Origin of the sequence: Catellatospora tritici (assembly GCF_019083965.1) — a bacterium.
Taxonomy (GTDB): Bacteria; Actinomycetota; Actinomycetes; order Mycobacteriales; family Micromonosporaceae; genus Catellatospora; species Catellatospora tritici.
Map to the genome: position 1 here is coordinate 56,220 of NZ_JAHRCY010000010.1, position 112,016 is coordinate 168,235.

111 protein-coding genes and 1 riboswitch (2 of these 112 cut by a window edge) are annotated in these 112,016 nt (G+C 72.2%); of the genes, 59 read left to right on the forward strand and 52 right to left on the reverse strand.

What is annotated here, in order from left to right; genetic code table 11:
* From KUA19_RS22810 to KUA19_RS22830, 5 genes are all read right to left on the reverse strand, one after another.
* Positions 1-1,653, reverse strand: the 5' portion of a protein-coding gene (locus tag KUA19_RS22810) for an APC family permease (protein ID WP_254549950.1). It extends 315 nt beyond the left edge of the window; the window shows 1,653 of its 1,968 coding nt (coding positions 1-1,653); the start codon lies at positions 1,651-1,653; its stop codon lies beyond the left edge, outside the window.
* A gap of 57 nt (positions 1,654-1,710) precedes the next feature.
* Complete coding sequence (locus KUA19_RS22815) at positions 1,711-2,865, reverse strand: low temperature requirement protein A (protein ID WP_217398751.1); 1,155 nt, start codon at positions 2,863-2,865, stop codon at positions 1,711-1,713.
* A 249-nt stretch (positions 2,866-3,114) separates the two neighbouring features.
* Complete coding sequence (locus KUA19_RS22820; protein ID WP_217398753.1) at positions 3,115-4,353, reverse strand: MFS transporter; 1,239 nt, start codon at positions 4,351-4,353, stop codon at positions 3,115-3,117.
* 52 nt (positions 4,354-4,405) lie between these two features.
* Positions 4,406-5,620 carry a Bcr/CflA family multidrug efflux MFS transporter gene (locus tag KUA19_RS22825; RefSeq protein ID WP_217398755.1) on the reverse strand — a complete coding sequence of 405 codons (1,215 nt, stop codon included), beginning with the start codon at positions 5,618-5,620 and terminating at the stop codon, positions 4,406-4,408.
* On the reverse strand, positions 5,617-6,885 hold the full coding sequence (locus KUA19_RS22830) for a CynX/NimT family MFS transporter (RefSeq protein WP_254549951.1): 1,269 nt from the start codon (positions 6,883-6,885) through the stop codon (positions 5,617-5,619). Before KUA19_RS22830 ends, KUA19_RS22825 begins: the two co-directional genes overlap by 4 nt.
* Before the next feature lie 95 nt (positions 6,886-6,980).
* Here KUA19_RS22830 and KUA19_RS22835 point away from each other — a divergent pair, with 95 nt between their 5' ends.
* From KUA19_RS22835 to KUA19_RS22845, 3 genes are read left to right on the forward strand one after another with little or no spacing between them, the layout of a single operon-like run.
* Positions 6,981-7,640, forward strand: a complete 660-nt coding sequence (locus tag KUA19_RS22835; RefSeq protein ID WP_217398761.1) for a FadR/GntR family transcriptional regulator — start codon at positions 6,981-6,983, stop codon at positions 7,638-7,640.
* 1 nt (position 7,641) lies between these two features.
* The gene (locus tag KUA19_RS22840) at positions 7,642-8,187 is read left to right on the forward strand and encodes a nucleotidyltransferase domain-containing protein (protein ID WP_217398763.1); all 546 of its coding nucleotides are present in this window, start codon (positions 7,642-7,644) and stop codon (positions 8,185-8,187) included.
* 42 nt (positions 8,188-8,229) lie between these two features.
* Positions 8,230-9,024: a class I SAM-dependent methyltransferase gene (locus KUA19_RS22845; RefSeq protein WP_217398765.1), complete on the forward strand. Its 795-nt coding sequence runs from the start codon at positions 8,230-8,232 to the stop codon at positions 9,022-9,024.
* Between the two features lie 60 nt (positions 9,025-9,084).
* On the opposite strand, the gene KUA19_RS22850 is transcribed toward KUA19_RS22845, so the two are convergent.
* Positions 9,085-9,516 carry an OsmC family protein gene (locus KUA19_RS22850; RefSeq protein ID WP_217398767.1) on the reverse strand — a complete coding sequence of 144 codons (432 nt, stop codon included), beginning with the start codon at positions 9,514-9,516 and terminating at the stop codon, positions 9,085-9,087.
* A 187-nt stretch (positions 9,517-9,703) separates the two neighbouring features.
* On the opposite strand from KUA19_RS22850, the gene KUA19_RS22855 reads away from it, so the two are divergent.
* Positions 9,704-10,618 (forward strand): SDR family oxidoreductase, encoded by a 915-nt coding sequence (locus KUA19_RS22855; protein WP_217398769.1) that lies wholly within the window; start codon positions 9,704-9,706, stop codon positions 10,616-10,618.
* On the opposite strand, the gene KUA19_RS22860 is transcribed toward KUA19_RS22855, so the two are convergent.
* Positions 10,609-11,625, reverse strand: coding sequence for a helix-turn-helix transcriptional regulator (locus KUA19_RS22860; RefSeq protein ID WP_217398771.1), 1,017 nt, complete (start codon positions 11,623-11,625; stop codon positions 10,609-10,611). The genes KUA19_RS22855 and KUA19_RS22860 overlap by 10 nt on opposite strands.
* Positions 11,622-12,188 carry an alpha/beta hydrolase gene (locus KUA19_RS22865; protein ID WP_217398773.1) on the reverse strand — a complete coding sequence of 189 codons (567 nt, stop codon included), beginning with the start codon at positions 12,186-12,188 and terminating at the stop codon, positions 11,622-11,624. The genes KUA19_RS22860 and KUA19_RS22865 overlap by 4 nt, the downstream gene beginning before the upstream one ends.
* Positions 12,189-12,355: 167 nt before the next feature.
* On the opposite strand from KUA19_RS22865, the gene KUA19_RS22870 reads away from it, so the two are divergent.
* The 12 genes from KUA19_RS22870 to KUA19_RS22925 all read left to right on the forward strand — a co-directional run bounded on the left by KUA19_RS22870 (position 12,356) and on the right by KUA19_RS22925 (position 22,074).
* Positions 12,356-13,558 carry a tetratricopeptide repeat protein gene (locus KUA19_RS22870; protein WP_217398775.1) on the forward strand — a complete coding sequence of 401 codons (1,203 nt, stop codon included), beginning with the start codon at positions 12,356-12,358 and terminating at the stop codon, positions 13,556-13,558.
* Positions 13,559-13,891: 333 nt separating this feature from the next.
* Complete coding sequence (locus KUA19_RS22875) at positions 13,892-15,034, forward strand: cellulose binding domain-containing protein (RefSeq protein ID WP_217398777.1); 1,143 nt, start codon at positions 13,892-13,894, stop codon at positions 15,032-15,034.
* A gap of 199 nt (positions 15,035-15,233) precedes the next feature.
* Positions 15,234-15,854 carry a cardiolipin synthase ClsA gene (clsA, locus tag KUA19_RS22880; RefSeq protein ID WP_217398779.1) on the forward strand — a complete coding sequence of 207 codons (621 nt, stop codon included), beginning with the start codon at positions 15,234-15,236 and terminating at the stop codon, positions 15,852-15,854.
* A gap of 13 nt (positions 15,855-15,867) precedes the next feature.
* Positions 15,868-16,764 carry a DUF881 domain-containing protein gene (locus KUA19_RS22885; RefSeq protein WP_217398781.1) on the forward strand — a complete coding sequence of 299 codons (897 nt, stop codon included), beginning with the start codon at positions 15,868-15,870 and terminating at the stop codon, positions 16,762-16,764.
* A complete protein-coding gene (locus tag KUA19_RS22890; RefSeq protein ID WP_217398783.1) occupies positions 16,761-17,093 on the forward strand; it encodes a small basic family protein in 333 nt (110 codons plus the stop codon). The genes KUA19_RS22885 and KUA19_RS22890 overlap by 4 nt, the downstream gene beginning before the upstream one ends.
* 8 nt (positions 17,094-17,101) lie before the next feature.
* Positions 17,102-17,971, forward strand: coding sequence for a DUF881 domain-containing protein (locus KUA19_RS22895; RefSeq protein ID WP_217398785.1), 870 nt, complete (start codon positions 17,102-17,104; stop codon positions 17,969-17,971).
* A gap of 43 nt (positions 17,972-18,014) precedes the next feature.
* The gene (gene gcvH, locus KUA19_RS22900) at positions 18,015-18,392 is read left to right on the forward strand and encodes a glycine cleavage system protein GcvH (protein ID WP_217398787.1); all 378 of its coding nucleotides are present in this window, start codon (positions 18,015-18,017) and stop codon (positions 18,390-18,392) included.
* 165 nt (positions 18,393-18,557) lie between these two features.
* The gene (locus KUA19_RS22905; protein ID WP_217398789.1) at positions 18,558-18,998 is read left to right on the forward strand and encodes an FHA domain-containing protein; all 441 of its coding nucleotides are present in this window, start codon (positions 18,558-18,560) and stop codon (positions 18,996-18,998) included.
* A gap of 59 nt (positions 18,999-19,057) precedes the next feature.
* Positions 19,058-19,741, forward strand: a complete 684-nt coding sequence (gene ftsR, locus KUA19_RS22910) for a transcriptional regulator FtsR (RefSeq protein ID WP_217399235.1) — start codon at positions 19,058-19,060, stop codon at positions 19,739-19,741.
* A 134-nt stretch (positions 19,742-19,875) separates the two neighbouring features.
* Positions 19,876-20,340, forward strand: coding sequence for a bifunctional nuclease family protein (locus KUA19_RS22915; protein ID WP_217398791.1), 465 nt, complete (start codon positions 19,876-19,878; stop codon positions 20,338-20,340).
* Positions 20,341-20,501: 161 nt separating this feature from the next.
* Positions 20,502-21,092, forward strand: coding sequence for a MerR family transcriptional regulator (locus KUA19_RS22920; protein ID WP_372451827.1), 591 nt, complete (start codon positions 20,502-20,504; stop codon positions 21,090-21,092).
* Between the two features lie 142 nt (positions 21,093-21,234).
* Positions 21,235-22,074 carry an SDR family oxidoreductase gene (locus tag KUA19_RS22925; protein ID WP_217398793.1) on the forward strand — a complete coding sequence of 280 codons (840 nt, stop codon included), beginning with the start codon at positions 21,235-21,237 and terminating at the stop codon, positions 22,072-22,074.
* A 90-nt stretch (positions 22,075-22,164) separates the two neighbouring features.
* Here KUA19_RS22925 and KUA19_RS22930 read toward each other — a convergent pair whose 3' ends face one another.
* Complete coding sequence (locus KUA19_RS22930) at positions 22,165-22,926, reverse strand: SanA/YdcF family protein (RefSeq protein WP_372451828.1); 762 nt, start codon at positions 22,924-22,926, stop codon at positions 22,165-22,167.
* 149 nt (positions 22,927-23,075) lie between these two features.
* Between KUA19_RS22930 and KUA19_RS22935 the strand changes: the two genes are divergently transcribed.
* The 15 genes from KUA19_RS22935 to hypE all read left to right on the forward strand — a co-directional run bounded on the left by KUA19_RS22935 (position 23,076) and on the right by hypE (position 34,318).
* On the forward strand, positions 23,076-23,627 hold the full coding sequence (locus KUA19_RS22935; protein ID WP_217398795.1) for a hypothetical protein: 552 nt from the start codon (positions 23,076-23,078) through the stop codon (positions 23,625-23,627).
* A gap of 49 nt (positions 23,628-23,676) precedes the next feature.
* Positions 23,677-23,925 (forward strand): HypC/HybG/HupF family hydrogenase formation chaperone, encoded by a 249-nt coding sequence (locus KUA19_RS22940; RefSeq protein WP_217398797.1) that lies wholly within the window; start codon positions 23,677-23,679, stop codon positions 23,923-23,925.
* Positions 23,922-24,605 (forward strand): D-sedoheptulose-7-phosphate isomerase, encoded by a 684-nt coding sequence (locus KUA19_RS22945; RefSeq protein WP_217398799.1) that lies wholly within the window; start codon positions 23,922-23,924, stop codon positions 24,603-24,605. The genes KUA19_RS22940 and KUA19_RS22945 overlap by 4 nt, the downstream gene beginning before the upstream one ends.
* Before the next feature lie 5 nt (positions 24,606-24,610).
* Positions 24,611-25,666 (forward strand): NADH-quinone oxidoreductase subunit B family protein, encoded by a 1,056-nt coding sequence (locus KUA19_RS22950; protein WP_308167585.1) that lies wholly within the window; start codon positions 24,611-24,613, stop codon positions 25,664-25,666.
* 37 nt (positions 25,667-25,703) lie between these two features.
* Positions 25,704-27,476, forward strand: coding sequence for a nickel-dependent hydrogenase large subunit (locus KUA19_RS22955; protein ID WP_254549953.1), 1,773 nt, complete (start codon positions 25,704-25,706; stop codon positions 27,474-27,476).
* Positions 27,473-28,018, forward strand: a complete 546-nt coding sequence (locus KUA19_RS22960) for a NifU-related iron-sulfur-binding protein (protein WP_217398801.1) — start codon at positions 27,473-27,475, stop codon at positions 28,016-28,018. The genes KUA19_RS22955 and KUA19_RS22960 overlap by 4 nt, the downstream gene beginning before the upstream one ends.
* Entirely contained in the window at positions 28,015-28,680 is a 666-nt protein-coding gene (locus KUA19_RS22965) for a DUF5947 family protein (RefSeq protein ID WP_217398803.1), read from the forward strand. Before KUA19_RS22960 ends, KUA19_RS22965 begins: the two co-directional genes overlap by 4 nt.
* Positions 28,673-29,329: a DUF6084 family protein gene (locus KUA19_RS22970; protein ID WP_217398805.1), complete on the forward strand. Its 657-nt coding sequence runs from the start codon at positions 28,673-28,675 to the stop codon at positions 29,327-29,329. The genes KUA19_RS22965 and KUA19_RS22970 overlap by 8 nt, the downstream gene beginning before the upstream one ends.
* On the forward strand, positions 29,311-30,717 hold the full coding sequence (locus KUA19_RS22975) for a hypothetical protein (protein ID WP_217398807.1): 1,407 nt from the start codon (positions 29,311-29,313) through the stop codon (positions 30,715-30,717). Before KUA19_RS22970 ends, KUA19_RS22975 begins: the two co-directional genes overlap by 19 nt.
* Entirely contained in the window at positions 30,714-31,244 is a 531-nt protein-coding gene (locus KUA19_RS22980) for a hydrogenase maturation protease (RefSeq protein WP_217398813.1), read from the forward strand. Before KUA19_RS22975 ends, KUA19_RS22980 begins: the two co-directional genes overlap by 4 nt.
* The gene (locus KUA19_RS45015) at positions 31,244-31,351 is read left to right on the forward strand and encodes a DUF6893 family small protein (RefSeq protein WP_372451830.1); all 108 of its coding nucleotides are present in this window, start codon (positions 31,244-31,246) and stop codon (positions 31,349-31,351) included. Before KUA19_RS22980 ends, KUA19_RS45015 begins: the two co-directional genes overlap by 1 nt.
* A gap of 133 nt (positions 31,352-31,484) precedes the next feature.
* Positions 31,485-31,832: a hydrogenase maturation nickel metallochaperone HypA/HybF gene (locus KUA19_RS22985; protein WP_217398814.1), complete on the forward strand. Its 348-nt coding sequence runs from the start codon at positions 31,485-31,487 to the stop codon at positions 31,830-31,832.
* 2 nt (positions 31,833-31,834) lie between these two features.
* Positions 31,835-32,107 carry a HypC/HybG/HupF family hydrogenase formation chaperone gene (locus KUA19_RS22990; protein ID WP_217398816.1) on the forward strand — a complete coding sequence of 91 codons (273 nt, stop codon included), beginning with the start codon at positions 31,835-31,837 and terminating at the stop codon, positions 32,105-32,107.
* 10 nt (positions 32,108-32,117) lie between these two features.
* Positions 32,118-33,245, forward strand: a complete 1,128-nt coding sequence (hypD, locus tag KUA19_RS22995; RefSeq protein WP_217398818.1) for a hydrogenase formation protein HypD — start codon at positions 32,118-32,120, stop codon at positions 33,243-33,245.
* Complete coding sequence (gene hypE, locus KUA19_RS23000; protein WP_308167586.1) at positions 33,242-34,318, forward strand: hydrogenase expression/formation protein HypE; 1,077 nt, start codon at positions 33,242-33,244, stop codon at positions 34,316-34,318. Before hypD ends, hypE begins: the two co-directional genes overlap by 4 nt.
* Positions 34,319-34,325: 7 nt before the next feature.
* Here the strand turns inward: hypE and KUA19_RS23005 are convergent, their stop codons facing one another.
* Positions 34,326-34,706, reverse strand: a complete 381-nt coding sequence (locus tag KUA19_RS23005; protein WP_217398820.1) for a hypothetical protein — start codon at positions 34,704-34,706, stop codon at positions 34,326-34,328.
* 29 nt (positions 34,707-34,735) lie between these two features.
* Positions 34,736-35,461 carry a methyltransferase domain-containing protein gene (locus KUA19_RS23010; RefSeq protein ID WP_217398822.1) on the reverse strand — a complete coding sequence of 242 codons (726 nt, stop codon included), beginning with the start codon at positions 35,459-35,461 and terminating at the stop codon, positions 34,736-34,738.
* A 174-nt stretch (positions 35,462-35,635) separates the two neighbouring features.
* Here KUA19_RS23010 and KUA19_RS23015 point away from each other — a divergent pair, with 174 nt between their 5' ends.
* Positions 35,636-37,624, forward strand: coding sequence for a glycoside hydrolase family 76 protein (locus tag KUA19_RS23015; RefSeq protein WP_217398824.1), 1,989 nt, complete (start codon positions 35,636-35,638; stop codon positions 37,622-37,624).
* 23 nt (positions 37,625-37,647) lie between these two features.
* Here KUA19_RS23015 and hypF read toward each other — a convergent pair whose 3' ends face one another.
* From hypF to KUA19_RS23030, 3 genes are all read right to left on the reverse strand, one after another.
* Entirely contained in the window at positions 37,648-39,939 is a 2,292-nt protein-coding gene (gene hypF, locus KUA19_RS23020) for a carbamoyltransferase HypF (RefSeq protein ID WP_254549998.1), read from the reverse strand.
* Positions 39,940-40,008: 69 nt separating this feature from the next.
* Positions 40,009-41,046 (reverse strand): hypothetical protein, encoded by a 1,038-nt coding sequence (locus tag KUA19_RS23025; RefSeq protein ID WP_217398828.1) that lies wholly within the window; start codon positions 41,044-41,046, stop codon positions 40,009-40,011.
* A gap of 31 nt (positions 41,047-41,077) precedes the next feature.
* Positions 41,078-41,848 carry a VOC family protein gene (locus KUA19_RS23030; protein ID WP_217398830.1) on the reverse strand — a complete coding sequence of 257 codons (771 nt, stop codon included), beginning with the start codon at positions 41,846-41,848 and terminating at the stop codon, positions 41,078-41,080.
* Between the two features lie 52 nt (positions 41,849-41,900).
* Between KUA19_RS23030 and KUA19_RS23035 the strand changes: the two genes are divergently transcribed.
* Positions 41,901-42,395: a hypothetical protein gene (locus KUA19_RS23035; RefSeq protein ID WP_217398832.1), complete on the forward strand. Its 495-nt coding sequence runs from the start codon at positions 41,901-41,903 to the stop codon at positions 42,393-42,395.
* 1 nt (position 42,396) lies between these two features.
* Here KUA19_RS23035 and KUA19_RS23040 read toward each other — a convergent pair whose 3' ends face one another.
* From KUA19_RS23040 to KUA19_RS23050, 3 genes are read right to left on the reverse strand one after another with little or no spacing between them, the layout of a single operon-like run.
* Positions 42,397-43,032 (reverse strand): alpha/beta hydrolase, encoded by a 636-nt coding sequence (locus KUA19_RS23040; RefSeq protein ID WP_217398834.1) that lies wholly within the window; start codon positions 43,030-43,032, stop codon positions 42,397-42,399.
* Between the two features lie 51 nt (positions 43,033-43,083).
* The gene (locus KUA19_RS23045) at positions 43,084-43,482 is read right to left on the reverse strand and encodes a hypothetical protein (RefSeq protein WP_217398836.1); all 399 of its coding nucleotides are present in this window, start codon (positions 43,480-43,482) and stop codon (positions 43,084-43,086) included.
* Positions 43,483-43,539: 57 nt separating this feature from the next.
* Positions 43,540-44,751 (reverse strand): cryptochrome/photolyase family protein, encoded by a 1,212-nt coding sequence (locus KUA19_RS23050; protein ID WP_217399247.1) that lies wholly within the window; start codon positions 44,749-44,751, stop codon positions 43,540-43,542.
* Between the two features lie 211 nt (positions 44,752-44,962).
* Here KUA19_RS23050 and KUA19_RS23055 point away from each other — a divergent pair, with 211 nt between their 5' ends.
* The 5 genes from KUA19_RS23055 to KUA19_RS23075 all read left to right on the forward strand — a co-directional run bounded on the left by KUA19_RS23055 (position 44,963) and on the right by KUA19_RS23075 (position 53,154).
* The gene (locus KUA19_RS23055) at positions 44,963-45,865 is read left to right on the forward strand and encodes a MerR family transcriptional regulator (RefSeq protein WP_217399249.1); all 903 of its coding nucleotides are present in this window, start codon (positions 44,963-44,965) and stop codon (positions 45,863-45,865) included.
* Between the two features lie 139 nt (positions 45,866-46,004).
* Positions 46,005-46,880, forward strand: a complete 876-nt coding sequence (locus tag KUA19_RS23060; RefSeq protein ID WP_217398838.1) for a GNAT family N-acetyltransferase — start codon at positions 46,005-46,007, stop codon at positions 46,878-46,880.
* A complete protein-coding gene (menC, locus tag KUA19_RS23065) occupies positions 46,877-47,980 on the forward strand; it encodes an o-succinylbenzoate synthase (RefSeq protein ID WP_217398840.1) in 1,104 nt (367 codons plus the stop codon). The genes KUA19_RS23060 and menC overlap by 4 nt, the downstream gene beginning before the upstream one ends.
* Before the next feature lie 12 nt (positions 47,981-47,992).
* A complete protein-coding gene (locus KUA19_RS23070; RefSeq protein ID WP_217398842.1) occupies positions 47,993-49,549 on the forward strand; it encodes an N-acyl-D-amino-acid deacylase family protein in 1,557 nt (518 codons plus the stop codon).
* 284 nt (positions 49,550-49,833) lie between these two features.
* Positions 49,834-53,154: a glycoside hydrolase family 48 protein gene (locus KUA19_RS23075; protein WP_217398844.1), complete on the forward strand. Its 3,321-nt coding sequence runs from the start codon at positions 49,834-49,836 to the stop codon at positions 53,152-53,154.
* 80 nt (positions 53,155-53,234) lie between these two features.
* On the opposite strand, the gene KUA19_RS23080 is transcribed toward KUA19_RS23075, so the two are convergent.
* The 3 genes from KUA19_RS23080 to KUA19_RS23090 all read right to left on the reverse strand — a co-directional run bounded on the left by KUA19_RS23080 (position 53,235) and on the right by KUA19_RS23090 (position 57,280).
* Positions 53,235-54,212 carry a serine hydrolase domain-containing protein gene (locus KUA19_RS23080; RefSeq protein WP_217398846.1) on the reverse strand — a complete coding sequence of 326 codons (978 nt, stop codon included), beginning with the start codon at positions 54,210-54,212 and terminating at the stop codon, positions 53,235-53,237.
* Positions 54,213-54,324: 112 nt separating this feature from the next.
* A complete protein-coding gene (locus KUA19_RS23085; protein WP_308167589.1) occupies positions 54,325-56,445 on the reverse strand; it encodes an alpha-galactosidase in 2,121 nt (706 codons plus the stop codon).
* A gap of 67 nt (positions 56,446-56,512) precedes the next feature.
* Positions 56,513-57,280 (reverse strand): GNAT family N-acetyltransferase, encoded by a 768-nt coding sequence (locus KUA19_RS23090; RefSeq protein ID WP_217398848.1) that lies wholly within the window; start codon positions 57,278-57,280, stop codon positions 56,513-56,515.
* 17 nt (positions 57,281-57,297) lie between these two features.
* Between KUA19_RS23090 and KUA19_RS23095 the strand changes: the two genes are divergently transcribed.
* The gene (locus KUA19_RS23095; RefSeq protein WP_308167590.1) at positions 57,298-58,035 is read left to right on the forward strand and encodes a DUF72 domain-containing protein; all 738 of its coding nucleotides are present in this window, start codon (positions 57,298-57,300) and stop codon (positions 58,033-58,035) included.
* 169 nt (positions 58,036-58,204) lie between these two features.
* Entirely contained in the window at positions 58,205-58,384 is a 180-nt protein-coding gene (locus tag KUA19_RS23100; protein ID WP_212825018.1) for a hypothetical protein, read from the forward strand.
* Between the two features lie 146 nt (positions 58,385-58,530).
* On the opposite strand, the gene KUA19_RS23105 is transcribed toward KUA19_RS23100, so the two are convergent.
* The 5 genes from KUA19_RS23105 to KUA19_RS23125 form a co-directional block, all read right to left on the reverse strand.
* A complete protein-coding gene (locus KUA19_RS23105) occupies positions 58,531-59,292 on the reverse strand; it encodes a nucleotidyltransferase domain-containing protein (RefSeq protein WP_217398850.1) in 762 nt (253 codons plus the stop codon).
* Positions 59,289-60,782, reverse strand: a complete 1,494-nt coding sequence (locus KUA19_RS23110; protein ID WP_254550003.1) for an outer membrane protein assembly factor BamB family protein — start codon at positions 60,780-60,782, stop codon at positions 59,289-59,291. Before KUA19_RS23110 ends, KUA19_RS23105 begins: the two co-directional genes overlap by 4 nt.
* Positions 60,783-60,827: 45 nt before the next feature.
* Entirely contained in the window at positions 60,828-61,538 is a 711-nt protein-coding gene (locus KUA19_RS23115; protein ID WP_217398854.1) for a nucleotidyltransferase domain-containing protein, read from the reverse strand.
* 119 nt (positions 61,539-61,657) lie between these two features.
* The gene (mgrA, locus tag KUA19_RS23120) at positions 61,658-62,662 is read right to left on the reverse strand and encodes an L-glyceraldehyde 3-phosphate reductase (RefSeq protein WP_217398856.1); all 1,005 of its coding nucleotides are present in this window, start codon (positions 62,660-62,662) and stop codon (positions 61,658-61,660) included.
* A gap of 222 nt (positions 62,663-62,884) precedes the next feature.
* On the reverse strand, positions 62,885-63,469 hold the full coding sequence (locus KUA19_RS23125) for a hypothetical protein (RefSeq protein WP_217398858.1): 585 nt from the start codon (positions 63,467-63,469) through the stop codon (positions 62,885-62,887).
* A 214-nt stretch (positions 63,470-63,683) separates the two neighbouring features.
* Between KUA19_RS23125 and KUA19_RS23130 the strand changes: the two genes are divergently transcribed.
* From KUA19_RS23130 to gcvP, 8 genes are all read left to right on the forward strand, one after another.
* Positions 63,684-63,926, forward strand: a complete 243-nt coding sequence (locus tag KUA19_RS23130) for a hypothetical protein (RefSeq protein ID WP_217398860.1) — start codon at positions 63,684-63,686, stop codon at positions 63,924-63,926.
* A 259-nt stretch (positions 63,927-64,185) separates the two neighbouring features.
* Entirely contained in the window at positions 64,186-64,842 is a 657-nt protein-coding gene (locus tag KUA19_RS23135; protein WP_217398862.1) for a hypothetical protein, read from the forward strand.
* A gap of 71 nt (positions 64,843-64,913) precedes the next feature.
* A complete protein-coding gene (locus tag KUA19_RS23140; RefSeq protein ID WP_308167591.1) occupies positions 64,914-65,381 on the forward strand; it encodes an NUDIX domain-containing protein in 468 nt (155 codons plus the stop codon).
* Between the two features lie 126 nt (positions 65,382-65,507).
* Complete coding sequence (locus KUA19_RS23145; RefSeq protein WP_217398864.1) at positions 65,508-66,476, forward strand: zinc-binding dehydrogenase; 969 nt, start codon at positions 65,508-65,510, stop codon at positions 66,474-66,476.
* A gap of 312 nt (positions 66,477-66,788) precedes the next feature.
* On the forward strand, positions 66,789-67,016 hold the full coding sequence (locus KUA19_RS23150) for a hypothetical protein (RefSeq protein ID WP_217398866.1): 228 nt from the start codon (positions 66,789-66,791) through the stop codon (positions 67,014-67,016).
* A 53-nt stretch (positions 67,017-67,069) separates the two neighbouring features.
* Positions 67,070-67,597: a SigE family RNA polymerase sigma factor gene (locus tag KUA19_RS23155; RefSeq protein WP_217398868.1), complete on the forward strand. Its 528-nt coding sequence runs from the start codon at positions 67,070-67,072 to the stop codon at positions 67,595-67,597.
* Positions 67,594-68,868, forward strand: a complete 1,275-nt coding sequence (locus KUA19_RS23160; RefSeq protein ID WP_217398870.1) for a WD40 repeat domain-containing protein — start codon at positions 67,594-67,596, stop codon at positions 68,866-68,868. Before KUA19_RS23155 ends, KUA19_RS23160 begins: the two co-directional genes overlap by 4 nt.
* A gap of 132 nt (positions 68,869-69,000) precedes the next feature.
* Positions 69,001-69,092: riboswitch (glycine riboswitch) on the forward strand.
* A gap of 97 nt (positions 69,093-69,189) precedes the next feature.
* Entirely contained in the window at positions 69,190-71,994 is a 2,805-nt protein-coding gene (gene gcvP / locus KUA19_RS23165; protein ID WP_217398872.1) for an aminomethyl-transferring glycine dehydrogenase, read from the forward strand.
* A 115-nt stretch (positions 71,995-72,109) separates the two neighbouring features.
* Here the strand turns inward: gcvP and KUA19_RS23170 are convergent, their stop codons facing one another.
* The gene (locus KUA19_RS23170; protein ID WP_212829021.1) at positions 72,110-72,307 is read right to left on the reverse strand and encodes a DUF5999 family protein; all 198 of its coding nucleotides are present in this window, start codon (positions 72,305-72,307) and stop codon (positions 72,110-72,112) included.
* Positions 72,308-72,486: 179 nt separating this feature from the next.
* On the opposite strand from KUA19_RS23170, the gene KUA19_RS23175 reads away from it, so the two are divergent.
* The gene (locus tag KUA19_RS23175) at positions 72,487-73,698 is read left to right on the forward strand and encodes a chorismate-binding protein (RefSeq protein WP_217398875.1); all 1,212 of its coding nucleotides are present in this window, start codon (positions 72,487-72,489) and stop codon (positions 73,696-73,698) included.
* Between the two features lie 111 nt (positions 73,699-73,809).
* On the opposite strand, the gene KUA19_RS23180 is transcribed toward KUA19_RS23175, so the two are convergent.
* The 9 genes from KUA19_RS23180 to KUA19_RS23220 form a co-directional block, all read right to left on the reverse strand.
* Complete coding sequence (locus tag KUA19_RS23180; RefSeq protein WP_217398877.1) at positions 73,810-75,471, reverse strand: substrate-binding and VWA domain-containing protein; 1,662 nt, start codon at positions 75,469-75,471, stop codon at positions 73,810-73,812.
* 270 nt (positions 75,472-75,741) lie between these two features.
* Positions 75,742-76,893, reverse strand: coding sequence for an alanine racemase (locus KUA19_RS23185; protein WP_217398879.1), 1,152 nt, complete (start codon positions 76,891-76,893; stop codon positions 75,742-75,744).
* Entirely contained in the window at positions 76,883-78,505 is a 1,623-nt protein-coding gene (locus KUA19_RS23190; protein WP_217398881.1) for an IucA/IucC family protein, read from the reverse strand. Before KUA19_RS23190 ends, KUA19_RS23185 begins: the two co-directional genes overlap by 11 nt.
* A complete protein-coding gene (locus tag KUA19_RS23195) occupies positions 78,505-80,064 on the reverse strand; it encodes an IucA/IucC family protein (protein WP_217398883.1) in 1,560 nt (519 codons plus the stop codon). The genes KUA19_RS23190 and KUA19_RS23195 overlap by 1 nt, the downstream gene beginning before the upstream one ends.
* Before the next feature lie 158 nt (positions 80,065-80,222).
* Complete coding sequence (locus KUA19_RS23200; protein WP_217398885.1) at positions 80,223-81,089, reverse strand: EamA family transporter; 867 nt, start codon at positions 81,087-81,089, stop codon at positions 80,223-80,225.
* 361 nt (positions 81,090-81,450) lie between these two features.
* Positions 81,451-82,221 (reverse strand): sulfite exporter TauE/SafE family protein, encoded by a 771-nt coding sequence (locus KUA19_RS23205; RefSeq protein WP_217398887.1) that lies wholly within the window; start codon positions 82,219-82,221, stop codon positions 81,451-81,453.
* 309 nt (positions 82,222-82,530) lie between these two features.
* Entirely contained in the window at positions 82,531-83,532 is a 1,002-nt protein-coding gene (locus KUA19_RS23210; protein WP_217398889.1) for a sporulation protein, read from the reverse strand.
* Between the two features lie 123 nt (positions 83,533-83,655).
* Complete coding sequence (locus KUA19_RS23215) at positions 83,656-83,958, reverse strand: GNAT family N-acetyltransferase (protein ID WP_217398891.1); 303 nt, start codon at positions 83,956-83,958, stop codon at positions 83,656-83,658.
* Between the two features lie 16 nt (positions 83,959-83,974).
* Positions 83,975-84,934, reverse strand: a complete 960-nt coding sequence (locus KUA19_RS23220; RefSeq protein ID WP_217398893.1) for an aldo/keto reductase — start codon at positions 84,932-84,934, stop codon at positions 83,975-83,977.
* An 81-nt stretch (positions 84,935-85,015) separates the two neighbouring features.
* Here KUA19_RS23220 and KUA19_RS23225 point away from each other — a divergent pair, with 81 nt between their 5' ends.
* Both KUA19_RS23225 and KUA19_RS23230 read left to right on the forward strand, forming a co-directional pair.
* A complete protein-coding gene (locus KUA19_RS23225; protein ID WP_217398895.1) occupies positions 85,016-85,771 on the forward strand; it encodes a class I SAM-dependent methyltransferase in 756 nt (251 codons plus the stop codon).
* 181 nt (positions 85,772-85,952) lie between these two features.
* Entirely contained in the window at positions 85,953-87,146 is a 1,194-nt protein-coding gene (locus tag KUA19_RS23230; protein WP_217398897.1) for a glutamate-cysteine ligase family protein, read from the forward strand.
* Positions 87,147-87,159: 13 nt separating this feature from the next.
* Here the strand turns inward: KUA19_RS23230 and KUA19_RS23235 are convergent, their stop codons facing one another.
* The 3 genes from KUA19_RS23235 to KUA19_RS23245 are packed head-to-tail and all read right to left on the reverse strand — an operon-like array spanning position 87,160 to position 88,488.
* Positions 87,160-87,591, reverse strand: coding sequence for an FxLYD domain-containing protein (locus tag KUA19_RS23235; protein WP_217398900.1), 432 nt, complete (start codon positions 87,589-87,591; stop codon positions 87,160-87,162).
* Complete coding sequence (locus KUA19_RS23240) at positions 87,575-87,976, reverse strand: hypothetical protein (protein WP_217398902.1); 402 nt, start codon at positions 87,974-87,976, stop codon at positions 87,575-87,577. Before KUA19_RS23240 ends, KUA19_RS23235 begins: the two co-directional genes overlap by 17 nt.
* Positions 87,977-88,014: 38 nt before the next feature.
* Positions 88,015-88,488, reverse strand: a complete 474-nt coding sequence (locus tag KUA19_RS23245; RefSeq protein ID WP_217398904.1) for a GNAT family N-acetyltransferase — start codon at positions 88,486-88,488, stop codon at positions 88,015-88,017.
* Between the two features lie 56 nt (positions 88,489-88,544).
* Between KUA19_RS23245 and KUA19_RS23250 the strand changes: the two genes are divergently transcribed.
* Complete coding sequence (locus tag KUA19_RS23250) at positions 88,545-89,195, forward strand: MOSC domain-containing protein (RefSeq protein ID WP_217398906.1); 651 nt, start codon at positions 88,545-88,547, stop codon at positions 89,193-89,195.
* Positions 89,196-89,210: 15 nt separating this feature from the next.
* Here KUA19_RS23250 and KUA19_RS23255 read toward each other — a convergent pair whose 3' ends face one another.
* The 9 genes from KUA19_RS23255 to alr form a co-directional block, all read right to left on the reverse strand.
* Positions 89,211-90,014, reverse strand: a complete 804-nt coding sequence (locus KUA19_RS23255) for a PhzF family phenazine biosynthesis protein (RefSeq protein WP_217398908.1) — start codon at positions 90,012-90,014, stop codon at positions 89,211-89,213.
* A gap of 152 nt (positions 90,015-90,166) precedes the next feature.
* On the reverse strand, positions 90,167-93,544 hold the full coding sequence (locus KUA19_RS23260) for a 3-keto-alpha-glucoside-1,2-lyase-like domain-containing protein (RefSeq protein ID WP_217398910.1): 3,378 nt from the start codon (positions 93,542-93,544) through the stop codon (positions 90,167-90,169).
* 248 nt (positions 93,545-93,792) lie between these two features.
* Complete coding sequence (locus KUA19_RS23265) at positions 93,793-94,965, reverse strand: class I SAM-dependent methyltransferase (RefSeq protein ID WP_217398912.1); 1,173 nt, start codon at positions 94,963-94,965, stop codon at positions 93,793-93,795.
* Between the two features lie 173 nt (positions 94,966-95,138).
* Positions 95,139-95,972 carry a protein kinase domain-containing protein gene (locus KUA19_RS23270; protein WP_217398914.1) on the reverse strand — a complete coding sequence of 278 codons (834 nt, stop codon included), beginning with the start codon at positions 95,970-95,972 and terminating at the stop codon, positions 95,139-95,141.
* Positions 95,973-96,061: 89 nt separating this feature from the next.
* Positions 96,062-97,372, reverse strand: coding sequence for a hemolysin family protein (locus KUA19_RS23275; RefSeq protein ID WP_217398916.1), 1,311 nt, complete (start codon positions 97,370-97,372; stop codon positions 96,062-96,064).
* 126 nt (positions 97,373-97,498) lie between these two features.
* Complete coding sequence (locus KUA19_RS23280; protein ID WP_217398918.1) at positions 97,499-97,762, reverse strand: hypothetical protein; 264 nt, start codon at positions 97,760-97,762, stop codon at positions 97,499-97,501.
* A gap of 84 nt (positions 97,763-97,846) precedes the next feature.
* Positions 97,847-98,500 carry an HAD family hydrolase gene (locus KUA19_RS23285; RefSeq protein WP_217398920.1) on the reverse strand — a complete coding sequence of 218 codons (654 nt, stop codon included), beginning with the start codon at positions 98,498-98,500 and terminating at the stop codon, positions 97,847-97,849.
* Positions 98,497-99,519, reverse strand: a complete 1,023-nt coding sequence (locus KUA19_RS23290; protein WP_217398922.1) for a D-alanine--D-alanine ligase family protein — start codon at positions 99,517-99,519, stop codon at positions 98,497-98,499. The genes KUA19_RS23285 and KUA19_RS23290 overlap by 4 nt, the downstream gene beginning before the upstream one ends.
* 2 nt (positions 99,520-99,521) lie before the next feature.
* Entirely contained in the window at positions 99,522-100,667 is a 1,146-nt protein-coding gene (alr, locus tag KUA19_RS23295; RefSeq protein ID WP_308167592.1) for an alanine racemase, read from the reverse strand.
* Between the two features lie 87 nt (positions 100,668-100,754).
* On the opposite strand from alr, the gene KUA19_RS23300 reads away from it, so the two are divergent.
* Positions 100,755-101,411 (forward strand): response regulator transcription factor, encoded by a 657-nt coding sequence (locus KUA19_RS23300; RefSeq protein ID WP_217398924.1) that lies wholly within the window; start codon positions 100,755-100,757, stop codon positions 101,409-101,411.
* Complete coding sequence (locus KUA19_RS23305) at positions 101,408-102,523, forward strand: sensor histidine kinase (RefSeq protein WP_308167593.1); 1,116 nt, start codon at positions 101,408-101,410, stop codon at positions 102,521-102,523. The genes KUA19_RS23300 and KUA19_RS23305 overlap by 4 nt, the downstream gene beginning before the upstream one ends.
* A 146-nt stretch (positions 102,524-102,669) precedes the next feature.
* On the opposite strand, the gene KUA19_RS23310 is transcribed toward KUA19_RS23305, so the two are convergent.
* Positions 102,670-103,398, reverse strand: a complete 729-nt coding sequence (locus KUA19_RS23310; protein ID WP_217398926.1) for an SDR family oxidoreductase — start codon at positions 103,396-103,398, stop codon at positions 102,670-102,672.
* Between the two features lie 129 nt (positions 103,399-103,527).
* Between KUA19_RS23310 and KUA19_RS23315 the strand changes: the two genes are divergently transcribed.
* Positions 103,528-104,214 (forward strand): hypothetical protein, encoded by a 687-nt coding sequence (locus KUA19_RS23315; protein ID WP_217398928.1) that lies wholly within the window; start codon positions 103,528-103,530, stop codon positions 104,212-104,214.
* A gap of 78 nt (positions 104,215-104,292) precedes the next feature.
* Here the strand turns inward: KUA19_RS23315 and KUA19_RS23320 are convergent, their stop codons facing one another.
* The 3 genes from KUA19_RS23320 to KUA19_RS23330 form a co-directional block, all read right to left on the reverse strand.
* Positions 104,293-105,606 (reverse strand): extracellular catalytic domain type 1 short-chain-length polyhydroxyalkanoate depolymerase, encoded by a 1,314-nt coding sequence (locus tag KUA19_RS23320; RefSeq protein ID WP_217398930.1) that lies wholly within the window; start codon positions 105,604-105,606, stop codon positions 104,293-104,295.
* Between the two features lie 338 nt (positions 105,607-105,944).
* On the reverse strand, positions 105,945-107,006 hold the full coding sequence (gene cydB / locus KUA19_RS23325) for a cytochrome d ubiquinol oxidase subunit II (protein WP_217398932.1): 1,062 nt from the start codon (positions 107,004-107,006) through the stop codon (positions 105,945-105,947).
* A 12-nt stretch (positions 107,007-107,018) separates the two neighbouring features.
* A complete protein-coding gene (locus KUA19_RS23330) occupies positions 107,019-108,437 on the reverse strand; it encodes a cytochrome ubiquinol oxidase subunit I (RefSeq protein WP_217398934.1) in 1,419 nt (472 codons plus the stop codon).
* Positions 108,438-108,526: 89 nt separating this feature from the next.
* Here KUA19_RS23330 and KUA19_RS23335 point away from each other — a divergent pair, with 89 nt between their 5' ends.
* Positions 108,527-109,306 (forward strand): lysophospholipid acyltransferase family protein, encoded by a 780-nt coding sequence (locus KUA19_RS23335; RefSeq protein ID WP_217398936.1) that lies wholly within the window; start codon positions 108,527-108,529, stop codon positions 109,304-109,306.
* Position 109,307: 1 nt separating this feature from the next.
* On the opposite strand, the gene KUA19_RS23340 is transcribed toward KUA19_RS23335, so the two are convergent.
* The gene (locus KUA19_RS23340; RefSeq protein WP_254549956.1) at positions 109,308-109,529 is read right to left on the reverse strand and encodes a hypothetical protein; all 222 of its coding nucleotides are present in this window, start codon (positions 109,527-109,529) and stop codon (positions 109,308-109,310) included.
* Positions 109,530-109,676: 147 nt separating this feature from the next.
* Here KUA19_RS23340 and KUA19_RS23345 point away from each other — a divergent pair, with 147 nt between their 5' ends.
* The 3 genes in view from KUA19_RS23345 to KUA19_RS23355 are tightly spaced (at most 60 nt apart) and all read left to right on the forward strand, a layout consistent with a single transcriptional unit that may run on beyond the window.
* Complete coding sequence (locus KUA19_RS23345; RefSeq protein ID WP_217398938.1) at positions 109,677-110,456, forward strand: glycerophosphodiester phosphodiesterase family protein; 780 nt, start codon at positions 109,677-109,679, stop codon at positions 110,454-110,456.
* Positions 110,453-111,832, forward strand: coding sequence for an MFS transporter (locus KUA19_RS23350; protein WP_217398940.1), 1,380 nt, complete (start codon positions 110,453-110,455; stop codon positions 111,830-111,832). The genes KUA19_RS23345 and KUA19_RS23350 overlap by 4 nt, the downstream gene beginning before the upstream one ends.
* Before the next feature lie 60 nt (positions 111,833-111,892).
* Positions 111,893-112,016: the 5' portion of a thymidine kinase gene (locus KUA19_RS23355; protein ID WP_308167595.1), read on the forward strand. 548 nt of this gene lie beyond the right edge of the window; the window shows 124 of its 672 coding nt (coding positions 1-124); it begins with the start codon at positions 111,893-111,895; its stop codon lies beyond the right edge, outside the window.

Here is a 112,016-nt window from a genome sequence, read left to right on the forward strand (position 1 = left end):
GAAGATCGCCATGAGCGCGTCGGGCAGGTGCGTCTCCTGTCGGGTGTCGCGCAGCTTCTCCTTGTACTCCTGCTCGTCGCGGGCGTCGGGTTCGTTGGGGACGATCCGGACGGCGCCGGTGGCGGCCGCCTCGCGCAGGATCATCATCGCCCGGTCGTCGAAGGTGACGGTGCTGGCCCGCAGCTCGAACGAGCGCCAGACCCGGGAGGCGAGCGAGGCCAGCAGGATCCCGAGGATGAACAGGCTCGCGATCTTCACGCCGTCCGGGCGCTCCACGATGTTGTCCACCGTGGTGTACGCGAAGATCAGCGTGATCAGCCCGAAGGCGTACGTCTGGAAGCGGTGGCCGCGCCGCAGCACCGCCAGCGTCGAGGCGAACGACGCGGACAGCATCAACACCAGCACACCGGTGGCGTACGCGCCGCCCTGGGCGTCCACGTCGGCTCCGAAGATGACGGTGATGACGAACGCGATGGCGGTGAACAGCAGGGTCAGCGGCCGGGCAGCCCGGGTCCACTCCGGCGCCATGCCGTAGCGGGGCAGGTAGCGCGGCACGATGTTGAGCAGTCCCGCCATCGCCGAGGCGCCGGCGAACCACAGGATGCTGATGGTGCTGATGTCGTACACGGTGCCGAACCCGTCGCCGAAGTACTGGTGCGCGAGGTAGGCCAGGGCGCGGCCGTTGGCCTGCCCGCCGGGCTGGAACTGCGCGGGCGGGATGAGCACGGTGGTGGCGAAGCTGCTCAGGATGAGGAACACGCTCATGATCAGCGCGGCGGTGGTGAGCAGTCGGTGGGTGCCCCGGATGCGGCCCTTCGGGTGGTCCTCGGTGTCGCCGGGATCGCCTTTGACCTGCGGCATCACCGCCACGCCGGTCTCGAAGCCGGACAGGCCCAGGGCCAGCTTGGGGAAGACCAGCGCCGACAGGGCGACCATCGCCAGCGGACTGGAGTAGTCGGCGTTCAGGATGTTCAGCCAGTCCTGTACGCGTACCGGATCGGTCATGACGTGCCCGACCGCCGCGCCCACCACCACGACGTTGAGCGCGAGGTAGACCGCGACCAGCACCACCGCGATGGAGATCGCTTCCCGGAAGCCCTTGAGGAAGACCGCGCCGAGCAGGCCGATCAGGACCAGCGTGATCAGCACCCGTTCCTCACTGAGCCAGCCTGGCGCGTACGGGTTCTCCAGCACGTGCGCGGTGGCGTCGGCCGCCGACAGGGTAATGGTGATCATGAAGTCGGTGGCGAGGAAGCCCAGCAGCACCAGCACCAGCAGCTTGCCCGCCCACCAGTTGAGCAGGCGTTCCAGCATCGCGATCGAGCCCTCGCCGTGCGGGCTCTCCACCGCCACCCGGCGGTAGACCGGCAGCGCGCCGCCGAGGGTCAGCAGCACCAGGAACAGCGTCGCGATCGGCGACAGCGCCCCGGCGGCCAGCGCGGCGATGCCGGGCTGGTAGCCGAGCGTGGAGAAGTAGTCCACACCGGTCAGGCACATGACCTGCCACCAGCGGTGCGGGCGGTGCTGCTGGTTGGGCCGCCCGTGCGGGCCGACCGTCGGGTCCCATCCGGCCAGCAGCCAGCGCCGGAACCGGCCCCGACGGCCGGGCGTCGGCGCGGGCGCCTGTGCCGACCTGGTTACGGTGTCCTGCATCGCCTCGACCCCCATGCCCATGATCTCGGCACGGGGGCGAAAAGTCGGGCGAATCGGTTATTCGGTACGAGGTCCCGTGGCCACCACGATCGCGACCAGCACCGCCAGCACGGCCGCGATCACGTGCACCGGCGCGCCCGTCACCGGCGCCAGCAGCGCCAGCACCGCGGCCACCGGATACGCCACGGTGACCGGTCCCCGTTGGCGCGGCCACACCTGCAGCACCCACACACTGAGCAGGAACACCGCGACCGGGATCGCGGTGGCCAAGCCCGCGGCCCGGCCGGACAGGTGGCTGGCGTGCGTGTCGTAGTCGACCGACACGGCCAGCCCGGCGCCGACGGCGGCAGCCGAGGCCAGGATCAGGTAGTGGCCGTACCCCCAGCGGAAGCCGGCGCGGGTCGAGGTGATCAGGTCGTGGGCGGGCCGGTCGAAGTAGAGCCACCACATCGCGAACACGATCACCAGCCCGGCCAGCGCCAGTCCGATCAGGCGCGGGTCGTGCCCGGCGCCCAGCCCCGACTCGATCGCCAGCGTCGCGGCCAGCACCGACTCGCCCAGCACGATCAGCGTGAACAGGCCGAACCGCTCGGCGATGTGGTGCGGGTGCCACTGGGTCGGCGCGGCCCGCTCGGCCCAGAGCGGCACTGCCAGCTCGCACACCACCAGCACGAAGAACGCGGGCAGCAGCAGGTCGTCCGGCAGCGCCAGCCGGGCCACCCAGCCGATCTGCACCAGCGTGATGCCCACGGCGAAACGCAGCGCGGTCACCCGGCGCGGTGGATCCTGTCGGGCCGCGCGCAGCCACTGGCCGACCATGGCCATCCGCATGATCACGTAGCCGACGGTGATGATCAGGAAGTTGCCGGCGTCGAAGGCGCTGGGCACGCCCGCGGCCAGGGTCAGCGCGCCCGCGATCTGGATCAGCGTGGTCAGCCGGTACGGCACGTCGTCGTTGTCGTAGGCCGAGGCGAACCAGCTGAAGTTCATCCACGCCCACCAGATGGCGAAGAAGACCGTCAGGTAGCCCAGGACCCCGTGCCCGACGTATCCCTCGGTGACGTCGTGGTGCAGGTGCGACGCCGCCTGGGCGACGGCGACCACGAAGCACAGGTCGAAGAAGAGTTCCAGGGGCGTGGCGGCGCGGTGCGGCTCGTACGGGTGGCGCGAGGTCATCGGCCGGTACAGGCGGCTGGTCTGGCTGGACACCATCGCAGGCTACGGCAGGGACCGGGTGGTTACCCGGCAGGCCGGTGCGCGCCCGGACCTGTCGCGGGAACGGCGCGCACCGGCCTGCCACGCGGGGCTCCGGCGCGCGTGCCACGCCGGACCCCGGCCCACACCGGAGGGTACGTCTATCGACAACCTGTTATGGAAGCGCTCCCATTCTCGCGCATGTCACAAGAATGTCAAGTCGCGGCAACATCATTCGGACGATCATGCGGACGGTCATGCGGACGGTCAGCGGACGGCGGCCAGGTCCACCCCGTCGTCCGCGGGCGAGCGCAGCGCGGCCACCCCACGCACCGCGAACACGCCGTACGTCGTGGCCAGCAGCACCACCACCGCCACCAGTGCGAACACGGGCAGGCCGACGGTCAGTGCCAGCAGCGGCGCCACCGCGATGGCGATCGGCTGCAGCGCGAAGTTGCCGATCGACTCCAGCGCGAACACCCGACCCTGCACCTCGGCCGGGAACTCGGTCTGCAGCGCGGTGAACCACAGCACCACGAACACGCCGATCCCGGCCCAGGCCAGCACCTCGGCCACGCACCACGCCCACAGCGGCACCGGCACCGCCAGGCAGAGCGGCAGCAGCGCGCAGGGCAGCAGCGCGTTCATCGCCCACACCCCGGCCCGGCGGGTGCGCACGCGCCCGGCCAGCGCCGAACCCAGCACCATGCCCACCGAGGCGCTCGCCGACAGCCACCCGTACGCGGCCGGGCCGAAGCGCTCCTGGCTCACGATCGGCACCAGCGTGTAGTTCGGCGCGAACAGGAAGAACACCTGCACCGTGCCCTGCAGCATGATCACCAGCGCCCAGGGGCGGCGGCGCACCTCACGGATGCCGTCGCGCGCCTCGCCCAGCATCGCGCCCATGCCCTTGCCCGCCTCGGTCTCGGCCACCCTGGGCAGCTTCAGCCACAGCAGCGTGGCCAGGCTGACCGCGAACGTGGCCACGTCCACCACCAGCGCGCCGCGCGCGCTCAGCAGCGTGACCAGGCCGGCGCCGATCAGGGCGCCGACGGCCGCGCCGATCCGCTTGGTGGACGAGTCCAGCGCGTTGGCCTGCTGGCGCAGCTCGGGGCCGACCAGCTGCGGCAGGGCGGCGCGGTGCGCGGGCTCGTACAGCGCGCCGCCGATGCCCAGCAGGCACCCGGCCACGATCGGCAGCCACAGCGGGCCGCGCGCGCCGAACGCGATCAACCCGAGCACACCGACGACCCGGACCACGTCCGACACGGCCATGACCAGGCTGCGGGAGTACCGGTCGGCGATGACGCCCCCGGCGAGCAGCAGCAGCACGCTCGCGGCCGCCTCGGCCGCCAGGATCACCCCGAACGCCTGCGGGCCCCGCGCGGGCAGGATCAGCGCGGGCAGGGCCACCAGTCCGATCGAGTTGCCGATGACACTGGTCACCTGCCCGGCCCAGAACGCCAGGTAGCGGCGGTCGCGCAGCAGGGTCGCGATGGTGCTCACGGCTGCATGCTCCCTGCTCGGTACCTGATGATCAAGCGGTTTCTTTTCTTGATCAGGCGGCTTCGGCCAAGCCGGGGCGGGTGAGCACGGTCAGCGCGACCGCCGACAGGCAGGCGAAGCCGAGCATCGTCACCGCCATCGGCACCCCGCCCGCCGCGCCGAGCGCCGCCATGATCGGTCCGGCCAGCGCGCCGGTGCCCGACTGCATCGCGCCCATCACCGCCGAGGCGGTGCCCGCCATGTGCGGGTGGTCCTCCAGCGCCAGCGCGACCGCGTTCGGGGTGAGCATGCCCAGGCTCGCGATGTAGGCGAACAGGCAGGCCACGACTGCGGCCGCGCTGCGGAGCTCCGCCGCGCCCAGCATCACGGCGGCGGCCACCAGGATCACGCCCAGCGCGGCGAACAGCAGCGTACGCGGGGCGTGCCGCCCGACCAGCCGGGCGTTGAGCTGCCCGACCAGGACCAGGCCGAGCGAGTTCATGCCGAAGATCAGTCCATAGCCCGCCGCGGAGATGCCGAAGCCCTCCTGCAGCACGAACGAGCCGCTGGACAGGTACGCGAACAGCCCCGCGAAGGCCAGCCCCTGGCCGAAGACGTAGCCCAGGAAGCGGCGGTCGCCGGTCAGCACCCGCACGCCCCGGCCGATCTCGACCAGGCCGCCGGTGCGCCGCCGCTCGACCGGCAGCGTCTCGGGCAGCCAGCGGACCACCACCACGACCATGCTCAGCCCGTACGCGGCGAGCAGCCAGAACACGCCGCGCCAGCTGGTGAACCGCAGCACCGCCGCGCCGATCGTCGGGGCGACCACCGGCGCCACCCCGAAGACCAGGGTGAGCCGGGAGAAGAAGCGCGACGCCTCGGCGCCGTGGAACAGGTCGCGCACCACGGCGCGGGCCACGGTGATGCCCATGCCGCCCGCGATGCCCTGCACCAGGCGCAGGCCGGTGAGCAGCCCGATGTGCGGGGCGAGGGCGATCAGGGCACTGGCGACGGTGAAGACGACCGCGCCGATCAGCGCCGGGCGGCGGCGGCCCCAGCGGTCGGCCAGTGGGCCGCTGACCAGCTGGCCCAGGGCCAGCCCGATCAGCGCCACGGTGAGCGTCAGCTGGACGGCGGCGGCCGAGACATGCAGGTCGGCGGCGATGCGCGGGAACGCGGGCAGGTACATGTCGAACGACAGGGCGCCGAAGGCGGACATGCTGCCCAGTACGAAGATCAGGGCGATGCGGTTGGGCGGGGAGCTTGGCACGGGTGTCGCGGGGGTCACGGATGGACCGAACCACGCCGCGGCGCGAGTTCGTGCCAGATGTGAGCGCGGTTACAGGCCTCGTCCTCCAGGTGGCGCGGCCGCGCGGCGGCCAGACCGGCGACGGCCTGCACCACGGCGGCGCCGACCAGGAAGCCCAGCGGCAGGGTCCAGCCGCCGGTGAGCTCGTACAGCACGCCGACGACCAGCGGACCGAGGGCGGCGATCAGGTAGCCGGTGCTCTGCGCGAACGCCGACAGCGCCACCACGCCCTGCGGCGTGCGCGCCCGCATCCCGATCATCGCCAGGGCCAGCGGGAACGCGCTCTGCCCGATCGCCAGCAGGGCCACCCAGGCCAGGGCGCCGGTGTGCGGGGCCAGGGCGAGGCCGACGTACGAGGCGATCATCGCGGTGGACATCAGCAGCACCAGGCCGCGCAGGTTGCGCAGGCGGCCCGCGATGGTCGGCATGAGCAGCGCCATCGGCACCCCGAACGCGGGCACCGCCGCCAGCAGCAGGCCCGCAGTGGTCGGGCTGAACCGCGCGTCGCGGAACATCTGGGCCAGCCAGCCCATGGTGGCGTATCCGCTGAGCGACTGGGCGCCGAAGTAGATCGCCAGCGCCCAACCCAGGCGCGTGCGCCCCGGCCGCAGCGGCTCGCCGTCGTCGGAAGCGGTGTCGCGGGTGGCCGCCCGGCGGCGGGTGGCCAGCCAGGGCAGCGCCGCGGCCAGGGCGAGCAGGGCCCAGACGCCCATGCCGGCGCGCCAGCCGCCCAGCGCGTGCGCGATCGGCACCGACACCGCCGCGGCCAGGGTGCTGCCCAGGATCAGGGTCATCGAGTAGACGCCGGTGAGCAGCCCGGCCCGGTGCGGGAAGTGTTCCTTGACCAGTCCGGGCAGCAGGATGTTCGCCACCGCGATGCCCGCCAGCGCCAGCGCGCTGCTGACCAGGAACACGGCGGCCGAGTTCGTGACGACCCGGATGAGCTGTCCCACCGCCAGCAGCAGCATCGAGCCGACCAGCAGCTGCGCGGCGGAGAAGCGGCGGGCCAGGCGCGGGGTGAGCGCCCCGAACGCGGCGAAGCTCAGCGCGGGCAGGGTGGTGATGGCGCCCGCGGCGGTGGCCGACAGGTGCAGTCCGGCGCTCACCTCGTCGAGCAGCGCCCCGAGGCTGGTGATGGCGGCGCGCAGGTTCAGCGCGACCAGCACGATGCCCACGCCCGCGAGCAGGGCGGCCCGGCCGCGGGCGGGCAGGGTGGTGACCCGCGCGGCGCGAGGTGCGATCATCTGCGGCACGGCGGTAGGTAGGGCCTCCACGGCTGTCGGCGGCATACCTCCGATCGTAGAATCATGGGATGAATTCTGAGCTGGAGATGTAAGCAATGACACTGCGCTCCCCGATGCGCCAGACCCTGGTGCCACAGGTGATCGAGCAGCTGCGCACACAGATCAGCTCGGGTGAATGGCCCGTGGGCAGCCGCATTCCCACCGAACCCGACCTGGCCGCCGCGCTGGGCGTCGGGCGCAACACCGTCCGCGAGGCGGTCCGGGCCCTGGTGCACGCCGGGGTCCTCGAATGCCGCCAGGGCTCCGGCACGTACGTCACCGCCACCCACGAGCTCACCGGCGTCGTGGCACGGCGCCTGGTCGACGCGGAGATGGCCGAGGCGGTCGAGGTCCGACGCGCGTTCGAGGTGGAGGCGGCGCGGCTGGCGGCGCAGCGGCGTACCCCCGCCGACCTGGACCTGCTCGACGAGCTGCTGGCCCGGCGCGAGCAGTGCTGGGCCGACGGCGACGCGGCCGCGTTCGTCGCCGCCGACGCCGACCTGCACATGGCGATCGTCACCGCCGCCCACAACGCGATGCTCGCCGAGCTCTACGCCTCCTTCGGCACCGCCATGCGGGCCAGCCTCAGCCAGCACTTCGGCGGACGGCTCACCGAGGAGCGGTACACCGACCACGGCGACCTGGTCGAGGCGATCCGCGCGGCCGACCCCACCCGCGCCGCCCGCGCCGCCGCCGCCTACCTCGACCCGGCCTAGCGTGCCTGACGCCCCGCCTCAGGCGGCCGCTGCGGCGTTCCGAAGTGACGTTCAGCTCGCGGTCATCGGGGAGGTCGTGGCGGCGGCGGGTGGGGCCGGGGTGCCGGTGTGGCTGCGTGGCGGGTGGGCGATGGACTTCTACCTGGGCGAGGTGACGCGGCCGCATCTGGACGTCGACTGGTTCTGCTGGGACAGCGACGCCGAGGCCGTGCGCGCGATCGTCACGGGCCTGGGCTTCACGGAATACGGCGACAGCCCGGCGCAGCGCGACTTCCTACGCGACGAGGTCGACCTGGGGTTCGCGCTGCTCGGACGTGGCGCCGACGGCCGACCCGTGGTGCCGTCCGGGCCGTACGCCGGGGCGCCCTGGCCCGCCGGGATGCTCGCCGGACCACTTGGCCGTATCGGCGACCTGACCTGCCCCGTCATCAGCCCGCAGGCGCAGATCGAACTCAAACTCCGCTACCCCGAGTGGAACCCCGCACTGGCCCGCCGGGACAAGGACCGCGCCGACATCGAGCTGCTCCGGGCCCGGCTCGCCGCCTGAAACCGGTTGCCACGCGGCCCGGTCGCGCCGAGCATCGGGTGCGTGCAGAACGAGATCGAGGACTACTACCGCCAGGGCGGCGAGACCCGCCGCCTGGACGCGGGCGCCGGACGCTGGGAGTTCCTGCGTACCTGGGACCTGCTCCAGCGCACCCTGCCCGCCGCGCCGCTGGCGATCCTGGACGTCGGCGGCGCCACCGGTGTGTACGCCGGACCGCTGGCCGCCCAAGGCCACCGGGTGCACCTGATCGACCCGATGCCCGAGCACGTCGCCGCGGCCGCCGCGCTGCCCGGGGTGACCGCAGCCGTCGGCGACGCCCGCGCCCTGGCCGAGCCGGACGCGGCGTACGACGCGGTGCTGCTGTTCGGTCCGCTGTACCACCTGGTGGCGCGGGGCGACCGGATCGCGGCCTGGCGCGAGGCCGCCCGCGCGGTACGCCCCGGCGGTCTGGTGGTCGCGGCCACCATCAGCCGCTTCGCCTCGCTGCTGGACGGCTACGTGCGCGGTTACCTGGCCCACGAGGTGTTCGCCCGGATGCTGGACCACACCCTGGCCACCGGCGAGCACCGCAACCTCGGCGACGACCGGCACTGGTTCACCACCGCCTACTTCCACCGCCCCGACGAGCCGCCGGGCGAGGCGGCCGAGGCGGGGCTCGACTTCGTACGGTCGGCGGCCGTGGAGGGTCCGCTGTGGATGTTGCCCGCGCTCGACGAGGTGCTGGCCGACCCCGCCCGTACCGAGCAGGCGCTGCGCCTGCTGCGGCAGGTCGAGGGCGAGCCGCACCTGTGGGGCGCCAGCTCGCACCTGCTCACTGTCGCCCGGCGCCCGGCGTAGGACGCGAACCGGCCCGGCCCGGGGCTCCCGCAGCAGCCCCGGACCGGGCCGGTCGGTGGATCAGGCGGCCAGCGTCGCCTTGAGCGTGATCTCGGCGCCGGGCGACAGCAGGCGGGAGATCGGGCAGCCCGCCTTGGCGGCCTCGGCCAGCTTCTGGAACTCCGCCTCGTCGATGCCGGGCACGTTGCCGGTGGTCTCCAGGTCGATGCGGGTGACGGTCATGCCCGCGTCGGTCTTGTCCAGGTGGACGTTGGCGTTGGTGACCACTGCCGTCGGCACGTGGCCGGCGTCGGACAGCTGCTTGGAGAAGGCCATCGAGAAGCAGCCGGCGTGGGCCGCGGCGATGAGCTCCTCCGGGTTGGTCCCCTCGCCCTCCTCGAAACGCGACTTGAACGAGTAGTTGGCCTGCAGTCCACCCTTGCCGGTCGCGATGGAGCCGGACCCTTCGGTGAGGTTGCCCTGCCAACGAGCTGATGCGGTGCGAATAGGCATGAGCCAGACGCTAGCTCACCACCGTGCGCCACGCCCCGCCAACACCCGCGTTCCGCGTTGCGCTGTTGCGCTTCTCATAGACGTTTGCCTATTACGAAGAAATTCGTGGGGAGGGCGGCCTGGGCGCGACAGAAGTTCCTGGAAAACCTGACGGAATCTGTCCAGGTATGCCGTCAGCATGGTCCTCATGCAGCAGAGACTTCACGGCAAGGTGGCCCTCGTCGCCGGGGCGACCCGGGGGGCAGGCCGGGCGATCGCGGTCGAACTGGGCCGCCTCGGGGCCACCGTCTACGCCACCGGCCGCACCACCCGAGCCCAGCGCTCCGAGATGAACCGCCCCGAGACCATCGAGGACACCGCGGAGCTGGTGCGCGCGGCGGGCGGCACCGGCATCGCGGCCCAGGTCGACCACCTCGACCCGGCCCAGGTGGCAGCCCTGGTCGCCCGGATCGACGCCGAACAGGGCCGCCTCGACGTGCTCGTCAACGACATCTGGGGCGGCGACCACATGACCGAGTGGGGCAAGCCGCTGTGGGAGCAGCCCCTCGACGGCGGCCTGCGGCAGCTGCGTCTCGGGCTGGAGACGCACATCGTCACCAGCCACGCCGCGCTGCCGCTGCTGATCCGTCGGCCGGGTGGCCTGGTCGTCGAGGTCACCGACGGCACCGACGCGTACAACGCGAAGTACCGGGGCTCGTTCTTCTACGACCTGACCAAGGTGTCGGTGTCCCGGATCGCCAAGGCGCAGGCCGAGGAGCTGCGCCCGCACGGCGCGGCGGCGGTGGTGGTCACGCCGGGTTTCCTGCGCTCGGAGGCGATGCTGGACCACTTCGGCGTCACCGAGGACAACTGGCGGGACGGGATCGCGCAGGCGGCGCACTTCGTACTGTCGGAGACGCCGCACTTCCTGGGGCGGGGTGTGGCGGCGCTGGCCGCCGACGCGGACGCGGCGCGGTTCAGCGGGCAGTCACTGTCGGCCACGGACCTGGCCCGCGAGTACGGCCTGACCGATCTGGACGGGTCGGTCCCCGACATCTGGCGCTACTTCGCCGACCACGGCGACGGCCAGGAGATGACCGGCGACCCGACCGGTTACCGCTGAGCGGGCGCTGGGGCGTTGCGGGCGGCGATGGCGGCACCGAGCCCGGCCAGCGTCACCCGCAGCTCCACCGGGGCCAGCACCTCCACCTCGGGGCCGAGCCCGAGCAGCTGGTGCGCGGCGACCTTGACCGACTCCACGGCCAGCCTCACCTCGCACCAGCCGGTGTCGTCGGGCGGGCCGACGTGCACGACCGCCTCGCCGGCCGCGGCCGGGTCGGTGACGCCGGGCAGGTCGCGCAGGCCCGCCGGGCTGAGCTTGAGCAGGACCGTCTCGCGGATGAGGGTACGGTCGAACGCCGCCGCGGCTCCGGTCCACCACCGGGCCAGCACGAATCCGTCGGGCCGGGGAAACGTCTCGCCGGTCGGCTCCGCGGCGGTGATCCGCGCCAGCCGGTAGGTGCGCGGCTCGTCCGGTCCACCGTCGGGTCGACTCGAAGACCCGCCGCGCACGTGTGCCACGACGTACCAGACCCCGGCCTTGAGGACGAGGCCGTAGGGTTCCAGCACCCGGCGGATGGTGGTGTCGTTGCGGCGGTAGCGGACGGTGACTCGCTGCTGGTTCCATACCGCGTCGGCGATCGTGGCCAGGTGGGGCACGTCCTCGGCGCGGCGGAACCAGCCCGGGGCGTCCAGGTGGAACCGCTCGGCGATGGTGCGGGCGCGTTCGCGCAGCGTGTCGGGCATGGTGGCGATCAGCTTGGCCTGCGCGGCCAGCAGCACCGAGCCCAGGCCCAGTTCGGCCAGCGCCTGCGGGGCCGCCCCGGCCAGCAGCGCGGCCGCCTCGGCGCCGGTCAGCCCGTCCAGGCGGGTGCGCCAGCCTGCCAGCAGCCGGATGCCGCCGCCGCGTCCGGGCTCGGTCCACAGCGGCACCCCGGCGGCCTGCAGCGCGGCCACGTCGCGGTAGACGGTGCGTTCGGACACCTCGAACAGGGCGGCCAGCTCGGCGGCGGTCGCCGAGCGCCGCTGCTGGAGCGTGAGCAGCAGCGACACCAGCCGCGACGCCTTCACAGCGTCCTCAGGAACTCGTCCATCCGCGCGGTGACGTGGGTCAGGTTCCGCGCCGAGGCGACCGGGTCGTCCGGGTGCTCCAGCGCGTGGTCCGCGCCGGGCAGCACCAGCTGGGCGGCGTCCAGCCCGGCCGCGACGGCGGGGTCCCAGCTCGGGTCTGCGCCGCCGCCGACCAGCAGGGCCGGGGCGGTCGCGGCGGCCAGCGCGGCGGCGATCTCCGGGTGGGACAGGATCGGGGTCAGCCAGATCGCGGGCAGCCCACGGGCGGCGGCGATCGGCGCGGCGAAGGAGCCGAGCGACTTGCCGACGAGCAGCAGCCGTGGTGCGGTCTCGGCGGCCAGCACCGGCTCCGTCTGCGCGTTCACCCAGGTGGCGCGGTCGATCGAGTGCCGGTTCGCGGGCGGCTGCCACCACACTTCCTGCACCGTCCAGCCCTGGGCGACCAGCACCGTGGTGGCGTAGTACAGCAGCGGCATGGCCGGGGTGTAGCCGCCACCCGGCAGCAGGACGGCGACGCGGTCGGGGTCACCGAGCCAGCGGTGGGCCACGGGGTCGTATTCCATGGCGGTGATCCTAGACAGCCGACTGGTGTCGGGCGGGCCGCTCGCCAGGAGCTCCATTCCCGACACCCGTTGCGGTTAGGCCGTTGTTCGGGCGGGCGTCGGCTGTCCGACCCTGTCGGGCGACTGGGCGAGCGCGTACCGTGGCCGTAGCTGGAGGGGGTGTGGGGATGCCGGTGGGGGAGTCTGTGCTGGCGCGGGCCCGCGAGCGGATCGCGTCGGGCGCGCTGTCGGCCGCGCACGAGCTGCTGACCGAGGCGCTGACCACCATGCCGCCCGACCCGATGGCGGCCGGGCCGTACGTGGCCGAGGCGGTGGTGCTGCAGACCGGGGTGCTGCTCGGGCTGAACGAGCCGTACGCGGCGCGCGGCTGGGCGGCATACGGCTTCACCGCCCACCGCGGCCTCTACGGCGACCGCGACCGGCGCACCCTGCACGCCCTGGGGCTGCTCGCGGCGGTGCTGACCCGCGTCGGCAGACACACCCGCGCCGCCCAGCGCTACCAGGACCTCATCGCCGCCTACGCCGAGCTGGAAGGCCCTGACTCCGACCGGGTGCTGGCCGCCAAGGCCGACCTGGCCACGGTCGAGCACGCCGTCGGCGACTGCCTGTCGGCGCGGCTGCGCCTGGCCAACGTGATCGCCGAATACCAGCGCCGTCACGGCAAGGTGCACCCGGTCGCGATCCGGATGCAGGCGCGGCTGGCCGCGATGTGGCGCGACTGCGGCCGCTTCGACGACGCCCACGAGCTGCTGTCCGAGGCCCGCCGATACGCCGCGCTGCTGGGCTCCGACGATCCGGTGCACGCGCTGCTGGCCACGGCCGCCGGCACCGAGGCCGACCTCAAGCACGCCTGCGGCGGGGAGATGGTGCCGCCGCCGGTGCCGCGCCCCGACGACGGCTGGTCCGCGCCCGAGGACGACCCGCTGCTGCCCGACGCGCCGCTGGTGGAGGCGCAGCCGGTGGGCGCGCACGCGGGCCACGCCTGGATGCCCCGCCAGCCCGAGTACGCCACCACGGCGCCCGCCCGCGAGCCGTTGCCGCACGAGCGGGCCTGGGCGGCCGAGACGGCGTGGCCCCCGGAGAACACCGCCGGGGCGGCCAGTTGGGACCACCTCACCCCCGCCTACGACGGCCCCGAGACGTCGTCGGCGCCCGGTTTCACCACCGCCTACCTCCCGCCGTACCTGGCCACGCCGGACTTCGCCACGCCGCACTTCTTCGCCCCGGAGCAGGAGGCGCCGCGCTGGGCGCAGCCTCCCGCCGAGGGCCGCTCGCAGCGCCACAACCTGGTGCTGATCGCCGCCTGCGTGGGAATCGTCGCCGTGACGCTGCTGTTCGTCCTGCTCATCAGCTCCGTCTCCCCCCAGTGAGGCAAGGAAGGGCCCCTTCTTATCGCTTCCGAGGTAGCAGGTGCCCTTCTTGACTTATCGCTTTCCGAGGTAGCAGGTGCCCTTCTTGACCGTTGACCGGCGGGCGGCGGCTGGGCGCGTCTGGCGGTCTACTGTCGCTTCTGGACGCGGCAGGCACTAGCATCGATCCCGGCCGCTGTCGCCGACCCTGGGAGCCGGGTCCGCCGGGGCCCGGTGCCCCCATGCGACCGACGTGTCCGACGTGGCGTCGCGGGGCGGCCGTGCTACCCGTATCTCCGGCGAGGCCGGATCCGCGTGGGCGGCGGGCGGCTCGCCTGTCCTGGAAGGACATCCATGTCCTGGCCCAAACTCAGGGCGGCGCTCATCGCGCTGCTCACCACGGTCGCCTCGGCGACCGCGCTGCTGGTCCTGTCCCCGTCCACCCCGGCCGCCGCGGCGGCCGTGCGGATCATGCCGCTGGGGGACTCCATCACCGGTTCGCCCGGCTGCTGGCGGGCCCTGCTGTGGAACCGGCTGCAGTCGGCCGGCTACACCAACATCGACTTCGTCGGCACCCTCGGCCCGCAGGGCTGCGGCGTGGCGTACGACGGTGACAACGAGGGGCACGGGGGCTACCTGGTCACCAACGTCGCCGACCAGAACCAGCTGGTGCCGTGGCTGGCGGCGACCCTGCCCGACATCGTGGTCATGCACTTCGGCACCAACGACGTGTGGAGCAACCGGGCGCCCTCGGTGATCCTGGCGGCGTACAGCAAGCTGGTGGACCAGATGCGGGCCGGCAACCCGAACATGAAGGTGCTGGTCGCCAAGATCATCCCGGTGAATCCGCCGAGCTGCCCCGAGTGTGCCCAGCGCACCATCGACCTCAACAACGCCATCCCGGCCTGGGCGGCGGGCAAGACCACCGCCCAGTCGCCGATCACCGTCGTCGACCAGTGGACCGGCTTCAACACCGCCACCGACACCGGCGACGGCGTGCACCCCAACGCCGCCGGCGACCAGAAGATGTCCGACCGGTGGTACCCGGCCCTGGCCGCGGCCATCGGCGGCACGACGCCGTCGCCCAGCGCGTCGGCCTCGCCCAGCCCTTCCCGGTCGCCCAGTCCGACACCCTCCATCAATCTGTCGCTGTCGCCCAGCCCGACGCGGGCGAGTTCGCCGCCTCCCGCCACCAAGAGCTGCTCGGCGACGTTCACGGTGACCAACCAGTGGAACAACGGGTTCCAGGGGGACATCACGGTCAAGAACACCGGCACGGTGACGCTGACCGGCTGGATCGTGAAGCTGGTCTTCCCGAACGGCCAGGTGATCACCCAGGGCTGGAACGGGACGTTCAGCCAGTCCGGTGCGACGGCGACGGTCACCAACGTGGCCTGGAACGGCACGCTGGCGCCGGGCGCGACCGCCTCGGCCGGGTTCCTGGCGTCGTGGAGCGGCATCAACGGCCCACCGGCGGTGACCTGCACCCCGCTCTGAGGCAGGAGTGAGGTAGGGCACCTTCGCGCACCCCGCGAGCGTGCGGGTGCCCTACCGCAGCCGGGCGGGGCGGAGGCGAATCCCGTTCCCGTGGTAGAACTGGGGGTCGTGATTCGCCGATCATGTCCGGCGATTCGAGTGAATACAGCCGGCCCGCGCCGGCTGTCCCTTTTGTGGCTGGCGGAGGGGGGCATGCGCTGTGACGCAGCCGCTGGAGACGAGCCGGCCTGACGGCGCGGTGGCGCGCGACCGCGTCTTCACCGTCCCCAATCTGATCAGCTTCGCCCGCCTGCTGGGCGTGCCGCTGTTCCTGTATCTCTTCCTCGTCGCCGACCGGATCGGCTGGGCCGTGGTCGTGCTGGCCCTGGGCGGCACCACCGACTGGATCGACGGCTACCTGGCCCGGCGACTCGGGCAGGTCAGCCGCCTCGGTGAGCTGCTGGACCCGTTCGCCGACCGGCTCTACATCCTGGCCACGCTGCTCGCCTTCACCCTGCGCGACATCGTGCCGTGGCAGTTCACGGTGGCGCTGCTGGCCCGCGACGTGCTGCTGGTGCTCACCTTCCCGGTGCTGCGGCGCCTGGGCTACGGCCCGCTGCCGGTGCACTACCTGGGCAAGACCGCCACCTTCATCCTGCTGATGGGCTTCCCGATCCTGCTGCTGGCCTGGGCGGTGCCCACCGGCGCGCTCCACGACATCGCGTACGCGAGCGGCTGGGCCCTGGCCTGGTGGGGCATCGTGCTGTACTGGATCGCCGGAATCTTCTACCTAGCCCAGTTCGCGGCCGTGCTGCGCCAGTCGCGGCAGGCGGCGGCCTGACGGGCGGGCGGCGATGACCGAGCCGAACACCGACCCGACCGAGCGGCAGCAGCCCCGACCGGGCAGGTTCCAGGCGGACATGCTCACCGAGCTGTTCCGCGACCCGCTCGACCCCGCGTACGCCGACGCCGCCCGCGCCCGCCGCGAGCGCAGCGGACCGCTGCCCGGCTGGAACCGCGGCACCCGCAAGGTGGCCAAGCTCGTCGCCCTGCTGATCATCGGAGTGGTGCTCGCCGTCGCCTACCAGCAGGTGATCGCGCGCGCCCCGGCCCGCGCCACCGCCCGCGCCGCGCTGATCAAGGAGATGAACCAGCGCCAGGCCAAGACCGACGAGCTCGCCCAGCAGGCCGAGCAGCTGCAGAACGAGGTGTCCCGGCTGCGCGAGTCGGCGCTGTCGGACACCACCGTGGCCAAGCTGCGCCAGCTGGAGGCGGCCACCGGCATGCGCAAGGTCGCCGGTGACGGCGTGATCGTCACCATGCAGGACGGTCCGAACGCCGCCTCGGTGCCCGAGGCGGGCGTGCTGGACGTGGACCTGCAGGTGGTGGCCAACGCGCTGTGGGCCTCCGGCGCCGAGGCCATCGCCATCAACGGGCGGCGGCTGAGCTCGGTCACGCCGATCCGCACGGCGGGTTCGGCGATTCTCGTCGGCAACGCGCATATCCTCGGTCCGTACGAGGTCGTCGCGATCGGTCCCCCCGATCTGGCCGACCGGTTCGACGAGACCGCGGCGGCGGCCTACTACCGGGCGCTGCGCGACGACAAGAACTACGCGGTGGGCTTCGACGTGAAGGAGCGCGACAACCTGGAGCTGCCCGCCGCCGTGCTGCCGCAGCTGCTGCTCGCGTCCGTGCCGAAGCCGACCCCGACCCCGACTCCCTCGACCTCACCCTCGGGAGGGCGCAAATGATCGCTGTGCTGGCGCTGATCATCGGGGTGGTGCTGGGCGTCGTGCTCAACCCCACCGTCCCGGACGCGCTGCAGCCGTACCTGCCGATCGCGGTGGTGGCGGCGCTGGACGCCGTGTTCGGCGGCGTGCGGGCCAAGCTCGACGGCATCTTCGACGACAAGCAGTTCGTGATCTCGTTCATCTCGAACGTGCTGGTGGCGGCGTTCATCGTGTACCTGGGTGACAAGTTGGGCGTGGGCGCGCAGCTGTCCACCGGCGTCGTCGTGGTGCTCGGCGTCCGGATCTTCGGCAACGTCGCGGCGATCCGCCGGCGGCTGTTCAAGGCGTAGGTGCGGCGATGACTGACGAGACGACCAAGCCCGGCGCGCACGACGAGCCGACCGAGGCGCTCACCTCCGCGCGCCCGGAACCGGACGCCCCGACCGAGGCGCTCACTTCCGCGCGCCCGGAACCGGACGCCCCGACCGAGGCCGAAAGCCCGGCCGAGCAGCCCGCGGCGCCCCAATCCGCGCCGTCGCGGCGGCTCACCGGCGCGGGCGCCCTGATCGGGCTGCTGCTGGTGCTGCTCGGGTTCACCCTGGTGGTTCAGCTCAAGAGCAACTCCGAGGACAAGGCGTACGCGTCGCTGCGCCAGGAGGACCTGGTCACCATCCTGGCCGACCTCGACGCCCGCGAGGACCGGCTCCAGCAGGACATCAGCGCCCTGGAGGCCAGTCGGCGCGAGCTCGTGTCGGGTGCGGCCAGCCGTGACGAGATCATCAAGAAGGCCGAGGAGCGCGCCGACGACCTGGGCATCCTGGCCGGGACGCTACCCGCGCAGGGGCCCGGGGTGCTGGTGCGGCTGGAGGACGGCACGAAGAAGATCACGGCCAATCACCTGCTCAACGCGGTTCAGGAGCTGCGCGGGGCGGGCGCCGAGGCGATCCAGATCGATGCCCCGGGCGGCTCGGTGCGGGTCATCGCCTCGACGTCGTTCGTCGACGCCGACGGCGGGATCGTGGTCGACGGAGTGAAGTTGACCGGGCCGTACTCGATCAAGGCCATCGGCGAGCCTCGCGACGTTGCGATCGCGATGCGGTTTCCCGGTGGGGTGGTTGACGATGTGACTCGCGACGGCGGTAACGTGATCGTCAGCGAACCCGGCACGGTCGACATCGCGACCGTCCGGTCCGCACCGACTTTGGAGTACGCCAAGCCCGTCTCCTGACGGGTAAGTGCCGCACAACGGCCGAAGCACGAGGGGGACCACCGTGATTCCTGAGGACCTGAAGTACACCGCCGAACACGAGTGGGTCTCCACGCAGGGCGGTACGGTCCGGGTCGGTATCACCCACTTCGCGCAGGACGCCCTCGGCGACATCGTGTACGTGCAACTGCCCGAGACCGGTGCCAAGGTCGACGCCGGGGACTCCTTCGGCGAGGTCGAGTCCACCAAGAGCGTCTCGGAGATCTACGCCCCGATCAGCGGGACGGTGACCGCCCGCAACGACGCGCTCGGCGACTCGCCCGACCTGATCAACACCGATCCGTACGGCGAGGGGTGGCTCGTCGAGATCGAGCCGGCCGACCCCGCCGCGGTGGATGCGCTTCTGGACGCGGCCGCGTACCGTGAACTGACCCAGAGCTGAACCAGCATTCAGCACCCCAAGCCAGCGCCAGCGAGTCCGGTTGACCCGCCATTTCCGGGGTGGCTAGGCTCGCGGGCTAAGCTCGCCGCTGTAGTCGAGTAACGCCGTGTCGGTATCCATAGCTGCACCACGCATGCGTGGCCTATATGACCGTGAGGTGGTCCGATGACGCGACCAGACGACGAGTTCCCCCAGCTCGACGTCACGTCGACCCTGCACCTCGGCAACCTGGAGGAGGCCCTGGAGGGGCCCGACTCCGACGTGGTGCCGGGGCGGGTGGCCGGGCAGCTGCCGCCGGGCATGGCCCTGCTGGTGGTGCGCCGCGGCCCCAACGCGGGCGCGCGGTTCCTGCTGGACCACGACGTGACGACCAGTGGGCGCCACCCCGACAGTGACATCTTCCTCGACGACGTCACCGTCTCCCGTCGGCACGCGGAGTTCCACCGCGACGGCAACACCTTCACCGTGCGCGACGTGGGCAGCCTCAACGGCACCTACGTGAACCGGGAGCGGGTCGAGTCGGCCACGCTCAACAACGGCGACGAGGTCCAGGTCGGCAAGTTCCGCCTGCTGTACGTGGCCGGCCCGCGCGCCGAGGAGGCATGACAGCTGCGGTGCCGGCGTCGGCCGGCGGTTCGGGTGGGCCGGCGCGGGCACAGGCGTTGATGAGCATCGGTGAGGTGCTCGCCGTGCTGCGTTCGGACTTCCCTGACGTCACCATCTCGAAACTGCGCTTCCTGGAGACGGAAGGGCTGGTCGAGCCGCAGCGCACCGCGTCGGGCTACCGCAAGTACAGCCGGGACGACGTGGCGCGGCTGCGGTTCATCCTGTCCGCGCAGCGTGACCAGTACCTGCCCCTTCGCGTCATCAGGGAGCAGTTGTCCGAAGGTGCCCACCTGGTGCAGGCGCGCCCGACGCTGGTCGCGGTCGGCGACGACCACCGCCCCGAGCCGCGCGCGGCGGTCGAGGAGCCCGCACAGCTGCGGTTGCGTGCCCAGGAGCTGTGCACCCGGGCGGGGATCAGCGAGCAGCTGCTCGCCGACCTGGAGCAGCACGGCCTGGTCACGGTGCGGGCCGGGCAGTGGTACGACGCGGACGCCCTGGCCGTCGCCGAGGTGGCCGGCCAGCTCGCCGAGTACGGGGTGCAGCCGCGCCATCTGCGGGCGTACCGGGTCGCCGCCGACCGGGAGGCGGGGCTGTACGCACAGTTGGTGGCGCCGCTGATGCGCCAGCACGACCCCACCGCTCGGGCCCGCGCGGCGGAGGCGGTGCGGGAGTTGACCATGCTGTCGCAGCGGCTGCACGCCGCACTGCTACGGTCCGGTCTCAACGACGCGCTCGGCGGCTGACGCACGCTCGAACGAGCAGAGCGACTAGGCAGGCGTGTAGCGTGCAGTAGGAGAGGCGAAGGCGCGGTGCCGCACGGGACTCCGTACGGGTGGGGCCGACCCGAGCCACAGGCAGACGCGACGGAGGCGAAACGGTGCGCGAGCTGAGCGTGATCGGGGTTAGGGTCGAGCTGCCTACCAACCAGCCGATCGTGCTGCTGCGTGAGGTGGACGGCGACCGGTACCTGCCGATCTGGATCGGCGCGGTCGAGGCGACGGCGATCGCGTACGAGCAGCAGGGCGTGAAACCGGCCCGCCCGCTCACCCACGATCTGCTGCGCGACCTGCTGCAGGCGCTGTCGGCGCCGCTCCAGGCGGTCGAGATCGTCGAACTCAAGGACAGCATCTTCTACGCCGACCTGCTGATCGGCGAGTCGGTGCGGGTGTCGGCGCGACCCAGTGACGCGATCGCGCTGGCCCTGCGGGTCGGCGCGCCGGTGCGCTGCGCGGAGCGGGTCCTCGACGAGGCGGGCATCATCATCCCGGACGAGCAGGAGGACGAGGTGGAGAAGTTCCGCGAGTTCCTCGAGCAGGTCCGCCCGGAGGACTTCGCGAGCTGATTCGCGTCCCGATCCGATCGCGCCGAGCGCGACCAAACGATCGGGGGACGAAAAGGTGACGCGTTGAGGCCCGATTGTGGCGTGTCGCGACGTTACCTCCCCGCCTGCGGCAGCCGTGCGCTATAGGCTGACCACGTCGACACTCGGCGGGAGGTAGTCGCATGCACCAGCTTCATGACTTCGGCATGCCCGAGGGCGGGGATCACGAACCCGACCCGGGCGGGTCACTGGGTTACCGTGGCGTGACCGCGTGCCACGCGGTTGGGATCAGCTACCGGCAACTCGATTACTGGGCGCGTACCGGCCTGGTGGTGCCGAGCATCCGGGACGCCTCGGGCTCGGGCACGCAACGGCTGTACTCCTTCCGGGACCTGGTCGTGCTCAAGGTCGTGAAGCGACTGCTGGACGCCGGAGTGTCGCTGCAGAACATTCGCCGCGCCATCGAGACGCTGCAGGCGTACGCCGCGGAGGACCTGGCCAGCATCACCCTCATCTCCGACGGCACGTCGGTCTACGACTGCCGCTCGCCCGAGGAGGTCGTCGACCTGCTGCAGGGCGGCCAGGGCGTGTTCGGCATAGCCATCGGCGGCGCGTTCAAGGAGATCCAGGGCTCGCTGTCGCACCTGCCCGCCGAGCGCGGCACCGAGGTGGACGAGCCCGTGGCGACCCCGGCCCCGTTCGCGCCGGCGGTGCTGCCGCTGGGTGTCACCGACGAGCTGGCCGCGCGCCGGGCCCGCCGCCGCGCGGGTTGAGCCACGGTAGGTCGTGAATCACACTCCGTATGGAGTTCACTCCCGTCTGTTAGTTTACATTGCTGTAAGTCACTGAGTCCTGACAGTCTGATCCGGCACGTCCACACGCGAACGTGCATGTCAGACGGAGGGACTGAGGCACATGGCAAGACGCTGGCTGGTTACGGGCTGCTCCACCGGGCTCGGCCGCGCTCTGGCGCAACGGCTCGCCCAGGAGGGGGAGCAGGTGCTGGCGACCGCGCGCGACCCGCGCACGCTGGCGGACCTGGCCGACCGGCACCCTGAGCTCATCACCGCGGCACTGGACGTCCGCGACCCGGACCAGTGCGCGGCCGCGGTGGCCACCGCCCAGTCCGCCTTCGGCGGCATCGACGTGCTGGTCAACAACGCGGGCTTCGGCCAGTTCGGCACGGTCGAGGAGGTGTCCGACGCCGAGGTGCACGGGCAGTTCGAGACCAACGTGTACGGCCCCTGGCGGCTGACCCGGCTGGTCCTGCCCCTGTTCCGGGCCCAGGGCCACGGCCACGCGATCTTCGTGGGCTCGGTGGCGGGACAGGTGCCGTTCCCGGGGCTGTCCGCGTACACGGCGAGCAAGTTCGCGGTGGAGGGCCTGGCCGAGACGCTGGCGGCCGAGGTGGCGCACCTGGGCGTACGGGTGACCCTGGTGCAGCCCGGCGGCTTCGCCACCAGCTATGGCAGCTCGACGATCCTGCCCGAGCAGCGGGTCGACGCCTACGAGCCGGTCGCCGGGCCGATGCTGACCGGCATCCGCACCATGAACGAGAACCCGGCGATCAACTCGCCGGAGCTGTTCGCCGACACCGTGTTCCATGTGGCGGGGATGGCGAACCCGCCCCTGCGAGTGCCGGTCGGCCCCGACGCCCGGGAGTACCTGGGTGCCGCCTACACGGCCCGCACCAAGGAGTTCGAGGACGTCACGGCCGCGGGCCTGCACCTCGGCCGCCCCTCCGCCCAACCCTGACAGCGCAAGGAAGGGCGCCTTCTTATCGCTTTCCGAGGTAGCAGGTGCCCTTCCAAACCCGCGGCGCGCGGGGCCTGATCGGAGTGCGGCTCAGCCGCGTAGCGCGTCCTCGACGCCGGTCTCGTGGCGGCCGAGGAAGACCGGGTCGCGGCCGGACAGCGTGTCGAGGGCGGCCTTGAGGCAGGCGCCCTGCTCGCGTACCACGGCCTGGGTCCAGAAGCCTTCGAAGCGGCGGACCGAGTCGTCGGCGACGCCGTCGGTCTCGATGCCCGCGTCGCGGCACAGGGTGACCGCCCGCGCGATGTGGTAGCTCTGCGTCACCACGATCGCCTTCTGCACCCCGAAGATCCGGGCCGCCCGCTGGCAGGAGTCGTACGTGTCGAACCCGGCGTGGTCGAGGACCACCTTGTCGGCGGGCACGCCCCGATCGACCAGCCAGTCACGCATGGTGTCCGGCTCGTCGTAGCTCCACTCGGCGTGGTCGCCGGAGACCAGGATCGCGCGCACTTTCCCGGCGTCGTAGAGCTCCTTGGCGATGGCCAGCCGCGCCTCCAGGAACGCCGACGGCACCCCGTTCTCATGCACCTTGGCGCCGAGCACCAGCGCGACCGGCGCCTGCGGCACGTCTTGCACGGAGTAGACGTGCCCGGAGGCGCCCCAGCGGATCCAGCCGATGCTGGCGCCGACCGCCAGTAATCCGGCCAGGGTGCCCCACACCGCCAGGCGCAGCACCCGGCGGCGCCAACGCGCCGGCCGACCAGGCGCGGACCGCCCCGGCGCGGCCGGATCAGGCTGGTCGAGGGCGGGCCCGTCGAGGGCGGGCTGGTCGGCGGGGGAGAGGTCGTCGGACACAGCCGCATCATCGGGTACGCCCGCCACCCCCGCAACGCCCTCCACCACAGCATGACGATGGCACTACGCAGCGCGATGCGCGGCGGGCGATTTGCGCGTGTTGTGGTGATAGGAACGCTATGGTGAACCACGACGGAGGAGGGAACGCCATGACAGCGCCCGCGGTCGACACGCCGGTAGGGCGGCGCGAGCAGCCTGGCTCGGCCCTGGCCGCACTGGCGCCCGCGCTCGTCGATGCCGCCGCCGCGCTCGCCGACCGGTTGGGCGCGGGCGGGACGCTGCACGTGTTCGGCGACGACGACGCCGAGTCCGACGCCCACCATGTCGCCGTCGAGTTCGTACACCCGGTGATCGTCGGTAAGCCCGCGCTGCCCGCGCTCGCCCACCCGGCCGCGCGCACCGCCCACCGGCTGCGCCACGCCGCCGCACCGTACGACGTCGCGCTGGCCCTGTGCGGCCCCGACCCCGCCGCGGTCGAGCCCGGCCTGCGCGCCGCCGCCGAACGGGGTCTGCTCGCCGTGGTGCTGTGCGGACCGAGGCTGCCGCGGGCCCCCGCCGCGCACACGCTCGCCCTGCCCGCCGACGACCCGCTGATCGTGCGCGAGCTGCGCGTCAGCGCCTACCACCTGCTCTGGGAACTGGTGCACGTGCTGCTGGAAGGCGACGGGGCACCGCCCGGTCACGGCGGTCGACCGGCATGAACGAGCGCAGCGAGCCGACCGCGCGCCCCGAGTGGAACGGGGCATCCGTATGAGTGTCCGACTGGCGATCCTGGCCGAGCTACGCGCCGCCGCGCAGCCGACCGAGTCCTGCGTGACCTGCTCCGACACCGCCGTGCCGGTGACCGTGGTGCGGCTGCGGGCAGACGGACTGGCCCTGGTCGACGTCGGCGGCAGGGTAGAGGAGATCAGTGTCGCCCTGGTCGAGGCCAGGGTCGGCGACACGGTGCTGGTCCACGCCGGTGAGGCCATCGCGGTGCTACCGGAGGTGGCGCCGTGACGGCTGTGCGCCGTGCCGCGCCGGCCGGCCTCGGCTCGCTCTACCCCTTCCTGTACGACGGCGCCCCCGCGCCCGACGCCACCGCTGCCCTCGTCGCCTCCACCGAGGCCAAGCTGCGCGACACCGCTCGCCTGCGCGCCGAGGTGCTCACCGAACAGGCCGCCGCGCTGCGCCGCTGTGCGGCCACGCTGGCCGCCGCCCTGCACCGCGGCGCCCACCTGTACGCCTTCGGCAACGGCGGCAGCGCCACCGACGCCCAGGCCTGCGCCGACCTGTACGCCTGCCCGCCGGTGCCCGGCCCGAACCTGCCCGCGACGGCGCTGGGCGGCGACGGCGCGGTGCTCAGCGCGCTGGCCAACGACGTCGGCGTCGAGGCGGTGTTCGCCCGGCAGTTGGCCGCGCTCGCCCGCCCCGGCGACATCGCGGTCGGCTTCTCCACCAGTGGCAACTCCCCCAACCTGGTCGCCGCGTTCGCGCAGGCCCGGCGGATCGGCATGGTCACCGTCGGCTTCGCGGGCGGTGACGGCGGCGCGATGGCGCGCGCGCAGCTCGACCACTTGTTCGTCGTGCGGTCGCCGTCGGTGCACCGCATCCAGGAGGCGCAGACGACCGCCTGTCACGTGCTGTGGGAGCTGACCACGGCCGGTGCGACGGGGTCGGCGCCAGAGCACAGGGGGTGAACGACGTGGGTGCGACGAAGTCCGCCGGGGCCGCGGTGGAGGAGAAGCCGATCCACATTCTCTGGATCAACGCCGGGCTGAGCTGCGACGGCGACTCGGTCGCGCTCACCGCGGCGACCCAGCCCAGCATCGAGGAGATCGCGCTGGGCGCGTTGCCCGGCCTGCCGAAGATCGCGGTGCACTGGCCGCTGATCGACTTCGAGTGCGGCCCGGAGCAGGGCGCCGACACGTTCATCGAGTGGTTCCACAAGGCCGACCGGGGCGAGCTGGAACCGTTCGTGCTGGTCATCGAGGGGTCGATCCCCAACGAGGCGATCAAGGAAGAGGGCTACTGGGCCGCGTTCGGCAACAACCCGGCCACCGGGCAGCCGATGACCACCAGCGAATGGCTGGACCGGCTCGCGCCCAAGGCCCTGGCCGTGCTCGCGGTCGGCACCTGTGCCACGTACGGCGGGATCCATGCGATGGAGGGCAACCCGACCGGGGCCATGGGCGTGCCGGATTACCTGGGTTGGGACTGGCGCTCCAAGGCCGACATCCCGATCGTGTGCGTGCCCGGCTGCCCGATCCAGCCCGACAACCTCGCCGAGACCATCACCTACCTGCTGTACCAGGCCGCCGGGCAGGCGCCGATGATCCCGCTGGACGACAAGCTGCGCCCGCAGTGGCTGTTCGGGATGACCGTGCACGAGGGGTGCGACCGGGGCGGCTTCTACGAGCAGGGCCAGTTCGCCAAGGGGTACGGCACGCCCGAGTGCATCGTGAAGATCGGCTGCTGGGGCCCGGTGGTCAAGTGCAACGTGCCCAAGCGCGGCTGGATCAACGGCGTCGGCGGCTGCCCGAACGTGGGCGGCATCTGCATCGCCTGCACCATGCCCGGCTTCCCGGACAAGTTCATGCCGTTCATGGACGAGCCGCCCGGCGCGCACGTGTCGGCCAACGGCAGCGGCATGTACGGCGCGATGATCCGCCGCCTGCGCAACATCACCGCCAAGACCGTGGACAAGGAGCCCAAGTGGCGCCACCGCGGCACCGAACTGACCACCGGCTACCACCGCTGACCCGCTTTCACGCGACAGGAAGGGCTGAACAACCGCCATGACCATGCAGCAGGAGCGTGAGGGTCTGGTCGAGATGTCGTGGGATCCGATCACCCGGATCGTCGGCAGCCTCGGCATCTACACGAAGATCGACTGGAAGCAGAAGCAGGTCGTCGAGGCGTACAGCACCTCGTCGGTGTTCCGCGGCTACAGCATCTTCATGAAGGGCAAGGACCCGCGCGACGCCCACTTCATCACCAGCCGCATCTGCGGCATCTGCGGCGACAACCACGCGACCTGCTCGGTCTACGCGCAGAACCAGGCGTACGGGGTGCAGCCGCCGCACCTGGGGGAGTGGATCGTCAACCTGGGCGAGGCCGCCGAGTACATGTTCGACCACAACATCTTCCAGGAGAACCTGGTCGGGGTGGACTACTGCGAGCGGATGGTCCGCGAGACCAACCCCGGGGTGTGGGAGAAGGCCAAGAACACCCCGGCCCCGGGCGCCGCGCAGCACGGGTACAAGACCATCGCCGAGATCATGACCTCGCTCAACCCGCTGGAGGGCGAGTTCTACCGCGAGGCGCTGCAGGTCAGCCGAACCACCCGGGAGATGTTCTGCCTGATGGAGGGGCGCCACGTGCACCCGTCCACGCTGTACCCGGGCGGCGTCGGCACGGTCGCCACGGTGCAGCTGTTCACCGACTACCTGTCCCGGCTGATGCGGTATGTCGAGTTCATGAAGCGGGTCGTGCCGATGCACGACGACCTGTTCGACTTCTTCTACGAGGCGCTGCCGGGCTACGAGAAGGTGGGCCAGCGGCGGGTGCTGCTGGGCTGCTGGGGCGCGCTCAACGACCCGGACCACTGCGACTTCACGTACGAGCGGATGTCCGACTGGGGCCGCAAGATGTTCGTGACGCCGGGCATCGTGGTCGACGGCAAGCTCGTCACCAACGACCTGGTGAAGATCAACCTCGGCATCCGCATCCTGCTCGGCAGCTCCTACTACGACGACTGGCAGGGCGAGCAGGTCTTCGTGCACCGCGACCCGCTGGGCAACCCGGTCGACGTGCGCCACCCGTGGAACCAGCACACCCTGCCCAAGCCGCAGAAGCGCGACTTCGACGGGGCGTACTCCTGGGTCATGTCGCCGCGCTGGTTCGACGGCGCCGACCACCTGGCCTTGGACACCGGCGGCGGCCCGATCGCCCGGCTGTGGTCCACCGCCCTGTCCGGCCTGGTCGACATCGGCTACGTCAAGGCCACCGGCCACAGCGTGATCATCAACCTGCCCAAGACGCTGACCAAGCCCGAGGTCAGCTTCGAGTGGAAGATCCCGCAGTGGAGCAACGCCCTGGAGCGCAACCGGGCCCGCACCTACTTCCAGGCGTACGCCGCCGCCGTCGCCCTGCACGCCTGCGAGAAGGCGCTGGGCGAGGTCCGGGCCGGACGCACCCAGACCTGGGAGCCGTTCAAGGTGCCCAAGGACGCCAACAGCTGCGGCTTCACCGAGGCGGTGCGCGGCGTGCTGTCGCACCACATGGTCATCCGGGACGGGAAGATCGCCAACTACCACCCGTACCCGCCGACGCCGTGGAACGGCAGCGTGCGCGACCGGTACGGCACGCCGGGACCGTACGAGGACGCGGTGCAGAACACGCCGATCTTCGAGGAGAACACGCAGGAGAACTTCAAGGGCATCGACATCATGCGCGCCGTACGCAGCTTCGACCCGTGCCTGCCGTGCGGGGTGCACATGTACACCGGCGACGGGAACGTGCTGCGCAAACTGCACACCCCGCACGTGTTCGCGTCCGGCAACGCATGAGCGCCGACGTCGACCTCGACCCGCACGCGGTCGGGGAGCGGGTGCAGGCTCGGCTCGACGAGGTGGAGCGCGCGGGCGGCCCGGCCGCCCGCGCCGCCGCCGACGACGCCGTACGCGAGCTGATGCTGCTGCACTCCGCCGCCCTGACCCGGCTCCTGCACGGCCTGACCGCACTGCCCGGCAACGCCGCCGCGCTGCCCGCGCTCGCCTCGGACGAGCTGGTCGGCGGCCTGCTCGCCCTGTACGACCTGCACCCGGTGCCGGTCACCGACCGGGTCGCCGCGGCCCTGCCGCGCGTGGCCGGGAAACTCGGCCGCGAGGTGGCGCTGCTCGGCGTCGACGCCGACGGCGTGGCCCACGTCGCCCTGACCGCCTCCGGCTGCGGTGGCGGCTGCGGCAGCACGGGTGCGGCCGTGGCCGACGCGCTGACCCGGGCGGTGCAGCAGGCCGCGCCGGAGGTCGTCGAGGTGCGGGTGCAGGAGCGGGCCGCGCCCGCGCCACTGCTGCAGATCGGACGGCGCGACGCCGGTGTGACCGCATGACCCTGCGCCGCTACCTGCGCCCGGCCGCCGCCGCGCCGCCCGGTTCCGGTGCGGGGGCCGGAGCGGGGGCCGGTGTGGAGGGTGGTGAACGGTGTGAACTGTGCGGAGCGCCGCTGCCCGCGCGGCACGACCACCTGGTCGACCGGCACAGCCGCTCGCTGCCGTGTGCGTGCCGCCCGTGCTGGCTGCTGTTCCCGGCGGCCGTGCCCGCCCCGGACCGTGTCCCGCGCTATGCCGCGATCCCGGCCAGCGTCACCGCGCTGCCCGGCTTTCCGCTCACCGAACGCGACTGGGCCGCCCTCGACCTGCCGGTCCGCCTCGCCTTCGTATACCGGGACAGTGCCCTGCACCACCCCGTGGCCCTCTACCCGAGCCCGGCCGGCGCCGCCGAGTCCCCGCTACCGCCCGACGCCTGGGCTGAGCTGCTCGCCCGCCACCCGGCCACCGCCGGCATGACCGAAGACGTCGTCGCGCTGCTGCTGCACCGGGGCGACCGGGGGCCGGAGTGCTTCGTTGTCCCCATCGACTCCTGCTATCGGCTGGTCGGGTTGGTGCGGACGCACTGGCGCGGCTTCGACGGCGGTGAGCAGGCGCGCGCCGCGATCGGCGGGTTCCTCGACGAGGTGCGCGCGGGCGCGAGGACGGAGGCCGCAGTTGCTTGAGCTCGACTTCACCTGCCTGGACGTGCAGGCCCAACGCTGGGCGGCGGCCCCGACGCTGCGCGTCCGGCTGGGCGTGACCGGCCCCGCGGACGTACGCGTGCACGCCGGTGTGCTCACCTGCCAGCTGCGCATCGACCCGCGCGCCCGCGACTACACCGACGCCGAGGCGCAGAAACTCGCGTGCGTGTTCGGCGAGCCGTCGCGCTGGGCGGCGAGCATGCAGCAGCTGCAGTTCGCCACGGTCACCGCGATGCTGCCCGGCTTCACCGCCCGCACCGAGATGGAACTGCTGGTGCCCTGCTCGTACGACCTGGAGGTCGGGCTGGGCAAGTTCTTCCACGCCCTGTCCGGCGGGGACGTCCCGCTGACGCTGCTGTTCAGCGGCACGGTGTTCGTGGCGACCGCGGCCGGGGTCCAGGTGGCGCGGGTGCCGTGGGACCGGGAGGCGAACCATCGGATGCCCGCGGCGATCTGGCGCGACCTGATGGACCTCTACTTCCCGGACTCGGCCTGGATCCGGCTGCGCCGCGACACGACCGACGCGCTGCTGCGCTACCAGGCCCGACACGCGGTGCCCAGTGCCGACGCGGCGCTGGCCGGGCTGCTGGCGGACCGGCAGGAGGAGGCCGCGTGTCCGGTCCCGCGCTGAGCGACCCGTTCGAGCAGGCCCGCGCCGTCGCCGACGCGGTGCTGTACGAGGGCTACCTGCTGTACCCGTACCGCGCCGACGCGGCCAAGAACCAGTTGCGCTGGCAGTTCGGCGTGCTGGTGCCCCCGTCCTACGCCTCCGACGCGCACGGCGAGTACGCCACCTGCCAGACCCAACTGCTCGCCGAGCCCGGCCCGGACGCGGTGCTGCGCTGGCGGCTGCGTTTCCTGCACGCGGTCACCCGCACCGTCGAGGCGGCCACGCCGGACGGCTGGGCGGCGCGCGCCTCCGCCGAACACGAAGGCGTGCTGCACCTGACCTTCGACGAGACGATCGAGCAGACCGTCGACGTCGAAGCCCCGCTGTGGCCCCTGGTCGGCGCTCCCGACGACATGACCCCGTTCGCCGTCCCCGGCGGCGAGGAGATCGAGCAGCTCAGCCCCGACCTGCGGCTGCGCCGCGTACGCCGCCCGCTCCAGGGCGCGCTGCGCCTGCGCGTCGAGCCCCTGCCCGGCCCGTACCGCCCCCTCCGCCTCACCTGCACCGTCGAAAACCGCACGGAGGAAAGGAAGGGCCCCTTCTTATCGCAATCCGTAGAAGAAGGGCCCCTTCTTGACGCCTCGGCTCGGTCGGAGCGGCCGGAGGCGCTGCGGTCGTCGCTGATCGCGGCGCACAGCGTGTTCGCGCTGAGCGCCGGTGGGTTCGTGTCGGCGCTCGATCCGCCGGAGTGGGCGAAGGCGGCGGTCAACGATTGCCGCAACGTGCGCACCTGGCCGGTGCTGCTGGGCGAGCCGGGGCGTACCGACGCGGTCCTGTCCGCGCCGGTGATCCTGTACGACCACCCGGTCCTCGCCCCCGAGAGCCCCGGCGAGACGTTCGACTCCCTGGAGATCGACGAGCTGCTCGTGCTGCGTACGCTGACGCTCACCGACGCGGAGAAGCGGCAGGTCCGGGCCACGGACGCGCGGGCGAACGCGCTGCTTGGCCGGGCCGAGGCGCTGCCGCCGGAGCTGTTCGAGCGACTGCACGGCGCGATCCGCCAACTGCGCCCGGTCGGGGCGGCAGCCACGGCCGACCCGCTCCAGACCGCGGCGCCCTGGTGGGACCCGGGCGCGGACAGCAGCGTCGACCCGAGCACCGACACCGTGGTGATCGACGGGGTGGCGGTCGGCGCCGGGGGCAAGGTGCGGCTGCGGCCGGGCGGGCGGCGCAGCGACGCGCAGGACATGTTCCTGGTCGACCGGCTGGCGACGGTGCACGCCGTACTGCTCGATGTGGACGGCTCGACGCACCTGGCCGTGACCCTCGACGACGACCCCGCCGCCGACCTGCAGGTCGAGCAGGGCCGGTTCCGCTACTTCGCGCCGGAGGAGGTGGTCCCGTCATGACGGTGCTGGTCGCGGGCCTGGGCAACATCTTCCTCGGCGACGACGGGTTCGGCGTCGAGGTCGCGGCGCGCCTGGCGGCGCAGCCGCATCCGGAGTGGGTACGGGTGGCCGACTACGGCATCCGCGGCGTCCATCTCGCGTACGACCTGATGGAAGGCTACGACGCCACCGTGCTCATCGACACCGACCAGCGCGGCGACGTCCCCGGCACGGTGCGCCTGGTCGAGATCACCGCCGAGCACCGTGCCGCGGACCGGGCGGCCGGGGACGGGGTGCTGGTCGACCCGCACGGTATGCAGCCCAACCGGGTGCTGCACCTGCTCGACAGCTGCGGCGGCAGCCCTGGCCGGGTGCTGCTGGTGGGCTGCGAACCGGCCGTGTTGGAGGAGGGCATCGGCCTGAGCCGCCCGGTGCTGGCCGCCGTCGACGTCGCGGTCGTGCTGGTACGGCAGCTGTGGGACGCCGGGCCGCAGGCCCTGCTCGAGCAGAGCGTTTCGTCAGGTCCATCCAGGAGAGGAGCACCGTGATGTTGTGGAAGAAGGTCGTGGCCGGGCTGCTGCTGGCCGGGGCGGCGGCACTGGTGATCCAGTCGCTGCCGGACATGAAGCGGTATCTGAAGATGCGCAGCATGTGACGCCGCCGCCAACCCGGCGGTTAAGAAGGGCCCCTTCCTCTACGTAAAGCGATGAGAAGGCGCCCTTCCTTTTCGTGCGCATCTCTTGGGGTGGGCGGGGCGTTGCGATTGGTGACAAGGGAGCGGGGGACAGATGCATGAGATCGGGCTCTGCGAGAGCATTCTCGCGGTGGTGCGGCAGCGGGCCGAGGGCCGCGCGGTGGACCGGGTGAAGGTGCGCATCGGGGTGCGCCACGGGGTCGCCGAACCGGCGCTGCGCGACGGGTTCGCGCTGGTGGCCACCGGCACCACCGCCGACGGGGCGCTGATCGAGCTGGTGACCGTGCCCGCGCGGGTGGTCTGTGACGGCTGCGGCCACGACGGGGAGACGCTGGTGCTGCCCGCGATCTGCGGTGAGTGCGGCAGCGCGCGGGTGACCGTGTCCGGCGGCGACGACCTCATCCTGGAGGAACTGCACCTCATCGACCGGGCGGTGCGCTGACCATGTGCCTCGGTATCCCCGGCGAGGTCGTCGAGTTCCACGCCGACCGCCCCGATCTGGCCCAGGTCGACGTCTCCGGCGTACGCCGGGCCATCAACATCGGGCTGCTCGAACCTGGCGAGGTGGGCATCGGTGACTGGGTGCTGATCCACGTCGGGTTCGCCCTGTCCAAGATCGACGAAGCGGAGGCGAAAGCGGCGATGGAGTTCCTGGAGAGCATCGGCCAGGCGTACGCCGACGAGCTCGCCGCCCTGCAGTCGTCCACCATCGAGTAGGGAGCGGTCGATGCGATTCGTGGACGAGTTCCGCAACGCCGAGCAGGCCAGGGCACTGGCCGCCCGCATCGCGGCCCGGTGCGAACCGGGGCGGCACTACAAGTTCATGGAGGTGTGCGGCGGGCATACCCACACCATCTACCAGCACGGGCTGGAGGACTACCTGCCCGAGGCGGTGGAGCTGGTGCACGGGCCGGGCTGCCCGGTCTGCGTCATCCCGATGGGCCGCGTCGACGACGCCATCGCCATCGCCCGGCGGCCGGAGGTCATCCTGGCCTCGTTCGGGGACATGATGCGGGTGCCCGGCGGCAACGGGTCGTTCCTGGACGCCAAGGCGGCCGGGGCCGACATCCGCATGGTCTACTCCCCGCTGGACGCGCTGAAGCTGGCCCGCGCCAACCCCGACCGCGAGGTCGTGTTCATGGCGATCGGGTTTGAGACCACCGCGCCCAGCACCGCGGTCACGGTGCGCCGGGCCGCCACCGAGGGCCTGACCAACTTCTCGGTCTTCTGCAACCACGTCACCATCATTCCGGCGGTCAAGGCCATCCTGGACTCGCCCGACCAGCGCCTGGACGGCTTCCTCGGCCCCGGGCACGTCTCCACGGTGATCGGGTGCGAGCCGTACCGCTTCATCGCCGAGCAGTACGGCAAGCCCCTGGTCGTGGCCGGGTTCGAGCCGCTGGACATCCTGCACTCGATCGACATGCTGCTGGCCCAGCTCGAGCAGGGCCGGTGTGAGATCGAGAACCAGTACAGCCGGGTGGTGCCCTGGGACGGCAACCTCACCGCGCTCAAGACCCTGGCCGACGTGCTGGAACTGCGCCCGTTCTTCGAATGGCGCGGCCTGGGCTTCATCGCCCACTCCGCGCTGCGCCTGACCGAGCGCTACGCCGACTTCGACGCCGAGCGCCGCTTCGCCGTCCCGGGCGTACGCGTGGCCGACCCGCAGTCGTGCCAGTGCGGCGAGGTGCTCAAGGGCGTGCTCAAGCCGTGGGAGTGCAAGGTGTTCGGCACCGCGTGCACCCCGGAGACGCCCATCGGCACCTGCATGGTCTCGCCCGAGGGCGCCTGCGCGGCGTACTACAACTTCGGCCGGTTCCACCGGCAGCGCCTGCTGGAGGTGACGGCCCGGTGACCGCCGAGCTGACCGAGGTCCTCGACCGCATCGACCGGACCCGCCGTGCCCGCGCCCGAGTGCGCGAGGAGCGGCTGACCATGGCCCACGGCGCGGGCGGCAAGGCGACGCAGAGCCTGGTCGAGGCGGTGTTCCTGACGGCGTTCGACAACCCGGAGCTGAACGCGCTCGACGACGCGGCGGCGCTGACCGCGGGCGGGGCACGGCTGGCGTTCACCACCGACTCGTACGTGGTCAAGCCGCTGTTCTTCCCCGGTGGCGACATCGGCGACCTGGCCGTCAACGGCACCGTCAACGACCTGGCCGTAGCCGGTGCCCGGCCGTGCTTCCTGTCGGCCGGGTTCATCCTGGAGGAGGGCTTCGGCGTCGCCGACCTGACCCGGATCGTCTCCTCGATGGCGGCGGCGGCCCGCGCGGCCGGGGTCCGCATCGTCGCCGGGGATACCAAGGTCGTCCCGCGCGGCCTGGCCGACGGCTGCTACATCACCACCGCGGGCATCGGCGTACGTGAGCACGACCGCGACTTCGGAGTGCACCTGGCCCGCCCGGGTGATCTGGTGCTGGTGTCCGGCCCGATCGGCGACCACGGCATGACCGTGCTGGTCGCCCGGGGTGACCTGGACCTGGAGGCCGATCTGCGTTCGGACACCGCCGCACTGACCGGGCTGGTCGACGACCTGCTCGCGGCCGCCGGGGACGGCGTACGCGGGATGCGCGACGCGACCCGGGGCGGGGTGGCGACCATCCTCAACGAGGTGGCCCGCGCGGCCGGGGTGACCGTGGTGGTCGACGAGGCGGCGGTGCCGGTGCGGCCGGGCGTACGCGGGGCGGCCGAGCTGCTCGGCATCGACCCGCTGTACGTCGCCTGCGAGGGGCGCCTGGTCGCGATCGTGGCCCCCGAGCACGCCGACGCCGCGCTGGCCGCGCTGCGGGCACACCCGCTGGGCGACCAGGCCGCCGTCATCGGCCGCGTCGACGCCGACCCGGCCGAACTGGTGCTGCTGCGCACCCGCTTCGGCGGCACCCGCATCGTGGACCTGCTGGTCGGTGACCCGCTGCCCCGGATCTGCTGAAACCGGCTCAGGCCTGCGCGGCGGCGTCGGGGTCGTACGACCGCAGCAGGTCGAGCAGCTCGCGGGCGGGCGGCGCCGCGCCGTCCAGCGTGAACCAGCCGGACCCGAGGCTGCCCTCGTACTCGCCGTTGTTGCAGCGGAAGCAGATGGCCACCTCGGTCGATCCGCCGTCGGCCGTCCACAGCCGCATGCCGTAGACCGGCAGGAAGCAGCGGGCCTGGTCGGCGTCGGGCAGCCGGGCCAGCAGCGATGCCGCCTCGGTCGCGGCCTGGCCGCCGAGGGTGGCCAGTTCCGCGTGTACCCGCCACTCCATCATGCCGCCGGGCCCCGGGCCGAGGCGCAGCACGTCGACCGCGGTGATGGTGGCGGGTTCGAAGAAGGTGATCACCGGGTCAGCGTGCCACAGTCGGCGTCGGGTCAGTCCGTGCGCCGGGCGAGGAAGACGTACTCCCGTCCCGGGCGGTCCGGCGCCTGCCGGACCTCGCGCACCGAGAACCCGCAGGCGGCCAGCGACCGCTCGATCTCGTCCCGGCTACGGAACCGCAGGGTGGAGTCGGACACGACGGTCTCGCCGTCGCTGAACCGGTACACGTGCCGGAAGGACACGTGCGGCAGGGCGACCTCGACCAGCTCGAACCGTTGCTCGACCACGCCGATCCCGGGCACCTCGCGCACGGTGGTGCCCTGCTCGGCGGCCCACTGCTCCCAGGCGCGGTACTGCGGCCGGCGAGTCTCGAACGCCAGGTGACCGCCCGCGCGCAGGGCGCCGCGTAGGCCGCGCAGCGTGGCGTGCCAGTCGTCGTCGGACAGGAAGACCTGGGCCACGTTGCCGGTCATGACGGCCAGGTCCGCGCCGAGGTCGGGCAGGGTGGTCGCGTCGCCGTGGTGCCAGGTGACCAGCTCGGCACCGGGTTTGGTCCGCGCCACGGCCAACGACGCCGCCGCGGGGTCGGCGGCGCTGACCCGCAGGCCGCGCGCCGCCAGCAGGACGGCCAACGCGCCGGTGCCGCAGCCGAGGTCCAGCACGTGCCGGGCGCCGACCTCCCCGGCCAGCAGCACATACGCGTCGAGGTCGGCGCGGTCGCCGTCGAAGGCGTCGTAGACCCGGGCCAGGCGCGGGTGGGCAAAGATCTCATCGGGCACGGCGGCCACCCTAGCCGTCTTGGCACGCCCGCGCGGTGGACAGCCAACCGTTAAGTTTGTTAACTTCGATCTCTCAAACATCGACAGATACCAACGTCATTCTGTTGGTACGTGCCGGAACTCGTGTGAACTCCGACCGGCGACCGGTCGGACGGCCCGAACGAGGTGGATCCGATGCGGAAGCTGACCGTCCTGCTGCTGGCGCTGGTCGCCGCAGGCCCGGGTGCAGTCGTGGTGGCGGCACCGGCGGCCGCGGCCGCCACGGTGTGCGCGCTCTACTGCGACACCCGCGACCCGTCCCTGGCCCGGCAGGAGATCTTCCCGGTGCCCGAGGTCAACCTCAACGGCCGCCGCCTGGTGCTGCACGTCTCCGACACCGACCGGATGGCCTGGGGCAGCATCGACAACGGCCTGACCGGCGACTCCGTCTGGCTCGACCGCAGCTGGACCGACGGCTCCAGCTGGGACGGACTGCTGGGTCGGGCGAGCATCCCGGCGACCTGGACCGGCACCCGCACCCTGATGTACAACCTCGCCGACCCCGCCGCCCACAAGCGCGGCATGGTCCGCGCCTGCGGCGACGCGGGCGGGGTCACCTGCACCGCCTGGGTGTACGCCAAGGTCTGCGACACCGTCTGCGACGGCGCCGACCCGGCCACCGCCGTCGGCGACAGTCAGCCCGTGCCGGGCACCGTGCTCAGCAACCGCCGCATCGACCTGCACATCGACAGCCGCGGCCTGGCCTGGGCCACGCTCGGCTCGGGCACCGCCGGCGACGAGGTCTGGCTCGACCGGTCCTGGGACGAGGGCGCCTCCTGGCCCGGCGGCTCGTCACTGGGCCGCGTCAGCGTCCCGTCCGGCGCCACCACGGTACGGACCACCATGGTCAACACCCGTGACCCGCGCTCGCTGCTCTACGGCGGGGCGGTGCGCGCCTGCGGGCGGGCCACCGGCGGCGCCAACGGCAGCTGCACCGCGTGGGCCCGCCCCGCCATCGACCGGTCCGCCGCGGCCGCCGACGCGCTGGCGTACGCGTACCGCACCGACACCGCGTGGTGGCCGTCGAGCTGGTGGAACTCCGCGGTCGCGGTGACCACGCTCGGCGACTGGTCGGCCCGCACCGGCCGCACCGACTACCGCTGGCTCATCGACCGGACCTACGAGCTGAACAAGGGCGTCATTCCGGCCGGGCAGAAGAGCACCGACGCGATCGAGGGCAACTTCATCAGCCGCGCGATCGACGACACCGGCTGGTGGGCGCTGGCCTGGGTGCAGGCCTACGACCTCACCCACGACGCCAAGTACCTGAACACGGCGGTGGCGATCGGCAACTACATGCACTCGTACTGGGACGGCACCTGCGGCGGCGGGGTCTGGTGGAACCGCGAGCGCACCTACAAGAACGCGGTCACCATCGGCCTGTACATCCGGCTGACCGCCGCCCTGCACAACCGCATCCCCGGCGACACGCTGTGGCTGGGCCGGGCCACCGCGGGCTGGAACTGGTTCGCCGCCAGCGGGATGATCAACGGGTCGGGGCTGGTCAACGACGGGATCACCGGCGGCTGCGCCAACAACGGGCAGACCGTGTGGACGTACAACCAGGGGCTGGCCGTCGGTGGGGCGGTCGAGCTGTGGCGGGCCACCGGCAACGCGTCGCTGCTGACCTCGGCCCGCCAGCTGGCCGACGCGGCGATGAACTCCACCGTGCTGACCCGCTCGGGCATCCTCACCGAGTCCTGCGACCCGGCCAACAGCTGCGACGACAACCAGAAGCAGTTCAAGGGCATTTTCATGCGGTACCTGATGGACCTGGCCGACGCCTCGGGCGTGGCCGCGTACCGGACGTACGCGCAGCGGCAGGCCGACTCGATCTGGCAGTCCGACCGCGACAGCCTCAACCGGATCGGACAGCGGTGGACCGGCGCCACCCCCAACGCGCGCGACTGGCGCACCCAGGCCTCCGGCCTCGGGGCCCTGCTCGCGGCCACGGCCGGATCGTCGAACCCGCCGCCGACCGAGGCGGCCTGGGCGCCGAACGTCTCCTACCAGGTCGGCACGGTGGTCACCTACGCGGGAGGCCGCTGGCAGTGCCGTCAGGCGCACCTGTCCCAGGTGGGCTGGGAACCGCCCAACGTCGCCTCCCTGTGGCTGCGGCTGTGACGTCCGAATCGGCCTGACGCCGCTCAGCGGTCGAGGGCGGCGGCGATGGCGGCCTGGCCGAGGCTGAGGCCGCCGTCGTTGGGCGGGACGAGACTGTGCGTCAGCACCCGGAAGCCGGCCGCCGCCAGCCGGTCGACCACGCCCGTGAGCAGCAGCACGTTCTGGAAGACGCCGCCGGACAGGGCCACCGTGTCCAGTCCGTGCCGCTCGCGCGCCAGCACGCAGGTTGTGGCGATCAGGTCGGCGAGCCCGGCGTGGAACCGCGCGGCGATCAGCGGCACGGGCACGCCGTCGAGGCGGTCGGCCAGGGCGGCCCGGACCAGGTCGCCGCCGTGGAGGGTGAGCAGCGTCGCCTCCTCGACCCGGGCCGGGTAGCCGGTGTGGTCCGGGTCCTCGGTGGCGGCCCGTTCGAGCTCGATCGCCGCCTGCCCCTCGTAGCCAGCCTCGTCGCGCAGGTCGAGCAGCGCCGCCACGGCGTCGAAGAGCCGCCCCGCGCTGGAGGTGAGCGGGCAGTTCAGACCCTGCCGGACGGCCGAGCGCAGCGCGGGCCACCGCTGCGCGTGCCGCGTGACCACGGGCAGCGCGGGCAGCTCACCGAAGCTGTCCAGATAGGACAGCGCCATCCGCCATGGCTGGCGGACCGCGGCCGCGCCGCCGGGCATCGGCACCGGCGCCAGCCGACCCACCCGGGTGTACGACGTCAGGTCCGCCACCAGGAACTCCCCGCCCCACAGCGTGCCGTCGTCGCCGTAACCGAGGCCGTCAAAGGCGACCCCGAGGACCGGCCCGCGCTCGCCGTGCTCGGCCAGGCAGGACGCGATGTGCGCGTGGTGGTGCTGCACCCCGATCAGCTCGACCTCGTTCAGGCCGTACGCGTACCCGGTGGACAGGTACTGCGGGTGCAGGTCGTGCGCGACCAGCTCCGGGCTGATCCCGAGCAGCCGCCGCAGGTGCGCCACGCCCTCGGTGTACGACCGGTACGTCGCCGCGTTCTCCAGGTCGCCGATGTGGTGCGACAGCACCGCCTGGGCGCCGTTGGCCAGGCAGAACGTGTTCTTGAGGGTGGCGCCGCAGGCGAGGATCGGGCGGCGGGCGGCCACAGGCAGGGTCAGTGGGCGGGGCACGTATCCGCGCGAGCGGCGCAGCAGCAGCGGGCGGCCGCGCACCACCCGCGCGACCGAGTCGTCGGTGCGGGTGTGGATCGGCCGGTCGTGGGTCAGCATCGCGTCGGCGAGCCCGGCCAGCCTGGTCGCGGCGTCGTCGTCGCGGTAGGCGATCGGCTCGTCGGAGACGTTGCCACTGGTCAGCACGACGGGGCGGGCGATGGTGCGCAGCAGCAGGTGGTGCAGCGGGGTGTAGGGGAGCATGACGCCGTACTCACGACAGCCGGGCGCGACGGCGTCGGCGATCCGGAGCGGGCTGCGGCGGCGCCGGGGCAGCAGCACGATCGGCCGGGCCGGGTGCGTCAGCAGTTCGGCCGCGGCCGGTGCGAGGTCGACCAGCTCGGCGGCCTCGGCCAGCCCGGCCGCCATCAGCGCGAACGGTCGGTCCTCGCGGTGCTTGGCGGCCCGCAGCCGGGCCGCGGCGTGCGGATGGGTCGCGTCGACGGCCAGGTGGAAGCCGCCCAGACCCTTCACCGCGACGATCGCGCCGTCGCGCAGCAGCCGGGCCGCGGTCGCGATCGGGTCGCCGGACAGCGCCTCGGGTTCGCCCGTGCCGGGCAGGGTGTGCAGTCGCAGCCGGGGGCCGCACTCGGGGCAGCAGACGGGCTGGGCGTGGAAGCGGCGGTCAGCCGGGTCGGCGTACTCGTCGGCGCAGGACGGGCAGAGGACGAAGCCGCGCATCGTCGTGTTGGCGCGGTCGTACGGGACCCCGGTGACGATGGTGAAGCGCGGACCGCAGTGGGTGCAGTTGGTGAACGGGTAACCGGCCCGGCGGCCACCGGTGGCCAGGATCTCGTCGAGGCAGGCTGGGCAGGTGGCGGCGTCGGGCGAGATCTGGGTGGTCGGCGCCCCGGTGCCGTCGCTGCCGACGATGCGGAAGCCCGCGGCGCCGGTCGGCGGCAGCGGGCTGGTCGCGACCGAGTCGATCACGGCCAGGGGCGGGCGCTCGCGGTCGAGCGCGACCAGGAACGTGTCGAGCGTCCCGGGTGCGGCTTCGGCCTCGATGAACACCCCGCGCGTGTCGTTGCCGACGTGACCGTCGACGCCGAGGCGCCGGGCCAGGGTGTAGACGAACGGGCGGAAGCCGACCCCCTGCACGATCCCGGCGACCCGCACCGCCAGCCGCGTACGCTGAGCCGCATCACCTGACATTTCGGACACAAGATGATTCTGGCCCGCAGCCGGGCCGCCCTGCGGCCGGACACGCCCCGATCGTGGCGGTCAGCCGCGCGCCCACCGCCGCAGCAGGTCGCCGTCGTGCGTGAGCCAGGTGCCATCCCCGAGCGGGATCGGATTGTCGGGTATCCGGTCCGGGTACGCGACCTCGACGGCGCTGCCGTCGGCGGCCGGTTCGATCAGCCAGTCGCATTCGACGTCGTCCACCGACCGGACCAGCAGCGTCCGCTCGTCCACGAAGCCGCCGCCGTACTCGAACGCGATCTCCGTCCCCTCGGCTGCGAGGGTCTCGCTCGACAGGGTCCACGCGGTCCGGCCGTCGGCGCCGTCGAGCACGGCGAGGTCGTACTGTCCGTGCGCCACGGTGAACAGACGCGTGCCCGAGGGGTCCACGTCGAACAGGCAGCGCGTGTCGGCGCCGTAGGAGGCGACCTCCAGCGTGTGCCCATCCCACCGGCCCCACCACAGCGGCGCCCCGTCCTGGCCTTCGTCGAGGCAGAGGCCCATCTGTCCAGGGTCGGGATGGCCGACGTGGTAACTGCGCTCGGCGCACGTCTCGAGCACCGTCTGGGCGAGGATTCGACCGGAGTCCGGGGCCACGACCAGCCACGCCTCGTTGCCGTCGTCGTCGGGATCGGTGCTGCGCACGTGTGCCCACACGATCGAGCCGTCCGCGCTGAACCGGGCCGAGCCGTGGTTCAGGTAGCGGTGACCGGGCTCGTGGCGGTATTCGTCGTAGTCCTCGTGCAGGTCCCAGCACTGGTCGGACCAGCAGCCGTGCTTCAGCTCCCACCGCGTCACGCCGTCGCGGTCGACCGCGCGCAGTGCGTGCGGACCGGCGAACACGGCCAGGTCGAGCCCCGGGCTGACCGCGTCGCCGCGGCCGAGGACGGGCCACGGTGCGGGGAAGCTCGCCACGGGCTCTGCGAGTGGGAGTTGCGGGGTGTCGAGGTCGTACACCGTCAGCGACTGCTCATGGCGCACCGTGACCAGCCGCCGCGGGTGACGCAGCACCTGAACCTGCGACGGTGCGGCGGGCCGGTCCAGGCGTACCTGGCCGAGGAGGCGGGGGGTGAGCGGCATGGGTCTCTCCGGGGTGAGGCGTCGCGGCAGCCTACGGCGCCGGTGCGACAGGCAGGGCGCCGGTGTGCGGATCCCGTGCGGTCAGGCAGTACGCGAATCCGGCGGGGTCGCGCAGCACCGTCCACCGCTGCTGCCTGGCGATCACGGTGGCCCCGTGGGACTCGTGCCAGGCGCGCACCGCGTCCACGTCCGAGCAGGACAGGTCGAGATGCGCACCGGTGGGCCGCTCCTCGTCCAGCCGCTGGAGGAGGATGCGCAGCGGCAGGTGCGCGGGTGGCTTCAGCACCCGGAACTCCGGCCGCGATCCCGCGACGAGGTCCCAGCCGGTCAGCCCGGCCCAGAACGCGGTCTCGTCGTCGTAGCGCGACGGCGCGATGTCCAGGCACACCTGGTCGACGCGGCTGATCGCCCCGTCCGGTGCCGTGATCACGGGCAGCCGCGCCGACTCGCCCTGGTACGGCACCGCGCACCACAGCAGCCCGCCCGGCGAGCGCAGCACCGTGTACCGCTCCTGCCGGTCCACCACGTCCGCGCCGAGCGCCAGCGCGGTGTCGACCAGCGCCTGCGGGTCGTCGGTCGCCGGATCGAGGTGCATCCCGCCGGGAGGGCCGACGACCTGCACCTTCAGGTGGGCGTCGCCGTCGCCGAGCAGGGTCGCGAACTCGCCGTGGGCGCCGCGCCGCGCGGACAGGCGGGTGCCGGTGACCGCGAGCCAGAACGCGGATCCGGCGTCGAACCGGTCGGCCGGGAAGTCGAGGAACGCGTGCGTCCAGCGGATGGCGGGCGGTGTCGGCACGGGCATCGCATCACGATAGCGGCGGCTATGCTCCTCGACTGACGACGGGAAGGTCGCGATGGGATTCTTCGGCACGTACCGCTATGACGGCACACGCTGGCACGAGTTGCCCCGACCCGACCTGTCCCCGGCCGAGGAGCCGTGGCTGCTGGTGTACATCCACGACAGTGACGTCGGTATGGTCCACTACCGCCCCACGGGGACCGGCAGCGGTGTCGCGTACCTCGGCCACACGCCGCGCACCTACTTCGACGATCCGGGAGCCTCGGCGCCGACCGACGTGGCGCGGGAGGCCGCCGCGCTCGCCGCCTGGTGGGCGCTGGCCCGCGGCGGCGTCGATCCGGACGCGGTGGCGGCCAAGGAACGTGAGCTGGCCGGATATCTCGCCGCCGACGAGGACCCGGACGCCGACGAGCCATTGGACGGCGACGGCGGTGACGACGAGCCGGTCGAGCTGGACGACGCGGACATCTTCGTCGAGGTCAAGGTGAGCCGGTTCGTGCTGGCGCTGGGCCTGCCCGACCTGCCCGAGCCGGACCTGGTCGGCCGCTGAGTCAGCAGCGCGGTTCGCCCGGGGCGTCGCCGTCGAGGACCGCGGTGACGAAGGCGCCGACCAGGCAGTTCCAGTGCCGGGCGCGGCGCAGCATGGCGTGGCCGTCGCCGCTGACGTCGAGGAACGTCACCCGGGCCCCGGCCTCCTCGGCGGCCAGGGCGTAGCGGCGTGACGCCGCCGGATCGGTGATCCAGTCCCGGTCGCCGTGGGCGATCAGCACCTGCTTGCCCGCCAACTGCTCGTATGGGTCGCCGGGCTCGATCCACGGTGCCAGCGCGCAGACCGCCGCCACCCGTGGGTCGCCGCCGCCCCACAGCGCGGCACGGGCGCCCATCGAGTGCCCGACCAGGATCACCGGCAGCTCCGGCCGCAGCTCGGCGGCCTGCCCCAGCGCCCACTGCAGGTCGTGCACCGGGTCGGCGGCGGAGCCGTTCCAGCCGTGGTAGCGGTAGCGCAGCCGCCAGACCAGGGCGTCCTCGGGCAGGGCCCGCAGGAACGGCAGCATCCGCAGGTAGGCCAGGCGGGCTCGGTGGTCGGGCCACCGGCTGCGCTCGGTGCCGCCGTGCAGGATCAGCACCAATCCGCGGGCTCCGGCGCGCACCGGCCCGGACTCGTACCCCGCGCTGCGCGTCGTCACCGCACCTCCCGCCTGCGAACCTATCTCGGCGGGATCGGCGGCGACGGCGGCTCAGCCCTTCGCGCCGCCGAACCGGGCCACGAGCCCGACCAGCAGGAACAGCAGCGCGCCGCCGAGGAACACGAACGCCGCGGTCGGGGCGCCGCCCGGCACGGCCTGGTCGCCGCTGACCAGGATCTCCTGCGTGGTGCGGGACAGGTCGGTGGGCCCTTCGAAGGTCAGTGTCGCCCGGTGCGTCGTCGCGCCCTCGGTCCAGCTGACCGCGCACTCCTGGGAGAAGTGCCGCTTCGCGCCGGTGCCGGTCGAGTGCTGGGTGCAGGTCTCCACCGCCGCCTGGGTCTTGTCCCAGGTCAGAGTACGCAGCTGGAATGCCCCGGCCGCGCCGGCCAGCACGGCGACGACGATCAGCACGAGCCCGGCGATGCGGCGGACGCCGCCCAGAGAAGTCACGGGCCGCATGTTCGCATCGGCGGGCCCCGCCGGGGCATCGGCCGGGCGGGGGAGGGGTCAGTGGCCGGTCCAGCGCTGGATGTACGCACCGTCGGGGTCGTACCGCTCGGTCTGCCGTTGCGGGCTGAACCTCCGGTACGGCTTGGTGTCGGTGCCGGTGCCCGCGACCCACTGCCAGTTGCCGAAGTTGTTGGCCACGTCGGCGTCCAGCAACAGCCGGGCGTACCAGGCGGCGCCCTCGCGCCAGTCCAGCCCCAGCGTCTTGGTCAGGTATGACGCGGTGACCAGCCGGGCCCGGTTGTGCATCCAGCCCTCGGCCGCGAGCTGGCGCATGCCCGCGTCCACCAGCGGCACCCCGGTCTGGCCCGCCTGCCAGGCGGCCAGCGCGTCGGCGTCGTCGTGCCACTGCTCCTGTGCTCCGGCCCGGTACGCCTCGGTGCCGAGTTTCGGGAAACAGGCCAGCACCTGGGTGTAGAAGTCGCGCCAGCACAGCTGCCGCACGAACGCGTCGGCGACGCCGCCCACGGTGGCCAGCCGCAGCGGCGACACGCACCCGAAGTGCAGGTACGGGCTCATCCGGGAGGTGGCGTCACCGGCCATGTCGTCGTGGCGGCCCGCGTAGTCCGCCGCCTGCGGCAGCCACGCCCTGAACCGGCGCAGCGCCTCGGTCTCGCCGCCCGGCATCGGGCCGGGCGACTCGGCCTTCGCGCCGGACAGCGCCCGCTGCGGATCACTGCCGGTCACGCCGTCGGGCAGTGGTGGGACCGTGCGCGGCGTCGCCGCGGGCGACCGCCACCGGTGCCCCTGCCAGGCGCGGTAGTACGGCGTGAACACCTTGTAGTGGTCGCCGCCGGTGCTCGGCCGGAGCTGCCCGGCGGGCACCACGGTCACGCCGGGGAACAGTTTGAGCGCGATCCGCTCGCGGTCGCAGGCGCGGGCGAGGCGGTCCTGGCGGCGCAGCGCGTACGGCCCGTAGTCCTCGGTCAGCCCGATCCCCGTCGCGCCGACCCGCTTGGCCAGCCGCACCGCCTCGGCGACCGGGTCGCCGGTGCGCACCAGGAGGTCACTGCCGCGCCCGCGCAGGTTCTCGCGCAGGTCGAGCAGGCACTCCAGCAGGAACCGCCGCCGGTTGTCCGGCACGGCCAGGCTCGGGTCGACCACGAACAGCGGCACCACCCGCTCGTACGCCGCGCACGCCGCCGCCAGCGCCGGCTGGTCGTGCACCCGCAGATCCCGCGTGAACAGCACCACGACCGTCTTCACCCGCACCACCCCCTCCACCTCGCGCCGTCCCACCCGCGCCGCCTCATTCGCGCCGCCCCGTCCGGGGCAGGGGCGCGCCGCAGTTTCGGGGAAACTGCGTCAATCGGTCCTGCCAGAGGTGCAGTTTCCCGGCAAGTGCGCGCTCGCAAACCGCGCCGCGCTGGATAACGATTCACCAATCAACGCAATATTAGCTTGCGGTAGGCTGCAACGCGTGGTGGACGGTGGCGACGACGAGGGTCTGAGCGCTGGGGCGGTGGCCCGGCGGCTCGGCATCGCCGTGACCACCCTGCGCACCTGGCACCAGCGCTACGGGCTGGGTCCGGGCGGGCACGCCCCGGGCCACCACCGCCGCTACGACACTGACGACCTGCGGCGGCTGGAGACGATGCGACGGCTCACCGCGCACGGTGTGCCCGCGGCCGAGGCGGCCCGGATCGCGCTGGCCACGCCCGCCGACGCCGAACCGGAGCCACCGCGTCCGCAGCGTGACGGCGGCGGCCACACCGTGGCGGTAGGCCGCGCCGGAGCCGAGGCCCGGGGCCTGGCCCGCGCGGCGATGCGGCTGGACGCGCTGACCGTACGTGACCTGGTCGAGCAGGCGGTGGTCGAGCACGGGGTGGTGTCCACCTGGCAGGACCTGCTCTGCCCGGTGCTGGTCGGCATCGGCACCCGGCACGCCGCCACCAGCCGCCTGATCGAGGTCGAGCACCTGGTGTCGCGCTGCATCACCGAGGTGTTCGGCGCGGTGCCCCGCCCGGCCCCCGGCACTCCCGTGCCGGTGCTGCTGTCCTGCGCCGACGACGAGCAGCACAGCCTGCCGCTGGAGGCGCTGTCGGCGGCGCTGGCCGAGCGCGGCATCGGCAGCCGCCTGCTGGGCGCCCGCGTCCCGGCCCGTTCCCTGCTCGACGCCGTACGCCGCACCGGCCCCGCCCTGGTGCTGATCTGGTCGCACGCCCCGCAGACCGCCGACACCGGCGTGCTGTCGGACCTGCTCACGATGCCGGGTCGTCCCGCACTGGTGGTCGCCGCGGGCCCCGGCTGGCCCGACGACCTTCCCGACGGCGTGCTCACCCCCGACACCCTCGCCGCCGCCCTCACCCTCGCCACCTCCGTCTGACGAAAGGAAGGGCCCCTTCTTATCGCTTTCCGTAGTGGAAGGGCCCCTTCTTAACTGGTGACTGCCCCGCTTGACTGGCGACACTCCCGGCCCGCCGACCGCGCGGCGGCACGTTCGACCCTGGTGGTTCACTACACGGATGGTGTTCGCTTCCGGTGCCGTGCCCGCTGAGCAGGTGCAGACCGCGGTCGAGTTGGCGGCGACGGCCGCGGCCCGGCTGCGGCTGGAGATCCGGGAGCTGGCGGCCGTGCCCGACCAGCACGAGGCCGCCGAGCTGCTGCGCCGGATCTGGCACGCCGACTCGGCCGACCAGCTCATCAACCGGGCCACCCTGCGGGCCCTGCAGCACGCGGGCAACTACGTGGCGGGGGCGTACCGCGACGGCGTGCTCGTCGCGGCCGCGATCGCCTTCTTCGGGGTGGACCACCTGCACTCGCACATCACCGGGGTCGACCCGGCGGCGCAGAGCGGCGGGGTCGGGTACGCCCTCAAGCAGCACCAGCGGGCCTGGTGCCTGGCCCGCGGCATCACCGAGGTCCGCTGGACCTTCGACCCCCTGGTCCGCCGCAACGCCTACGTCAACCTGCACAAACTCGGCGGCCGCGCGGTGGCGTACCTGCCGGACTTCTACGGCGAGATGAACGACGGCATCAACACCGGCGAGGCCACCGATCGGCTTTACCTGTGCTGGGAGCTGTTGTCGGCGGGCGCCCAGGCGGCGGCGCACGGCGACGTGCGCGATGTGGACCTCGCCGCGCTGCGCGCCGCCGGTGGCATGGTGCTGCTCGACCGCACCGCCGCGCAGGAACCCCGCCCCGCCGTGGTGCCGCTGGACGGCAGACCGCTGCTGGTCGCGGTGCCCGACGACGTGGTGGCGCTGCGCGAGCGCGACCCCGGCGCGGCGGTGGCCTGGCGGCTGCCGGTACGCGAGGCGCTGTGCGCCGCCCTGGACGCCGGCTACCGGATCACCGGGATGAGCCGGGACGGCTGGTACACCCTGGAGGCGGACCGATGATCAAGGGTTTCGAGCTGCGCCGCATCGCTATGCCGCTGGTCAGCCCGTTCCGCACCTCGTTCGGAGTGGAGCGCGACCGCGACGTGCTGTTGGTGCGCGCGGTCACCGACACCGCCGAGGGCTGGGGCGAGTGCGTGGCCATGTCGGCCCCGCTCTACTCCGCCGAGTACGTCGAGGGCGCCGCCGAGGTGATCAAACGGTTCCTGATCCCGGCGCTGGCCGGGGTGCCCGACGCCGACCCGCGCCGGACCGAGGTGCCGTTCGGCAGGATCAAGGGTCATCCGATGGCGAAGGCGGCGGTGCAGACCGCGCTGCTGGACGCCTGGCTGCGCGAGCACGGGCTGCCGCTGGCCGCGCACCTGGGCGCCGAGCGCGAGCGGGTGCCCGCCGGGGTGTCGGTCGGCATCATGGACTCGATTCCGCAGCTGCTGGCGGCGGTCGAGGGCTACCTGGCCGAGGGGTACCTGCGGATCAAGCTGAAGATCGAACCCGGCTGGGACGTGGCGCCGGTGCGGGCGGTACGCGAGCGGTTCGGCGACATCCTGCTGCAGGTGGACGCGAACACGGCGTACACGCTGGCCGACGCGCGGCAGCTGGCCAAACTGGACCCGTTCGACCTCCTGCTGATCGAGCAACCGCTGCCCGAGGACGACGTACGCGGGCACGCCGAGCTGGCCCGGCAGGTGCGCACCCCGATCTGCCTGGACGAGTCGATCACCAGCGCGCGGGCCGCCGCCGACGCGATCGCGCTCGGCGCCACCTCGGTGATCAACATCAAGCCGGGCCGCGTCGGCGGCTACCTGGAGGCCCGCCGGGTGCACGATGTCTGCGCCGCCAACGGCATCCCGGTCTGGGTCGGCGGCATGCTGGAGACCGGCATCGGCCGGGCCGCCAACGTCGCGCTGGCCGCGTTGCCCAACTGCGTACTGCCCGGCGACACCTCGGCCTCGGACCGCTACTTCCGCCGTGACATCACCGACCCGTTCGTGCTGGACGGCGGCCATCTGGCCGTGCCGACCGGCCCCGGCATCGGCGTCACCCCCGACCCGGACGCGCTGCGCGAGGTCACCACGGCCACCGAGTGGCTTCCCCTCGAATAGGAGCACAGCACCATGCACGATCTCGTCCTGCGCGGCGGTACGGTCTACGACGGCCTCGGCGGACCCGGCGTACGCGCCGACGTCGCCGTCGACGGCGACCAGGTCACCGCGGTCGGCGAAGACCTCGGCCCGGCCCGCCGTGTGCTCGACGTCGACGGCCTGGCCGTGGCACCGGGCTTCCTCGACCCGCACAGCCACTCCGACCCGGTCCCGCTGATGGCCGACGCGCAGCCGTTCAAGCTGCACCAGGGCGTCACCACCGAGATCGTCGGCAACTGCGGGTTCTCGTTCGCCCCACTGGACGCCGCCACCATCGAGGCGGCCGGACCCCTGTTCGCGGAGCTGGCGGGCGGGGTGCCGGTGCTGCCGCGCGACTTCGCGGGCTACCTGGCCGACGCGCAGGCGGCCGGGCCGACCAACCACCTCGCGGTGCTGGTCGGGCACAACACGCTGCGGGCGTACGCCAACGGCATGGACGAGAAGCTGCGGCCCGGCGCCCTGGCGCGGATGTGCGAGCTGGCCGACGCGGCGTTCGCGGCGGGCGCGGTCGGGCTGTCCAGCGGGCTGATCTACCCGCCGGGCTCCTATGCCGACACCGACGAGCTGGTCGCGCTGGCCCGGGTCGCGCACCGCTGGAACCGGCCCTACGCCACGCACATGCGCAACGAGGACGACCAGCTCGAAGCGGCGCTGGACGAGGCGATCGAGATCGCGACCCGGGCCCGGGTGCGGCTGCAGGTGTCGCACTGCAAGGTCGCCGGAAAGGCCAACCACGGTGGTGCCCCGGCGTTGCTGGCCAAGCTGCACGCGGCCCGGCTGGCCGGGGTGGACGTGCGCGGCGACCAGTACCCGTACCTGGCCGGCGGCACCTTCCTCAACGCGCTGCTGCCCGGGTCGGCGCAGGTCGGCGGGCTGGACGCGATGCGGGCCCGGCTGGTCGACCCCGACGGGCGCAAGACGGTCCGGGCGGCGGCGGAGGATTCGGCGTACCCCCAGGGCTTCTGGTCCCGGGTTGCTCCCGCCGACGTGCTGGTCACCACGCACGCGACCCGCACCGACGTCACCGGCCGCACCCTGGCCGAGCTCGCCGGGACCGCCGACGCCTTCGACACGCTGTGCGAGGTGCTGATCGCCGACCCCGGCGCGGGCATGGTCATCACCATGATGGACGAGGCCGACGTGCGGACGATCATGGTCGACCCGCTGGTGGGCATCGGCTCCGACAACGGCCCGCCGGTCGGCCTGCAGCACCCGCGCACCTGGGGCTGCTTCCCCAAGGTGCTCGGCGAGTATGTCCGCGAGCGCGGCCTGCTCACCCTGCCCGAGGCGATCCGCAAGATGACCTCGGCCATCGCCGACCAGTTCGGCCTGGCCGGGCGCGGCTACCTCGGCGCGGGCGCCGTCGCCGACGTGGTCGTGTTCGACCCGGCCACCATCGGCCACACCGGCACCTACGCCGTCCCCGACGTACGCCCCACCGGCGTGCGCCACGTGCTGCTCACCGGTGCGCACGTCATCGACTCCGGCGAGTTCACCGGCGCCCGCGCCGGGCAGGTGCTGCGCGGCTGAGCGGTTCCTGAATCTCCTGTGGATCTCCTGGAAACCGCTGCTTGATCATATCTTGTGATCCGCGGCAGTCGATGCGATGCTTCAACTACTCGTGTGAGGAGCCTTCACGCGGTTCGGGCAGCCGAGGGCATCCGGGAAACCGGAACGGCGCCCGGTCTGCCTGTGCACCGCTCTGCCTGTGCACCGCGTGAGGTCACGCCGACGACTGGAACACGTCGCGCTGCGTCGTCGTCCACCGCCCTGCCCGGAGCAGGGCCGGTGATCCGTCCCCACGAGGAGACCTCATGAGATTGACCGCGCTCCGCCGCCGTGTCGCGCTCGCCGCGACAGGGCTGATGGTCGTGGCGCTGGGAGCCGCGATAGCGACCCCCGCCCACGCCGCCGTCGCCTGCCAGGTGACGTACACGAAGGCCTGGGACAACGGCTCCGGTTTCGGTGCCAACCTGACCCTGCAGAACCTCGGCGACCCGTGGACCAGCTGGACGCTGACCTACGCCTGGCCGGGCAACCAGACCGGCATCCAGGGCTGGTCGGCCAACTACAGCCAGTCCGGCCAGAACGTCACCGCCACGAGCCTGTCCTACAACGGCGCCGTCGCCAACGGCGGCTCGGTCGGCATCGGGTTCAACGCCTCCTACAGCGGCACGAACACCAACCCGACCACGTTCGCCATCAACGGCACCACCTGTGGCGGCACGCCGCCGCCGGTGAGCCTGGTGGTGTCGTCGACGTCGGTGTCGGTGCCCGAGGGCGGCACGGCGACCTATGCCGTACGCCTGTCGGCCCAGCCGTCCGCCAACGTCACGGTCACCACGACCGCGGGCAGCGGCGACGCCAACCTGACCGTGTCGTCCGGCGCCAGCCTGACGTTCACGACCAGCAACTGGAACACCAACCAGACAGTCACCCTGGCCGCGTCCGAGGACTCCGACACCACCAACGGCACCCGGCCGTTCACGGTGGCGGCGAGCGGGCTGAGCTCGGTGACTGTCAACGCGACCGAGGCCGACAACGACCCGGTCGGCACCCAGTCGCTGGTGGTCTCACCGACGTCGGTGAGCGTGCCCGAGGGCGGCACCGCCACCTTCGGCGTACGCCTGAACATCGCGCCGACCGGCAACGTAACCGTCACCACGACGGCGGGCACCGGCGACGCCAACCTGACCGTGTCGTCGGGCGCCAGCCTGACGTTCACGACCAGCAACTGGAGCACGGCCCAGAACGTGACCCTGGCGGCCGCCGAGGACAGCGACACCACCAACGGCACCAGGCCGTTCACGGTCGCCTCCAGCGGGCTGACCTCGGTGACCGTCAACGCCACCGAGGCCGACAACGACCCCACCACGACGCAGTCGCTGGTGGTCAGCCCGACGTCGGCGAGCGTGCCCGAGGGCTCGACGGCGGTGGTCGGGGTGCACCTGGCCGTGCAGCCGTCCGCCAACGTCACGGTCACCACGACCGCGGGCAGCGGCGACACCGACCTGACCGTGTCGTCGGGCGCCAGCCTGACGTTCACGACCAGCAACTGGAACACCAACCAGAACGTGACCCTGGCCGCGGCGCAGGACGCCGACAGCACCAACGGCACCAGGCCGTTCACGGTCGCCTCCAGCGGGCTGACCTCGGTGGTCGTCACCGCGACGGAGATCGACGACGAGAACACGGCCAACGCCTACATCACCGAGTTCACCACCCAGTACAACAAGCTGAAGGACCCGGCCAACGGGTACTTCTCGACCGAGGGCATCCCGTACCACACGATCGAGACGCTGCTCGTCGAGGCGCCCGACCACGGTCACGAGACCACCTCGGAGGCGTTCAGCTTCTGGATCTGGCTGGAGGCCCAGTACGGCCGGGTGACCAAGAACTGGACGCCGTTCAACAACGCGTGGACGACGATGGAGACCTACATCATCCCGTCCGCGGCGGCCCAGCCGGGCCAGAGCACCTACAACCCGAGCGACCCGGCCGACTACGCCCCCGAGGCGCTGCAGCCCAACGGTTACCCGGTGCCGCTGAGCACCAGTGTGGTCGCCGGTGCGGACCCGCTGGCCAACGAGCTGCAGACCACGTACGGCAACCGCAACATCTACGGCATGCACTGGCTGCTCGACGTGGATGACGTGTACAAGTACGGCACCGGCCGCACCGCCGCCGAGTGCGGTGACAACACGCAGCGGGTGACCTACATCAACACGTTCCAGCGTGGACCGCAGGAGTCCACCTGGGAGACGGTCGCGCACCCGTCGTGTGACACGGGCCGGTTCGCGAACTTCCCGTCGCTGTTCATCCAGGGCTCGGGCACCGGCCAGTGGCGGTACACCGACGCCCCGGACGCCGACGCGCGTGCCGTCGAGGCCGCGTACTGGGCGCTGCAGTGGGCCACGGCCCAGGGCAACCAGTCGCAGGTCTCCGCGACCATCACCAAGGCCGCGAAGATGGGCGACTACCTGCGGTACGCGATGTACGACAAGTACTTCAAGACCCCGGGCTGCACCTCCACCTCCTGCACCCCCGGCAGCGGCAAGAGCAGCAGCAACTACCTGCTGTCGTGGTACTACGCGTGGGGCGGCGACATCGGCGGCGCCTGGTCGTGGCGCATCGGTTCCAGCCACAACCACCAGGGCTACCAGAACCCGCTCGCCGCGTACGTCCTCGGCTCGTCCGGCCCGACCGCGCTGCGCCCGCAGTCGCCCACGGCCGCCACCGACTGGGACACCAGCCTCACCCGCCAGCTCGACTTCTACCTCTGGCTGCAGTCGGCCGAGGGCGGCATCGCCGGTGGCGCGACGAACAGCTGGAACGGCAACTACTCGGCGCCTCCCGCCGGTACGCCCACCTTCTACGGCATGGCGTACGACGTGAAGCCGGTCTACCACGACCCGCCGTCCAACCAGTGGTTCGGCTTCCAGGCCTGGTCGCTGGACCGCGTGGCGGAGTACTACTACGTCACCGGCAACGCCAAGGCCAAGCAGATCCTGGACAAGTGGGTCGCCTGGGCCATCGCGAACACGACGCTCGGTTCGGGCTCGAACTTCGCGATCCCCAGCGACATGACCTGGTCGGGTCAGCCGTCCGGCAACTACAGCGGCGGCGGTTCCGGCCCGGCGGCCAACCCGGGCCTGCACGTCACGGTCACCAAGTCCGGCAACGACGTCGGTGTCGCGGCGGCCTACGCCCGTACCCTGACCTACTACGCGGCCAAGGAGAACGGCTCGACCCTGGGCAACTCCGCCAAGGCGACCGCGAAGGGCCTGCTGGACCGCATGATCCTGCTGAAGGCGAACGACACCAAGGGCATCGTGGTGCCTGAGGTCCGCGAGGACTACAACCGGTTCGACGACGTGTGGAACTCCACCACGCAGACCGGCCTCTACGTCCCGTCGGGCTTCAGCGGCACCATGGGCACCGGCGTGCCGATCAACTCCAGCTCGACGTTCATGAGCATCCGGCCGTTCTACGCCACCGACCCGGCCTGGCCGGCGGTTCAGGCGTATCTGAACGGGACCGGACCCGCACCCACCTTCACCTACCACCGGTTCTGGGCGCAGTCGGACATCGCCATGGCGTTCGCCGACTTCGGCTCCCTCTTCCCCAACGGCTGATTCGTAAGGAAGGGCCCCTTCTTATCGCTTTGCGTAGTAGAAGGGCCCCTTCTTGACTCGGCAGCGGGGGCACGTCCGGCTCAGGCCGGGCGTGCCCCTGTCGGGTTCACGAGCAGGTCGGTGAGGGCGTCGGTGAGCGACACCATCCGCTCGACGCCGTCGGCGAGGGCGAGCGCGGCCAGGCTGCGACCGGTCGCGGGAACCCGGACCAGCTTCGCGGTCAGACCCGGCCACGCGCCGCCGTGCGAGTGGAGCGGATGACCTCGGTATGTCCGCAGGCCGACCCCCATCGCGTACGGCACGGACGTCCCGTCCTCCAGCCGCCCCGCCGTGTGCAGCACCGCCGCGACGCCCAGCGCGTCACTGTGCATGGCCCGGTTCCATCGCAGCAGGTCGTGCACAGTGCTCCACATGCCGCCGTCGCCGAGCGTCAGCGGCGCGGGCCCGTCCGGCAGGGCTCGTGCGCCCGGCGGTGCCGGGTCCGGACCCGGCCACAGCACCGTCGCGTCCATGCCCAGCGGCGCGAACAGCTCCCGTCGCGCGAACACCGGCAGCGGCCCGCCCGCGGCCCGAGCCGCCGCCTCCGCCAGGCAGACATAGCCGAGGTTGCAGTAGCCGTGGATCTGCCCCGGCGCCTCGACCCGGGCGACCGTACCGAGCATGGCCAGCACGCCGGGCGTGGTCCAGTCGACCTGCCCGGTCGCGCGTATCGCCTGCCAGGCCTGCTCCTGCGAGGGCAGGCCGCCGGAGTGGACCAGCAGGTGGCGCAGGCGGATCCGGGTGGCCCAGGCGGGCAGTTCCGGCAGCCAGCGGATCAGTGGGTCGTCGAGCGCCAGCGCGCCGCGCCGGACGAGCAGCGCCAGGCAGGCGCCCGTGACCTGCTTGGACACCGACGCCGTGTACGCCACGGTGTGCGGCCCGAACGACTCGTGCGTGGCGACCGTGGTGATCTCGCCATCGTCCAGCCCGAGCACGACCTGCTCGTCCGGCCCGTACCCGGCCGCGCTGACCAGTTCCCGCACCCGCCGTTCCCGCTCAACTCGATCTTGAACCGTCACCGCGCCCACGCTATCCAGTCCCGGGTGCCCGGATGCACCCCTCATGATCCGAAATCGTGGACGCCAGGTGCAGCTATAGCGACACCTGGCGTCCACGATTCCGGATCACCGATCACCCCTGCCCGTCGAGGCGGCGCAGTTCCAGGACGAAGCCCTCGGCCGGGCGCAGCAACGGCGCGGCCAGGCCGTACGAGGCCAGCGCGGCGCCGGTGAGGGTGACCCGCGGTGACCACTCCTGCGCCCAGATCCTTGGCACGGGCAGCTCCGGGACCAGGCCGACCCGGTAGCGGGCGTTCGGGTCCAGGCCGGGCAGCCGCAGCCGGGTGGTGCCGTCGGACGCGCCGGCGGTGAGCTGGGCGTACGCGAACAGCGCGTGCCCGCTGTCGGCGGCGACGACGCCGTACAGGTGGGCGGACGGGTCGGGGTGGTCGGCGCGGACGGTGCGCCCGCAGTGGAGCAGTTCCCGCAGTCGCCGGTACGCCCCGATCCACGCCGACAGTTGCGCCCGCTCGGTCTCGTCGCAGGCGGTGATGTCCCATTCGATGCCGGCGTGCCCGAACAGGGCGGTCAGGCAGCGGAAGTTCAGGTTCGCGGCGCGGCCATTGGTGTGCGACACCGGCGGCCCGACGTGGCAGCCCATCAGCTCGGGCGGCAGCAGCAGCCCGGTCCAGCGCTGGATGTACTGCCGCTCCAGCGGGTCGTTGTTGTCCGAGACCCACACCCGGTCGGTACGCGACAGGATGCCCAGGTCGACGCGCCCGCCACCGGACGAGCACGACTCGATCTCCAGGCCGGGGTGGCGTTCGCGCAGCGCGTCGACCAGCCGGTATGTGGCGGCGGTCTGCGCGTGTACCCCGGCGGTGCCGTCGTGGACGGCTTCGACCAGGTCGCGGTTGTGGTCCCACTTGAGGTAGTCCGGCCGGTACTCGGTGACCAGCGCGTCGAGCCGTTCGAGCAGGTGCGTCCACACCTCGGGCCGGGCCAGGTCGAGCACCTGCTGGTGACGCCAGTTCGCGGGCAGCCGGTCGGGTGCGGCCAGATACCAGTCGGGGTGGGCGCGGGCCAGGTCGGAGTCCGGGTTGATCATTTCGGGTTCGACCCAGAGGCCGAACTGCATGCCCAGGCGGCGTACCTCGGCGACGAGCGGGTGCAGGCCGTTCGGCCATACCGCTGGATCGACCTGCCAGTCGCCGAGCCCGGCGGTGTCGTTGCGGCGCCCCAGGAACCAGCCATCGTCCAGCACGAACCGCTCCACGCCCAGCTCGGCCGCGGTGCGCGCGAGCGCGGTGAGCCGGTCCAGGTCGTGGTCGAAGTAGACGGCCTCCCAGGTGTTGAGGGTGACCGGCCGGGGCGTACGCGGATGACCGGCGCGGGCGCGCAGCCAGGCGTGCATGGCGTCGGACAGTCCGTCCAGCCCCGACGCCGAGTGGCAGAAGTACACCCACGGCGTCGTGTACGTCTCACCCTCGCCCAGCCGGACCTCACCAGGCCCGAGCAGTTCGCCGCCGCCGAGCACCCCGTCGCCGTCGACGGTCCGCTGCGCGAGCTGCGTGTGGTCGCCGCTCCAGCCCACGTGTACGCCCCACACCTGCCCCTGCCGGAACCCGAATCCGGCCGTGCCCGTGAGGAAGAACGGCGGCGCGTCGAAGCCGGTGCGGCCGCGGCGGCTCTCGTGCGCGATCGTCTGCTGCCCGAAGGCGCTGCGCTGCGGCACCCGCTCGCGCGACCAGCGCCCGGTGAAGTCCAGCACCTCGACCGCGTCGGCGGGCACCGGCAGCACGCACAGCAGCGCGTCCACCGTGTACACACCCGCGCCCGTGCTGGTCACCGTGTGCCGCATCCGCAGCACTCCCTGCGGCCCGAGCTCCAGTTCGGCGCGCAGCCGCACCCCGGCCGCCTCGTCGAGGGCGGACGCGGTCACCGTGCCGCCGCCGGCCGGGTCGACCACGGTCGCGACCGGCTCCGTGGGCAACAGTCGCAGGTGGGGGTACGTGCCGTCGCGGTGCCCGGCCAGCGCGGGCCGCCCCGTCCACCGGTCGGCCTGCGTGGGCAGCAGTGGCGCGCCCAGCGGCTGGTTCGGGTACACCGACTGCCCCGCCGCGAGCAGATCGGACCAGTCCTCGCCCAGGTCGGCGCCCCAGTGCAGCACCCGGGGCAGCCCGGCGCCGCTGACGTCGAGGGCGAGGCTCACTCCGGCGGCACGCAGCACGACCAGTTCGGCAGAGACAGACACAGATTCACACCCGATCAAACGTGATCCAACATCCGCGGCAGAGCCTAGGAGGGCGGGCCGGACCCCGTCAACGCGCGACGCAGGTGAACTCGCCGTACTCGGCGATCGGGGTGAAACCGAGGCGGGCGTAGAGGGCCAGCGCGGCCGCGTTGTCGGCGTGCACGTTGAGGGTCACGTGGTCGACCGTCTCGCGCAGGCGGCGGCACAGCGCCGCGACCGCGCCCCGGGCCAGCCCCTGCCCGCGTACGTCCGGGTGGGTGGTGACGTTGCCCAGCGCGCTGACCCGATACGCCGGGGACCAGACGTGGACCCCGGCCACGGCCAGCAGGCGGCCGTCGCGGCGGACCCCGACGTACTGGCCGGTCTCCAGCATGCGGCGGTCGAACCAGTTGCCGGGGTAGGCCGCGTCGTAGAGGGCGGACAGTTCCGGCAGGTCGGCGGGGTCGAGCACGTCGCCCAGCGGCTCGGCCGCGGCCAGGGCGGCCGGGTCGGTCAGCGCCATCTTCAGGTGTGGCCCGCCGGGTTCGAGCCGGTAGGCCTCGGCGAGCACGGTCTCGGCGCCCGGGGACAGGTGGGCATAGAACGTGCCCGGCAGCAGCGGCAGCAGGCCCCGCAGCAGCGGCCCGACCGAACCGGGGCCGTCGGGGTCGAACGCGAGCAGGGTGGGCAGGCCGCCGCCGTGGTAGACCAGCGCGAGCGCGTCGTCGCGGCGATACCAGGTGGTGTACGGCCAGAAGAAGTCGTCCAGGTCGCCGAGCTGGTAGGCGTACCGGGCCGGGTCCCGCCCCAGCAGCCCGGCCAGTTCTTCCCGATCGTGCACACTGCGTACCGGCATCAGCAGATGATCACACAGTGGACGCGCAGACTGGAACGGTGATCCTCGTCGGCACCTCCGGCTGGCAGTACCAGGACTGGCGCGGCCCGTTCTACCCGCCGGGCCTGCCGCAGCGCGAATGGCTGGCCCACTACGCCGCGCACTTCCCGACCGTCGAGGTCAACAGCGTCTTCTACCGCCTGCCCAAGCGCGACGTCTTCACCGCGTGGCGGGCGCAGACCCCGGCCGGGTTCACCGTGGCGGTGAAGGCCAGCCGCTACCTGACCCACATCCGGCGGCTGCGCGATCCGGCCGAACCGGTGCGCCGGTTCCTCGACGCGGTCGCGGGGCTGGGCGACCGGCTCGGCCCGGTGCTGCTGCAGTTGCCGCCGACGATGCGCGCCGACCCGGACGCGCTGGCCGATACGCTGCGCCGCTTCCCGAAGGGGCAGCGGGTCGCGGTCGAGCCGCGGCATCCGTCCTGGTGGAGCGAGCAGGTGCGGGCGGTGCTGGAACGCCACCACGCCGCGCTGTGCTGGGCCGACCGGCTGGGACGGCCGCAGACGCCGCTGTGGCGTACCGCCGACTTCGGCTACCTGCGCTTCCACGAGGGCCGCGCGCAGCCTCGGCCCCGCTACGGCCGCACCGCCCTGCGCACCTGGCACGGCCGTCTCCACGACACCTTCGGCGACCACCCCGTGTACGTCTACTTCAACAACGACCCCCACGCCGCCGCGATCGCCGACGCCCGCGCCTTCGCCGCCCTGGCGCGTTGAGAAGGGGCCCTTCCGCTACGTATTCCGAGCCGAGCCGCTGCTCGTCTCGCTGACGCGAGCCGACGAAGGTGCCTTTCCTTACCTCAAGGTTTACGGCCCTCAAGGTTTACGGCGGTGGGCGGTGGGTCATCAACGGGGCAGGAATGGACCGACCCCCCGGGAGATAAAGATGTTCGCCGTCATCGCCGCGATCCTGTTCGGCCTCGCGCTGCTGCTGGACCTCGTGAACGAGAGCATCGGCAGCCTGTTCACGCCGACCACCCTGGTCACCGCGGGCTTGCTGTTCCTGGCCCTGCACATGGCCGGTGCGGGCGGGTACGTGCGCGGCCGGTCCTGGCGCCGCCGCTGACCCCGGCGCCCCTTGGTCGGGCGGTGTGCACGCCCCCGTGGTGCACACCGCCTTTTCTGTGCCCGTGAACGGCTTCGAGCCCAGGCGAGGCGCTTAGAGCCCAGGCTGAGCTACGAGCCCAGGCTGAGCTACGAGCCCAGGCTGAGCTACGCGCCCAGGCGGGCGCGGACGACCAGGTCGTGCAGGGCGTCGGCGGCGGTCGGCTGGGCCGGTAGCTTCGCGTCGGCCTTGGCCTGGTTCAGTTGCTCGCGCAGCCGGGCCGTGTCGGCCAGGATCCGGTCCGGGCCGGGCAGGCCCTGGTCGGCGCCTAGTGGGCGGTGCTCGCCCTCGCGCTTGGCCGCGATCAGATCCGGCACGTATGGCAGGTCGCAGTCGCCGTAGAGCAGGGTCAGGTCGGCCCGCACCGTGCCGGTGCGCATCAGGTGCAGGCCGGTGCACAGCACCCGCAGCAGGTAGAGCGCGGGTTTGAGCTTGCCGGTCTTGGCGAACAGCAGCTGCGACGAGGTGGCGAAGCCGAGGTAGTGGTCGGCGTAGCCGGTCGAGAGGCAGCCGGGGACCAGCGACAGCAGTTCGGCGTGCACCTCGGAGGTGTGGATCACCAGCGGGGAGGTGACCTGCTCGAGTACGTCGCCGCTGCGGCGCAGCAGCAGGCGGCAACTCTTGGCCAGGTCATGGGTGACCAGGTCCAGCTCCACCCCGTCGCGGTCGCCGGTGTGCGACAGCGTCTCCGGGCCGTGGCGCAGGCCGACCAGTTCGCGCGGCGGCAGCAGATGCGCGCCGCGCAGGTCGACGTCGGAGTCGACCGAGGCGAAGCCGTAGAGGTGGGCGCCGCTCACGGTCGCGAAGATCATCGGGTACGGCTGCTCGGCGACCACGTCGCCGGTCCAGGTGGGCACGATCGTGGTCATCGCAGCGCCAACGCGTGCAGGTAGCCGCCCCGGGTGCCGACGTAGATCGTCCCGTCCCACACCGCCGGGGTGGACTCGATGCAGGCGCCGGGCCTGGTCTGCCACAGCGGCTTCGGCGCGACCGTGGTGTCGGCGACGTCGAACGCGTGCAGGTAACCCTGGCTGCAGTCGCCGATGACCAGGACGTCGTCCACGATCACCGGCGAGCCGTGGCCCATGCCCGGCACGTGGTATCGCCAGCGCACGGCACCGGTGGCCCGGTCCACGCCGACCAGGTAGCCCGTGTGCGTGCCCCAGACGACGATGTCCTTGTGCAGCGCGACCGTGCTGTAGACGCCCCCGGGATTCGTGTTGTGATCGTCGATCTTCCACACCACCGGGTCGTCGGGCTTGCTCGGGTCCAGCTTCATCATCTGGCCCATCTCCTTCGACCTCTTGTTGCCCTTCTCATACTGCGAACCGACGTACAGCATCCCGTCGCTGTCGGAGACGATCGACGCGTCGGTGTCGTCGCCGGTCCAGAAGCGCAGCGTACGGGTGGGCATCCGGCCCTCCTTCAGCCCACTGATGTCCCACCCCTGCACCAGCCCCGCCGAGTTCGCGAAGTAGATGGTGCTGCCGGTGACGTTGACCGAGTTCTCGATCGACACCGTGTCGTGTCCGGCGTCCCTGAGCAGCTGCGCGTCCCAGCCCGGGGTGTGCCAGACCAGCTTCGGCGCGACCGTGACCTTGCCGTTGGCGTCGTAGCCCCGGTTCAGCTTCACGATGTGGAACTGGCTGTTCTCGCCGCCCTCGAACAGGTAGTCGTCGATGATGATCGGCGAGCTGTCCCAGTCGTTGTTCCACATCACCGGCTTCACGTCATACGCCGAGAGCTTCCACAGCTCGACCGGCTTGGCCCGGTCCATGGCGATGACGCGGAAGTAGTTGTCGCGCGAGCCGGAGTACAGCAGCGGGAAGCCGTCCGGGTCGACGCTGACCGAACCCTTGATGATGTCGCCGGTGGGGAAGTCTGGCAGGATCCGCGCGCCGGTCCTCCCGTCCACGAAGTGCAGGTTGCCGTCGTACGCGCCGAACACCACCCAGGTGCGGCCATCGCGCTCGAACACCGACGGCTGCCCGGTCCAGCCCATGCCGCACCACAGCCGCACCCCGTGCTCGTCGCTGGAGTTCTTGCACATCGGCTGGTTCGGGAACTTCCACCGCTGCGCGGGCTTGGCGCGGGGCATCGGCCCGGTGCCGTAGAAGGTGCGCGTCGGGTTGCCCCGGAAGGTGAGCAGCCCCTTGACCTTGTCGCCCCACGGCTTGCCCGCCAGCGCCGGATCGGACCAGCCCGCGAACGCCGCCGGGGCCGGGGTCGGCACCGGCACCGCCGATCCGCTCGGCGCGGGCACGAACGCCGGTTCGGGCGGCGCCGTGTCGCACGCGGACACGGCGAATGCCAGCAGGGCTGCGGCGAGCAGGGAGAATCGGCGGCCGACGGGTCGCATCACCGCGTAAGTATCGATGACATCGAGCCGTTGCCGATCATCGATTCAGTTCGGCCGAGCTGCCGGTTCGGCCGAGGCCAGCCCCTCCTCGCGTACCCCCGCCAGGAACGTGTCGATCGCGGCCCGGTCCGGCTCGACCGGCAGCGCCGGCGCGGCGGCCGCGGCCGACAGCCGCTCCGTGCGCTCCTGGGCCATCTCCCGCACCCGCTCGAACGGCAGCTCGCCGCGCTTGACCGACAGCAGCAGCTCACGCTCGTCCCGCACGTCCACCAGCACCTGCCCGGTACGCAGCACGTGCGCGCCCGCCCGCAGCAGCCGCAGCATGTGCATCGCCTGCTTCCAGCGCACCTCGCCGGTGCGCTCGAAGTGGTTGGTCAGCTTCGCGAACTGGTCGGCGGCGTAGCGTCCGTACGTGTCGGCGGCCCGCTGGGACAGGAACGCCTCCCGCACCGCCAGCAGCCGCTGCCCGGCCGGGGTGATCCGCTCGACCAGCGGCGACCACAGGCACTCCAGCACGGTCGGGTTGGCGGTCAGCGCGAGCGCGCACAGCCGCTCCACCTCCCACGAGAACTCCTCGTGGCGCGGGCCCTCGACGTGGGTGGGCGGCTTGTCCAGGTGCCAGAACAGGCGGGTCGGCGCCGCGTACACGCCCCGGCGGTCGGTGTCGGAGTCCGGCCCCTCCAGCCCGTACGCCCGCGACCCGACCACCACCGACAGGATCGTGTACCGCTCGACCAGCCCATGCCCCGCGTCCATGCCCGGCAACTCGGCTGACCTTGGCCTTGGCCGACCTTGGCCGACCTTGGCCGCGCGGCGGGGCGGCGGCGCGGCGGGGTGGGGCGGCGGCGCGGCGGCGCGGCGGGGCGGGCGTGCCGTCAGGCGATCTCGGCCTCGGTGGCGAAGCGGTCGATCTCGGCCAGTTCGGCGTCGGTGAAGGACAGGTTGTCCAGGGCGGCGACGTTGTCCTCCAGCTGCTTGACGCTGGAGGCGCCGATGACCAGCGAGGTCATCCGCTCGTCGCGCAGCGCCCAAGCCAGTGCCAGCTGCGCCAGCGACTGCCCGCGCCCGGCCGCGACCGCGTTCAGGCCCTCGACCTTGGCCCGGTTGCTCGGCGTCAGCGCGTCCTCGTTGAGGAACCTGCTGGTCCGGATGCGCGAGTCGGCCGGCACCCCGTTCAGGTAGCGGTCGGTGAGCAGGCCCTGCGCCAGCGGCGAGAACGCGATGCAGCCCGCGCCGACCTCTTCGAGGGTGTCGAGCAGGCTGTCCCGCTCGGTCCATCGGTTGATCATCGAGTACGACGGCTGGTGGATCAGCAGCGGCGTGCCCAGGTCCTTGAGGATCGCCGCCGCCCGGCGCGTCTGCTCCGAGGTGTACGACGAGATGCCCACGTAGAGGGCCTTGCCCGCGCGCACCGCCGCGTCCAGCGCGCCCATCGTCTCCTCCAGCGGAGTGTCCGGATCGAAACGGTGCGAGTAGAAGACGTCGACGTAGTCCAGGCCCATCCGCTTCAGCGACTGGTCCAGCGAGGCGGTCAGGTACTTGCGCGAACCCCACTCGCCGTACGGGCCCGGCCACATGTCGTACCCGGCCTTGGTCGCGATGACCAGCTCGTCGCGGTACGGCTTCAGGTCGGCGGCCAGCATCCGGCCGAAGTTCTCCTCGGCCGCGCCCGGCGGGGGGCCGTAGTTGTTGGCCAGGTCGAAGTGGGTGATGCCGAGATCGAAGGCGCGCCGGACGATCTCGGTCTGCCGCTGCCAGGGGCGCTCGTGGCCGAAGTTGTGCCACAGGCCGAGGGAGATCGCGGGCAGCTTCAGGCCGCTGCGTCCGGAACGGCGGTAGATCATCCGGTCGTACCGCTTCGGTTCTGCCACGTACGTCATGGAGATCAGCGTAGTGGCGGCGGATGCATCCGGTCCGCGGGCGTACGCACCAGCTGGCCGCACCAAGCCGACCCGCCGGCCGGGGAAACGTTCATGGGGGACGCCCCGACCACCTGGCTCCCATCCCCCGACGAACCAGCTCGCTGCTGCACGAGCGGCGGCGGCAGGCACGCCGGATGCGGTGCGTCGGCGTGCCTGCCCTCGAGAGACCTGCGGACGATGTCAGGTCGTGGTTCGCACCGTGAAATAGCACCAGGGCGCCCACGCCGACACCGCTGTGCCTTCTTCGGCGCGCACGCGCCATCGGTATTCGCCGTCGCTCAGGACGCCGGCGGGCACCGTGTAGGCCAGGACGTAGTCGCTGAAGCGCGGGGCCAGCACGTTCAGGAAGGCTTCCCCGTCAGGTTGGGCGATCTCGAACCTCCCGCGCACGTCGGGGTATGGCTTCGACGGGCCGGGGTAGCTGCCGTCCGCCTCCGTTGGCGACGCCGCGAGTGCCGGAGTCAGACTCGTCGACACCGGGTGCCCGGCCGCGCAGAACTGGTTTCCATCGTAGGGATAGGACGACAGGCGCAACGTGTCCGGCACGCCAGGACCGGTCGGGACGGGGGTCGGGCTCATGGTCGGCGACGTCGTGGGGGCGGGGCTCGGACCGGCCGTCGGTGACGCCGTCGGATGCGGCTTGGGCGGCTTGCGGAGCGGCATGCCCTGTGCGGAGGACATGACGGCGAGCCCGAGCGCGAGCGGCACGCAGAGCACCGCTGCGCGTCGCGCCCACACCAGTGGCGATGCGCCGGTTGAGAGCATGATGAATCCCCGTTTCGGAAGAGTTCTGCGTCAAAGCCTTTCTGGCTCCTCTGCCAGTCCACAAGAGAAATCCGCCGACGTCAGCTCGGGCCGCGGCATCGTAAGCGAACGTTAAGAATGACCTCCAGCCGCGTGCTGGTCCCCGGCGACGGTCCGATGCCGACTCCACAGCGCCTCGACCCGACGCCACACGGCTGGTCGCTACCCTGGTCGTGTGCTTCGCGATCTTTGGTACCTGACGACGACCGACCTGCCCCCGCAGGCGGCGCACCCACTGCCCACCGGCGGCATCGCGCCCCTCGGCCTGGTCCTCGCCCTGATCGGCGGCTTCCTGCTGTGGCGCTCGGCCCGCCCGTCGAATCCGTCGGCAGGCGAGGAGCGGCGCGGTGGCGTGGCGTTTCTCGTCCTCGGCTGCCTGGTCGCCGCCTTCGGCCTCCTGAAACTCGCCCTCGCCTGACCCCCGCCCGACCCTGCCGCGCGCGGGCGGCCGGGTGCGGGCGGCAGTTTCGGGGAAAGTGCAGAAATCTTGGCCGCGTCACGTGCAGTTTCCCCGAAACCGCACGACAGGCCTCACGCGCGGCGTGACCGGCGGCGGGCGTGAGGCTCACGGCCGGTGACGGGCACCTGACATCGGGCGACGTATCAGCCGGCTTCCACCAGGTCTCTTGTCCTACGTCTGGGTTCCACCCGGAACCGTCGAGCCGAGGAGGCCTGCCATGACCAGTCCCTACAACTCCGACGACGAGTCGGACGCCGAGCCGGAGTACGCCAACTACGCCTACAACTGCACCAAGTGCGACCGGGTCCGGGTCCTCACCCTGGACGAGGAGGGCCGCCGCAGCGCCAAGACCTGCCCGCAGTGCGAGGCCAAGATGGTCTGGTACAAGGACGACGATGCCCTGAGCAGGTTCCACACCTGCCTCATCGTGACCTGCTCGAACTACCTGAACACGGTGGCCACCGGCGACACGGGCGGCCGGTGCGACGGCGACCGCACCGACAAGAAGGGCGCCTGCAACAAGAAGCTGGAGGTGCTCACGGAGGAGATCGTCCAGGCGCTGCCGGACTCGACGATCGTGGACGAGGACGAGGGCGACCCCAAGCCGGTGCGGCAGCTCAAGGCGCTGACCCAGCAGTCCAACGCCTGGGTCAAGGGTTCGGGCAGCCACCACCGCTCCACCAGCGGTGCCCACACCAGTTCCGCGCGGGAGAAGCACTCGGCCGCCTCGGGCTCCAAGGACAAGGTGCGCGACCGGTTCATCGAGAACCTGGAGGGCCTGATCGCCGAGGTCGGGGGCCTGACGGCGACGACCTCCTCGACGAAGGCGGTCAAGGAGGGCAAGGCGGCGGTCGCCGCGCTGAACAGCAAGTAGGCAGCCGCGACACCTTGTGGGCTGTGCCGTCGGCGCAGCCCACGAACCGCCCGCCGCAGTACGCTGACGCGGTGACATGGGTCGATCCTGAGATCTGGTATCAGAGTCTGCCGACGTTCCACGCCTCCGCCAGTGCCCTGGTCACCGATGCCGATGACCGGATCCTGCTGGTCAAGGCGACCTACCGTGACCACTGGTCGTTTCCCGGCGGGATCGTCGAGGCGGGCGAGCAGCCGCACACGGCCGCCACGCGCGAACTGGCCGAGGAGGCCGGGCTGTCCGCCGAGGTGGGGATGCTGCTGCTGGTGGACTGGGCGGCCCCGCAGGGACCCCGCTCCCGGGCCATGGTGCACTTCCTGTTCGACGGCGGCACCGCCACCGCCGACGTGTCCGCCGGAGACCCAGAGGAGATCGCCGAGCTGGGCTTCTTCCCGCCGGAGGTCGCCGCGCGACTGCTCGCCGAGAACTCCGCCCGGCGCCTGTCCGCTGCCCTGGCCGCCCGCCGCGCGGGCCGCACCGTCTACCTGCCCCGCCACTGATGCCGGCGGCATCCGTGAGCCGCCAAGCGCCGCTTGACCTCAAGCGCGATTGAGGTTTTAGCGTCGGCGGCGGGCACCCGGCGTCACTCGCCGGGTGACACGGCTTGCGACACCCCGAGGAGCACCATGCGCGCCATCCGCCAGTACGAGTTCGGTCCGGCCGAGAACCTGCTGTTCGAGCAGGTGCCCGACCCGAGGCCGGGCGACGGCCAGGTGGTGGTCCAGGTCGAGGCGGCGGGCGTACACCTCATCGACACGAGCATCCGCGGCGGCGGCCGTACGCCGTTCCCGCTGCCGAGCCTGCCGATGACGCCGGGTCGCGAGGTCGCGGGCCGGGTGGTCGAGACCGGGCCGGGGGTGGACCCGAGCCGGCTGGGCCGCCGCGTGGTCGCGCATCTCGGCCTGACCAGCGGCGGGTACGCCGAGCGCGCCGTCGCCGCCGCCACCGCCCTGCACGAGATCCCCGACCACCTGTCCGCACAGACCGCCGTCGCGATGATCGGCACCGGCCGCACCGCCGTCGGCGTGCTCGACCGCGCCGCCCCCACCGGCGCCGACGCGGTACTGGTCACCGCCGCCGCGGGCGGTCTGGGCACCCTGTTCGTGCAGGCCGCCCAGCGCGCGGGCGCGTACGTGGTCGGCGTCGCGGGCGGCCCGGCCAAGGTCGAGCAGGTGCTGCGCAACGGCGCCGACGCGGCGCTCGACTACACCGAGGCGGGCTGGCCGGAGCGGGTGCGGGCCGCGCTGGGGGAGCAGCGGCTGACGCTGGTCATCGACGGGGTCGGCGGTCAGGCCGGGCGGGCCGCGCTGGAGTTGCTGGCGCCGGGCGGGCGCTTCGTCATCTGCGGGTGGTCGTCGGGGACGGCCACCGAGATCACCACGGCTGACCTGTACACCCGGGGGATCACGGCCAGTTCCGCCCTCGGCCCGGGGATGGTCCGCCCGCTGCGTGACCTGGAGGAGCAGGCGCTGCGCGAGGCGGCTGAGGGCTGGTTCACCCCGCTGGTCACCGAGTTCAAGCTGGCCGACGCCGCGGCGGCGCACCGGGCGCTGGAGAGCCGCGCGACGGTCGGCAAGGTCGTCCTGCTGCCCTGATCTCGTGCCGGGACGCGTCGCGTCCGGACGTGGGCGACGCTCAGCAGCTCGCCTGGTCCGGCGCAGCCCGCGTTCGACGTGATCGACGTGGCTCCACAACCTGCCGGTGCCCGCGCCGACCTCGAGGACGGCGCCGGACAGCGGCAGCCGCTCGCTGAGCCAGGAGAACCAGTCCTGCGGATTGGTGCCGTGGGCGTGCAGGGCGATGCGGGCGTCGAGGTTGCCGGTCGTGGTCGCGTACTGCCTCGTGGCGTGGGCGGACGGCGTCACGGTCACGCCGGATGGTAGACGGACTTCGTCTGCTGTGCTGACATGACCATCGCGGCTCGACGGCGCGGTGTCACCGGCTTCGACCTGGCGCGACGCCGCCTGGCGGGGTCCTGCCAGGCGCCGTGGACGCCATTGGCGGGGTACCGCTCAGGCGCCGGGTGCGGGCGGCAGGCGATGCCGGTCTCCGCCGGGCAGGCGGCCTTGACCTTGTACGGCGGCTCCGGCATGATCCATCTCCCCATGGTCTCGGAGGTCGGCGCGAACAGCTGAAATCGGTTCCCTCCAAACCACTGCGGGCCGGCGTCTGGTTAGGGGGAGGTGCCGTGGACACAGCGGAAGCGCGGACGTCGTTCGAGGAGTTCGTGGCTGCGCGCTCAGTCGCGCTCGGCCGGACGGCGTACCTGCTCACCGGGCACCGGCATGACGCTGAGGATCTGCTGCAGGCGGCGCTGGCCAGGGCTGCGGTGCGGTGGTCCCGGCTCGACGACGCCGAGGCCTATGTGCGGCGAGTCCTCTACACCCAGTCGGTGTCGAGGTGGCGCCAGCTGCGCCGTAGGCCGCCCGAGCTGCTGACCGACCAGCCACCGCACCTGGCGGCGCCCGAACCGGATCGCGAGACCCGGGTGGTGCTCGACCTCGCGCTGCGCCGACTGACACCGAAACAGCGCGCGGTCCTGGTGCTGCGTTTCTACGAGGACCGTAGCGAGTCCCAGACCGCGGAGCTTCTCGAGTGCTCCGTCGGAACGGTGAAGAGCCAGACCCGCCACGCGCTGGCCCGGCTGCGCGAACTCAATCCGCAACTGGCGCAGCTGATCGACGGACGGCTGCCGCAGGAGGTGACGGTCCGATGACCGCAGCGCTGCGAGATGCCCTGCACCAGGTCGCCGACGACTCGCCGCCGGTACAGGTCGCCACGGGTCTGTTCGACCGGGCGCTACGCGCACGACGCCGTCGGCGGCTGGCCGGCCTGGCGGCCGCCGTCGCCCTGGCGAGCAGCGTGATGATGGGCGCCCAACTCCCCGTACGACCGCATCCGGTCGCCTCCGGGGACACCATCGAACAACTGCCCGCGCTCATCGTCCAGGCACCCACGTGGACGGCCGACATCGAACACGCCCCGCTGCCCCGGGTCCTGGTGGCATTCGACGGCGATATCTACAACGAGTACATGCCCGATGAGAGCACCGGGGACGGCGGGCCCCACCCCATCGGGCCGCTGACGCTGGTCGGCCCGCGTGACCAGTACCGCAGCTTCGACCTGTCCCGGGCCGACGCGCCGTGGGACGGGACGGTGCTGCTGTCGCCGGACGGGCGATACGTCATGACCGGCCACGCCGGGCGCACCCAGCTCCTCGACGTGACGACGGGCCGGAGCCGCATGCTGGAGGCGGGTTCGCCGCTGGCCTTCTCGCCGGACGGCCGCCAGGCGGTGCTCGTCCACTGGGACCGCTCCGGGTACCCGGTGAGCGGCGAACTCCGCGTGGTGGCCGTCCCGACCGGCGAGGTCGCCTGGTCGGCACCGCTGGCGGACGGACCGCTGCCCCGGGAGGTGGACGCCGCCCTGTCGCCGGACGGGTCGACGTTGGCGGTGCAGCGGCATGGCGACTTCTACACGTACCGGCGCGGCGTCGGTGTCGGCTGGCACCGTACTCTTGACGGCGAGCTGGCCGGGCAGCTCGCCTGGACCCCCGACGGTAAGAGCATCGCCGCCAACGACGGTTTTCTGTGCCTGGTGGACGCGAAGACCGGCGCGACGGGTCGGTGTATCTCCTGGCAGTCCATGCTGCCGCGGATGCCCGTGCGGGAGCAGACCTTCGGCCCGACCACCGTCCTGGCCTGGGAGGGCGATGTCCCGATCATCGCGCTGCCCAGGGACGTGGTACGGATGACCGAGGTGCCGGAACTCCTGATGCGGACCCCGCGGGGGACAGGCGCCCTCGCTGTTTCGACCAGCCGGGTCAGCTGGAACCCGCGACAGCCGGGTCCGCCGGATCCGGGGCCGGCGATCGACCGCTTCCGCCCGCTGATAGACGGTGCAGGACTGGTGGTCGGGGGCCTGGTCCTGGTGTACGCCGTCGTCCGGCTGCGCCGACGTGCGCGCGGCCGGAGTTCCAGGGCGTAGCGCAGCTTAGGGTCCTGGACCGCCGCCCGTGGCCGGTGCGGCCCCTGGGGCTGGACGGATCTGCGGGACGCGTGGCAGTGGCCCAGATTACGGTGCCTGCCCAGGGGCTCCTGGTAGCGTGATCCTTGCCGGCACACCCGTGTGGGAGAGTCCGCGCGCGAGCGCGGCGCCGAAGGGGCAATTCCTCCCCGGAACCTCTCAGGCACCCGAACCGTACGGGCATGGCGACTCTGGAGCTCAGGCGCGACCGCCGGGGCGGGACCCGCGGGTCTCGCCTGCGACAGAGGGGGAGGGCTTAGGTCCTCGACCCCGGAGTCTCATATGAGTGCTTTCGTCGAACGTCACATCGGTCCCGGCTCCGCCGACACCGAGCGAATGCTCAACGCCATCGGGTACTCCTCGATCGAGGAGCTGATGGACGCGGCCATCCCCGAGGTGATCCGCTGGCACGGCACCCTGGACCTGCCCGCCGCCGCCACCGAGGCTGAGACCCTGGCCGAGCTGCGCGCGCTGGCCTCCCGCAACTCGGTGCTGACCTCGATGATCGGCCTGGGCTACCACGGCACGCACACCCCCGGCGTGATCAAGCGCAACGTGCTGGAGAGCCCGGCCTGGTACACGGCGTACACGCCGTACCAGCCGGAGATCTCGCAGGGGCGTCTGGAGGCGCTGCTCAACTTCCAGACCATGGTCACCGACCTGACCGGGCTGACCACCGCCAACGCCTCGATGCTGGACGAGGGCACCGCCGCCGCCGAGGCGATGACGCTGGCCCGCCGCTCGGCCAAGAGCAAGAGCAACGTGTACGTGGTCGACGCCGACGCGCTGCCGCAGACCATCGACGTGATCACCACCCGCGCCGAGCCGCTCGACATCGAGGTGCGCGTGCTCGACCTCGACACCGACGAGCTGCCCGCCGAGTTCTTCGGCCTGCACCTGCAGTACCCGGGCGCCTCCGGCGCGCTGCGCGACCACGCCGAGCTGATCGCCACCGCGCATGCCCGCCAGGCCCTGGTCGCGGTCGCCGCCGACCTGCTCGCGCTGACCGTGGTCCGCGCCCCCGGCAGCATCGGCGCCGACATCGCCTGCGGTTCGGCCCAGCGCTTCGGCGTGCCGATGGGCTTCGGCGGCCCGCACGCGGGTTACCTGGCCGTACGCGCCGGACTGGAGCGCTCGCTGCCCGGCCGCCTGGTCGGCGTCTCCAAGGACATCGACGGCACCCCGGCGTACCGGCTGGCGCTGCAGACCCGTGAGCAGCACATCCGTCGCGAGAAGGCGACCAGCAACATCTGCACCGCGCAGGTGCTGCTCGCCGTCATGGCCAGCATGTACGCCGTCTACCACGGCCCCGACGGCCTGCGCGGCATCGCCCGCCACGCCCACGGCGCGGCCGTACGGCTGGCCGACTCGCTGCGCGCGGGCGGGATCGAGCTGGCGCACGGCGCGTTCTTCGACACCGTGACCGCCGTGGTGCCGGGCCGGGCCGACGAGGTCGTCGCGGCCGCCGCCGCGTCGGGCGTGAACCTGCGCCGCGTGGACGCCGACCGGGTCGGTGTGGCCTGCGACGAGACCACCACCGTGGTCCACCTGCGCGCGGTCGCCGCCGCGTTCGGGGTGGAGCTGGCCGCCGCGTCGACGGAGTCGGCGATCCCGGCCGGGCTGGCGCGTGACACCGAGTTCCTGACCCACGAGGTGTTCCGCACCCACCACTCCGAGACGGCGATGCTGCGCTACCTGCGCCGCCTGTCGGACCTCGACTACGCGCTGGACCGGGGCATGATCCCGCTGGGCTCGTGCACCATGAAGCTCAACGCCACCACCGAGATGGAGGCGGTCACCTGGCCCGAGTTCGGGCAGATCCACCCGTTCGCCCCGGCCGACCAGACCGCGGGCTACCGCGAGTTGATCGCGCAGCTGGAGGGGTGGCTGGCCGAGGTCACCGGGTACGACGCGGTCAGCGTGCAGCCCAACGCCGGTTCGCAGGGCGAGCTGGCAGGCCTGCTGGCGATCCGGGCGTTCCACCGCGCCAACGGTGACGAGCACCGGGACGTGTGCCTTATCCCGTCGAGCGCGCACGGCACCAACGCGGCCAGCGCCGTGATGGCGGGCATGCGCGTGGTCGTGGTGGCCTGCGACGACTCCGGCAACGTGGACCTGGTGGATCTCGACCGGGCGATCGACAAGCACCGCGACGCCCTCGCCGCGATCATGGTGACCTACCCGTCGACCCACGGCGTGTACGAGACCGGCATCGCCTCCCTGTGCGCCAAGGTGCACGAGGCGGGCGGTCAGGTGTACGTCGACGGCGCGAACCTGAACGCGCTGGTCGGCTTCGCCAAGCCGGGCAAGTTCGGCGCGGACGTGTCGCACCTGAACCTGCACAAGACGTTCTGCATCCCGCACGGCGGCGGCGGCCCGGGTGTCGGCCCGGTCGCGGTGCGCGCGCACCTGGCCCCGTTCCTGCCGGGCACCAAGGATGTGACGGCGATCAGCGCGGCGCCGCACGGCAGCGCCTCGATCCTGCCCATCCCGTGGGCGTACCTGCGGATGATGGGGCCGGACGGCCTGGCGGCCGCGACCGGCACCGCGGTGCTGGCGGCCAACTACGTCGCGGCCCGGCTGCGTGAGCACTACCCGGTCCTGTACAGCGGCAACAAGGGCCTGGTCGCGCACGAGTGCATCCTCGACCTGCGGCCGATCACCAAGGCGACCGGCGTGAGCGTCGACGACGTGGCCAAGCGCCTGATCGACTACGGCTTCCACGCCCCGACCATGTCGTTCCCGGTGGCGGGCACCCTGATGGTGGAGCCGACCGAGAGCGAGGACCTGGCCGAGCTGGACCGGTTCGTGGAGGCGATGATCTCGATCCGCCGCGAGATCGGCAAGGTGGGCTCAGGTGAGTGGCCCGCGGATGACAACCCGCTGGTCAACGCGCCGCACACGGCGTCGATGGTGACCGGGGACGAGTGGGCCCACGCGTACCCGCGCAGTGTCGCGGCGTACCCGGCGCTGTCGAGCGCGTCGGAGCGGGCGGGCAAGTACTGGCCGCCGGTGCGCCGCATCGACGGCGCGTACGGGGACCGGAACCTGGTCTGTTCGTGCCCGCCGCCGGAGGCGTTCGCCTGATCGGCGGGCGAGAATTCCCCCGCGTCGCGCCGGCCTGGGCACTGCCTCGGGCCGGCCGGCGTGGCGGGGACGGCGGCAGCTCTGCCGCCTGGGTGAGGGCCTTAGGGTGAGACCGTCAGGCCATGGCGTGCACCGCGGGACCGCGGTGCGGGGCGACGCTCGACCCGTCGGGGAGCAGCTCGCCGGTGTCCTCGAAGACGATGACGCCGTTGCAGAGCAGGCTCCAGCCCTGCTCCGGGAACGAGGCCACCACCTTGGCGGCATCGTGGTCGATGGCGTCTGCGGACGGGCACTGCGGTTGGTGCTGGCACAACATCTCGGGGTTCTCCGCGATTCGGTTAGGGGTGAGGGCGTGGTTGCTCGGTCTGAGCTGAACCGGCGCCGGTGTGCGGTCGATCACATGAACAGTGACGCACGCTACCAAGCCGAACGAGCCTTTTACGAGCAGGTAACGCTGGGCGTTTTCATTTATCAACCGTTCGGACGAGACGAATGAAGCCGGTCGGTCTATACCCCACCCATGGTCCGGCCAGGGACATCCCCGGCATTCCGGCCTCGTGCCGTGACCAGGCGTGGGAACGCTCCCGGTTCGAGTGGCGCGTGGGCGACCCCGGCGATCCAGCCGCCCTTGTCGAAGCTTTTCTGTCCCGTCATAACCTTATTGTGAATGATCTGTCCGGTAGGTGTTCTTCGGAAGTGCCCGATCCGGAACACGACATCTGCGGCGCGGCACTTTTCGTCTCCGCCGCGGGCGGGGCGGTGCTGGCGGGCGGCGCTCTGGGCGCGCCCAGCCCCGTACCCGCGGTCCCGGATGTGGTCGCGGTGGTTTACGAGCACTCCGCCACCGTACGCCCGCAGAGCGAACCGGACGCCCCGTCCGGGCAAACGGACGGCGACTGGCGGTTGGGGCCTTGGCGGCCCTCCTGGACCCCCGCGGCGCACGCCGCAGCGGTGGAGCAGGTGCGCGCTTCGATCGCTCGCGGCGACGTATACCAGGTCAACGTGGTCGGCCACGCCTCGGCCCCCTACGCCGGGGACCCGCTGCCCGCGCTGCGGCGGCTCACCCGGCTGGCCGGTGCCCGGTACGCCGGAATCCTGCGCGGGGACGGCTGGGCGATCGGCTGCGGCTCGCCCGAGACGCTGCTGCGGGTGCGCGACGGCGAGGCGCTGACCCGCCCCATCAAGGGCACCGCCCCGGCCACCGAGGCCGGGCGGGCCGAACTGCTCGCCTCGCCGAAGGAGCGGGCCGAGCATGTCATGATCGTCGACCTGATGCGCAACGACCTGTCCCACGTCGCCGTCACCGGATCGGTGCGGGTGCCGCGGCTGTTCGCGCTGCGCCCCTGGTGCGACCTGTGGCAGGCTGAATCGGACGTGACCGCGCGGATCCGGCCCGGGACCGGGCTGGCCGACCTGTTGCGCGCGGTCTGCCCCGGCGGCTCGGTCACCGGGGCGCCCAAGCTCGCCGCGCTCGCCGAGATCGCCCGGCTGGAGCCGGTGGGGCGGGGCGTGAGCATGGGCGCGCTCGGCTGGATCGGCCGCGACGGCATCGACCTCGGGCTGACCATCCGCACCGCCGCCGTCGACGAGGGTTTGGTGCACGTCTGGGCCGGTGGCGGCATCACCATCGACTCCGACCCCGCGGCCGAGGTGGCCGAGGCCGCCGCGAAGGCGGCCCCGGTCCGCGCCGCCCTACGCGGCTGACCCGCGCCCCCGGTGGGCACCCAGGACGCAGGGGGCCGAAGCGTTGGGAAGGGCCCCTGCTACATCGCAGTGCGATGAGAAGGGGCCCTTCCTTTCTTCGGGCTGGTGGGGTCAGCTCGCGTCGAAGATGGCGCTCATGAGGACCTTGCCGATGTCGTACGACCGCTCGGAGCTGTAGGTGTTCACCCCGGTCGCGGCGCTGATCTTGGCGAGGGCCGCGCTGTTCTGCGGCTTGCCCAGTGCGATCGTCACGACCTTGACCGGACGGCTCTGATCCGCGCCCTTGATCTTCGCGGTGAGCTCGTCCAGCTTCAGGCCCTGCAACTGGTCGTCGTCAGCACCGTCGGACAGCAGCACGATCATGTTGGTGGCGTCGGGCACGTACTTCTTCTGCATGGTCTGGTACGCCGCCCAGACCGTGTCGTACATGCCCGTGTTGCCGCCCGGCTCCAGCTCCTTGAGCTTCGACACCAGCGTGTCGCGCCGGGAGGCGGTCGCCCCGTTGGCGTCGAGGTCGTCGTCGAGCTTGCCGACCGGCACCACCTCGCGGTAGGCCTTGGTGCCCGACTGCTGCGACGAGAAGACCCACAGGCCGACCTGCGCGTCGTCGCCGAACAGCTCGATCGCCGCGCCCGCGCCCGCCTTGGTCAGGTCCAGCTTGGTCATGCCGGTGCCGCGCACCACGCCGCCCATGGAGCCGGACACGTCCAGCACCAGCAGCATGTTGGTGGGGCGGGTCAGCGCGGTCCAGGTGTTGACCGTCTGGGTGATCGACTCGCTCAGCAGCACGCCGCCGGGCAGCGCGGTCAGCTTGCCGATGACGCCGTTGTTCTGGGTCAGCTTCGGGCCGGGGACGCGGTTGGAGTCGCGGTAGCCCAGCGACTGCACCTCGGTCCGGGCCGGCTCCTCGCGCAGGTACTGCAGGAAGGCCTGGGCGGCGGCGCTGCGCTCGGGGTTGGTCCACGCCGCGTTCTTCAGCACCAGGTATGGATTGTCCGCCTCGGTGGTGGCGTTCTGCGGGTAGACGGCCACCAGCGGCAGGTCCGGGTGGGCGTCGTTGTGCCGCACGATGTCCTGCTCCAGGGCCGGGAACGCGGTCAGCGTCTTGCCCTGGCCGGCGACGTACTCGGCGAACAGTTCCTCGGTGGTGTTCTTGTACACCGCCAGGCGCTGCTCGAGCTGGAACACCCGGCCCAGCTCGGTGGCGTCGACCTCGGTGTTGTCGTCGGCGTCGATGATCGCCGACAGCGCCAACAGGCCCGCGGTCGAGGTGGCCGGGTTGCTCATACCGATCTTGACGGACTTGTCCTGCGCGAGCTTGTCGAGCAGGTCCTTCCAGTCGAGCTTGGTGTTCGGCCAGTTCAGCTGCTCGGCCGACGCCCGCGGCATCGCGATCACGACGGGGGTGCGGGCGACGCTGGGCAGCAGGTCGGGCAGCAGGCGGTCGGCGGTCTCGCTGTTGGCGGCCGCCTTCTTCACCCAGGCGCTCGACGGCGGCACCCACACGTCCGGCGCCGGGCCCGACGCGGTCGGGTCCCAGTCGTGCGCCAGCGCCTCGACGGTGACCGAGGCCTCCTGCACGCCGATCGCGACCGAGGCGCACACGCCGTTGACCGACGGGTTGGTCTGCGCCCACTTGCCGGCCAGGTCCTGCAGCAGCGACGCGGTGCTGGGCGGGGCCACGATGGTGGCCTGGGTGCTGCCGGAGCAGGCGTTCTTGATGAGGTACACGTAGCCGATGGTCAGGCCGGAGCCGACCAGTACCAGTGCCATCGGGATGACGAGCCAGGGTGCGATCTTGCGGCGCCGGCCGCCACCGCGCCGGTGCGATCGGACCGCGGAGCTACGGCCGTTCGGCATCGGGGCCTCCGCAATAAAAAGGGGTGGGGGTGGGGGTGGAGCATGTGTCGAGAACCACGGGGGCGGTGCTGGACCGGGACAGTCTAGGACGTTGTCAAGCCGGGTCGAACAGCCCGGACCATCTCGTGATCATCCGATTCGCTGAGTACACGACGAGGTCACGCGGGGTTACCCGGAACCGGGTCAGAGCACCACGAAATCCGGCTCGGGATGACGCAGGAACGCGTGGTGCGAGATGTCCCAGCCGTACGCGCCGGTGCGGGCGAAGACCAGCACGTCCCCGACGCGCAGCCGGTCCACGTGCTGACCGCGGGCGAGCACGTCGCGGGGCGTGCACAGCTCGCCGACCGCGTCCACCGCCACATCCTGCACCTGCGGCCGGGGCCACGGGTACGGCCAGCGCTCGACCGGCAGCACCGTGCACGGGTGGCTGTAGCCCCACGCCGCGGGCAGCCGGAAGTGGTGCGTGCCGCCGCGCAGCACCGCGAACCAGCGGCCGTGCGTCTGCTTGAGGTCGAGCACCTGCGCCGCGTACCAGCCCGCGTCGGCGGCCAGCCACCGGCCCGGTTCCACCACCAGCTCCACCCCGGCGGGCACGTCGACCCGCAGCGCGGCCGGGTCGAACACGGCGTCACCGGTGTAGTCGACGCCGAATCCACCACCGGCGTTGACGCTGCGCAGCGCCACCCCGAACCTGTCGGCCACCAGCACCGACCAGTCCAGCGCCTCGGTGAGGAACCGGGCGTGCGCGGCGGCGTCGAGGTTGTTGGACACGGCGTGCAGGTGCCAGCCGGTCAGGTCGAGTCCGGGCAGCGTACGGGCCAGCGCCACCGCCTCCGGCAGTTGCGCCTCCTCGATCCCGAACGGGGTCGCCGCCCCGGCCATCGCGTGCGTGCCGGGCAGGCCGCCCTCGGCCCGGTTGACCCGCAGCGTGATCATGGCAGTCTGGCCGACCTCGCCCGCGAGCAGGCTGAGGCGGCGCAGCTCGTGCACGCTCTCCACGTTCACGGTCGCGCGCAGGCGCAGGGCGGTGGCCAGCTCGGCGTCGGTCTTGGCCGGGCCGCCGAACACGATCCGGCGGGCCCCGGCCGCCTCGGCCAGCGCCAGCTCGCCACCGGAGGCGACCTCCAGGCCGTCGCAGGCCCGCGCCGCCGCGCCGACCAGCGCCGGGTGCCCGTTGGCCTTGACCGCGTAGCAGACGGTCACGCCCGGCAGGGCGGCGCGCAGGCGGGCGACGCGGTCGGTGAGCACGGCCGGGTCGTACACGTACGCGCAGACCGGATCCGGTAGGGCGCGCAGCGCCTCGGCCACGCGCGGTGGCAGGTCAGCGGGCATGCAACGGATTCTGCACGGGCACGTGTACGTCCCCCGACCCGGCCAGCCGCATCCGGGTCAGCGCCTTGTGCGGCACCGTCGACGCGGTGTAGAAGGCGCGGTCGGGATGCCCGGCCAGGGCGTCGTCGACGATCCGGCGCACCACGGCCCAGGCGTCGTCCTCGGCCAGCCCGTGTGACTGACCCAGCCGCAGCACCACCTCGCCCAGGTGCGCCTGGAACGCCGTGTAGCCCACCTTCGCCAACAGCACCGCCTCGTCGGCGGTGCCGATGACCGACCCCGGCCACAGTTGGAGCCCGACCCCGGAGGCGGTCAGCCGGCCCAGGTGCACGCGCATCCCGGCCAGGTCGCGGATGCCCATGCGGTGCGGGACGCCGTCGCGGAACACCGGCACGCAGTTCTGCAGGTGCGCCTCCAGGCCGATGCCGTGCCGGGCGGCCAGGCGCAGCACCGGGGGCAGCAGCAGCTCGGCGTACTCGGTGAGGAAGCCCAGCGCCGCCGTTCGCGGCGCGGTGCTGCCGCGGGTGCGGGCGTACCGGTCGACCAGGCCGGACAGGACGGTGGCGCCGCTGACCGGGTCCAGGGCCGCCAGCGCGCTGCCGGGGACCGGCTCGTCACCGGGTTCGAGCAGGTCGCCGAGGCCGTCGCGGACGATGGTGCTGAGCTGCCGGGAGTCGCCGACCAGCCCGGCGGTGCCCGCCGGTTCGGTCATCAGCAGCAGCCGCTCGCCGTCCGGGTCACCGTCGAGCAGGCCGCTGAGCACCGTGGACAGGGCCGGGCCGTTGCGGGTCGAGGCGACGGAGATGGTGCGCCGGGTCGAGGTGACCTGGATGTCCAGGGACAGCTTCAGGTACGCCGCCGGGCCGGGCCGGTTGGTCAGCAGCACGGTGCGCAGCGCCGCCGTCGGCAGTGCGGGCAGCACCGGGTCGAGCACCCGCAGCGTGCCGTCGGTGAACAGCTCCGGCGACCGTCCGCGCAGGTGCCGCAGTTGCCAGATGTGCACCGGCAGCACCCGGCGCCCCGGCGGCGCCGCCACGCCCAACCGCTCGTCGAGGTCGTCGCCGAGCACCAGCTCCGGCGGCGCCGCGACGAAACCGACGGCGGTCGACTCGGTCTCCAGGTCGTGCGCGATCATGTCGGCCGCGCCCCAGCCCAGCCGGGTCCGCCCGCACGGGTGCAGGTTGTGGCCCTCGGTGGCCAGCCGTTCCAGCCGGGCCACCCGCTCGTCCGGGTCGAGGTCGGCCAGCAGTGCGGGCAGGTCGGGCAGCCCCAGCGCGGCGGCGGCCGCGCGGTGGCCGGGGTCCTGCAGCGCGCGCCGGGCGTACGCCAGGGCCAGCCCGTGCACCGCGCTGTCCAGCTCGGCCCGCAGCCCCGCGTGGTCCACCAGCGACAGCGGGTCGTCGGCGACCGGGCCGAGCACGACCCGGTCGAAGCCGTGCACCGGGCCCCGGAAACGCAGCCGCGCGTCGCCGATGTCCTCCCGCCACAGCGCCTCGGCCAGCCGGGTCGCCACCGCCGACCGCGCCCGCGGCAGTGCGTCGCGGTATCCGTCGAGCAGGTCCGGGGCGATCCCGGCCAGCTCGGCGGCCATCGAGCCGTCGAGCGTGCGCATCACTGCGCCAACGGGTTCGGCAGCGCGGCCCACACGTCGGCCAGCGGGTCGTCGGCCAGTCGCATCGCGGAGGTGGCCTTCAACGGCAGCGGCTCGCCGAGCACCGCGCGGGCGTCGGCGGCCGCCCCGGGCGGCAGATTGTCGTAGACCGCCTCGACCCGGTCGCGGACCAGCCGCCACAGGGCCGCCGGGTCGACGCCGTACTCCCGGGAGACGGTGGCGATCGGCTCGCCCAGCGCGACCGCGATGCCGGAGGCCAGCACCTTGGCGCGCAACTGCGCCGGGTCGTCGGTGGCCAGGTCGCCGTGCAGCACCGGGGCGTCCACGCCGTGGCGGCGCAGCCGCTGCGGGCTGACCCGGATGCCGCCGATGTCGCGGTACGACAATCCGGTCGGTCGCCCGTGGCTGAGCGTGACCAGCAGGTTCTGCCCGTGCGCCTCCAGGGCGACGCCCCGGTGCAGCAGGGTCAGCAGCACCGGTGCGATCAGCGCGGCCAGGTCGGCGACGAACCCGGCCGGATGGCCGCCGTAGCCCAGCGTCACCGCCTCGCACAGCAGTGGCCGCCCGTCGTTCGGCGAGGGCGCCGACAGCGCCGCCACCGGCAGGATCACCTCGTTCGGGCCGGGCCGGGCGGCCCGGCGGGCCACCACGGCCAGGCTGCGCAGCGGCTGCCCGGACTCGTCGAGCACCGCGCCCGCGGCCAGCTCCGGCCACACCGTCAGGCCGAGGTCCGCCCCGAGCTGGGCCAGCAGTTTCGACACCACCGGGCCGTTGCGCACCGCGGCGGGGGAGACGATCCGGACCGCGCTGGTCATCTGCACGTCCACCGACGTCTTGTAGTGCCGGGTGGGATCGGCCACGGCCGCCAGCGTGCGCAGCGACATCAGCGGCCGGGCCGCGATCTTCTCGCCCGAGGGCTTCAGGAAGGGGTACGCCGACAGCACGTGCTCGCGCTGCCACGGGTGCACCGGCAGCCGTGGTGCCAGCCCCGCGCCGGTGGTCAGCCAGCGCTTGGCCGGGACGGTGAACACGTCCAGGGCCACCGTCGGCCGGTGCTCCGGGGCGTACGCCAGCGATTCGGCGGCGGACATGCCCAGCCGGGTGCGGCAGCACGGGTGCAGCGGATGACCGTCCACGACCGCCTGCTCCAGCACCGCCAGCCCGTCCGGCCGCCCGGCCAGCGCGGTCAGGGTCGGCTCGCCGCGCAGCGGGTACGGCTGGTTCGCGCGGGCCAGGGCGAGGTGGTCGACGCTGTCGGCGATCTCCTCGGCCAGGCGCAGCGGATGGCCGGGCAACTTCAGGGCGCGTAGCAGCGCGGCGGGGTCGTCGAACCGCTCGGTCTCCAGCGTGACGCGTAGACCCTCCGGGGCGACGGCGAACAGCTCAGCCATCGCGGCCGAACCCATCAGCCGCTGCCCGGAGGTCAGGGTGACGAGGATGTCGGAGCCGTACGCCCGGCGCTCCAGTACGCCCGGCAGCGGCTCGCGGACCAGGGCCCCCCACAGCCGCGCGAGCACCGCCGCGCGGGCGCCGGGGAGCGTGTCGTCGGTGCTCGGCACGGTGTTGATGGGAACCCCTCCCCGATGTTCTGGCGCGGCCGCGGCGACGGCTGGAGATCCAGTGTGGACCACGCCTGTCCGACCCGCTACCGGGTCGAAACCAGCCTAGCTTCTTAGGTTTGCCTAACCAATGTGACGCGCGGGCGGAGTGCTCCCGGTCACCGGTGTCCGCTCCGCTGCGCCCCGATCCCGGCCACCACCACCAGCGCCACGCCCAGCACCTGCAGCGGGGCCGGGGTCTGGCCCAGCAGCACCGCCCCGACCAGCAGTGCGAACGCGGGCTCCAGGCACATCAGCGTGCCGAAGGCCGCCACGTTGAGGCGACGCAGCGCGAGCAGCTCCAGCGCGTACGGCAGCACCGGCAGCAGCAGCGCCAGCCACGCCGCCTGCGCCACCACCGGCCCGCTCAACCCGCCCGCCGCCTGCGGGACCCCGAACAGCGCCGTCACCACCACCGCCGCGGGCATCGCCACCGCCAGCCCCTTGACCCCCTCGAACCGGTCCCCGACCCGCTGCGTCAACAGGATGTACGCCGCCCAGCCGACCGCCGCGACCAGCGCGAGCGCCACCCCGACCACCGACACGCCGCCGCGCCACGGCCGCGTCAGCGCCAGCACCCCCGCCAGCGCGAACACCGGCCACACCAGCCCCCACCGGCCGGTACGCCGCACCACCGCCAGCCCGAGCGGACCCAGGAACTCCAGCGCAACCGCCGTGGCCAGCGGGATGCGCGCGATCGCCTCGAAGAAAGCCACACTCATCACGGCGCTCACCGCGCCGAGCACCAGCGCGCCGACCAGGTCGGCGCGGCGCTGGGCACGCAGCCAACGCCACGTGGGGCGGGCGATCAGCCAGAACGCGACCGTCGCCCAGCACTGCCGCAGCCAGGCCGTGCCCGCCGGGCCGACCGCGTCGAACAGCCGCGTCGAGGCGGCCGCGCCCACCTGCACCGACAGCATCGACCCCAGGATCAACAGGACGGCCGGGCCGGAACCCGTCCGCCGCCCGGCCGGGCCCGACGCCATACCTCCCATGATCCCGTCCAACCCGGTCCACCGACCGCGATTCGGGCCGTCCCCGTCGCGAGCCGGGCCTGGAGTCGGCGGCTGGCTGCCCGCGCGGCTCGCGCGGCTCGCGCCGATGATCGCTGCCCCCGGTCACTTTCTCTTCTACAGGGCGACCTTTTGACCGACGGCCGCGATCATCGGCGAAAACGGCCTCGAAGATCGCGACTTCCGGTCAGATTGCTGTGTGGGCCGCGGGTCGAAAGTCACCTTCCGTCCGCGAACGCCGATCATCCGCGACGAAGGCCGCCGAAGATCGCGACCTCCGGTCACAACACTGCGCACGCGCAATCTCGATCACCGTTGGCGACGGGTTCGACGGTCAGGCGAACCACTGGTCGTAGGAGAGGCGGGCGATCAGGGCGAGCACCACCACCAGCAGCACGACGCGGACGAAGCCGGAGCCGCGTTTGAGGGCCAGCCGGGCCCCGAGCTGCGCACCGATGATGTTGCAGACCGCCATCGCCGCGCCGAGCGGCCACCACACATGGCCACCGATCGCGAAGACGACCAGCGCGCCGAGGTTGGTGCCCGCGTTGACCATCTTCGCCATGGCCGAGCCGTGCAGGAAGTCGGCGCCGATGACGGTGGTGAAGGTGAGCACCAGGAAGGTGCCGGTGCCGGGGCCGATCATGCCGTCGTACAGGGCGATCAGGCCGCCGGCCAGGGCGATCGCGATGGCGGCCCGGGTCCGGGTGCGCTTCTCCGGGTGGGCCACCACGCCGTTGTTCGGGCGGAATGTGACGAACAACGCGACGGCGACGAGGATGGCCAGCACTACCGGTCGGTACGCGTTCGGGGGCACCGAACCGGCGAACCACGCGCCGATGCCGGCGACGACCACGGCGATCGCGGCGGCGGGCCCAGCCACCCGCCAGTCGATCCGGGTACGCCGCGCGTACAGCACGGCAGCGCTGGAGGTGCCCGCGATGGCGGTCATCTTGTTCGTGCCCAGCACCGTGGCGACCGGCACGTTGGGCAGGCCGATCAGCAGGGCGGGCAGCAGCAGGAGGCCGCCGCCGCCGACCACGGCGTCCACCCAGCCTGCGGCGGTGGCGGCGGTCAGCAGCAGCGTGAGGGTGCCGGCGTCCATGAGGGGTGGCGGGGGGTCAGCGCTTGCCGCGCTGCATCGACAGCCACATGCCGGCGGCACCGATGGCTATGAAGACGAGCATGAAGCACAGGAGGGCCTTGAACACCCGGCAACATTAGCCGCTCCCGCGCGCCACTCCGGTCCCCCGCCCACGCCTGGTCGGGATGCGGTGATCCGCGCCTCGGTTTTGCGTTGACGCCGGCCCGGCACGGCGAAGGTGAGCCGAATCTTCGCCGTGGTAGGCCAGCGTCAATGCGGAAGTGGGTGGTTGGCTGTGGGGTGTGCCGTGGGTGGCCGGATGGGCCCCGCTCACTCCTCGAAGAAGCCGCCGTCGAAGTCGAAGACCTCTTCGGCGATCTCCCCGGCGACCATGCCGCCGAGGAAGCCCGCCGCGCCCGCGGCGACGACCGTGCCCATGCCGTACCCGTCGTGCCCGTGCGAACCGTGGCGACCGTGCCCATACCCGTGGCCGCCGTACCCGTGGCCGCCGTACCCGTGGCCGCCGTGACCGTGCTGGGGGTGGCCGTAGCCGTGGCTGGGGGCGTGGCGTTCCAGGGCCTGGCGGATCCAGCCGTCGATCACGGCGGTCCAGTCGGTACGCCCGACGTCGGCGTGGCTGACGTGGTGGCGGCTGAACGCGTCGTGCGACCCCATGAAGCCGCGCTTGTCGAACTCCAGCACCACGTCCATCCCGTGCGGGCCGGTGACGAAGGTCAGCTCCAGCTGCCGCATCCGGCCGCTGTACGCGGGCGACGGGTAGAACTCGATCTCCTGGTAGAACGGCAGCGTCTGGTGCACCCCGTGGATGCGGCCGCGCTCGAGGTCGGCGCGGGCGAACTGGAACCCGAGCCGGGTGAAGGCCTGCATGATCTCGGCTTGCAGCGGCAGCGGCTCGATCGCGACGGGGTCCAGGTCGGTCTTGTCCACGGCGTTGGCGACCGACAGCTCGGTGTGCACGCCCATGGTCATGCCGCGCAGCGGTGTGCCGTAGAACGCGGTGACCGGAGCCTCCCACGGGATCTCCAGCTGGAACGGCAGCACCTGGGTGGCGCCCGCGGCCAGGGTGAACGGGCCGGTCAGCCGTACGTGCTGGAACTCGACCGTGCTGCCGTACTCGCTGTCGCCGTGCTCGACCTCGACCCGGGTGACCAGGCCGATCGACACGTACTCGATGTGGTTGTCGCGTTCGCCGCCGCGGATGTGCACCTGGCCGGCGAGGGTGCCGCCGGGGCGCACCACCGGGGTGGACAGGACGGTGTCGACCGACGGGCCGCCGACGCCAAGCGCCGACAGCATCCTCTTGAAAACCACTGGTCCGCTTCTCCTCGTGTGCGTGCCGCGTTCTGATGCGGCTCGTACACATCTAGCAGACCCTGTCCACTGTCGCCCGGGTCACACCGGCACGCCCCAAGTGGCGTGCCGGTGCCAAACCGGTCAGGCGTGCTCGATGAGCGGCAGATACTCCGGGTGCTCGTGCACCCAGCGGCGGACGAACGAGCAGGCGGGCACGACGTGGACCTCGTCCTGCGCGGCGGCGGCCATGGCGGCGGCGACGAGCAGCCCGCCGATGCCGCGACCGCGGGCCTCGGGCTCGACCCCGGTGTGGTCGAAGACGATCATGCCGGGCTTGCGGTGGTACGTCAGCTCGCCGAGCCGCACACCGTCCTGGCGCGCCTCGTACCGGCTGCTCTCGGGCACCTCGACGACCTCGACCTCGGCCACGGGGATCTCCTTCACTTCCCGGACTTCATTATCAGGCGGGCGGCGGCGACAGCTTGTCCAGTTCGGCCAGCTCGTCGGGGGACGGGGCCCAGTCGGCCGCCGCGGCGTTGGCGCGCACCTGCTCGGGGCTGGTGGCCCCGGCGATGACCGAGCCGCAGCCGGGCTGGGCGGCCAGCCAGCCGATGGCCGTCTGCAGCAGGCTGTGCCCCCGCTGCTCGGCCCAGCCCGCCAGCGCCTCGACGGTGTCCAGCCGTGCCTCGGTGATGAACCCGGCCGAGTCCTTGGCCAGGCGGCTGGTGTCGGGCGCGTCCTGGCCGCGGCGTACCTTGCCGGTGAGCAGGCCGTTGGCGAGCGGGAAGAACGGCAGCACGCCCAAGTCGTAGTGGCGCGCGGCGGGCACGACCTCGGCCTCGATGCCGCGTTCCAGCAGCGACCAGTGGTTCTGCGCGCTGATGAACGCGGTGGTGTTGAGCTGCTGCGCGACGCGTACGGCGTCGGCGATCTGCCAACCGGCGAACTGCGAGCAGCCGATGTAGCGGACCTTGCCCGCCAGCACCAGCTCGTGCAGCGCCGCCAGCGTCTCGCCGATCGGGGTGGCCGGGTCGGGGGTGTGGATCTGGTAGAGGTCGATGTGGTCGGTACCCAGGCGGCGCAGCGAGTCCTCGACGGCGCGGCGGATGTAGGCACGCCCGCCCTTGGCGCCCGCCGCGGGCCCGTACCCGAGGTCGATGGCCTGGTGGCCGAACTTCGTCGCGAGCACGACCTGGTCGCGGCGTCCCTTCAGCACCTCGCCGAGCATCGACTCGGATGCGCCGACGGCGGTGCCGCGGCCGTAGATGTCGGCGGTGTCGAAGAAGGTGATACCGGCGTCGAGGGCGGCGTCGACGACGGCGCGGGTGCCGTCGAGGTCGAGCCGCCAGCCGAAGTTGTTGCAGCCGAGGCCGACGGCGGAGACGGTCAGGCCGGAGTTGCCGAGCGGGCGATAACGCATGATCGCCACCCTAGCGCGCGCCGCGGGGGCTGCGACGGGTGCGCATCGGACGATAGCGTGCCGGGGCAGAGGAGGACGGCCATGACTTCCGTGTACGACGGTGCCCGCATCGCCGCCGGCTACGCCTTCGACCGACCGGCGGTGCACGAGCGCATCCTGCTCCCGCTGGCCGCCGCGCCGCGGGCCGAATGCGCGCTGGACGTGGGCTGCGGCGCGGGCCGGTCCACGGCGGCCCTGGCCCCCTACGCGCGGACGGTGGTTGGGTTGGAACCGATCGCCTCGATGCTGGCGCACCGGTCGGCGGTGGCGCCCGCAGCGGAGTTCGTGGTCGGCGAGGCCGAGCGGCTCCCATTCGCGCGAGGCAGCTTCGACCTGGTCACGGCGGCGGGCAGCCTGAACTACGTCGACCTGGACTTGTTCCTGCCGGAGGCGGCCCGGGTGCTCACCGACGGCGGCCGGCTGTACGTCTACGACTTCTCCGAGGGCCGCCACGCGGTGGGCACGGACTCGCTGGCCGGCTGGTTCGCGGCGTTCGAGCACCATTTCCCGTGGCCGCCGGGCTACCGGCCGCTCGCTCCGGCGGCGCTGCCCTGGGGCGAGCACGGCCTGCGTCTGGTGCGCTGCGCCGACACCGAGGTGGCGCTCGAACTGACCGGCGCGCAGTACCTGCGGTATGTGCTGAGCGAGGTGAACGTCAACGCGGCACTCGCGCGCGGCGGGTCTGCGGACGAGGTGGTGCGGTGGTGCACCGAGACGCTCGCCCCGGTGTTCGGGAGTGGATCTCTGCGGGTCCGCTTTTGCGGCTATCTCGCCGAAGCGGTGCGGATCGCGCGCTGAGCCCGCGACCTCCGCACTATCCATTCAGTGCGGTGCGACTGGATCGAACAGCCGTGTGACCTCAGCGTTTCGACCTCTGGACAACTGACATTGATCTATGGAAAATCAGCGGTACCCGCATCTGCTGGCGGCATAGTGCGGCCGTTGGACAACGTCGGTCGAGCCTGCCGTGGAGGTGCGGGTGTCAAGTGCGCTCTCCGAGCCATACGCCGAAGAGTGGATTTTCAACAACGCCTTCGCGACGCGGCGGATCGGCCGCCTGGGCGTCGAGCTGGAGTGGTTGGTCGTCGATCCGACCGCACCGGCGTCCCGCCCCGACCACGCACTGGTTCAGGAAGCGGTCTGCCCACCGGGCCGCCGCCTGCCGTACGGCAGCGTCATCAGCTTCGAACCCGGCGGCCAGGTCGAGCTGTCCACGCTGCCCGCCGCGAACCTGACCGACTGCCTCAACGCCGCCGCGGAGGACCTGTCGGTGATCCGCAACGAGGCCCGCGCCCGGGGCCTGCGGCTGGTCGGGGCCGGGCTGGACTCGCGCCCGGCCCGGCGGGTCGTCGACAATCCCCGCTACACCGCGCTCGAGGCCGCCTACGACCAGTACGGCCCGGTCGGTCGGCAGATGATGTGCAACGCCGCGTCGGTGCAGGTCAACGTCGACGCGGGCGACGACTCCGGCGGCTGGCGAGGCCGTCAGCGCCGGTGGTGGCTGCTCAACACGCTCGGCCCGGCGCTGATGGCGATGTTCGCCAACTCCCTCGGCGAGGGCGGGCGCAGCACCCGCCAACTGCTGCGCTTCCGCACCGATCCGACGCGCACGGACCCGATCGGGGCCGGAGAGTGTCGGGCGACCTGGCTGGCGTACGCCCTCGACGCGCAGGTCGTCGGGGTCCGGATGCCGTCGGGGCGGCCCTGGCTGGTGCCACCGGTCGGGTTCACCATGCGCCACTGGCTGCGCGGGCAGGGTCCGCGCCCGGCGACGCTGGCCGATCTGCGCCGCCATCTCAAGAGCGTCATTCCGCCGGTACGGGCCCACGGCCACCTCGAAATCCGCATGATCGACGCCCAGCGGGGCGACGACTGGGCGGTCCCCACCACGGTGGTGGCCGCGCTGCTCGACGATCCGACCGGCTCCGAGCGGGCCGCCGAGGTCGCCGAGCGGCTGCCCCAGGAGCCCGGACGGACGTACTGGACCGAGGCCGCCCGCGACGGCATGTCCCGGCCCGACCTGGCTTCGGCGGCGCGCTCGCTGATGGAGATCGCGCTGGACACGCTGCACCGCATCGGCGTGCCCGCCTGGGCCGCGGCCGCCACGGCCCGTTTCGCCGACCGCTACACCGACCGCGACCGCTGCCCCGCCGACGACGGCCGCTCCGCCTGACCCGACCGCGAGGTCACGATGCCCGGTCGACGCTGACCGTGCAGGACTTCGCGTCGGCGCGGTCGGGGAGGTGGACTGTCGTCGTCGCCGTGGTGGCCTGCCCGCCGCCCAGGTCGTCGACCCGCCAGGTCGCCTCGCCGACCTGCCTGCCTGCGCCGTCGAGGACGGCTGCCACGACCTCGAAGCTGTCCTCGATGGAGGTGACGTTGTGCACCGTGAATGTCACCGTCGCGTCGCCGGTGCCGACGTCGCACTTGACGACGTCCGCGGTCGCGCGGCCGGAGAGAACGTACGTCAGGCCGTTGCCTGCCGCGACGCAGCAGCCGCCGGCGACCGCGGCGCCGAGCAGGACCAGCACGACGCCGCGGGGTAGGCCGAGGATGCGCCGCGGCCTGCGGTAGGGATCCGTGCTCGGCGCATCCGGGTGGTCACTCGATTTCGACATCGCAGCCCTTCGCGTTGGCGCCCTGGCGGTAGCGGACGGCGGTGTCTCTGGTGTGGGTGGCGCCCGCGTGCAGGTTGGGCACGCGCTCGGTGGTCTCGCCGATCGAGGCCCCGTTGCCGTCGTGCACCCGGACCTTGACGTCGAAGGTGCCGCTGAGCAGGCCGCCGTTGGTGATGGTGAACGTCACCCGGGCGACCGGCCCGGCGACGTCGCACTTGACGATCTCAGCCGTCGCGCGGTTCGAGTCGAGGAATCCCTTCCCCGCGGCGATCGGGATCCCGCAACAGACGACGACGGCGGCCAGGAGCGCCACGAGCCTGCCGCGCGTCAGGCCCCGGAGACGTTTGGGCGACGGGGTCTGCGGCGAGGGGGAGGGGCTGGTCAAGGGGTGCTCCTCTCAGCGGTGGCGTGGTGGCCGGGTGGTCAGTCGGCGAGCTCGGCCAGCGCGTCGCCGCTGACCCGGAACACGGTCCAGGCGTCCATCGGCTTGGCGCCAAGGCTCCGGTAGAACGCGATCGCGGGTTCGTTGGCGTCCAGAACCCACCACTGCAGTCTGGTGTATCCACGCTCGACGCACAGCCCCGCGAGCGTGCGCAGCAGCGCCCGGCCGTGCCCGTGCCCGCGCGCCGCCGGTCGCACGTACAGGTCCTCCAGGTAGACGCCGTGCACACCGTCCCAGGTGGAGTAGTTCAGGAACCACAGGGCCATGCCGACCGTCTCGCCGGTCTGGTCGTCGACGGCGACGTGCGCGAAGGCGGCCGGGTACGGCCCGAACAGCGCCTCGTGCAGCTGGGCGGGGGTGGCCTTGGCCTCGTGCGGGGCGCCCTCGTAGTCGGCGAGCTCGGCGATGAGGTCGAGCAGCACGGGAACGTCGTCGGGCACGGCGGTACGGATCATGAGCGGCACCCTACCGGCGCCTTCGACGCCGCCGGCGGCCCCGCTAGGCTGGTCCGATGGGCAGGATCATCTCCGTCAACGCGGGTCGGGCCCGCTCCAGCGACGCGGCCGACCTGGGCGTCACCGGGATCGACAAGCGGTCCGTCGACGGTGTGGTCGCGCTGCGGGCACCCGGACCGCGCGACACGGGCCTGGGCAGCGGGGTCGAGGGGGACGAGATCTGCGACCGGCGTCACCACGGCGGCGACGACCAGGCCGTCTACGCGTACGCCCGCGAGGATCTCGACGGCTGGGCTGCCGCGCTCGGGCGTGACGTGCGTGCCGGTCAGTTCGGCGAGAACCTCACCACGACCGGCTTGGACGTCAACGGGGCCCTGATCGGTGAGCGGTGGCGGGTCGGCACCGCGCTGCTGGAGGTGTCGGCGCCGCGTATCCCGTGTCGCACCTTCGCCGCCGCGATGGAGGAGCAGGGCTGGATCAAGCGGTTCACCCAGGCGGCGCTGCCGGGGGCGTACCTGCGGGTGCTCGAGCCGGGCGAGGTCCGCGCCGGGGACGAGGTCACCGTGGTGCACCGCCCGGACCACGACGTGACCGTCGCGCTCGCCTTCCGGGCGATGACGCTGGAGTCGGAGCTGCTGCCCCGTCTGGTCGACATCGAGGCGCTGCCCGCGTCGGTGCGGGCCAAGGCCGCCGCGCGAGCCGGTTGAGTCACCGCGCTCGACTCAGGCGTGCAGGGTGCCGTCCAGGACGGTGACGGCCCGGCCGGTCAGCTCGACCCGGTCACCGCGCCGTACGGTGCGCACCAGCCCGGTGCGCGCCGAGGCCTGCAGGCCGACCAGGTCGTCGCGGCCGAACCGCGTACCCCAGAACGGGGCCAGCGCCGTGTGCGCGCTGCCGGTCACCGGGTCCTCCGGCACGCCGACGGCCGGGCCGAAGAAGCGGGACACGAAGTCGTAGCCCGCCGCCGGGTCGGCCGCCGCGGCGGTGACGATCACGCCCCGGGTGGCCAGCGCGGCGACCTTGGCCAGGTCGGGCCGCAGGGCCCGTACGGTCTGCTCATCGGACAGTTCCACCAGCAGGTCGCCGAGCGCGCCGGTGTCGTGCGCGGAGAGCACGGGCACGCCCAGCGCCTCGACCAGGCCGGGCAGCGGCGCCACCGCGACCGGGAGGTTCACCGGGAAGTCCAGCGTGATGGTGCCGTCGGCGTTGGCGGTGGCTGACAGCAGGCCGCTGCGGGTGTCGAACCCGATCGTGCCCGCGGCGAGGCCGTCGGCGGCCATGGCGTGCGCGGTGGCCAGGGTCGCGTGACCGCACAGGTTGACCTCGGTGGCCGGGGTGAACCAGCGCAGCGCCCAGCGCGAGCCGCCCAGCGGTCGCGCGAAGGCGGTCTCCGACAGGTTCAGCTCCGCCGCGACGCCCTGCATCCAGTGCTCGTCCGGCCAGGTGTCGCCGTCGAGCAGGCACACTCCCGCCGGGTTGCCGCCCATCGGCCGGTCGGTGAACGCGTCCACGATCCTGATCCGCATATCCGGACTCTATCGGCTGTTCCCGCGCCGCCCGACCGCCAATCGCCGGTTCGTGGCCCGGCCGGGACGCGCGGCCACGCCCCGCCCAGGCAACGTCAAGAAGGGGCCCTTCCTCTACGCATAGCGATAAGAAGGGCCCCGTCCTTACCTCGTTACACGAGCGGCTCCAGCCACATGTTGCGGAAGCGGGGGTTCTCGCCCGCGTCGCCGTGGTCCTGCAGCCGGATGCCGCCGACGGCGGCGCTCTCGGCCGCGCCCGCGCCGGTCGGGCCGTCGATCGCCACGTCGTTGTGGACCACGAAGCCGTTCCAGACGATGGTCACGCGGGCGTTGGCGGTCTTGGTGGCGCCGCTGTAGCGGGCGGCCCGGAACGTGATGTCGTAGCTCTGCCACGTCTGTGGGGCCCCGGCCGCGTTGCGGTCGGCCGCCTTCTTCTGGTAGATCGAGGCGGCCTCGGTGTTGTCCAGCGCGGTGTCGCCGTACGAGTCGAGCACCTGCAGTTCATAGCGGTCCTGCAGGTAGATGCCGCTGTTGCCGCGCTGCTGGCCGGTGACCGACCCGGGGTAGAGCGGCTCGTACCACTCGACGTGCAGCTTGAAGTCGCCGAAGCCGAACTTGGTGCGGATGTCGCCGCCCAGGGACTCCATCGACCCGCCCGACAGCGGCCAGGTCGCGGCGCCGCCGGAGCCGTTCTGCCACAGGGTCAGGTCGTCGCCGTCGAACAGCTGGATGCGCTGCCCGCCCGCGGTGACCGTCCAGTGCTGGCTGGTGGCGCCGACGTAGTCCCAGATGTGGATCTGGGTGCCGTCGGCCGAACTGCCGCCCAGGGCGTCGAGCACCTTGCCCGACTGCGGGTTGAGCAGCGACCCGTTGGCCTGCGGCTGCCAGATCTGCGAGCCGGTGCCGTTGCAGGTCCACAGCTGCACCTTGGTGCCGTTGGCGGTCCCGGCGTTGTCGACGTCCAGGCACTTGCCCAGGGCCCGGAAGCTGGTGCCGACCCGGCTCCAGCGCTGGGCGGTGGTGCCGTTGCAGGTCCACAGCTGAACCTTCGTGCCGTCGGCGGAGCCCGCGTTGTCGAGGTCGAGGCACTTGCCGCCGTTGCCGATGATCGGCCCGGCGCCGCCGGACAGGGTCATCGAGTCCAGGTTGACGTTGCCGGAGTCGCCGGTGTCGTAGCGGTAGGCGATGGTGTTGCTGCCGCCGTTCAACGCGACTGTCTCGACCTGGGTCGACCACGCGTCCCAGGTGCCGGTGCTGCCCAGGGTGATCTGGCGCAGCTTGGTGCCGTTGACGTACAGGCTGACGGTCTTGGCGCCGCTGAACGGGTTCGGGCCGTTGGAGAAGCGCAGGGCCGCCTGGTAGACGCCGGTGGTGGGGGCGTCCACGGTGAACGTGGTGGTCGCGCCGGCCGTACCGTATCCGGCGACGAAGCCGGTGCCGGTGTATCCGGTGTGGTCGGTCGCGACGGTCGCGCCGCCGGTGCGCGCCGCGTTCTCGGCCTGGTAGACGCCGTCGGCCGGGGGCGGGGTCTGCCCGGGGATGGCGTTGAGGGTGTACCACGCCTCGGTGCTCCACAGCGACTGTCCCGAGGTGGAGCTGAACGGACGCGGCGAGCGCACGTACACGACCCGGCCCGCCTTGCGGCCGCTGACGGTCAGGTTGACCTTCTTGCCGTCGGTCGACACGGTCGCGGCGGTGACGGCGAGCGTCTCCTCGTCGATCTTCGGCCCGCCGTACGCGGCGGTCGGCTCGTAGCGCCACTGCTTGAACGCGTACTTGGAGGCGATGCTCGCGATGGTGTCGGCCGACAGCGGCTGGGTGTACTCCAGCTCGAAGCCGGTGGTGGTGGCGCGCATCGCGAGGATGTCGAAGACACTGGTGCCGTTGGGGGTCAGCTTCTGCAGGCCGTAGGTGAGCTTGCCCTCCTGGCCCCAGTTGCCGCCCGCGCCCAGGCCGCCGACGTAGACCGCGCCGTCGGGGCCGAGGTGCACCTCGGCGATGCCCGACTCCAGGCCCTGGGTGAGCCGGAACAGCGCGCCCTGGTATTCGCCGTTGACCTTCTCCAGGAACGCCCGCTGCAGGCCGCCGTAGGTGACGTCACCGATGAGGAGCTGCCCGGCGTACGGCCCGGACGGCAGCAGCAGCGGCGCGCTGGGCGAGTTGGCGATCTCGTTCTGCGGCATGTACAGCACCGGCGGGGTGACCGGGTTGCTGTCGAACTGGCCCGCCGGGGTCGTGTAGTGGTTGAAGAACCGGCCGGGCTTGATCTCGACCAGCTTGGACGCGGGCAGCCAGCCGCCCTGGTTGTCGGTGACGAACAGGCCGCCCTCGGGGCCCCAGCCGATGCCGTGCGGGGTGCGCAGGCCGCCCGCGACGTAGGTGATCGCGCCGGTCGCCTTGTCGATCTTGATGCTGGTGCCGCGGTTGGGGTCGGGCTGCGGCACGGTGGTGGCGCCGCCGTAGTCGATGCTGACGGACAGGTTCGCGTAGAAGTAACCGTCCTTGTAGAGCAGGCCGAACGCGAATTCGTGGAACGCGCCGGTGAAGGGGAAGGTGGCGATCGTGTTGTACTGGTCGGCCACCTCGTCGCCGTTGGTGTCGACCAGCGCGGTCAGGCGCGTCTTCTCGGTCACGTACACGATGCCGTCGACGACCTTGAGGCCCATCGGCTCCTTGAGGTTGCCCGCGATCTTCTTCACGGTCACCCCGCTCGGCCCGCCGGTCCCGGCGGTGCCGGTCAGGATGTAGACCTCACCGGCCTGCGAGGTGCCGGACTGGTCGCTGCCGCCCCAGGTGCACAGGACCAGGCGGCCGTCAGGCAGCCAGTCCATGCCGGTGACCTTCGGCTGGAAGGTGGACGGGCGCAGGTTGGTCAGGGTGAAGCCGGGGTGCACGCTGGTCAGCGGCAGGCCGTCGCCGGGGGAGTCGCCGCTGGCCTCGCACTCCTTGCGACCGGGCGCGGTCACCCGGACCACGCCCGCGTCGGTGCTCAGCGCCGAGTTCGGCACGAGTACGAACGCCGAGGCGCCCGGCGTCTTCCAGTCGAGGGTCAGCTGCTGGCCGCCGCCGGCCTCGAAGTAGTCGATGCGCAGCGAGTGGTAGCCGGTGGCCAGCGTGACGGCACCCTCCTTGGCGGTGGCGCCGTGCAGGCCGTCGTGGTCGATCACGGTCGCGCCGTCGATGACCAGCCGGGAGCCGTCGTCGCTGGTGAGCCGGAACGTGTACGCCCCGGCCGTGGTGATGTTGACGTTGCCCAGCACCTGGGCGACGAAGTTGTCCTCGAAGCCGAAGTCGGCCGCCGTCGTCCAGTTGACGGTGGTCATCTTCTTGTCGACGTTGGGGGTCTGCCCGGACTTGAGCGTGCAGAGTTTGCTCAGCGCCACCTGCACGTCGAAGACGCGCAGCGTGACGCCGGGTTCCTGGGCGGGCAGCGCCGCGGCGGCGGGTACGGCCGGAAGTCCGGTCGCGAGCAGGAGCACGGCTGACGCCAGCGCGGTCGCGCGCAGTCGGCGTAGCAGTCGGGTGCCCATCGTTCCTCCTGGAGGTAGAGGTTTCCGACGGCTGCCGCGTACGGCGTAGCCCGCGCGATGACCGTCGGGTCCGTGCGCAGGTGGTCATCGACGCCGACGATTAACACACCCGAAACATCGGTGGGATGGGACACAACGTAGACGACTTTAATTGCGATGTCTACATCTTTCGATCAATCTGGCAAAAGTCCGCCGCGCCTTCCGCGAAAGTGTTCCGCGTATCGGCGTGTCGCAGACGTCCGCACTGCTCAGGTGTCCGAGGGCCGCTGCCACAGGACGACGTGGCCGTCCTCGGGCCGCAGCGCGGCCAGGTCCGGCAGGGGTCTGCCGCCCAGCACCGAAAGCGCCTCGATCGCCTCGGTGAAGCCGTGCGTGTCGGCGGACACCGTCGCGAACTCGCCCCAGGTGAGATCGACGGTCAGCTCGACCTCGTCGATGTCGGCCTCGGCGTGGGCGAACCGGGACACGGTCACGCTCATCAGCTCGTCCCACGGCACCGGGAACAGCTGGCCGCCGCGCCATACCGAGACGCCCCCGTCGTCTACGGTGATCGCGTCGCGGGGTGGGGGCGGCGGCGGTGGGCTCGGGCGGCCGGTACGCAGTGGCCGGTAGTACGAGTCGACGGCAGGCTGGCCGGTGTAGTTGGGCCCGGCCCGGTCGTCGGCGCCCGCGTACGCGAACGGCAGGTCCAGTTCGCGAGGCCCGACGCAGGTGACGATGCGGCGCCGGGCGTCGTAGTCGACGTGGCTCTCGCGCAGCAGCCGCCGCAGCGTCCGGCCGAGGTCGGTGCCGTCGGTCAGCCGGATGCTCGCCAGGTCCAGGTGCACCGCCAGTGTGCCGCCCGGGGACAGCCAGGTCAGCGCCCGCGCCAGCACGCCCAGCTTGTCGCCGACGTAGTGCAGCCCGTGCGCGCAGGTGATCAGGTCGTATGCGTGGTTCGGCTGCCAGGTCGCCACCGAGGCGACGTGTAAGTCGAGGTCGGATGATGTGCGCACCGCCGGGTCGAACCAGTCGACCAGGTCGACACCTGTCAGCGTGACCTGCGGTCCGGCTGCGCCGCCGCCGTTCGCGCCGATCGGGGCGGAGCCGATCGAGACGGAGCCGTTCGGGACGGAGCCGTTCGGGGCGGAGCCGTTCGAGACGGAGCCGTTCGGGGCGGAGTCGTCCGGGGCGCGAAGGAGGGTCGCTGCCTGCGCCAGGGCACGCCCCGCGCCGCAGCACAGATCCAGCCAGGCCGCGTGACCCTGGTCGGCGATCCGGGACCGCAGCAGGTCGAGCGGCTGCAAGCCGAGGTCCTTGGCGTAGCTGTTGACGCCGTCGAGGCCGCGCTCGCGGTTCATCGCGCAGTTGGCGACCACATCGGAACGTTCCAGGGCGTCGTCGTCGAGGAGGTGGTCGGCGCTTGGTCGGGCGGCGGGCATCGCCAGATCCTGCCAGAGTCCGTACCGATTCCGCCGCTCTCTTCCGGTGACCGGGTGCATCAGCCTGGACGCGGGCCTTCGGCCACGGATCGCGATGGTTACCGCTGGCGGCTCACACGTGTGGGGTTGTGCGCACAACCCCACACGTGTGAGCCGGTGCTCCTCCTTGCCGCTCAGGCGGGGTCGTGGACGGTGAGGGCGGCGGCGAGCTGGCGGAAGGTGGGCCGGTCGGCGGGGTTGGCAGCGAGCGCGGCGGTGAGGAGCGTGGCCATCGCGGGCCAGGTGTCGGGGACGGGGCGGTGGGCGGTGCCGGTGGCGATGGACGTCCAGGTGTCACGGGCGTCGTCACCGCGTCCGTTGGTGCCACCCGGGTACGGCCGGCGGCCGGTCCAGGCGGCGTAGAGCAGGGCGCCGAAGGCGTACACCTCGGCCGGGGCAGCCAGCTCCACGTGGTGGTCCGCGCCGGTGTCCAGCAGTTCTCGGGCGGTCTCCGGGGCGGTCAGCTGGGGCGGGCCGCCCCGCCAGGGCGTCGCCGGGGCGAGGTCGGGGTGCTGGGCGTGGGCGTAGTCGAGCAGGCGGGCGGTGCCGCGAGCGGGCACCAGCACGTGCTCGGGGTGCAGCCCGGCGTGGCGCCAGCCGAGGTCGTGCAGATCGGCCAGCGCGACCGCCGCCGACCAGGTGGCCACTGCGGCGGTACGCCGCTCGGCCGGGCTGTCGCCGCCGCGTACGCCCTGCCAGCGGCGATACAGGGTCGGGGCGTCGAGCCATTGCAGCGCGATCCAGGCGCCGTGCTCGGTGTCGCCGTGCGCGCACAGGTAGCCGGGATGGCCCACCTGGGCCAGCACCCCGGCCTCCCGGGCGGGTAGGTGCCGGGTCTGGCCGACGGCGTACTTGACCGCCCATTGCCGCCCGTCGTGAAGGCGCACCCGCCAGACCCGGCTGCGCGCGGAGGCGACCAACGTCGCGGCCTGAGCCCGCTCGGGCAGCTCGATCTCCGGCGGCAGCATGGGCGCCTCCCCTGTGGGTATGGCAGCCAGTATCGCGTTAAGTGCGATTTGTCTGGTTCTGCCGCGCCCAGCCGCCAGCCGCGTGCCGGTCAGCCCGCGCGGGGGCGGGGCGGGCAGAGGGCGTCGCCGCTGGGGCCGCCGCAGGGGCGCAGCCGTACGCCGGTGATGGCGTGATGATCCACGCCGGTGACCTCGGCGGTCCAGCCGTCCAGGTGCACGATCTCGCCGGGGCGGGTCGGCAGGTGCCCCAGCATCGCGATGACCAGCCCGGCCACGGTGATGTAGTCGCCGTGCGGGCGCTCCTGCAGGTCGACGCCGATGTCGGGCAGGTCGTGCACCGGAAACGTGCCGGGCAGTTGCAGCGAGCCGTCGTCGCTCTGCTGGACGGCGGCCACGTCGCGGTCGGTCTCGTCGTACAGTTCGCCGACGACCTCCTCCAGCAGGTCCTCCAGCGTGACGATCCCGCCGACCGAGCCGTGCTCGTCCACGACCAGGGCGAACTGCTGGTGCTCGGTGCGAAAGCGGCGCAGCGCGTCGGCGGCGTGCAGCGAGTCCGGCAGCAGCAGCGCGGGCCGGGCCACGGCGGCGACCGGCCCGCTGTCGGGGCCGATGAGATCGCGCAGGTGCACCACGCCGACGGTGTCGTCGAGGTCGCGCCGGACCACCGGCGCACGGGAGTAGCCGGAGTCGGCGAGCTCCTTGCGGGCGGTGTCGACCGCGCAGGCGGCGTCGAGGGTGAACACGGCCCGGCGGGGGATCAGCACCTCGCGCAGGATCCGCTCGGTGATCTCGACGGCGCCGCTGATGATGAGCCGCTGCTCGGCGGTGAAGCCGCGGTGGCTGCTGACCAGGTCGCGGACCTCGGCCGGGGTGATCTCGTCGCGATGCGCCTTCGGGTCGCCGCCCAGGACGCGTACGCACAGGTCGGTGGCGACACTGAGCACCCACACGAACGGACGCGACACCCGCGCCAGCAGGTCCAGTGGGCGGGCGGCCAGCCTGGCCCACGTCTCGGCGTGCTGCATGGCGATGCGCTTGGGTGCGAGTTCCCCCAGCACCAGGGTCAGGAAGGTCAGCATCAGGGTCACCGCGATCACGGCGACCGGCCGGGCGGCCGCGCCGAGGAAGGCCAGGGACGGTGTGAGCACGTCGGCCAGCGCGACCGCGGCGGTGGCCGAGGCCAGGAACCCGGCCAGGGTGATCCCGATCTGGATCGTGGCCAGGAAGCGGTTCGGGTCGCGGGCCAGGCGGGCGGCGACCGGCCCGGCGCCGCTCTCGCGGTCCAGGCGGCGCAACTGCCCCTCGCGCAGCGACACGAGTGCCATCTCGCTGCCGGAGAACAGGGCGTTCAACGTGATCAGCACCATGACCAGCGCGATCTGTGGCCAGTGGGAACTCATCGCGGCTCACCCCGAGGTGCGGGGTACGTGAAAGCCGGGCTCAGGCCCGGCCTGGTACTACACCCGTCCACCCGATCAACGTTAGCAGCAGCTTCGCGCTCGGGTGGACGGTCTGTGATGGTGCGACTACCGCCCGCCCCGGGGCTGGTTGCCCTTCTTCAGCCGCATGATGTTGGCCTGCCCTGCGGAGATCTGGGTCCGGCTGGCCTTCGTACGGGCGGCCATGGAGCGTTCACGCGAACGCTGCTGAGCCTGCTCGCCCGCCCAGCCGTGCTGGTCCTGCGGCCCATGGTCGTGGTCGGCGTGCGCGGCCTGCTCGTCGGTCTCGGTCTCGGCGTCATGCGGCGGCCACGGCCGCGCGTGCCGCTGGGACTGGTTGTTCTTGGCCATCGTTCCTCCTCCGGCGATCACCTTCACGCTAGAGGCGGCGGTGCCCGCCCGGGTCCGAACGCCGAGATACCCCTCTTCGGGGGATCACCCGGCCGGGGCGAGCAGGTCGGGCAGCTCGGTCAGGCGGTCGACCACGGTGGCCAGGCGCGCCGTGTCGGGGTGCGCCGAGGCGAGGTAGCCCCACGGGCCCCGCCGGATCAGCACCGGCTTCATCCCGGCGCGGCTGGCGGGGCGCACGTCGTTGTCGACCCGGTCGCCGACGTACGCGATCTGCTCCGGCGCGGCCCGCGCCACCTCGGCGACCTTGGCGAAGAAGTCCGGGTGCGGTTTCTCCAGCCCCCACTCGGCGGAGGTGTGGATCGCGTCGGCGGCCAGCTCCATCCGCTCCAGCGCCGCCTTCGCCTGCGGCGGCTGGTTGCCCGCGACGATCACGGCCAGGCCGCGGCGGCGCAGCTCGGCGAAGGCGGGCTTGACGTCGGGGTACAGGTCGACCTCGTCGAAGTTCTCGCGCAGGCTGTCGGCCTCCTCGACGGCCCAGGCGGCCATCTCGGCGTCGAGGTCGAGTCCGGGGCGGACCAGCGCGAACGCCTCGCTGAACGGCCGGTCCGTGGCGGCCATCGCGCCGATCAGGCCGAGCAGCGCGAACCGGGGCACGCCCAGGCGGTCGGCCCAGCGGCTCCAGATGCGGGTCTCGTCGATGAGCGTCTCGCCGACGTCGAACACGACTGCCTTGATCACCTCGCCAGGATAGTCGGCGCGGACAGCGCGGGCGCGGTACGGGCGGTGGCGATCATCACGTCCAGCAGCTTGGTCAGCGGCAGTCCCGCCGCCTGCCACATGCGCGGGTACTGCGACGCCGCCGTGAAGCCCGGGAACGTGTTGACCTCGTTGACGATCGGCTCGCCGCCCAGCGGGTCGGTGGCCGCGTCGGGCACGAAGAAGTCGACCCGCAGCAGCCCCCGGCACTCCAGCGCGGCGAAGACCTGCAGTGCCCGCCGCTGCAGCAGCGCCGTGACCGCCGGGTCGAGCCGCGCCGGGATGTCGAACACCACCTGCCCGGCGGTGTACTTGGCGTCGTAGTCGAAGAAACCGTGCCCGTCGGCGACCCGGATCTCCAGCGGCGGCCCGGCCTGCACCGTCCCGTCCGGGTGCTGCAGCACCGCGACGTCGATCTCGCGACCCGGGCAGGCCCGCTCCACCAGCACTTTCGTGTCGCTGCGGCGGGCCGTGGCCAGCGCTTCGGGCAGCTGTTCCCAGGTGTCCACCCGGGTCACGCCGAGGCTCGACCCGGCGCGGGCGGGCTTGACGAACACCGGCAGCCCCAGCGCCACCCGGTCGATCGGGTCCACGTCGTCGACGCCCGGCCGCAGCACCAGCCCCTCGGCGACCCGCAGCCCGTCGGCGGCCAGCAGCTTCTTGGTGAACTCCTTGTCCATCCCGGCCGCGCTGGCGAACACCCCGTTGCCGACGTACGGCACCCCGACCAGCTCCAGCAGCGACTGGATCGTCCCGTCCTCGCCGTACGGCCCGTGCAGCGCCGGGAACGCCACGTCCACGCCGCGCAGGGCCCGCATCGCGTCGCCGAGCCCGCCGCGCACTCCGTCGACGTGCCACCAGCCGTCGCGGTCGATGCGCAGCTCCGTCACGTCGTACGCGACGCGGTCCAGGTGGGCCAGGATCGCGGCCGCCGACTTGCACGACACGTCGTGCTCGCCGCTGCGGCCGCCGTAGATGACGGCCAGCCGGATGGTGCTCATGTTCAGTGCCTCCCCGTTAGTTGTCGTGTGCGGTCGTGGCTGCGGTGGTGGCGCGCGATCCGGGCGCCGAGGCCGGTGAGGATCTCGTGCGGGTTGGTGCCCGCCCAGCCCGCCCAGTCGGCGACGGTGGGCTCGCCCAGCTCGCCGGGGCCGAACACGGTCACCGGGTCGCCCGCGGCCACCGGCAGGTCCCCGGCGTCGACCACGCACTGGTCCATGCAGATCCGCCCGACGATCCGGCACCGGCGGCCGCCGAGCAGCACCTCGGCCCGGCCCGCGGTCACCCGGGGCAGGCCGTCGCCGAACCCCAGCGGCAGCAGCGCCAACGTGGTGGGCCGGGACGTCTTGTACGCGTGGTGGTAGGAGACCCCGGTCCCGGCCGGTACCCGACGGACGGTCGCGACCTCGGTCGTCAGCGTCAGGGCCGGGCGCAGGCCGTGCTCGCGGCCGGGGACGGGCTCCACGCCGTACAGGGCCAGGCCGGTGCGGACCAGGTCGTAGTGGGTGCTGGGGGAGCTGAACACGGCGGCGGAGTTGGCCAGGTGCCGCAGCGGCGGGCGCAGCCCGGCGGCCATCGCGCGGATCAGCGCCGAGGCGAACGCATCCTGCTGGGCGGTGGTGCCAGGGCTGCCGGGGCGGTCGGCCTCGTACAGGTGGGACCAGATGCCGTGCACCCTGACCAGACCGGCCCGCTCCAGCGTCGCCGCGCGGGTGACCAGCTGCGGCCACTCGGCGGGATCGGCGCCGTTGCGAGCCATCCCCGTGTCGATCTTCAGGTGCACCTGGGCGGGACGGCCGACGTGGTGGGCGGCGGTCGCGACCGCGTCGAGGTGCGGCACCGACGGGACCGACACGTCCACGTCGGCGGCGATGAGCTCGGCGAAGTCGGTCCGCGGCGAGTGCAGCCAGCTCAGCACCGGCGCCCGTACCCCCGCCGCGCGCAGCGCCAGCGCCTCGCCCGCGGTCGCCACCCCGAGCCAGGTCGCGCCCGCGGCCAGGGCTGCCCGCGCCACTGGCAGCATGCCGTGCCCGAACGCGTCGGCCTTCACCACGGCCATCACCGCGGCCGAGGTGTGCGCCGCGATCACACCGACGTTGTGCGCCACCGCGGTGAGGTCCACCTCCGCCTGGGCCAGATCGTGAGTCACGCCGGGAAGTCCACCGCAGCGGCTGTGAGGGCATCGAGAGCGAATTCACTAACGCCCTGCTAACACCGCATGGGCATACTTGCTCGCGTGCGAGTGCTGGTGGTGGAGGACGAGGAGCTGATGGCCGAGGCCGTGGCCGAGGGGCTGCGGCAGGAGGCCTTCGCGGTCGACGTCGCCCACGACGGCGCCGCCGCGCTGGAGAAGCTGGCCGTCAACGACTACGACGTGATGGTCCTGGACCGCGACCTCCCGCTGGTGCACGGCGACGAGGTCTGCCGCCAGGCGGTCGCCTCCGGCTCGGGGGTACGGGTGCTGATGCTCACCGTCTCGGTCACCGTCGCCGACCGGGTCGCCGGACTGTCCCTGGGCGCCGACGACTACCTGCCCAAGCCGTTCGCCTTCGCCGAGCTGGTGGCCCGGGTGCGGGCGCTGGGCCGCCGGGCCCGCCCGGCCGTGCCGCCGGTGCTGGAGCGTGCCGGGCTGCGCCTGGACCCGCACCACCGCGAGACCTACCGCGACGGCCGCTACGTCAACCTGTCCCGCAAGGAGTTCGCGGTGCTGGAGGAGCTGCTGCGGGCCGAGGGCGCCGTGGTCTCCGCCGAGACGCTGCTGGAGAAGGTCTGGGACGAGAACATGGACCCGTTCACCACCATCGTCCGGGTCACCATCAGCGGGCTGCGCCGCAAGCTCGGCGACCCGCAGCTGATCGAGACGGTCACCGCCGTCGGATACCGCGTCAAGTGAACGGCCGCGGCAGCCTCCGGGTCCGGCTGACCCTGGTCTTCGGGCTGATGTTCCTGCTCGCGGGCAGCGCCGTGTTGGCGGGCGCGCTGATCCTGGTCCGTAACAGCATGGACTACAGCCTCAACATCGCCTTCTCCGGCAAGTATCTGGGCTACGGGTACGACGACCAGGCCTCGCTGCTCGCCTCCAAGCAGGCGATCATGGACTCGATGCAGCGCAACCTGCTGTTCAAGGGCGGGCTGACGGTGCTCGCGGTGTGGGTGCTCACCACCGCCGCGGGCTGGTTCATCGCCGGGACGCTGCTCAAACCGCTCAACATGATCACCGCGACCGCGCACCGGATCGCCGGGCGCACCCTGCACCGGCGCATCGCCCTCGACGCCCCGCCCAGCGAGGTCAAGAGCCTGGCCGACTCGTTCGACAGCATGCTCGACCGGCTCGACGAGGCGTTCGCCGGGCAGGGCCGGTTCATCGCCAACGCCGCGCACGAGCTGAAGACCCCGCTCGCTCTCAACCGCACCCTGGTCGAGGTCGCGATGGCCCGCCCGGACAGCCCCGCGCAGGTGCAGCAACTCGGGGAGAACCTCCTCGCGGTCAACCTGCGCCACGAGCGCCTGATCGACTCGCTGCTGACCCTGGCCCGCGCCGAGGACGCGGTCACCGAGCGGCGCGGCGTCGACCTGGCCGAGCTGGCCACGGTCGCCGTCGAGGCCACCGCCACCCGCGCGACCGAACTGCGGTTGCAGGTCAGCTCGCAGCTGGCGGCCGCGCCCGTCGTCGGCGACCCGATCCTGCTGGAGCAGCTGATCCGCAACCTGGTCGACAACGCAGTGCGCTACAACGTGCCCGACGGAGCGGTCTGGGTGCACACCCAGGCCAAGCCGCACCACGCCGAGATCGTGGTGGCCAACACGGGCGCGGTGATCTCGTCGTACGAGATCCCGGCCCTGTTCGAGCCGTTCCGCCGCCTCACCGACCGCACCGGCTCGGCCCGTGGCAGCGGCCTGGGCCTGTCCATCGTCCGCGCGGTCGCCCAGGCCCACCGCGGCGACGCCGTCGCGACCCCGCGCCCCGGCGGCGGCCTCTCCATCCGCGTAATCCTCCCCCGCTGACCCACCCCACCGCCCCCACCCACCGCCCCCGCCCCACCGCCCGGCCGACCCCTCAAGATCGCGCAAGTTGCCGGGCAATCGGGCGTATCTTGGGCACTCATTCCCACGATTGCCCGGCAACATGAACGGTCTTGGGGCGGGGGCGGTCAGCGGCCGCCGGAGACCTTGAGGGTGGCGCCGGTGACGTAGGACGCCTCGTCGCCGAGCAGCCAGGCGATGGCGGCGGCAACCTCGTCGGGCTGGCCGCCGCGGCCCAGCGGCGCGGCCGGGCCCACCCGGTCGGCGCGGCCCGGTTCGCCGCTGCCCGCGTGGAACTCCGTGTGGATCACGCCGGGGGAGACCGTGTTCACCCTGATCCCGGCCGGGCCGAGTTCCTTGGACAGGCCGACGGTCAGCGCCTCGACGGCGGCCTTGGCCGCGGCGTAGTGCACATACTCGCCGGGGCTGCCCAGGGTCGCGGCGACGCTGGAGACGTTGACGATCGCGCCGCCGCGGCCCATGCGCCGGGCCGCCTGCTGGGCGCACAGGATGTAGCCGACGACGTTGACGTCGACGACGCGGCGCAGGTCCGCTTCGGACAGGTCGGTGAGTGGGCCGATGGTGCTGGCGACCCCGGCGTTGTTGACCAGACCGGTGAGTGTGCCGAGTTCGGCCTCCACCCGGTCGAACATCGCGCGCACCTGCGTACCATCTGCGATGTCGGCGCGCACCGCGAGCGCGCGTCGCCCGGTGGCCTCGATCTCGCTGACCACCCGGGCGGCGGCCCGCTCGTCGTGCTGGTAGCCCACCGCCACGTCGTGACCGGCGGCGGCGAGGCGCAGGCAGGTCGCGGCGCCGATGCCCCGGCCGCCTCCGGTGACAAGAGTGATCGCCATGGCGCCATTACAGCAGGCAGGTACGCCTGGTGGCAGGGTGTCGGTGCTCACCTTGTCGGTCGGCTCTGGTAGAACGTGCGTATCAAACATGTGTTCGGCGAGGCGTAGGCAGAGGTGTGGGGCGCGGTTATGGCGGGATTGTCGACTCAGGAATTGACCCAGATCGAGGAGACACTGGCCGCCGGCAAGCGTCCCCGAGTCATGTTCACCGAGGCCGCGGGTCAGATCGCGGGTCAGCTCGGGCAGGTGGTGCAGCTGGACGATCCGGCGGTCCACGATGAGTGGATCATGGTGAAGTTCGGCAGCGACGTGCTGCCCTTCGCGCCGAGCGATCTGACCATCCCGCCCAAGGGCGCGACCGGGAAGAAGCCCGCGCCCGAGCCGGTGGTCGAGGAGCCCGCCGCGCCCGAGCCGGAGTTCATGGTCATCCGTCAGAAGCCCGTACGTCAGGAGCGTCCCGTGTCCCAGAGTCCCGAGGTGTCCGAAGCAGAGGCCACCGCCGCAGCCCCCGCGCCGCGTCGTGCCGCCGCCGGCAAGGGTCCGAAGGTCAAGCCGCCGGCCGGGCTCACCGTCACCCTCGCCTACACCGAGGGGGAGTGGACGGTCGGGGCGGTGCAGGGCACCAAGGCACTGGCCAAGCCATACGTCATCAAGGCGCAGGAGGCGCTGAAGATGGTGTCGATGCTGGACGTGCCGGGTGTGCAGGAGGCCGTGGAGCAGATCCTGGCCAGCGAGCGGGCCGAGGCGCAGGCGCACGCCGAGAAGCTGCGCGCGGAGCTGGCCGAGCTTGAGGCCAAGCTCGCCGAGCTGGGCTGAGAGCCGAGCTGGGCTGAGACGAGGCGAACCGGCCCGGACACCGCGCGGTGTCCGGGCCGGACCCGTTTCAGACGAGGGTCAGAGCGCGGTGCAGCTGACCGTGGCGGTCGGCGAGGTGCCGTTGGCCTGGAACCCGAAGTCGGTGGCGGCACCGGCCCCGAGCTGGCCGTTGTACGGCATGTTCGTCACCTGGATCGTGCCGGACGTGCCCGCGAACACGCCGTTCCACGAGTTGACCACCGAGGCGCCCGAGGGCAGCGTCAGCGTGACCCGCCAGCCCCTGATCCCGCCGGTGCCCGCGGTGACGTGCACGTTGCCGACGAACCCGGTCTGCCACACGCTGGTGGCGCTGAACACGGCGGTGCAGCCGCCCGGGTTCGGGTTGCCGCTCGGCGACGGGCTCGGCGAGGACGACGCGGACGCCGACGGGCTCGGCGAGGCCGAACGCGACGGCGAGACCGACGGCGACGGGCTGGACGTGGTGTTCAGGCCGAAGAACGCGACCGCCGAGGCCGCGTTGACCGGCAGGTTGTGCGAGGTGTTCGCCAGGCTGTACGCCTCCACCAGCACCTGGCCGGAGCTGTTGGCGTACCGGGTGCGGGTCTGGCCCGACGCCGGGGTGTCGGTGGAGGTCGGCGTCTGGCTGAGACCGTTGACATTGGTCCACTGCTTGATCGCTTCGCCGAAGTTGACGTAGTTCAGCGTCTCGTCATTGGTGCCGTGCCACAGCTGCATGCGCGGCCGCGACCCGGTGTAACCGGGGTACGCGTTGCGAACCAGGTCACCCCACTGGGCGGCGGTCTTCGTGAGCTGCCCCTGCGCGCACTGGCTGTTCCACTTGGTCGGTCCGGCGAAGCAGCCGAACGGCACGCCCGCGAACGCCGAGCCCGCCTTGAACACGTCCGGGTAGGCGCCCAGCAGCACGTTGGTCATCATCGCGCCGGAGGAGACGCCGGTGGCGTACGTGCGGTTGGGGTCGGAGTTGTAGTTCTGCTGCACGTACTTGACCATCGACACGATGCTGAGCGAGTCGCCGCCGCCGTTGTGGGTGAGCGTGGCCGTGGAGGCCACGTCGAAGCAGGCGTCGCTGGCGGTGACCGACGGGTAGATCACGATGAAGCCGTACTGGTCGGCGAGCTGGGCGAACTGGGTGCCGCTGTAGAACGCCGGGCCGTTGCCGGTGCAGTAGTGGTTGGCCACCAGCAGGCCGGGGCGGGTGGCGACGTTGTTGGGGACGTACAGGTACATCCGCAGGTTGCCGGGGTTGGTGCCGAAGTTGGTCACCTCGGTGAGGGTGGCCGCCTGGGCCGGGGTGGCGACGCTGAGAATGGCAGCGGCGACCACGGGGACGACCGCCAGCCACAGCGCGTGCATGGCTCTGCGAAGTTTCATGGGGCTCTCGCTCCTTGGCGAATGACAGCACAGGGTTCTGCCGTCACCCGGTGCCAGCCCCACGGGGTGTGCCCTCGGCAGTTCGGATCGCACCCGCGTCCCGGCGCGGGCGGTGACTCCCGCCCCGGAGTCTAGGAGCGCTCCCACGGCAACGGTGTGCCCGCGCGCCGAGCGGCGCCCATCCATCGACGAACGGCACCCACCCGCGCCCAGCGGCCCGCCCCGCCCCGCCCCGCCCCGAGCGTCAAGATCGGCCGCGAGTTGCCGGGCAATCGTGGGAAAGTGGCCCCAAGATACGGCCGATTGCCAGGCAACTCGCGGTTGTGATCTTGGGATGGTCAGGTCGCTGTGGTGGTGGCCGCCGGGGTGGGGGCCGGTTCGGCGGGGATGTGGTGGGTGCCGATGCGCTTGCGGAAGACCCAGTACGTCCAGCCCTGGTAGAGCAGCACGATCGGGGTGAACACCAGCGCCACCCAGGTCATGATCTTCAGGGTGTACGGCGTGGACGACGCGTTGGCCACGGTCAGGCTGTTGGTGGCCGGGTCGACCGTGGACGGCAGCACATCCGGGTAGAGCGTGGCGAACAGCGCCGCCACCGCGAACGCGATCGCCGCCGCGGTGCCGGTGAACGCCCACCCCTCGCGCCGCCCCTGCGGGTCGGTGCGCGACGGCAGCCGGTTGGCGACCAGCCCGCCGACCAGGCAGAGCGCGGCGAGCACGGCGAGCGTGACCGACAGCGGGGTCGAGTGGCGGGCCATGGTCCAGACCAGGAACACGACGGCCACCAGTGCGGCGGCGATGCCGACCCGCTCGGCCAGGGCGTTCGCACGCTGGCGGATGTCGCCGACGGTCTTGAGCGCGATGAAGATCGCGCCGTGGGTGAGGAACAGCAGCAGCGTGGTCAGCCCGCCCAGCAGCGCGTACGGGTTGAGTAGCGTGAACAGGCTGCCCGTGTACTGGTGGTCGGCGTCCAGCGGCACGCCGCGCACGATGTTGGCGAACGCGACGCCCCACAGGAACGCGGGCACCACCGAGCCGAACACGATGCACCAGTCGAAGCGCCGCCTCCAGAGCACGTCGTCGCGCTTGCCGCGGTATTCGAACGCCACCCCGCGCAGGATCAGCGCGAGCAGGATCAGCAGCAGGGGCAGGTAGAAGCCGGAGAACAGGGTGGCGTACCACTCGGGGAAGGCGGCGAACATGGCCCCGCCCGCGGTGAGGACCCAGACCTCGTTGCCGTCCCAGACCGGCCCGATGGTGTTGATGACGACGCGGCGCTCGCGTTCGTCGCGGCCGAGCACGGGCAGCAGCATGCCGACGCCGAAGTCGAAGCCCTCGAGTACGAAGTACCCGGTGAACAGGACCGCGATGAGCAGGAACCACAGGGTGTGCAGATGCATGGCGGCGCGCTCCTAGTACGCGAAGGCGAGCGGGCGGTCCTCGTCGGACTCGACCGCGGGCGGCGGGGACACGTCGGGCACGCCTGCCTTGGCGTACTTGAGCAGCAGGCCGACCTCGACCACGGCCAGGGCGCCGTAGAGCAGGGTGAACACGGCCATCGAGGTGATCACGTCACCGGAGCTGACCGACGGGGAGGCGGCGACGGCGGTCTTCATCTGGCCGAAGACGATCCAGGGTTGGCGGCCCATCTCGGTGAAGATCCAGCCGGTGGAGTTGGCCAGCAGCGGCAGCAGCGGCAGGGCGAGCGCCCCGGCCAGCAGCAGTTTCCCGCCGCGGGTGTTCGCGTCGGGGGCGCGGCCCTTGCGGGTGGCCCACAGGACCCACAGCGCGATCAGGGAGGCCAGCGCGCCGAAGCCGATCATGAGACGGAAGGTCCAGTAGGTGACCGGGATGTTGGGCTTGTAGTCGCCGGGGCCGTATTTGGCCTCGTACTCGGCCTGCAGGTCGTTGATGCCCTGGACCTTGCCGTCGAAGGTGCCGGTGGCCAGGAAGGAGAGCAGGTCGGGCAGTTCGAGGGCGTACACCGGGCGGCTGCCGTCGAGGGTGCCGATGGTGAACAGGGAGAACGGCGCGGGCTGTTCGGTGGTGTAGAGGGCCTCGGCGGCGGCCATCTTCATCGGCTGCACCTCGGTCATGATCTTGCCTTGGACGTCGCCGGTGAGGGCCAGTGCCACCATCGCGACCAGCGTCGTCCAGGCGCCCACCTTGGCGGCGCTGCGGTAGGCCGCGGTGTCGCGGCCCGGCCGCCGGACCAGGTGCCACACCGCGACCGCGGCGACCAGGCCGCCCGCGGTGAGGAAGGCCCCGGCGATGGTGTGCGGGATGGTGATCAGGGCGACCTTGTTCGTGAGCACGGCCCAGAAGTCGGTCAGCTCGGCCCGTCCCCGCTCGGCGTTGATCCTGAAGCCGACCGGGTGCTGCATCCACGAGTTGGCGACCAGGATGAACGCCGCGCTGAGCACGGTGCCCCAGGCCACGATCCAGATACAGGCCAGGTGGATCTTCTTCGGCAGCTTGTCCCACCCGAAGATCCACAGGCCAAGGAAGGTCGACTCCAGGAAGAAGGCCAGCAGCGCCTCCATCGCCAGCGGCGCGCCGAAGATGTCGCCGACGAAGCGGGAGTACTCGCTCCAGTTCATGCCGAACTGGAACTCCTGCACGATGCCGGTGACCACACCCATCGCGAAGTTGATCAGGAACAGCTTCCCGTAGAACTTGGTGAGCTTGAGCCACTTCTCGTTGCCCGTCCGCACCCAGGCCGTCTGGAAGGCCGCCACCAGGAACGCCATGCCGATGGTGATGGGTACGAAGAGAAAGTGGTAAACGGTGGTGATCCCGAACTGCCACCGCGCCAGGTCTGTCGCGTCCATGCCGCGCAACTCCCGCCGTGCGTCTTTTGATCCTCTTCCGGTCAGGCTACGCATCCGGCCTGGTCGTGGTATGGGACTTAGGTCACCTCATGGCAGGATGTGCGTCCGTGACGCCTCCCTCCGCCTGGTCACCGCCGCCACTGCTGCGCTTCGCGCTGCTGCTCGCGACGGGTGTCACCCGCCTGCTGGCGCGCCTGCAGGTCACCGGCGACCTGCCCCGTGAAGCTCGCCACAGCGCCCTCATCCTGGCGAGCAACCACCTCAGCCCGTTCGACCCGATCGCGATGGCCGCGACCTTCCGGCGGTTGCGGATACACCCTCGGGTAATGGCCAACGCGGGCCTGTTCAAGCACCCGGTGATCGGGCCGCTGATGCGCTGGCAGGGCCACATCCGGGCCGACCGGGGCGAGGCGACGGCGGTCAACGCCGTCTCCGACAGCGTCACCGCGCTGGCGGAGGGCTCGATGGTGATGCTGTACCCGGAGGGCCGCATCGGCCTGGACCCGCACCTGTGGCCCGAGCGCGCCCGCACCGGCGTGGGTCGCCTGGTGCTGGCCACCAAGGCGCCGGTGATCCCGATGGCGATCTGGGGCTCGCACGAGGTGCTGCCCTACGACGCGCCCACCGGCATGTGGCCGGTGATCTGGCGCAACCTGCGCCGCCGCCCGGTGGTGCGGGTGCACGTCGGCAAGCCGGTGGACCTGTCGGACATCGACCCGGGCCGGGTGGGCGCGGCGCAGCGCATCGCCGACCGCATCGTCGACGCGATCACCGCCGAGCTCGCCCCGCTGCGCGCCGACGAGCCCGACCAGCCCCGCTTCACCGACCCGACCCGGCCGAGCTCGACGCAGCGCTCCCGGCGGCGCTAGGTCACTCTCCCCTGCGGGCGCGGTACGCCGCGACCAGTTCGCGGGTGGTGCCGATGCCCAACCCCTGACGCAGGTCGGCGATGCGGCGGTTGGCGGTACGCAGCGACAGGTACTCCGCCGACGCGGCCGCCGCTATCGTCGCCCCGTCGGCGAGCCGATCGAGCAGTGCGCGCTGTACGGGCGAGAGCTGACGGAACCAGTCCGCAGGGTCGTCATCAGCCACCGTGCACCCCTTCCCGATGTTGCACCCGACATGGATCGACTTGTTTCGACGCAGTGGTGCGGACATTCTCACCGATGTCGCCCACTGTTGGCGAGCGGTCCGTGTGGGGGCAACCGGGACCCATTCGGTGGTGGCACACTTCCGCGGATGGAGACGCCGCGCCCTCTGCATCCGTACCTCGCGCAGCCGCCGTTGGCATTCGCCCATCGGGGTGGTGCCGCCGAGGGTGACGAGAACACCGCCGACGCGTTCGCCCGGTCGGTGGCCGCCGGATACCGCTACGTGGAGACCGACGTGCACGCCACCCGGGACGGGGTCGCGGTGGTGCTGCACGACCCGGACCTGCGCCGCGTCGCGGGTGAGCCGCTCGCGGTGGCGGACGTGAGCTGGCAGGACCTGGCCTCGGTGCGGGTCGGCGGGGCGGCGGCGGTGCCCCGGCTGGACGAGGTGCTCGACGCCTGGCCGGAGGTCCGGTTCAACATCGACGTGAAGGACGACCGCGCGGTCGAGCCGACGGTGACGGTGGTGCACGAGCGGGCCACCCCGGACCAGGTGCTGCTGGCCTCCTTCTCCGATGCGCGGCTGCGGCGGCTGCGGGAACTGGCCGGTCCGGCGTACGCGACGTCGCTGGCGCAGAAGGAGACGGCCCGGCTGTGGCTGGCCTCCCGCTACGGCGGTCGGCTGAGGCTGCCGCCGTCGGTGGTCGCGGCACAGGTCCCGGTGCGGTTCGGCCGGGTCCGGGTGGTCGACCGCAGGTTCGTGGCGTACGCCCACCGCCTGGGACTTCAGGTGCACGTCTGGACGATCGACGATCCTGCCGAGATGGCCGGGTTACTTGATCTCGGTGTGGATGGCATCATGACCGATCGCATCGACGTGTTACGGGAAGTTTTCGTAGACCGTGGCCTTTGGAAGGACCACCCATGACCGCTGATCTCAGCGCACCCCCGCCCGAGACCCCGACCGCCGAAGCCGACACCGCGGGCTACGGCGAGAGCACCAAGCGCGAGCGCGTCGGCTGGTACTTCTACGACTGGGCCAACTCCGCCTTCTCCACCACCGTGGTGACCGCCTTCCTCGGGCCGTACCTGGGCGGGATCGCCAAGCACGGCGCGGACGCCGCGGGCGACGTGCACCTGCTGGGGTTGTCGTTCAAGGCCGGGTCGCTGTTCGCGTACACCACCTCGCTGTCGGTGTTCCTGCAGGTCCTGCTGCTGCCGGTGGTCGGCGCCATCGCCGACCGGGCCGCGCGCAAGAAGGTGTGGCTGGCCGCGTTCGCCTACATCGGCGCGGGCGCGACCTGCGGGCTGGTCTTCCTCACGGGCGGCCGCTACCAGCTGGGCGCCGCGCTGTTCCTGATCGCGAACCTGGCCTTCGGCGCCAGCGTGGTCGTCTACAACTCGTTCCTGCCGCAGATCTCCAGCGAGGAGGACCGCGACGGGGTGTCCAGCCGCGGCTGGGCCTTCGGCTACCTCGGCGGCGGCCTGCTGCTCCTGCTCAACGTGGTCGTGGTGCTGATCGGCGGCAAGGACAACGAGGCCGACATCGCCCGCTGGTGCCTGGTGTCGGCGGGCGTGTGGTGGGCGCTGTTCACCACCTTCCCGCTGCTGTGGCTGCGCAACCGGCCGGTACTGGAGGGCGTGGCGCGCGGTCACGTGGTGGTGGACGGGTTCCGGCAGCTTGGGCACACGCTGCGGGGCATGCGGGCGTACCCGCTGACGCTGTTCTTCCTGGTCGCGTTCCTGATCTACAACGACGGCATCCAGACCGTCATCGCCATGGCGGGCACCTATGGCTCCGAGGAACTCGGCTTCGACAACGCGACGCTGATGCCCACGATCCTGATGGTGCAGTTCCTGGCGTTCGGCGGCGCGATGCTGCTGGGCCGGCTGGCCAAGCGGTTCGGCGCGTGGAAGACGGTGCTGGGCAGCCTGGTCGGCTGGACGCTGATCGTGACCGCCGCCTACTTCCTGCCCGCGGGGCAGGCGGTGCCGTTCATCGCGCTGGGCGGGGCGATCGGCATCGTGCTCGGCGGCAGCCAGGCGCTGAGCCGGTCACTGTTCAGCCAGCTCATCCCGAAGGGCAAGGAAGGCGAGTACTTCGGCTTCTACGAGATCTCCGACAAGGGCACCAGCTGGCTCGGCCCGCTGGTGTTCGGCGCCGCGTACGACATCACCGGCAGCTACCGCGTCGCGATCTTCTCGCTGATCCTGTTCTTCGCGCTCGGGTTCGTGCTGCTGCTCAAGGTGCCCATGCGCCGGGCCATCGAGCAGGCGGGCAACGTACCTCCGACACGCCTGTAGTGCTGCGTCTGCATTCATGGATTCCCGGTCACGGTGGGCCAGCCGTTAGGCTGCCCCACCGTGACCTCTGCCGACGCGCCAGTCCCCGCCCCGCAGTGCAACGCCGCCGGTGACGGTCGGCTGCGCCACGGCGCCGCCCTGAAGTTCTTCTGGGGCCCGATGGACTGCGGCAAGTCGACGCTGG

Bases quoted from the DNA above. Each gene is read 5' to 3' on its own strand.
- KUA19_RS23015 (WP_217398824.1), top strand. From the start codon at position 35,636: ATGCGGAAGCTGACCGTCCTGCTGCTGGCGCTGGTCGCCGCAGGCCCG.
- KUA19_RS45015 (WP_372451830.1), top strand. From the start codon at position 31,244: ATGTTGTGGAAGAAGGTCGTGGCCGGGCTGCTGCTGGCCGGGGCGGCG.
- KUA19_RS23125 (WP_217398858.1), bottom strand. From the start codon at position 63,469: ATGCTCTCAACCGGCGCATCGCCACTGGTGTGGGCGCGACGCGCAGCG.
- KUA19_RS23290 (WP_217398922.1), bottom strand. From the start codon at position 99,519: ATGAGCACCATCCGGCTGGCCGTCATCTACGGCGGCCGCAGCGGCGAG.
- KUA19_RS23110 (WP_254550003.1), bottom strand. From the start codon at position 60,782: ATGCGACCCGTCGGCCGCCGATTCTCCCTGCTCGCCGCAGCCCTGCTG.
- KUA19_RS23070 (WP_217398842.1), top strand. From the start codon at position 47,993: ATGCACGATCTCGTCCTGCGCGGCGGTACGGTCTACGACGGCCTCGGC.
- mgrA (WP_217398856.1), bottom strand. From the start codon at position 62,662: ATGACGTACGTGGCAGAACCGAAGCGGTACGACCGGATGATCTACCGC.
- KUA19_RS23190 (WP_217398881.1), bottom strand. From the start codon at position 78,505: ATGCGCACGCTCGACGGCTCGATGGCCGCCGAGCTGGCCGGGATCGCC.
- KUA19_RS23225 (WP_217398895.1), top strand. From the start codon at position 85,016: ATGACTTCCGTGTACGACGGTGCCCGCATCGCCGCCGGCTACGCCTTC.
- KUA19_RS22865 (WP_217398773.1), bottom strand. From the start codon at position 12,188: ATGGAATACGACCCCGTGGCCCACCGCTGGCTCGGTGACCCCGACCGC.
- KUA19_RS23205 (WP_217398887.1), bottom strand. From the start codon at position 82,221: ATGGACGCCGGCACCCTCACGCTGCTGCTGACCGCCGCCACCGCCGCA.
- KUA19_RS23115 (WP_217398854.1), bottom strand. From the start codon at position 61,538: ATGGACGCGGGGCATGGGCTGGTCGAGCGGTACACGATCCTGTCGGTG.
- KUA19_RS22815 (WP_217398751.1), bottom strand. From the start codon at position 2,865: ATGGTGTCCAGCCAGACCAGCCGCCTGTACCGGCCGATGACCTCGCGC.
- KUA19_RS23175 (WP_217398875.1), top strand. From the start codon at position 72,487: ATGAAGCCGGTCGGTCTATACCCCACCCATGGTCCGGCCAGGGACATC.
- KUA19_RS22870 (WP_217398775.1), top strand. From the start codon at position 12,356: ATGCCGGTGGGGGAGTCTGTGCTGGCGCGGGCCCGCGAGCGGATCGCG.
- hypD (WP_217398818.1), top strand. From the start codon at position 32,118: ATGCGATTCGTGGACGAGTTCCGCAACGCCGAGCAGGCCAGGGCACTG.
- cydB (WP_217398932.1), bottom strand. From the start codon at position 107,006: ATGCATCTGCACACCCTGTGGTTCCTGCTCATCGCGGTCCTGTTCACC.
- gcvP (WP_217398872.1), top strand. From the start codon at position 69,190: ATGAGTGCTTTCGTCGAACGTCACATCGGTCCCGGCTCCGCCGACACC.
- KUA19_RS23200 (WP_217398885.1), bottom strand. From the start codon at position 81,089: ATGGCGTCGGGCCCGGCCGGGCGGCGGACGGGTTCCGGCCCGGCCGTC.
- KUA19_RS22985 (WP_217398814.1), top strand. From the start codon at position 31,485: ATGCATGAGATCGGGCTCTGCGAGAGCATTCTCGCGGTGGTGCGGCAG.
- KUA19_RS23260 (WP_217398910.1), bottom strand. From the start codon at position 93,544: ATGGGCACCCGACTGCTACGCCGACTGCGCGCGACCGCGCTGGCGTCA.
- KUA19_RS23235 (WP_217398900.1), bottom strand. From the start codon at position 87,591: ATGTCGAAATCGAGTGACCACCCGGATGCGCCGAGCACGGATCCCTAC.
- KUA19_RS23315 (WP_217398928.1), top strand. From the start codon at position 103,528: ATGGCGGGATTGTCGACTCAGGAATTGACCCAGATCGAGGAGACACTG.
- hypF (WP_254549998.1), bottom strand. From the start codon at position 39,939: ATGTCAGGTGATGCGGCTCAGCGTACGCGGCTGGCGGTGCGGGTCGCC.
- KUA19_RS23090 (WP_217398848.1), bottom strand. From the start codon at position 57,280: ATGCCGGTACGCAGTGTGCACGATCGGGAAGAACTGGCCGGGCTGCTG.
- KUA19_RS23275 (WP_217398916.1), bottom strand. From the start codon at position 97,372: ATGAGTTCCCACTGGCCACAGATCGCGCTGGTCATGGTGCTGATCACG.
- KUA19_RS22835 (WP_217398761.1), top strand. From the start codon at position 6,981: ATGACACTGCGCTCCCCGATGCGCCAGACCCTGGTGCCACAGGTGATC.
- KUA19_RS22875 (WP_217398777.1), top strand. From the start codon at position 13,892: ATGTCCTGGCCCAAACTCAGGGCGGCGCTCATCGCGCTGCTCACCACG.
- KUA19_RS22940 (WP_217398797.1), top strand. From the start codon at position 23,677: ATGAGTGTCCGACTGGCGATCCTGGCCGAGCTACGCGCCGCCGCGCAG.
- KUA19_RS23180 (WP_217398877.1), bottom strand. From the start codon at position 75,471: ATGGCACTGGTACTGGTCGGCTCCGGCCTGACCATCGGCTACGTGTAC.
- KUA19_RS22990 (WP_217398816.1), top strand. From the start codon at position 31,835: ATGTGCCTCGGTATCCCCGGCGAGGTCGTCGAGTTCCACGCCGACCGC.
- KUA19_RS22890 (WP_217398783.1), top strand. From the start codon at position 16,761: ATGATCGCTGTGCTGGCGCTGATCATCGGGGTGGTGCTGGGCGTCGTG.
- KUA19_RS23185 (WP_217398879.1), bottom strand. From the start codon at position 76,893: ATGCCCGCTGACCTGCCACCGCGCGTGGCCGAGGCGCTGCGCGCCCTA.
- KUA19_RS22885 (WP_217398781.1), top strand. From the start codon at position 15,868: ATGACCGAGCCGAACACCGACCCGACCGAGCGGCAGCAGCCCCGACCG.
- KUA19_RS22855 (WP_217398769.1), top strand. From the start codon at position 9,704: ATGCAGCAGAGACTTCACGGCAAGGTGGCCCTCGTCGCCGGGGCGACC.
- ftsR (WP_217399235.1), top strand. From the start codon at position 19,058: ATGAGCATCGGTGAGGTGCTCGCCGTGCTGCGTTCGGACTTCCCTGAC.
- KUA19_RS23345 (WP_217398938.1), top strand. From the start codon at position 109,677: ATGGAGACGCCGCGCCCTCTGCATCCGTACCTCGCGCAGCCGCCGTTG.
- KUA19_RS23075 (WP_217398844.1), top strand. From the start codon at position 49,834: ATGAGATTGACCGCGCTCCGCCGCCGTGTCGCGCTCGCCGCGACAGGG.
- KUA19_RS22980 (WP_217398813.1), top strand. From the start codon at position 30,714: ATGACGGTGCTGGTCGCGGGCCTGGGCAACATCTTCCTCGGCGACGAC.
- KUA19_RS23280 (WP_217398918.1), bottom strand. From the start codon at position 97,762: ATGGCCAAGAACAACCAGTCCCAGCGGCACGCGCGGCCGTGGCCGCCG.
- KUA19_RS23320 (WP_217398930.1), bottom strand. From the start codon at position 105,606: ATGAAACTTCGCAGAGCCATGCACGCGCTGTGGCTGGCGGTCGTCCCC.
- KUA19_RS23310 (WP_217398926.1), bottom strand. From the start codon at position 103,398: ATGGCGATCACTCTTGTCACCGGAGGCGGCCGGGGCATCGGCGCCGCG.
- KUA19_RS23335 (WP_217398936.1), top strand. From the start codon at position 108,527: ATGGCAGGATGTGCGTCCGTGACGCCTCCCTCCGCCTGGTCACCGCCG.
- KUA19_RS23145 (WP_217398864.1), top strand. From the start codon at position 65,508: ATGCGCGCCATCCGCCAGTACGAGTTCGGTCCGGCCGAGAACCTGCTG.
- KUA19_RS22965 (WP_217398803.1), top strand. From the start codon at position 28,015: ATGACCCTGCGCCGCTACCTGCGCCCGGCCGCCGCCGCGCCGCCCGGT.
- KUA19_RS23250 (WP_217398906.1), top strand. From the start codon at position 88,545: ATGGGCAGGATCATCTCCGTCAACGCGGGTCGGGCCCGCTCCAGCGAC.
- KUA19_RS23100 (WP_212825018.1), top strand. From the start codon at position 58,205: ATGTTCGCCGTCATCGCCGCGATCCTGTTCGGCCTCGCGCTGCTGCTG.
- KUA19_RS22955 (WP_254549953.1), top strand. From the start codon at position 25,704: ATGACCATGCAGCAGGAGCGTGAGGGTCTGGTCGAGATGTCGTGGGAT.
- KUA19_RS22925 (WP_217398793.1), top strand. From the start codon at position 21,235: ATGGCAAGACGCTGGCTGGTTACGGGCTGCTCCACCGGGCTCGGCCGC.
- KUA19_RS23245 (WP_217398904.1), bottom strand. From the start codon at position 88,488: ATGATCCGTACCGCCGTGCCCGACGACGTTCCCGTGCTGCTCGACCTC.
- menC (WP_217398840.1), top strand. From the start codon at position 46,877: ATGATCAAGGGTTTCGAGCTGCGCCGCATCGCTATGCCGCTGGTCAGC.
- KUA19_RS22920 (WP_372451827.1), top strand. From the start codon at position 20,502: ATGCACCAGCTTCATGACTTCGGCATGCCCGAGGGCGGGGATCACGAA.
- KUA19_RS23105 (WP_217398850.1), bottom strand. From the start codon at position 59,292: ATGACCACGATCGTGCCCACCTGGACCGGCGACGTGGTCGCCGAGCAG.
- KUA19_RS23135 (WP_217398862.1), top strand. From the start codon at position 64,186: ATGACCAGTCCCTACAACTCCGACGACGAGTCGGACGCCGAGCCGGAG.
- KUA19_RS23270 (WP_217398914.1), bottom strand. From the start codon at position 95,972: ATGCTGCCGCCGGAGATCGAGCTGCCCGAGCGGGCTCAGGCCGCGACG.
- KUA19_RS22935 (WP_217398795.1), top strand. From the start codon at position 23,076: ATGACAGCGCCCGCGGTCGACACGCCGGTAGGGCGGCGCGAGCAGCCT.
- KUA19_RS23150 (WP_217398866.1), top strand. From the start codon at position 66,789: ATGACCATCGCGGCTCGACGGCGCGGTGTCACCGGCTTCGACCTGGCG.
- KUA19_RS22850 (WP_217398767.1), bottom strand. From the start codon at position 9,516: ATGCCTATTCGCACCGCATCAGCTCGTTGGCAGGGCAACCTCACCGAA.
- KUA19_RS23255 (WP_217398908.1), bottom strand. From the start codon at position 90,014: ATGCGGATCAGGATCGTGGACGCGTTCACCGACCGGCCGATGGGCGGC.
- KUA19_RS23035 (WP_217398832.1), top strand. From the start codon at position 41,901: ATGGGATTCTTCGGCACGTACCGCTATGACGGCACACGCTGGCACGAG.
- KUA19_RS22905 (WP_217398789.1), top strand. From the start codon at position 18,558: ATGACGCGACCAGACGACGAGTTCCCCCAGCTCGACGTCACGTCGACC.
- KUA19_RS22895 (WP_217398785.1), top strand. From the start codon at position 17,102: ATGACTGACGAGACGACCAAGCCCGGCGCGCACGACGAGCCGACCGAG.
- KUA19_RS23350 (WP_217398940.1), top strand. From the start codon at position 110,453: ATGACCGCTGATCTCAGCGCACCCCCGCCCGAGACCCCGACCGCCGAA.
- KUA19_RS23160 (WP_217398870.1), top strand. From the start codon at position 67,594: ATGACCGCAGCGCTGCGAGATGCCCTGCACCAGGTCGCCGACGACTCG.
- KUA19_RS23265 (WP_217398912.1), bottom strand. From the start codon at position 94,965: ATGCCCGCCGCCCGACCAAGCGCCGACCACCTCCTCGACGACGACGCC.
- KUA19_RS23060 (WP_217398838.1), top strand. From the start codon at position 46,005: ATGGTGTTCGCTTCCGGTGCCGTGCCCGCTGAGCAGGTGCAGACCGCG.
- KUA19_RS23330 (WP_217398934.1), bottom strand. From the start codon at position 108,437: ATGGACGCGACAGACCTGGCGCGGTGGCAGTTCGGGATCACCACCGTT.
- KUA19_RS23025 (WP_217398828.1), bottom strand. From the start codon at position 41,046: ATGCCGCTCACCCCCCGCCTCCTCGGCCAGGTACGCCTGGACCGGCCC.
- KUA19_RS23030 (WP_217398830.1), bottom strand. From the start codon at position 41,848: ATGCCCGTGCCGACACCGCCCGCCATCCGCTGGACGCACGCGTTCCTC.
- KUA19_RS22960 (WP_217398801.1), top strand. From the start codon at position 27,473: ATGAGCGCCGACGTCGACCTCGACCCGCACGCGGTCGGGGAGCGGGTG.
- KUA19_RS23220 (WP_217398893.1), bottom strand. From the start codon at position 84,934: ATGCGTTATCGCCCGCTCGGCAACTCCGGCCTGACCGTCTCCGCCGTC.
- KUA19_RS22830 (WP_254549951.1), bottom strand. From the start codon at position 6,885: ATGATCGCACCTCGCGCCGCGCGGGTCACCACCCTGCCCGCCCGCGGC.